The sequence below is a fragment of the Streptomyces sp. NPDC101490 genome (assembly GCF_044767145.1).
Taxonomy (GTDB): Bacteria; Actinomycetota; Actinomycetes; order Streptomycetales; family Streptomycetaceae; genus Streptomyces.
The window spans coordinates 132689-216606 of the sequence record NZ_JBIWNI010000010.1 but is presented as its reverse complement, the minus strand read 5'-3'; the positions used below and the strand labels follow the sequence as shown (position 1 = coordinate 216606).

General features: G+C 74.0%; 76 protein-coding genes and 1 pseudogene. 35 read left to right on the top strand and 42 right to left on the bottom strand.

The window, feature by feature from the left end; translation table 11 throughout:
- Positions 1-146 precede the first annotated feature (146 nt).
- Entirely contained in the window at positions 147-683 is a 537-nt protein-coding gene (locus ACIRQY_RS20690; protein WP_403927715.1) for a YrhB domain-containing protein, read from the top strand.
- Positions 684-685: 2 nt separating this feature from the next.
- Here ACIRQY_RS20690 and ACIRQY_RS20685 read toward each other — a convergent pair.
- Positions 686-1104 (bottom strand): annotated as a pseudogene (locus ACIRQY_RS20685) (DUF6192 family protein).
- On the bottom strand, positions 1011-1370 hold the full coding sequence (locus ACIRQY_RS20680) for a hypothetical protein (protein WP_403927712.1): 360 nt from the start codon (positions 1368-1370) through the stop codon (positions 1011-1013). Before ACIRQY_RS20680 ends, ACIRQY_RS20685 begins: the two are co-directional and overlap by 94 nt.
- Positions 1371-2025: 655 nt before the next feature.
- On the opposite strand from ACIRQY_RS20680, the gene bla reads away from it, so the two are divergent.
- Positions 2026-2946: a class A beta-lactamase gene (gene bla / locus ACIRQY_RS20675; RefSeq protein ID WP_403927709.1), complete on the top strand. Its 921-nt coding sequence runs from the start codon at positions 2026-2028 to the stop codon at positions 2944-2946.
- A 596-nt stretch (positions 2947-3542) separates the two neighbouring features.
- On the top strand, positions 3543-5474 hold the full coding sequence (locus tag ACIRQY_RS20670) for an NAD-binding protein (protein WP_403927707.1): 1932 nt from the start codon (positions 3543-3545) through the stop codon (positions 5472-5474).
- Positions 5475-5585: 111 nt separating this feature from the next.
- Here the strand turns inward: ACIRQY_RS20670 and ACIRQY_RS20665 are convergent, their stop codons facing one another.
- From ACIRQY_RS20665 to ACIRQY_RS20630, 8 genes are all read right to left on the bottom strand, one after another.
- On the bottom strand, positions 5586-6398 hold the full coding sequence (locus ACIRQY_RS20665) for a DUF4253 domain-containing protein (RefSeq protein WP_403927704.1): 813 nt from the start codon (positions 6396-6398) through the stop codon (positions 5586-5588).
- A 508-nt stretch (positions 6399-6906) separates the two neighbouring features.
- Positions 6907-8040, bottom strand: coding sequence for an FAD-dependent monooxygenase (locus ACIRQY_RS20660; protein WP_403927702.1), 1134 nt, complete (start codon positions 8038-8040; stop codon positions 6907-6909).
- Positions 8041-8131: 91 nt separating this feature from the next.
- On the bottom strand, positions 8132-8698 hold the full coding sequence (locus tag ACIRQY_RS20655; RefSeq protein ID WP_351784971.1) for an ATP/GTP-binding protein: 567 nt from the start codon (positions 8696-8698) through the stop codon (positions 8132-8134).
- A gap of 5 nt (positions 8699-8703) precedes the next feature.
- Positions 8704-9111 (bottom strand): DUF742 domain-containing protein, encoded by a 408-nt coding sequence (locus tag ACIRQY_RS20650; RefSeq protein WP_401237213.1) that lies wholly within the window; start codon positions 9109-9111, stop codon positions 8704-8706.
- Positions 9108-9545: a roadblock/LC7 domain-containing protein gene (locus tag ACIRQY_RS20645; RefSeq protein ID WP_351784973.1), complete on the bottom strand. Its 438-nt coding sequence runs from the start codon at positions 9543-9545 to the stop codon at positions 9108-9110. Before ACIRQY_RS20645 ends, ACIRQY_RS20650 begins: the two co-directional genes overlap by 4 nt.
- A complete protein-coding gene (locus ACIRQY_RS20640; RefSeq protein WP_403927698.1) occupies positions 9542-12349 on the bottom strand; it encodes a nitrate- and nitrite sensing domain-containing protein in 2808 nt (935 codons plus the stop codon). The genes ACIRQY_RS20645 and ACIRQY_RS20640 overlap by 4 nt, the downstream gene beginning before the upstream one ends.
- Positions 12350-12901: 552 nt before the next feature.
- Positions 12902-14074, bottom strand: coding sequence for an alpha-hydroxy-acid oxidizing protein (locus ACIRQY_RS20635; RefSeq protein WP_351784977.1), 1173 nt, complete (start codon positions 14072-14074; stop codon positions 12902-12904).
- 121 nt (positions 14075-14195) lie between these two features.
- Positions 14196-15323 carry a hypothetical protein gene (locus ACIRQY_RS20630; protein ID WP_403927695.1) on the bottom strand — a complete coding sequence of 376 codons (1128 nt, stop codon included), beginning with the start codon at positions 15321-15323 and terminating at the stop codon, positions 14196-14198.
- 413 nt (positions 15324-15736) lie between these two features.
- On the opposite strand from ACIRQY_RS20630, the gene ACIRQY_RS20625 reads away from it, so the two are divergent.
- Both ACIRQY_RS20625 and ACIRQY_RS20620 read left to right on the top strand, forming a co-directional pair.
- Entirely contained in the window at positions 15737-16219 is a 483-nt protein-coding gene (locus ACIRQY_RS20625; RefSeq protein WP_403927692.1) for a DedA family protein, read from the top strand.
- A gap of 331 nt (positions 16220-16550) precedes the next feature.
- On the top strand, positions 16551-17234 hold the full coding sequence (locus ACIRQY_RS20620) for a 2-phosphosulfolactate phosphatase (protein WP_403927689.1): 684 nt from the start codon (positions 16551-16553) through the stop codon (positions 17232-17234).
- Between the two features lie 269 nt (positions 17235-17503).
- On the opposite strand, the gene ACIRQY_RS20615 is transcribed toward ACIRQY_RS20620, so the two are convergent.
- The gene (locus ACIRQY_RS20615; RefSeq protein WP_403927686.1) at positions 17504-18121 is read right to left on the bottom strand and encodes a TetR/AcrR family transcriptional regulator; all 618 of its coding nucleotides are present in this window, start codon (positions 18119-18121) and stop codon (positions 17504-17506) included.
- A 95-nt stretch (positions 18122-18216) separates the two neighbouring features.
- Between ACIRQY_RS20615 and ACIRQY_RS20610 the strand changes: the two genes are divergently transcribed.
- The 5 genes from ACIRQY_RS20610 (at position 18217) to ACIRQY_RS20590 (ending at position 24392) form a co-directional block, all read left to right on the top strand.
- On the top strand, positions 18217-19653 hold the full coding sequence (locus ACIRQY_RS20610; protein ID WP_403927684.1) for an amidase: 1437 nt from the start codon (positions 18217-18219) through the stop codon (positions 19651-19653).
- A 206-nt stretch (positions 19654-19859) separates the two neighbouring features.
- Entirely contained in the window at positions 19860-20864 is a 1005-nt protein-coding gene (locus ACIRQY_RS20605) for a D-alanyl-D-alanine carboxypeptidase family protein (protein WP_403927682.1), read from the top strand.
- A gap of 176 nt (positions 20865-21040) precedes the next feature.
- Positions 21041-22102, top strand: coding sequence for an endonuclease/exonuclease/phosphatase family protein (locus tag ACIRQY_RS20600; RefSeq protein WP_403927725.1), 1062 nt, complete (start codon positions 21041-21043; stop codon positions 22100-22102).
- Positions 22103-22216: 114 nt separating this feature from the next.
- Complete coding sequence (gene cseB / locus ACIRQY_RS20595; RefSeq protein ID WP_403927679.1) at positions 22217-22954, top strand: two-component system response regulator CseB; 738 nt, start codon at positions 22217-22219, stop codon at positions 22952-22954.
- Between the two features lies 1 nt (position 22955).
- On the top strand, positions 22956-24392 hold the full coding sequence (locus ACIRQY_RS20590) for an ATP-binding protein (RefSeq protein WP_403927676.1): 1437 nt from the start codon (positions 22956-22958) through the stop codon (positions 24390-24392).
- A gap of 58 nt (positions 24393-24450) precedes the next feature.
- Here the strand turns inward: ACIRQY_RS20590 and ACIRQY_RS20585 are convergent, their stop codons facing one another.
- Positions 24451-25275: a tyrosinase family protein gene (locus ACIRQY_RS20585; RefSeq protein ID WP_403927673.1), complete on the bottom strand. Its 825-nt coding sequence runs from the start codon at positions 25273-25275 to the stop codon at positions 24451-24453.
- 17 nt (positions 25276-25292) lie between these two features.
- Entirely contained in the window at positions 25293-25700 is a 408-nt protein-coding gene (locus ACIRQY_RS20580) for a tyrosinase cofactor (RefSeq protein ID WP_351784999.1), read from the bottom strand.
- Between the two features lie 548 nt (positions 25701-26248).
- Between ACIRQY_RS20580 and mgt the strand changes: the two genes are divergently transcribed.
- The gene (mgt, locus tag ACIRQY_RS20575; RefSeq protein ID WP_403927670.1) at positions 26249-27445 is read left to right on the top strand and encodes a macrolide-inactivating glycosyltransferase; all 1197 of its coding nucleotides are present in this window, start codon (positions 26249-26251) and stop codon (positions 27443-27445) included.
- Positions 27446-27670: 225 nt separating this feature from the next.
- Here mgt and secD read toward each other — a convergent pair whose 3' ends face one another.
- Entirely contained in the window at positions 27671-30079 is a 2409-nt protein-coding gene (gene secD, locus ACIRQY_RS20570; RefSeq protein ID WP_403927667.1) for a protein translocase subunit SecD, read from the bottom strand.
- 165 nt (positions 30080-30244) lie between these two features.
- Positions 30245-30853: a hypothetical protein gene (locus tag ACIRQY_RS20565; protein ID WP_403927664.1), complete on the bottom strand. Its 609-nt coding sequence runs from the start codon at positions 30851-30853 to the stop codon at positions 30245-30247.
- Between the two features lie 213 nt (positions 30854-31066).
- Here ACIRQY_RS20565 and ACIRQY_RS20560 point away from each other — a divergent pair, with 213 nt between their 5' ends.
- Positions 31067-31747, top strand: coding sequence for a lysophospholipid acyltransferase family protein (locus ACIRQY_RS20560; RefSeq protein WP_351785010.1), 681 nt, complete (start codon positions 31067-31069; stop codon positions 31745-31747).
- Between the two features lie 37 nt (positions 31748-31784).
- On the opposite strand, the gene ACIRQY_RS20555 is transcribed toward ACIRQY_RS20560, so the two are convergent.
- The 6 genes from ACIRQY_RS20555 to ACIRQY_RS20530 form a co-directional block, all read right to left on the bottom strand.
- Entirely contained in the window at positions 31785-32708 is a 924-nt protein-coding gene (locus tag ACIRQY_RS20555; protein ID WP_351785013.1) for a glutaminase, read from the bottom strand.
- Positions 32705-33853 (bottom strand): enoyl-CoA hydratase/isomerase family protein, encoded by a 1149-nt coding sequence (locus ACIRQY_RS20550; protein ID WP_403927660.1) that lies wholly within the window; start codon positions 33851-33853, stop codon positions 32705-32707. Before ACIRQY_RS20550 ends, ACIRQY_RS20555 begins: the two co-directional genes overlap by 4 nt.
- Before the next feature lie 272 nt (positions 33854-34125).
- A complete protein-coding gene (locus ACIRQY_RS20545; protein WP_403927658.1) occupies positions 34126-34809 on the bottom strand; it encodes a GNAT family N-acetyltransferase in 684 nt (227 codons plus the stop codon).
- A 288-nt stretch (positions 34810-35097) separates the two neighbouring features.
- Entirely contained in the window at positions 35098-35802 is a 705-nt protein-coding gene (locus ACIRQY_RS20540; protein ID WP_351785022.1) for a ribonuclease H, read from the bottom strand.
- A 62-nt stretch (positions 35803-35864) separates the two neighbouring features.
- A complete protein-coding gene (locus ACIRQY_RS20535) occupies positions 35865-36779 on the bottom strand; it encodes an AAA family ATPase (protein WP_351785025.1) in 915 nt (304 codons plus the stop codon).
- A gap of 4 nt (positions 36780-36783) precedes the next feature.
- Positions 36784-37989 carry an RNA ligase gene (locus ACIRQY_RS20530; protein WP_403927654.1) on the bottom strand — a complete coding sequence of 402 codons (1206 nt, stop codon included), beginning with the start codon at positions 37987-37989 and terminating at the stop codon, positions 36784-36786.
- 212 nt (positions 37990-38201) lie between these two features.
- Here ACIRQY_RS20530 and ACIRQY_RS20525 point away from each other — a divergent pair, with 212 nt between their 5' ends.
- From ACIRQY_RS20525 to ACIRQY_RS20515, 3 genes are all read left to right on the top strand, one after another.
- Positions 38202-38477 (top strand): hypothetical protein, encoded by a 276-nt coding sequence (locus ACIRQY_RS20525; protein WP_403927652.1) that lies wholly within the window; start codon positions 38202-38204, stop codon positions 38475-38477.
- A gap of 127 nt (positions 38478-38604) precedes the next feature.
- On the top strand, positions 38605-39186 hold the full coding sequence (locus ACIRQY_RS20520) for a dienelactone hydrolase family protein (RefSeq protein WP_403927649.1): 582 nt from the start codon (positions 38605-38607) through the stop codon (positions 39184-39186).
- A gap of 439 nt (positions 39187-39625) precedes the next feature.
- Positions 39626-40804, top strand: coding sequence for a hypothetical protein (locus tag ACIRQY_RS20515; RefSeq protein ID WP_403927647.1), 1179 nt, complete (start codon positions 39626-39628; stop codon positions 40802-40804).
- A 119-nt stretch (positions 40805-40923) separates the two neighbouring features.
- Here ACIRQY_RS20515 and ACIRQY_RS20510 read toward each other — a convergent pair whose 3' ends face one another.
- On the bottom strand, positions 40924-42504 hold the full coding sequence (locus tag ACIRQY_RS20510) for a TrkA C-terminal domain-containing protein (protein WP_351785039.1): 1581 nt from the start codon (positions 42502-42504) through the stop codon (positions 40924-40926).
- Positions 42505-42568: 64 nt separating this feature from the next.
- Here ACIRQY_RS20510 and ACIRQY_RS20505 point away from each other — a divergent pair, with 64 nt between their 5' ends.
- The gene (locus tag ACIRQY_RS20505; RefSeq protein ID WP_403927644.1) at positions 42569-43951 is read left to right on the top strand and encodes an NAD(P)/FAD-dependent oxidoreductase; all 1383 of its coding nucleotides are present in this window, start codon (positions 42569-42571) and stop codon (positions 43949-43951) included.
- A 256-nt stretch (positions 43952-44207) separates the two neighbouring features.
- Here the strand turns inward: ACIRQY_RS20505 and ACIRQY_RS20500 are convergent, their stop codons facing one another.
- On the bottom strand, positions 44208-44984 hold the full coding sequence (locus ACIRQY_RS20500; RefSeq protein ID WP_403927642.1) for a hypothetical protein: 777 nt from the start codon (positions 44982-44984) through the stop codon (positions 44208-44210).
- Positions 44985-45176: 192 nt separating this feature from the next.
- Between ACIRQY_RS20500 and ACIRQY_RS20495 the strand changes: the two genes are divergently transcribed.
- The 3 genes from ACIRQY_RS20495 (at position 45177) to ACIRQY_RS20485 (ending at position 47116) form a co-directional block, all read left to right on the top strand.
- The gene (locus ACIRQY_RS20495) at positions 45177-45458 is read left to right on the top strand and encodes a GNAT family N-acetyltransferase (RefSeq protein WP_403927639.1); all 282 of its coding nucleotides are present in this window, start codon (positions 45177-45179) and stop codon (positions 45456-45458) included.
- Between the two features lie 93 nt (positions 45459-45551).
- A complete protein-coding gene (locus ACIRQY_RS20490; protein WP_403927636.1) occupies positions 45552-46631 on the top strand; it encodes a dihydrodipicolinate reductase in 1080 nt (359 codons plus the stop codon).
- Positions 46628-47116 (top strand): carboxymuconolactone decarboxylase family protein, encoded by a 489-nt coding sequence (locus ACIRQY_RS20485; RefSeq protein ID WP_351785051.1) that lies wholly within the window; start codon positions 46628-46630, stop codon positions 47114-47116. Before ACIRQY_RS20490 ends, ACIRQY_RS20485 begins: the two co-directional genes overlap by 4 nt.
- 67 nt (positions 47117-47183) lie before the next feature.
- Here ACIRQY_RS20485 and ACIRQY_RS20480 read toward each other — a convergent pair whose 3' ends face one another.
- Both ACIRQY_RS20480 and ACIRQY_RS20475 read right to left on the bottom strand, forming a co-directional pair.
- The gene (locus ACIRQY_RS20480) at positions 47184-48836 is read right to left on the bottom strand and encodes a GMC oxidoreductase (RefSeq protein WP_403927633.1); all 1653 of its coding nucleotides are present in this window, start codon (positions 48834-48836) and stop codon (positions 47184-47186) included.
- A 199-nt stretch (positions 48837-49035) separates the two neighbouring features.
- Positions 49036-50274 (bottom strand): asparaginase, encoded by a 1239-nt coding sequence (locus tag ACIRQY_RS20475; protein ID WP_403927630.1) that lies wholly within the window; start codon positions 50272-50274, stop codon positions 49036-49038.
- 118 nt (positions 50275-50392) lie between these two features.
- Between ACIRQY_RS20475 and ACIRQY_RS20470 the strand changes: the two genes are divergently transcribed.
- Positions 50393-50857, top strand: a complete 465-nt coding sequence (locus ACIRQY_RS20470) for an Lrp/AsnC family transcriptional regulator (protein WP_351785059.1) — start codon at positions 50393-50395, stop codon at positions 50855-50857.
- Positions 50858-51204: 347 nt separating this feature from the next.
- Positions 51205-52011 carry an endonuclease I family protein gene (locus ACIRQY_RS20465; RefSeq protein ID WP_403927627.1) on the top strand — a complete coding sequence of 269 codons (807 nt, stop codon included), beginning with the start codon at positions 51205-51207 and terminating at the stop codon, positions 52009-52011.
- 4 nt (positions 52012-52015) lie between these two features.
- Here the strand turns inward: ACIRQY_RS20465 and ACIRQY_RS20460 are convergent, their stop codons facing one another.
- The gene (locus ACIRQY_RS20460) at positions 52016-53521 is read right to left on the bottom strand and encodes a SulP family inorganic anion transporter (RefSeq protein WP_403927624.1); all 1506 of its coding nucleotides are present in this window, start codon (positions 53519-53521) and stop codon (positions 52016-52018) included.
- 572 nt (positions 53522-54093) lie between these two features.
- Between ACIRQY_RS20460 and ACIRQY_RS20455 the strand changes: the two genes are divergently transcribed.
- The 3 genes from ACIRQY_RS20455 (at position 54094) to ACIRQY_RS20445 (ending at position 56991) form a co-directional block, all read left to right on the top strand.
- Positions 54094-54819: a flavodoxin family protein gene (locus ACIRQY_RS20455; protein WP_351785068.1), complete on the top strand. Its 726-nt coding sequence runs from the start codon at positions 54094-54096 to the stop codon at positions 54817-54819.
- 67 nt (positions 54820-54886) lie between these two features.
- On the top strand, positions 54887-56161 hold the full coding sequence (locus tag ACIRQY_RS20450) for a VWA domain-containing protein (RefSeq protein ID WP_403927621.1): 1275 nt from the start codon (positions 54887-54889) through the stop codon (positions 56159-56161).
- Positions 56161-56991, top strand: a complete 831-nt coding sequence (locus tag ACIRQY_RS20445; protein WP_403927618.1) for a hypothetical protein — start codon at positions 56161-56163, stop codon at positions 56989-56991. Before ACIRQY_RS20450 ends, ACIRQY_RS20445 begins: the two co-directional genes overlap by 1 nt.
- A 109-nt stretch (positions 56992-57100) precedes the next feature.
- On the opposite strand, the gene ACIRQY_RS20440 is transcribed toward ACIRQY_RS20445, so the two are convergent.
- Positions 57101-58393 (bottom strand): MFS transporter, encoded by a 1293-nt coding sequence (locus ACIRQY_RS20440; RefSeq protein WP_403927615.1) that lies wholly within the window; start codon positions 58391-58393, stop codon positions 57101-57103.
- A 63-nt stretch (positions 58394-58456) separates the two neighbouring features.
- Between ACIRQY_RS20440 and ACIRQY_RS20435 the strand changes: the two genes are divergently transcribed.
- Entirely contained in the window at positions 58457-58831 is a 375-nt protein-coding gene (locus ACIRQY_RS20435; protein WP_351785077.1) for a MerR family transcriptional regulator, read from the top strand.
- Here the strand turns inward: ACIRQY_RS20435 and ACIRQY_RS20430 are convergent.
- Entirely contained in the window at positions 58761-59648 is an 888-nt protein-coding gene (locus ACIRQY_RS20430; protein ID WP_403927723.1) for an ABC transporter ATP-binding protein, read from the bottom strand. The two genes, ACIRQY_RS20435 and ACIRQY_RS20430, sit on opposite strands and share 71 nt — an antisense overlap.
- A 540-nt stretch (positions 59649-60188) precedes the next feature.
- On the opposite strand from ACIRQY_RS20430, the gene ACIRQY_RS20425 reads away from it, so the two are divergent.
- The gene (locus tag ACIRQY_RS20425; protein ID WP_403927610.1) at positions 60189-60902 is read left to right on the top strand and encodes a FadR/GntR family transcriptional regulator; all 714 of its coding nucleotides are present in this window, start codon (positions 60189-60191) and stop codon (positions 60900-60902) included.
- Positions 60903-61077: 175 nt separating this feature from the next.
- On the opposite strand, the gene ACIRQY_RS20420 is transcribed toward ACIRQY_RS20425, so the two are convergent.
- Complete coding sequence (locus ACIRQY_RS20420; RefSeq protein WP_351785080.1) at positions 61078-61557, bottom strand: (2Fe-2S)-binding protein; 480 nt, start codon at positions 61555-61557, stop codon at positions 61078-61080.
- A gap of 15 nt (positions 61558-61572) precedes the next feature.
- Complete coding sequence (locus ACIRQY_RS20415; RefSeq protein WP_403927607.1) at positions 61573-63957, bottom strand: molybdopterin cofactor-binding domain-containing protein; 2385 nt, start codon at positions 63955-63957, stop codon at positions 61573-61575.
- A 308-nt stretch (positions 63958-64265) separates the two neighbouring features.
- Here ACIRQY_RS20415 and ACIRQY_RS20410 point away from each other — a divergent pair, with 308 nt between their 5' ends.
- Positions 64266-65054: a type 1 glutamine amidotransferase gene (locus tag ACIRQY_RS20410; RefSeq protein ID WP_403927604.1), complete on the top strand. Its 789-nt coding sequence runs from the start codon at positions 64266-64268 to the stop codon at positions 65052-65054.
- 295 nt (positions 65055-65349) lie between these two features.
- Positions 65350-65787: an OsmC family protein gene (locus ACIRQY_RS20405; RefSeq protein WP_351785088.1), complete on the top strand. Its 438-nt coding sequence runs from the start codon at positions 65350-65352 to the stop codon at positions 65785-65787.
- A gap of 64 nt (positions 65788-65851) precedes the next feature.
- Here the strand turns inward: ACIRQY_RS20405 and ACIRQY_RS20400 are convergent, their stop codons facing one another.
- Entirely contained in the window at positions 65852-66553 is a 702-nt protein-coding gene (locus ACIRQY_RS20400; RefSeq protein ID WP_403927601.1) for an RraA family protein, read from the bottom strand.
- Positions 66554-66689: 136 nt separating this feature from the next.
- Positions 66690-68126 carry a carboxylesterase/lipase family protein gene (locus ACIRQY_RS20395; protein ID WP_403927598.1) on the bottom strand — a complete coding sequence of 479 codons (1437 nt, stop codon included), beginning with the start codon at positions 68124-68126 and terminating at the stop codon, positions 66690-66692.
- A gap of 294 nt (positions 68127-68420) precedes the next feature.
- On the opposite strand from ACIRQY_RS20395, the gene ACIRQY_RS20390 reads away from it, so the two are divergent.
- Positions 68421-68783, top strand: a complete 363-nt coding sequence (locus ACIRQY_RS20390) for a hypothetical protein (RefSeq protein ID WP_351785096.1) — start codon at positions 68421-68423, stop codon at positions 68781-68783.
- Positions 68784-69130: 347 nt separating this feature from the next.
- Here the strand turns inward: ACIRQY_RS20390 and ACIRQY_RS20385 are convergent, their stop codons facing one another.
- Positions 69131-69775 carry a fasciclin domain-containing protein gene (locus ACIRQY_RS20385; protein WP_403927595.1) on the bottom strand — a complete coding sequence of 215 codons (645 nt, stop codon included), beginning with the start codon at positions 69773-69775 and terminating at the stop codon, positions 69131-69133.
- A 127-nt stretch (positions 69776-69902) separates the two neighbouring features.
- Positions 69903-71498: a sulfite oxidase gene (locus ACIRQY_RS20380; RefSeq protein WP_403927592.1), complete on the bottom strand. Its 1596-nt coding sequence runs from the start codon at positions 71496-71498 to the stop codon at positions 69903-69905.
- Between the two features lie 287 nt (positions 71499-71785).
- On the opposite strand from ACIRQY_RS20380, the gene ACIRQY_RS20375 reads away from it, so the two are divergent.
- Positions 71786-72247 (top strand): ATP-binding protein, encoded by a 462-nt coding sequence (locus ACIRQY_RS20375; RefSeq protein ID WP_403927589.1) that lies wholly within the window; start codon positions 71786-71788, stop codon positions 72245-72247.
- Between the two features lie 176 nt (positions 72248-72423).
- Here ACIRQY_RS20375 and ACIRQY_RS20370 read toward each other — a convergent pair whose 3' ends face one another.
- A complete protein-coding gene (locus ACIRQY_RS20370; RefSeq protein ID WP_403927587.1) occupies positions 72424-72663 on the bottom strand; it encodes a chaplin family protein in 240 nt (79 codons plus the stop codon).
- A gap of 306 nt (positions 72664-72969) precedes the next feature.
- Here ACIRQY_RS20370 and sigK point away from each other — a divergent pair, with 306 nt between their 5' ends.
- The 3 genes from sigK to ACIRQY_RS20355 all read left to right on the top strand — a co-directional run bounded on the left by sigK (position 72970) and on the right by ACIRQY_RS20355 (position 75094).
- Positions 72970-73647, top strand: a complete 678-nt coding sequence (sigK, locus tag ACIRQY_RS20365) for an ECF RNA polymerase sigma factor SigK (RefSeq protein WP_403927584.1) — start codon at positions 72970-72972, stop codon at positions 73645-73647.
- Positions 73644-74396, top strand: a complete 753-nt coding sequence (locus ACIRQY_RS20360) for an anti-sigma factor domain-containing protein (protein ID WP_403927581.1) — start codon at positions 73644-73646, stop codon at positions 74394-74396. The genes sigK and ACIRQY_RS20360 overlap by 4 nt, the downstream gene beginning before the upstream one ends.
- A 230-nt stretch (positions 74397-74626) precedes the next feature.
- Positions 74627-75094: a GNAT family N-acetyltransferase gene (locus tag ACIRQY_RS20355; RefSeq protein ID WP_403927578.1), complete on the top strand. Its 468-nt coding sequence runs from the start codon at positions 74627-74629 to the stop codon at positions 75092-75094.
- A 56-nt stretch (positions 75095-75150) separates the two neighbouring features.
- Here ACIRQY_RS20355 and ACIRQY_RS20350 read toward each other — a convergent pair whose 3' ends face one another.
- The 4 genes from ACIRQY_RS20350 to ACIRQY_RS20335 all read right to left on the bottom strand — a co-directional run bounded on the left by ACIRQY_RS20350 (position 75151) and on the right by ACIRQY_RS20335 (position 79530).
- Positions 75151-76728 carry a molybdopterin-dependent oxidoreductase gene (locus ACIRQY_RS20350; RefSeq protein WP_403927575.1) on the bottom strand — a complete coding sequence of 526 codons (1578 nt, stop codon included), beginning with the start codon at positions 76726-76728 and terminating at the stop codon, positions 75151-75153.
- A 275-nt stretch (positions 76729-77003) separates the two neighbouring features.
- On the bottom strand, positions 77004-77585 hold the full coding sequence (locus tag ACIRQY_RS20345; protein ID WP_403927572.1) for a fasciclin domain-containing protein: 582 nt from the start codon (positions 77583-77585) through the stop codon (positions 77004-77006).
- Positions 77586-78190: 605 nt separating this feature from the next.
- The gene (locus ACIRQY_RS20340) at positions 78191-78853 is read right to left on the bottom strand and encodes a DinB family protein (RefSeq protein ID WP_403927570.1); all 663 of its coding nucleotides are present in this window, start codon (positions 78851-78853) and stop codon (positions 78191-78193) included.
- 305 nt (positions 78854-79158) lie between these two features.
- Positions 79159-79530: a cupin domain-containing protein gene (locus ACIRQY_RS20335; RefSeq protein ID WP_403927567.1), complete on the bottom strand. Its 372-nt coding sequence runs from the start codon at positions 79528-79530 to the stop codon at positions 79159-79161.
- A 298-nt stretch (positions 79531-79828) separates the two neighbouring features.
- On the opposite strand from ACIRQY_RS20335, the gene ACIRQY_RS20330 reads away from it, so the two are divergent.
- Both ACIRQY_RS20330 and ACIRQY_RS20325 read left to right on the top strand, forming a co-directional pair.
- Positions 79829-80266 (top strand): SPW repeat protein, encoded by a 438-nt coding sequence (locus ACIRQY_RS20330; protein WP_351785131.1) that lies wholly within the window; start codon positions 79829-79831, stop codon positions 80264-80266.
- 193 nt (positions 80267-80459) lie between these two features.
- A complete protein-coding gene (locus ACIRQY_RS20325) occupies positions 80460-80813 on the top strand; it encodes a DUF805 domain-containing protein (RefSeq protein ID WP_351785134.1) in 354 nt (117 codons plus the stop codon).
- 190 nt (positions 80814-81003) lie between these two features.
- On the opposite strand, the gene ACIRQY_RS20320 is transcribed toward ACIRQY_RS20325, so the two are convergent.
- The 3 genes from ACIRQY_RS20320 to ACIRQY_RS20310 form a co-directional block, all read right to left on the bottom strand.
- The gene (locus tag ACIRQY_RS20320; protein WP_403927562.1) at positions 81004-81924 is read right to left on the bottom strand and encodes a carbohydrate kinase; all 921 of its coding nucleotides are present in this window, start codon (positions 81922-81924) and stop codon (positions 81004-81006) included.
- A gap of 66 nt (positions 81925-81990) precedes the next feature.
- On the bottom strand, positions 81991-82500 hold the full coding sequence (locus tag ACIRQY_RS20315; RefSeq protein WP_403927559.1) for a GNAT family N-acetyltransferase: 510 nt from the start codon (positions 82498-82500) through the stop codon (positions 81991-81993).
- Between the two features lie 269 nt (positions 82501-82769).
- Positions 82770-83768, bottom strand: coding sequence for a hypothetical protein (locus tag ACIRQY_RS20310; RefSeq protein ID WP_403927721.1), 999 nt, complete (start codon positions 83766-83768; stop codon positions 82770-82772).
- Positions 83769-83918 lie beyond the last annotated feature (150 nt).

The following is an 83918-nucleotide window of genomic DNA, read 5'->3' as shown; positions in this document are numbered from 1 at the left end:
CCCGCGTACTGGATGTACGTGGGTCTGGGGCCGGTGCGGCGAGAGTGCGTGCATGGCGTCGCGCGGCAGGCGGGAATTGTCAGACAGGCCCTAGGCCCGGATGAAAACGGCTGGTCGTTCCCCCATGAGTGGGAGATGCTGCCTGAATGATCGACCGTGAATTCGCCATCCGCCTGGTGGAGGCGCAGCTGGAGCGCGAGTCTCCGGGGCAGCTGTTGGTGGCCCATGTCAGAGAGCACGAACTGGCGTGGATCGTCTCTTACCAGTCCGCAGAGTATCTGCGGACAAGCAACCCTTCCGATCTGCTGGTGGGTAACGGCCCGTTTCTCGTCGATCGCGTGGATGGCGGGCTGCACTCGATCGGGGTGGTGTCAGCGGTAACCGGAGCGTGGGAAACGGACTATCGGACCCGCATCCGGGGGATGGCGACACGAACGGCAGTCGACGAGCTGCACGACGAGATACGCCAGATGACAGCAACTCGCGGTCGAATCCTCGCTATGCACGTGCTGCGGCAGAAGGTTCCGGCGCTTGCTCACGCGGAGGCCATCGAATACGTCGATGCCCTGCGAAGCGGCTCAGTATCGGCTCATCTCGTGGCGATCGCCACCAGGACCCTCGTCCCAGAGCCGGACCCCGTCCTCAGCGTCTGCACCATCCAGCCAGGGCAACACACCAGCTGAGCTCAAACCGCCAGCCGGTAGTCCGGATAGTCGTCCGACATCGCACGGAAGGCAACGTCCGGACGGCGCAACAGGCCGGCGGTCACCCTCGCGGCGACCTGGTCGTCGCGGGTCAACTCCTCTACGACCCGGGTCCTCTGCTCCGGGGTGACCTGGGAGATCACTGAAGGACTGCGCAGGAAGTCCGAGGTCACCGTCGTCGCGACCGCCTCGTCCCGGGCAAGGTCGTGGATACCTTCTCCGCCGACATCACCGGACTGTCAACCCGCCAGCCGACCTTCCGCCTCGCGTCGTCGACCGACCACCGAGCCTTGCCCTCAGGCGGAGTCAAGACCACGGCGAACCGCTCCTCCTCGTCCTCGATACCGCCCAGAACCGGGTGGATCGTGACACCTCCGGTCGCCGCCAGTCCTTGGGCCATTTCGACGCCGCCCACCGGTCGTTCTTCACGACCGAGTACGACAGACCGATGTGCTCGGAGAGCCGAAGCAGCGAGTCCCCGACCGTGAACATCTCCTCGCTCGGCTCCGGCTGCCGAAACGCGCGCATCGGCTCGATCTCCAACGCGTAGTCGCCAGTGGCGAACTGAGCCTGGCCGATGGTCTCCACGAGCTTCCGCAGCTCGGTAACGATCTCGGCGTATCGGCCGAACCGGACACTGTCGATCTTCTCGATTTCCTGGGTCATGGCAATGATCACCACCCGCGGCGGGCCGGGACACAGCCCCTCGACCGTGACAGAACACGGCCCGCTCTCACATTCGAGGCTCGGACCCACCCGGGAAAGATCGCAACGATCGACCACAAGAGCCAGAATCTGACCGAAATTCCGATGCGTTCGCGGAGCGGTCACTGTGACCGTTCGCCGAACGATTCGCTTCGGGAGCGCCAATCGCGCATCAGGCACCGCCGCGAGCAGAACACGGCGTCTGACCGCCGATCCACACCGGCCACCCAGGCCGACGCGTACACGGGACACACCACCCGGCCCGCCCCGCCCAACTCCGACTGCACCCGACGCCGCAACCGGCGCTCCCGCCTCCACGACCTGGCGACGACACGTCGTCGAGCAGAACACCGCGTCCGACCGCGCGCCCGGCCCAAGCCAGTCACCACACACCCCGCACACCCGCCCATTCGGCCGCCCGGATCCCTCGGACACCTCCCCAGCCTAGGACCTCAAGCCCGCCAAAAATCGGGATATGGATCAGGTACTGGACACGGCTCGACGCGCCCGGCATGGCTCGATCCATGGCCGAAACCCTTCATAGCGTGAGGTGGCGAAACCGGCGGGCGTCCTCCCCGCGTGGTTCCGTGCAGTGATCACTGCGGAAGGAACCACTGTGACCGGCACAGCATTCGACCCGTCCCGTCGCACCGCGCTCGCCCTCGGCGCCGGTGCGGCCCTGGCCCTCAGCCTGTCCCTCGGAGGTGGCAGCGCGTACGCCTCGGGCCCCGGGAGCGAGGACCTCACGGCACGGCTGCGGGAGCTGGAGCTGCGGCACTCCGCACGCCTCGGGGTCTACGCCCACGACGTGCGCGGCGGACGCACCCTCGCCTACCGCGCGGGCGAGCGCTTCCCGATGTGCTCCGTCTTCAAGACCCTCGCCGTCGCCGCCGTACTGCGCGACCTCGACCACGACGGCACGTTCCTGGCCCGGCGGATCCACTACACCGAGGCCGACGTGCGGCGGGCGGGCTGGTCCCCGAAGACCGGGCTCGCGGGGAACCTCACGGGCGGCATGACGGTCGCCGAGCTGTGCGACGCCACGCTCCGCTTCAGCGACAACACAGCCGCCAACCTGCTCCTGAGCGAACTGGACGGGCCGACCGCCGTCACCCGCTTCGTCCGGTCGGTCGGGGACCCCACGACCCGCCTCGACCGCTGGGAGCCCGAGCTGAACTCGGCGGAACCCGGCCGCCTCACCGACACCACCACACCCCGCGCCATCGCCCGCACCTACGGTCGTCTGCTCCTCGGCGACGCCCTCCCCCGCCCCGACCGGGAACGGCTCACCACCTGGATGCTCGGAAACACCACGAGCGGCGAACGGCTCCGCAAGGGGCTGCCCGCCGACTGGGCCCTCGCCGACAAGACCGGCGGCGGCTGGTACGGCACCAACAACGACGTCGGCGTCACCTGGCCGCCGGACGGCGGCCCCGTCCTGATCGCCGTGCTCACCACCCGTTCCGAGAGGGACGCTCCGGTGGTGGACCCGCTGGTGGCCGAGGCGGGCGCCCTGGTCGCCGCCGAGCTGCGCTGACGTCCTCCGGGGACCGGGGACCGGGGACGACGGCCGGGACCGGGAACCGAGGGCGACGGCCGGAGAGACCCGGAGAACCACGGCCGGAGAGAGCCGAGGGTGACAGCCGGGGAGACCGGAGGGCGGCGGCCGGGAAACCCTTCGAATAAATGGGTTGAGCGCCGCCCCGGGCCTTTCCTAAGCTGTGGGCACACGCTGAAAGGAGGTGATCCGAGAACATGGTTTCTTTTCGGATTCGTGAGGTGACTGCGGGCTAACGGCCTGCCGTCGCACTCTGTGCACCTCGGCAGGTCCTCTGCCGAAAACCACGCAGTCACCCGACCCGTGGGCCGCCGGCTGATCCGGTCGGCTCCCGTCCGAACTCGAGCGGACGGGACCAAGGCCCACGGGTCGTCCGTGTTTCCCGGACCCCGCTCCGGAGCGGTCGTACGACTCGGACCCGACCGGGGCCGTGTCCCGCCGGTCGGAGGCGCCGACCGCTCAGCCACCCACCAGGCGCGCACACGGCGGAAGTTGGGTGTCGGCACCCATGCCGGACCGCCCCGGAACCTGGGATGGTGGGTCCTCACCTCTGCGGCGCGAAGGAGTCAGCGGCCATGTCCGTCGTACCGCGGCGGCTCACGCGGCGCAGAGCCCCCCTCCCCGCGCCGCCGGAGGGCCACATGGTGGTGTGCGGGGACGACGCCCTCGCCCACCGCATCGCCACCGAACTCGCCGAGGTCTACCGGCAGACCGTCGTCCTGGTCACGCCCACCGGCGGTGGCCCCGACCCGTCCCACCCCGGCGTACGGACCCACCTCCTCGGCGGTGTGCCGCCCGACGAGCCGACCCTGGTCGAAGCGGGGGTACGGCGCGCCCGGGCGCTGGCCCTGCTCCACGAGGACGACGAGGTGAACATGCGGGCCGCGTTCCTCGCCCGCCGCCTCAACCCGCACATCCGTCTGGTCCTGCGCATGTACAACCGCAACCTCGGCCGACTCATGGCCGAACTCCTCGATCAGGCCCGCGACCGGAGCGGCCCGGAACTGCCGCCCCCGGAGGACGGCGACGGCCATGACGCCACCACGATCGTCCTGTCCGACGCGGACACCGCCGCGCCCGCCCTCGCGGCCACCGCCGTCGTCGGCACCCGCAGGATCGTCCAGGCCGACGGGCTGCTGCTGCGCGCCGCCGAGCACGTGCCCACCGGCCCCGGGGACACTCCGGGGCCCGGCCTCGTCACCCTCGCCCTCCTCTCCTCGACGAGCAGCGACCCGGCGGGCGCGGACGGCTCGGACCGCAGCGGAAGGCGGGCACCCCGACTCCTCCCCGACGACACCGAGGTACGGGCCGCCGCCGGGCACGGCACCCTCGTCCTGGAGACCGTCAGCCACGAGCCGGTCCGCCCGCCGCGCCGGGAGAGCCGGGGCGCCTCGCCCCGCGAACTCCTCTCCCCCCGGGTCCGCTGGGCGCTCGCCGGGGTCTGCGCCGCCGTCGTCGCCCTCGCCGTGGCCTCCTGGGCCACCACAGGGGACCACCCGCTGCACGCCGCGTACCTCACGCTGCTCGACCTGTTCGCGATCGGCGATCCCGCCGTCGGGGAGCCGACCGCGCGCCAGGTCCTCCAGCTCCTCGCCGGACTGCTCGGGCTCGTCCTGCTGCCGTTGCTGATCGCCGGGTCCCTGGAGGCGTTCGGCGCGTACCGCAGCGCCGCGGCGCTGCGCCGTCCGCCCCGGCGCCTTGCCGGGCACGTCGTGCTCCTCGGTCTGGGCCGCGTCGGCACCCGGGTCCTGGTCCAGCTCCATGAACTCGGCGTCCCCGTGGTGTGCGTGGAGGACGACCCGGAGGCCCGGGGCGTGGCACACGCCCGGCGGCTGCGGGTCCCCGTCGTGCTGGGCGACGTCACCCAGCCGGGCGTCCTGGAGGCCGCCAAGACCCACCGGGCGCGGGCCCTGCTCGCCCTCACCAGCGCCGACACCACCAACCTGGAAGCGGCCCTGTACGCACGGACCCTCAGCGCCGAACTGCTCGTCGCGCTGCGGCTGTACGACGACGACTTCGCGTCGACCGTCTACCGCACCCTGCGCGCCGCGCACCCCGGGGCGCTCACCCGCAGCCGGAGCGTGTCGACGCTCGCGGCGCCCGCCTTCGCCACCGCGATGATGGGCCGTCGCATCCTCGGGGCGATCGCGGTCGAACGACGGGTGCTGGTCTTCGCCGCGCTCGACGTCGCGGACCACCCGCAGTTCGTGGGCAGGACGGTGGCGGAGGCCTTCCGGCCCGGCGCGTGGCGGGTGCTCGCCCTCGACACGGGCGTCCGGGACGACCCTGCCACGGACGAGGCCCCGGCCGCGCCGGAGCCGTCCCGGCTGCTGTGGGAACTGCACCCGGGTCACGTCCTGCATCCCGAGGACCGTGTCGTCGTCGCGACCACCCGCGCGGGACTCGCGGAACTCCTCGACCGCACGGCCCCACCGCCCCCGCCTGCGACACGACGGGCGGCCCCTCACCGGGACCACCCGGAACCGACCCGCCCGAGCGGAACCTGAGGCGGGGAGCGGAAGGCGGGGACCACCGCCGGTCAGCCGGACCGACCACGGTGCGAGACGACACGGCCGGGCCCGGCGTGGCCCGGCACTCCCCTCCCCCTCGACGTGTCGTCAGTCCCACCAGAACTGCCAGGTGCAGGCGCCCACGAGCCGTTCGGCGTAGGACGCCAGGGCGCAGGGACGGGCTCCCTGCCAGATGTTGTCCGGGCAGAACGCGAAGTGCTCGGCGGCGACGAGGAGGGCGTCCTCCGGCCGTTCCGGGGGTGTGGCGACGCTCAGGTGGAGGGTGTCGAACCCGACGGCGACAACCCGGGCGCCGAAGCGCCGCTCCCAGGTGCGCAGGACGGCGGAGAACTTCGCGGTGTCGTCGTCCTGGTTGACGGGCCCTTCCCATCCGACGACGGTGAGCGCGTCCGCGCCGCAGGCCGCGGGGACGAGGCCGAGCCGGACGTGGGGCCGCAGGGAGGCGAAGAACTCCGCGTACTCGGCGGCCTCCACGTCGGGATCGGGTCCCGGAGGGAGGGCGGGGGCGAGGCCCGGCCACCGCTGTCCGAAGGGGGCGGTGACGGCCGCCCGCCCGTCCGGCGGCAGCGGGTCGTCGTCCTCGTCCACGACGGTGTGATCGCGCCACCACCCCGCGAGGAGTCCGGCCGGGTCGTGCTCCCCGGGCGAGGTCATGCGTCCGGGGGACAGCTCGCCCGAGGCCCAGGGCCGGAACTCGCCGTCACCGGGATTCCGGGAGTCCATCAGGAGCGGCCACAGCCCGGTGCGGGCGTGCTCCGCCCGTGCCCGGGCCCAGAGCCCGGGGGACGCGGGACCGTCACTCAGCCAGAGGACGGGGGCGTCCGGGCCGTCCGGCCCGGCGGGGACGATCCGCCCGGGCGGCAGCGGTGCGTCGAGGAGCGCGTCGATTTCTGAGATCACGCACGGATGCTAGCCAGGAGGTCTGACACCGGGTCCCGAGCCCGTGGGGGCGGACGGACCGCGTCCACCGCGCTCTCCCCGGCCCGCCGGGCACGACGCGGGTCCGGGGGGCGGCTCGGGGCCTCTCAGGGGAGCGGGAACGCCACCGGGCCGAGGGCCGTACCTGTCCGGCTCTCGGCATCCAGCGCTGTACGGGCCTCCCCTACGATGCCTCCCGCCACCGCTCCACGGGCCCGCCGGGCAGGCCCGCACGGCTCCGCGGGGGCGTGAACGGCCGGTACCGCGCTGCCGAGTGGGCCGAACCCGTACACCGGCCCCACCGGAAGACGGGCGGCTAGGGCCCGTCTGACAATTCCCGCCTGCCGCGCGACGCCATGCACGCACTCTCGCCGCACCGGCCCCAGACCCACGTACATCCAGTACGAGGGCCTGGGGCAGGCACGCCGAGAGCACGCACCTGACGCCGCGCGGCCGCCCTGCGGGCGACGCCGCGAATTGTCAGACAGGCCTAGTAAGGCTTCGCGAGGACGTGGGCGGCGCCCGGGATGCCTACCTCCAGGAGGGCGTCCTCCTCCGGGGTGGTCGGCGCGCCCATCTCCTGCTTGAGGATCGCGCGGGACATGGCCTGCACCCACATCGCGCGGGGGCGGCGGCGGGTCTCCCAGGCTTCCAGGGCGGCGGGCACGGAGTCCGTGGCGTCCAGGGACTCGGCGAGGACGAGGGCGTCCTCGACGGCCATGGCCGCGCCTTGCGCGAGGTGCGGGGTGGAGGCGTGGGCGGCGTCGCCCGCGAGGACCACCCGGCCCACGTGCCAGGGCTCCTCGACCGTCACCTGGGAGATGCGGGAGTGGACGACGGCCGACGGGTCGGTGACGGCGGCGAGCGCCTCCGCGACGGGGCCGGAGAACATGGCCAGACGGGCGGCCAGTTGTTCATGGGCCCGCTCCGGGTCCGGGCGGAAGCCGGGCTCCTCGGCGAACACCGCGCCCAGGTACATGAGTTCGTCGGTGATCGGAGTGAGGAGGGCCTTGGCCTCCTGGCCGGCGGTGGCCATCACGACGCCCCGGACGTCGGGCTGCCGGGGCACGGTGACCCGCCAGTTGGCGAAGCCGGTGTACTCGGGGGCGTACCGGTCGCCGTACAGGCGGGTGCGGAGCGGCGAGCCGATGCCGTCGAAGCCGACGACGAGGTCCCAGCGGCCGGTGGACCCGTCGGAGAGGGTCACGGTGACGCCCGTGCCGTCGTCGTCGAGTGCGCTGATCGTGGTGGCGAACCTGATCCGGGCGCCGGCGGTGACGGCGGCGTCGCCGAGGAGCGCGGCGAGGGCGGGCCGGGGGATGCCGTTGCTCGCGGGGACGTCGCCCGCGCGCGGCTGCGGGATGCGGGCGAGGGCGTTGCCCGTGGGGTCCGCGATCGTCAGGACCTCCCACTCGAACCCGGCGTCGAGGCAGGCGTCGAGGACGCCTATCTCCCGCATGACGTGGAGGGCGTTCGTCGGCTGGATGATGCCGACGCCGAGCGCGTCGAGCGCGTCGCGGAGCTCGGCGACCTCGACGGTGTGGCCGCGCCGGGCGAGGGCGGTGGCGAGTGTCAGGCCGCCGATGCCGCCGCCGTGGATCAGGACGCGCAGGGGTGATGCCATCTCGGGTGTCTCCAGGAACGTGACGGGGTGGGGCGGGACGCGGCGGCCCGGGAGCCGGACCGCGGGCCGGTCCGGTGCTCCCGGAAGGGGCTCAGGCCGGGGCCGGGAGCCGCATCAGGTGGTCGACGAGGGCCAGCAGGACGTCCTTGTCGAAGCCGCGCTGCCGGACGTCGCCGACGAGGAGCGGCACGTGCGGGTCGAGGTCGAGCGCGGTCCTGATCTCGGCCGCCGTACGGGAGTTGTGGCCGTCGAAGCAGTTGATGGCGACCACGAAGGGGATCTCGCGGCTCTCGAAGAAGTCGATGGACGCGAAGCTGGTCTCCAGGCGCCGGGTGTCGGCGATGACGACTCCGCCGAGGGCGCCGTTGACCAGGTCGTTCCACATGAACCAGAAGCGTTCCTGGCCGGGGGTGCCGAAGAGGTAGACGACGAGTTCGTCGCTGACCGTGATGCGGCCGAAGTCCAGGGCGACGGTGGTCGTCTCCTTGGCTCCGACGCCGGCCAGGTCGTCCACGCCGATGCTGGCGCGCGTGAGGTACTCCTCGGTGCGCAGCGGCGCGACCTCGCTGACGGCGCCGACCAGGGTCGTCTTGCCGACGCCGAATCCACCGGCGACGAGGATCTTGACGGCGGCAGGGGCCGCCTGGGTGCTGATCATGTGGTTCAGAGTCTCCGGAGTCCGTCACGGACGGCGGCCAGCAGGCCGCCGTCGGCGCCCCCCGCCGCCCGCGCCACAAGGAGTGGCGCCCGAGCGGTCAGCAGGCCCTGGCCGACGAGGTCGGCCAGCAGGATCTTGGTCACCGACACGGGCAGGCCGAGGCCGGCCGCGACCTCGGCGACCGCGGCGGGTCGGCGGCAGAGTTCGAGGATCAGCCGGTGTTCCGGCTGGAGGCGTCCCGGACGCGACGGCCTGCCGCGCTCGTCGAGGGGGTGCTCCACCGCCGTGAGGACCGTGATGAGCGTGAGGTCGTCGCGGTCGGGGGCGGTGCGGCCCCGGGTGATGGTGTAGGGGCGCACCATCGTGTCCGCGCTGTCCTCTTCGGGGTCCTCGTGGTCCCAGCCGGTGTTCACGCGCCCTGCCCGGCCCCGGTGCCGAAGGCGTCGAACTCGGAGCGTACGGGGGTGCCGAGCTTCTGGCCGACCTGCTGCACCAGGTTGTGCATGGCGAGGGACATGACCTCGGCGTCGACCTCCTGGGAGGCGACGACGGCCAGGTGGGTGCCCTGGCCCGCCGAGATGATGAAGAGCCAGAGGTCGGCGAGTTCCACGATCACCTGGTGGACGACGCCGCCGTCGAAGAGCTGGCCGACACCGCGGGCGAGGCTCTGCTGGCCGGTGCAGATCGCGGCGAGGCGTTCGGCGTCGGCGCGGGCGACGGTCCGCGAGTGGCTGACGACCAGGCCGTCGTCGGAGAGGAGGACGGCGTTGCGGGTCTCGGCCACGGAGTCCACCAGGCCGTCGAGCAGCCAGTCCAGGTCCTGGTGGGTTGCGGTTGTGCGTGTCATGACCGTTCTTCTCTCGTGGGGTGGGTGGGTGCGGCGGGTTCGGGCCCGGTGCCGGGCACCGGGTGCTGTCCGGTGTCCTGGTCCGCCTGGGTACGGGTGGCCCGTGACCGGCGCTGGAAGGCGCCGATGGTCGCACTGGCGCGGCGCGGGACGGGCCGGAGCAGCGGGTCGTGCTGCCAGTTCAGCGGTGCGGCCGGGGCCGGGGCGGCGGGGGCCGGGGTGACGCGGAGTTCGTCGACCAGGCTGGCCTGGCGCACCCGGCGGGGCAGTGGCGGGTCGGTGACCGGGCCGGTCGGCGGGACCGGCGGCGGCTGCTCGGCCCACGCGGGTGCGGGCTGCCCGTAGGGGTGGTTCCCGGGGGTGGCGGGGTACGCGGGAGGCGTGGGGGCGGCGGGGTACGCGGGCCGTACTGCGTGCCCGGGGTGCTCCGCGTACGCGGGCGGCACGGGCGGCTGTGTCTGGTCGGGCGCCGCGTGGCGGGGCCGGTGCGGGCTGTTCAGCGCCGTCACGTCGGCGAGGGCCCGTCCCTGGACGCGGGTGGGCAGGGCGCCGTCCGGTCCGGGCTCGGTCCGTCCGGCGTCGTGCCGCGCGGGCAGGAGGGGGGTGATGACGGGGGCGGGGGTGTGCTCGGGCGTCTCCGGGAAGCCGTGCTCGGCCGTGTGGAGGGGCCCTGGCGGGAACGCGAACCCCGACGGGACGGGCGCGGGTCCGGGAACCGGGTCGGGGCCGTGTCCGGGGACGGGCTCGGGGCCGTGTCCGGAGATCAGGTCGAGGTCGGGGCCGTGTCCGGGTACGGCGTCCGGGACGGCCGCGGAGCGGGGGCCGGAGTCGGGCGCGGTCGGCTCGGGCGCGGGCGAGGGGACCGCCACGGGGCCGGAGCCGGGGCCCGGCACGGGGCCGGTGACGACGTGCTCCTGGGGGACGAGCACGACGGCCCGGGTGCCGCCGTACGCCGAGGTCCGGAACTCGACGCGCAGCCCGTACTGGTTGGCGAGGCGGGAGATGACGTGCAGTCCGAGGCGGATGTCGTCGCTGTGGGCGAGCAGGTCCATCCGGGGCGGTCGGAGCATCAGCTCGTTGGCCTCGTCGAGCTGTTCGGGTTCCATGCCCAGGCCCCGGTCCTCGACCTCGATGGCGAGGCCGTGGCTGACCTGCGCGACCCGGATCTCGACGGGGCTCGGCGGGCGGGAGAAGGCGAGGGCGTTCTCGGTGAGTTCGGCGAGGATGTGGGTGACGGGGCCGATCACGCGGGCGGCGAGCCAGGGGCTGCCGTCGAGGTCGAGCACGACGCGCCGGTAGTCCTGCACCTCGCCCTGGGCGGAGCGCAGCACGTCGAGCACCGGGACGGGCTTGCGCCAGCGGCGGTGCGGGGAGCCGCCCGCCAGGACGACGAGGTTCTCCTCGTAGCGGCGCAGGCGTGCGGTGAGGTGGTCGAGGTCGAAGAGGCCGTCGAGGATCTCGGGGTCCTCGTGGCGGCGTTCCAGTTCGTCGAGCTTCTTCAGCTGCTGGCCGATGAGCTGCTGGGTGCGGCGCGCGATGCGCTGGAGGAGGCGTTCGAAGCCCCGGTGCTGGTCGGCCTGGCGGACGGCGGCCTGGATGGCGCTGGTGCGGGCGAGGTTGATGGCCTCGGCGAGGCGGGTCAGCTCGTCGGAGGCGCGGTCGCCGGTGTCCTGTGCGAGGGCCCGTGCCTCAGCCTCGACGTCGATGCGTTCGCCCTGGCCGAGCCGCTCGACGACGTCCGGGAGGGCCTTCTCCAGGGCCTCGGCCTGCTCCTGGAGCCTGCCGATGCGCAGGCGCAGGGTGCGGGTGAGGCGCCAGGTGGTCCAGATCACGACGATGACGGCGAGCAGGCCGACGAGCGTGGTGAGGGCCATGTGGGTGAGCAGCGAGATGACGCTGCTCTTGCCCTCCTCGACGACGTAGGCGGTGCGGTGCTGGAGGAGCTTCTCGACCTCGGGGCTGAGGGCGTCCATGGCGCCGCGCCAGCGCTTCTCCCCGTCGGGGAGGGCGACCGAGCCGTCGGCGGTCGGCGCGGCGGGGCGCAGGACCGCGTTCTCCAGCTCGGTCTTGGTCTTCCAGGCGGGGCTGTCGACGATCGCCCGCCACATGTCCTTCTCGGCGGCGGGGAGGACCGGCAGGACGTGGCTGTCGGACAGGAAGGTCTGTCCGGCGACGGCCTGGCGGAACTCCTTGAGTTCCTCGGGGTTCAGCTTCCGGTCGGGCCAGCCCCGGGTGAGGAGGGCGTCGGACCGGGACACCATCTCCTTGACCCAGAAGAGGTCCACGAGGGGCTGGGAGAGGGCGGTGATGTGGCCGTTGTCGACGCGGCTGAGGGCGGAGAAGAGTTCGAGGTCGACGGCGATCAGGTCGGTGTAGTAGTCGTACACGGCCTTCTGCTGGTCGGCGTCGCCGCCGTCCACGAGGGACCGCTGCACGGGGAGTTGGCCGATGGCCGCGCGCGCGGCGGCGACGGCGTCCCTGACCTCGGTGGGGGCGTCGCTGTCGGCGGCGACGTCGGAGAGTTCCTGGAAGCGTTCGACGGCCTCGTCGGTCCGTACCCGCTGGGTGGTCAGGGCCTCGGCGGCCCCGGGGGTGCGGGCGAGGGTCTCGGCGCTGAGCCGCCGTTCCTCCTGGAGGTTGAAGTACACGACGTTGGACGGCTGACCGGCCTTCTCGGCCAACAGTCCCTGACCCGCCTGCCGTTGGAAGTCGAGGAAGGTCTGGCCGCTGGTGACGCCCCACAGGACGATCAGAGCGATGCCAGGGACGAAGGCGAGGATGAGCAGGGCGGTTCTCAGCGACATGGACGATGTCGTACGGGTCCGCCGTGACGCGCGCGTGCGCAGGGCATACTCCTTGAGGTGGAGCAGTCTGACGACTGCTCGGGTGCTCCGGTGCTGCGGAGTGCGTTCCATGCCGGTCATCTGACATGTACCGATCTCCAACGCGTGCATATTAGTCACGTCCTGGCCACATGTGATCCTCGGGGCCATCACAATTGATCACAAGCCGGTCCATGTCGACATGGGTTCGTGCGGCGGACCCGTACGGACGCCCCGGCTCCGGCCGGGCGGCCACCACGGGAGCCGCATGTCACGCGCGTGGAGAGCGGCTCCCGTGGTGGGCACGGCCCGTGGTGGGCACCGCCGGAGAGCCCGCTTCGGGAGCCGCGCACACGGCCGGTTCTCCCTCCGCCCACGGGCGAGACCGCCCCGGGGCGGTCTCGGTGACGGCCTCACGGCCCCGCGCTCCCCGTCCGTGGACGGTCACCGGCCCTGGACGCCGGGGAACCGCGCCCGGGACCCGGTCCTGCGGTCCGTCCGGGCGCGGCCCCGTATCCGTACACCGTCCGCCGTCTACACCCGGACGGCCCGCAGGGCTCCCTCGGCGCGGAGCGAGGCGAGGGTGGGGTAGCCGTCCACCGCCATGATCAGGTCCGCCTCGGCCAGGAGCGAGCGCAGGACGTGGACGATGCCGTCCGTACCGCCCAGGGCGAGCCCGTAGGCGTACGGGCGGCCCACGCCGACGGCCGTGGCCCCCAGGGCGAGGGCCTTCACGACGTCCGCGCCCGTACGCACCCCGGAGTCGAAGAGCACCGGGAGGCCCTCGGCCGCGGCGACCACCTCCGGCAGGGCGTCCAGGGCGGGCAGCCCGCCGTCGGCCTGGCGCCCGCCGTGGTTGGAGCAGTACACGCCGTCCACCCCGCCGTCCCTGGCGCGCCGGACGTCCTCCGGGTGGCAGATCCCCTTGAGGAGGATCGGCAGGTCCGTGAGTTCGCGGAGCCACGCCAGATCCGCCCAGACCAGGGGATTGCCGAAGAGGCCCACCCATTCCAGGACGGCGGCGCGCGGGTCCTCCTCGGGGGGCTTGGCGAGCCTGGCCCGGAACACGGGGTCGGAGAAGTAGTTGGCCAGCGCGTGACCGCGCAGCTGCGGGAAGTTGGAGGTGGCCAGGTCACGTGGCCGCCACCCCGTGATCCAGGTGTCGAGGGTGACGACGATCCCCCGGAATCCGGCCGCTTCGGCGCGGCGCACCAGGCTCTCCGCGAGGTCGCGGTCGGTGGGCGTGTAGAGCTGGAAGAAGCCGGGGGTGCCACCGGATTCGGCCGCCACCGCCTCCAGCGGATCGACGCTGAGCGTGGAGGCGACCATCGGGACGCCGGTGCGGGCCGCGGCGCGGGCGGTGGCGAGATCACCGTGTCCGTCCTGGGCGCACAGCCCGATCACCCCGACCGGCGCCATGAACAGCGGCGACGGGAGGGTGAGTCCGAAGAGGTCCACCGACAGGTCGCGCTCGGCGGCGCCGACCATCATGCGCGGGACGAGCCCCCACTGGCGGAAGGCCCGGACGTTGGCCTCCTGGGTGGACTCGGCGCCCGCGCCCCCGGCCACGTACGACCACAGCGACGGCGGGAGCGCCGCCGCCGCCCGCTCCTCCAGTCCGGCGAACGTCATCGGCAGGGCGGGCAGGACGCCGAAGAGCCCGTCGAAATAGATCTCGTGCTGGTAGTCGCCGTACTTCTGGGCCATGGGGAGGCTCGTCCTTCCGGTTCGCTCGGCAGCCGCCCGGTCGCCCCGGCGGCGGTGGCCCCCATCGTGCCCGCCCCGCCCGCTCCTGGCCACGGCCCGGCGAGGACCTTCCGGGACCGGTTCAGGAACGCGTCGCCGTCCCGCAGCCCCGGTCCCCGGCGCCGGTCGTCCCCGCCAACGAGCCGCTGCGGTCGTAGGGGTCGACCGTGACACCGTTCACCGGCCCGGCGGCGGGCCGGTCGGAAGCGAACACCGGGACGAAGTAGCCCGTGTGCCGGTCGCAGGCGGTGTTCGTCATGTCCGTCAGGTACGAGACGAGGCTCAGCGTCCCCGGCTCGGTGACGACCTTCGCCGGGTCGTCCCAGCTCATGACGGTCTCACGGCGCACGATGATCCGTACGACCTCGTCGTCGGCGCCGGTCCCCCGGGCGACCGGATAGACATAGGTGACATCGGCGGCGACCCGGAGGGCACCGCGTTCCCCCTCCTCGTACGTGATCCGGCCCCGCGTCCTCACCACGTCGCCGACCAGTTGGGCGGAGGCCGGATCGAGGCGGCTGAAGAGGCGCAGGGGGTCCTTCTCCTTTCCTGGCGTCCGGAGCGAGGTCGCCAGGAACTCCTGGACGTCCCGCTGGTGCGGGTTGACCAGGGCCATCGCCTTCGCGGGGTGCCCGCCGCGCAGCACGCCCGGGTCCAGGTTCGACGCGGCGAGGAAGTCAAGGGAGCGCCGCAGCGCCTTCTCGACCTGTGCCTCGTCCATCCATCCGGTGGCGCGGGCGGCGGGGACCGTGATCCCGGCGGTGCCGTCCGCCCAGCGCTCGGCGGGTGAGCCCCTGAACGGTTCGGCGCGCGTGGGCCGCCCCTCCGGTCCGGCGGGCGGAGCCCCGGTCGGGCGCTCCGACTCCTGGGCGAGCGGCCGCTCCGCCCGCCCGCCGTCGCCGGACGGCCAGACGAGCCCCCAGGGGTCGAACGCCACCACCATGAGGGCCAGGGCGGCGGCGAGCCCGACCACGTACCGGCCCTTGCCCCGTCGCCGCGGCGGCGGGGTGCTCCGCCGGCCGCCCGTGTCCCCGGGCCGGTCATGGAGCCGCCCCGCCGCCTCCCTCGCCCGTGCCGACGGTTCCTCGGGCGCGCCCTCCACCCCGGCGACGGACTCCTTCAGGAACCGGTCCCATTCATCGTCCGGCACCGACGAACCGTCCGTCCCCCCGCTCACGCGCACCCCGAACCTCCCCTGTCGAACATTCATTCGCCCTCGCGGGCGTCAGCATGATCGCACAGCGCACGACGGGCGCCGACCTGCGTTCCCGGTCGGCCCGGCTGAACACGCCCGGAGGGGAGTCTCCGGAGCGAGACCCCCGCCACACCACGGGGGCCTACGCTGTCGACGGGCCGCCACGGCACGCCCACCACCTCCCCGGCGGCCCGACGCGATGCATCGGCCGTATGGGCGTTCGGTTAGGCTGGCCTTGCCTGGCATACGGGCGGGTGTGTTCGGGTTCCGGCGTCGTACGCGGGCACCCGGAGGACGGAACGAGACAGAGGCGGGCGCAGGTGAGAGACAGTGACCGGGTCCGTGCGTGTCGTACGCCCACCCGAGCGGACCAGCCATGCGGGTGACGGGATACGCGGGTTCCGGTACGGCGCCCGGGACGAGGCGCCGTGGATAAGATCGCGCTCACCGCAGGGACCCTGTACGTCATCGTGCTGCTCCGCGCCGGAGGGACCTTCGCCCTCGGGTGGCTCACCGGTGCCGGTGCCCGGCGCAGCAGGTTCGCCGAACGGATCTCCTCGGCGAAGTTCCTGCGCACCGAGCGGGCGATCCAGCGCTGGGGCGCGCCGGTGGTGGCCGTCTCCTTCCTGACCATCGGTTTCCAGACCGTCGCCAACTTCCTCGCGGGCAGCATGAGGATGCCGCTGCCGCGCTATCTCCCCGCCCTGTTCCTGGGCGGAGCCGCCTGGGCGCTGATCTACGCGACCGCCGGGCTCGGCGTGCTCGAAGTAATCGGAAGGCTCTTCGCCGAGCGGACGGCCCTCGGGGTGTCCGCCGTGGCCGTCCTCCTTCTCACGGTGTGCGGGGTGGTCGTGTACCGCAGGAGGAGGGCGGCGGCGCCCTCCGACGGCACCGTTCCCGAGGAGTCCTGAGCCCGACCCGCGAGAGCGGGCGGGACGGACGGCCCTCCTCCGGAGGCTGAGAGTCCCGGCCGCACCGGCCCGCCGGTCGGGGCACACGCGGCCCGCCGCCGACCCCCGCCCTGCCCGCCCGTGCGTCTCGGCCTGTGCGGTCCGGACCGGACCGCTCCGGACCGCTCCGGAGCGTCGCGGGCGGATCGGGCCGGGCATGTGAACCCGCTCCCCGGACGGGGCGCGTTCCGGCGCCCGGTCCGGCGGAGTCCGGGCGGTACGGGGACCGTTTCGTCGGCCGCAGCCGGAAAATCATTCCTGTCGGGGAGTCCGGGGCCCTCAGAATGGCGCGATGGACCATCGCTTCGTAGGCATCCCCGAGTTGACCGGCGTTCCCCGTGTGGCGGTCGTCATCGATGTCATGCGCGCCTTCACCGTGGCCGCCTGGGCCTTCTCCCTTGGTGTGGAGAGGATCGTCCTGGCCTCGACGGAGAGCGAGGCGCTCGCCCTGAAGGAGCGTCACCCGGGGTGGCTGGCCCTCAAGGACGGAGCTCCGGCGGCGGGCTTCGACGCGGTGAACTCACCGGGCTTGCTCAGGTCACGGGATCGGGATTTCGCCGGTCGCACCCTGGTGCAGAAGACGACGGCGGGCACCGTGGGCGCGCTGGCCGTCGCGGACGCGCCGCTGGTCCTGTGCGCGAGTTTCGTGGTGGCGGGGCCGACCGCGCGGTTCCTGCGCGCCCGGGACTCCGGTCCGGTCACGTTCGTCGTCACCGGCGAGGAGGGACGGGCCGACGAGGACCTGGCCTGCGCCGAGTACATCGGCCGGCGCATGGGCGGGGACGATGTCGAGGCGGCCCCGTATCTCCACCGCGCGAGGGCCTCGCGCGCCTCGGCGGACCTCGCCGCCGGGCTGCGGAGCGGATACCACCCGGACGATGTCGACCTCTGCCTGGAGATCGACAGGTTCCCCTTCGCGATGCTGGCCCGCCGGGAGGAGTCCCTGACGGTGATCCGTCCCGTCGCGGTGCTGTGACGTTCCGTCAATGACACTCTGACCCGGCGGCCGGGCCTCCCACGGCCCGGGGCCGCCCCTCCCCCGGCTCCGGCCGCCTCCACGACCTCGACACGGGCGAGCGGCTCGGTCCGGTCCGACTCGGCGCGGCTCGGCTCAGCTCGGCTCGGATCGGTCCGGCTCGGATCGGCTCGGATCGGATCGGCTCCCGTGGCGGTTCCCCGGGGAAGCCGCCGCAGCCGTCGCGGCACCGGGCCGTGCGACCCCCGTCATGAGCGCCGGACGGCCCCTCAAGGGCGGGCGAGGCGTTCCCAGAGGCCGACCAGGTGTGCGTGCAGGACGTCCTCCGCCTCCTCCGTGGTCAGGTGGCCGATGAGTACGTGGCTGGTGAGGCCGTCGGTGAGCGCGAGCAGGGTGCGGGCCTCGCGGCACGGGGCGGGCGGCGCGGCGCCTTCGTCGGCCGGGACGCTGCCGGCGGCCTCCGTGACGAGCCGGACGAGGAGGTCCTGGAGGGCCGCGTAGCTGGTTCGCAGCGGTCCGGCCAGCGTCTCGCTGACGGCCGCCTTGGCCACGAACGCGAGCCAGACGCGTGCTTCGGCGCGGTGCTCCTCGCGGAGCAGGGCGATCTCGGCGGCCATGTGCCCCAGAGTGGTGACCGCCGACTGGGCCGGGCTCCGGGCCAGTCGGGCCCGCGCGCGTTCGGTGACGCGCTCGCCGACGTGGTCGACGGCGAACAGGAGCATCTCCTCCTTGGTGCGGAAGCAGCGCTGAACGGCGCCCACCGAGACCTGCGCGCGGGCGGCGACGTCCCGCATGGTCACCCCCTCCGGCCCCTGTTCGTCGGCGAGGAGACAGACGGCCTCGGCGATCTGGCGGCGTCGGTCCTCGTAGTTCACCTGCTTGGGCACGATCGGCCCCTCTCTTTATTTCGATACGATCGTATCGCTTCCGGGGTATGGTCCCCACGCCAGCACATCGACATGTGGACGGGAGCACAAGGATCATGCGGAACGCTCTGTGGAAGTTGTCGGCCGGCGCCCAGGCGGCGGCTGTCCGAGGCGGAGAGATATCGGCGGTCGAACTGGTCGAGAGCCATCTCGAACGCATCTCCGAGGTCAACCCGCGGGTCAACGCGGTCACCCAGCTGTTGGCCGAGCGCGCCCGTGAGGCCGCTGCGCGGACGGACCGGCGGCGGGCCTCGGGCGAGGAGCTCGGACCTCTGGCGGGCGTGCCGTTCACGGTGAAGGAGTCCACCGCTGTCGAAGGCGTGCCGACCACGTTCGGGGCGGTGCGCTTCCGTGACCTGGTGGCATCGGTGGACGCGCCGCCGGTGGCCCGGCTCCGCGCGGCCGGGGCCATCCCTGTCGGGCACAGCAACATGCCCACCCTGATCCTGGCGGGGATGCACTCCCGCAGCGAACTGTTCGGCGACACCGTCAACCCCTGGGACCCGAGCCGGACGCCCGGGGGCACCAGCGGAGGCGACGGGGTGGCCGTGGCCACCGGCATGGCCGCGCTCGGGCTCGGCAACGACTCCGGTGGCTCGGTACGGATACCGGCCTCGTTCTGCGGCGTGGCGGGGCTGAAGCCGACCGCCGGACGGTTCCCCGCCGACCACCGCGTCTTCGGCCCGGACGACCCCGGACCGGCCTCACAGATCCTGGTCACCGACGGGCCCCTGGCCCGCCGGGTCGCCGATCTGCGACTGGCGTACGAGGCGCTGGCCGGGACCGACCCCCGGGACCCCCGGGCCGTGCCGGTGCCCGTCCACGGCGATCCGCTGCCGGGGCCGATGAAGGTCGCGGTCGTCACCGACCCCGGCGGACACGGAGTCCACCCCACCGTCCGCGAGGCCGTCGCGCACGCGGCCGACGCGCTGCGCGACGCCGGGTACGACGTACGGGAGGTGGCGGACGTGCCTCGGCTGGACGAGGCGCTCGACGCGTACGGCAGGATCACCGCGACCGAGTTCGCCCCGGCCTGGCCGGTGGTGCGGACACTGCTCGGCGAGGGCGGGGACCGCTACATCCGGATGTCGATGGAGAGGACTCCGCCCGCGACCGCCGCGGAGTTCATGAAGCTGATGGGAACCTGGCTGGGCATCCGCCGTTCCTGGGCGGAGTTCCTCGACGAGTACCCGCTGCTGCTGGGACCGGTGTTCACCGAGCCGCCCGTCGAGCCGGGACTGGAGTCACGCGACAGAGCGGGACACGAGCGGGTCGGCACGGCCATGCGCCTGTGCACGGTGAGCAGCTTCGTGGGCGTGCCCGGGGTCGCCGTACCGACCGGTGTGCGCGACGGGCTGCCGTCGGGCGTGCAGATCATCGGGCGCGCGTTCCGGGAGGACCTGTGCCTGGCCGCCGCGCAGGAGGTCGAGGACCGCCTCGGCGTGCTCACACCCATCGACCCGCGCTCCGGAGTCCCGTTCGCCGCGCGGTAGGAGGCGCCACCGCCAGGAAGGCCTGAGGCCGAGGAGATCCGGTCGTCCCGGCGAGCGCGGCCCCCGTCACGGGTCCCGATACGTGGCCGACACAATTTCGCGCGCCCCTGGACGTACGGCCCTGATCCCGTGGACGTGGTCGTCTTCCAGGCTTCGGGGTGTGCGCGGAATCCCGCGTACGCACCGAGGACGAGAGGGGAACGCCGATGGACGCCGGAGGGAAGCGCCGGGGCGCGGCGGGCGGCAGGCGGAGGCTGGTGTGCGGGGCCGCCGCCGCGCTCCTGCTGATCGGCACGGGCGGCTGGGCGGCCTGTGCCCCCGGGCCGGGCGGGGCTCCGGCCGCGACCCTCGCCCCCGGCGCCTCCGGCCAGGCCGTCGCGGACCGGCTCGACCTGCCGTGGCCCGAGGAGGGCCAGGCGAGCGTCATGGTCGAGGGCGTCGGCAGCCTCGGCAGCAGGGGCGGACAGGAGCCCGTACCGATCGCGAGCGTCACCAAGGTGATGACGGCGTACGTGATCCTCCGCGAGCACCCGCTGAAGCCCGGGGAGAACGGGCCTGTGATCGAGGTCGACGACACCGCGGCCCAGGAGTCGTTCACGTTGAGCGAGTCCACCGCCCCCGTCCGCACCGGCCAGCGGCTCTCCCAGCGCAAGCTGCTCGAACTGCTGCTCCTGCCCTCCGGGAACAACATCGCCCGGCTCCTGGCCCGCTGGGACTCCGGCAGCCAGGAGGCCTTCGTCGCGAAGATGAACCGGGAGGCGGCCGCGCTCGGCATGGGCAGGACCCGGTACACGGGTGCCAGCGGCCTCGAGTCCACCACCCGCAGCACCGCCGAGGACCAGCTCAAGCTGGCCCACCGGGCCATGCGGGACCCCGTCCTCCGGGAGGTGGTCGCCCTGCGCCACACCACCGTCCCCGGGGTGCCCGGCACCGTCACCAACACCAATCGGCTCCTGGAGAAGCCCGGGGTGATCGGCCTCAAGACCGGTTCGAGCACTCCGGCGGGCGGCAACCTGCTGTGGGCCGCCGAGGTCGGGTCGGGCACGGCCCGGCGCCTCGTCCTGGGCGCGGTGCTCGGCCAGCGCGCCCGCACCACCCCCGCCGAGGGCCTGCGGGCCGCGATGGAGAGCAGCGGCCGACTCGTCGACGCCGTCCTCCGCGACCTCCCCCCGGCCCTCTCCGGCCTCGGCGACGGGCAGGCGGGGGCATGAGCGCCGCGGCCGACCCGACCGCCGAACGGATCAGGGGGGACATCACAGACGGCACGGGCACCACGGATGCCCCGCACCCTTCCGGAGCCACAGACATCAAAGGCATCTCAAGCATCAAAGGCACCGAAGCCATCAAAAGCACCGCAGACATCGCACATACCTCAGACATCGAAGGCATCGCAGATACCGCAGACAGCAGGGACACCACCGATTCCCAGGGCTCGGCCGGTGCCGGGAGCCGGACGGGCCGCCGCCCGGGAGGGCGTGGCGGAGACGGCCGGACGGCCGCTCGTGCGGAGCGGGACGGTCCCGACCCGCGCGGTCCCTGGCGGCGCGGCCGGGTCGTCGCCGCCGGGGCCGGGGCCGTCGCGTTCTGTCTCGCCGGGCACTCCCTCGTGCCCAACGCCGGTCCCCGGCTCGGCAGTCTCCTGGAGACGTTCCTGCCCTGGCTGGGCGTGGCCGTACCGCTGCTCGCGGTCCTCGCCCTGGTCCGGCGCAGTGCCGTCGCCGGGATCGCCGTGGTGCTCCCGGCCGTCGTGTGGTGCGCCCTGTTCGGCGGGGCCCTGGGCAACCGGGGGGCGCCCGGCGGCGACCTGACGGTGGTGAGCCACAACGTCGGCGCGGCGAACACGGACCCGGCCGGAACCGCCCGCGCCCTGGCGGCCACCGGAGCGCAGGTGATCGCCCTGGAGGAGCTTTCCCCCGCCACGGCGCCGGGGTACGAGCGGGCGCTGGCCGCCGCGTACCCGTACCACTCCGTCCAGGGCACGGTCGGGCTGTGGAGCACGTACCCGCTGAGGGACGCCGAGGCGCTGCCGATCATGCCGTGGACCCGTGCGATGCGGGCCGTCGTCGAGACCCGCGAGGGGCCCCTCGCCGTGTACGCCGTGCATCTCGCGTCCGTCCGTGTCCACCCGGTCGCCGGGTTCACCACGGACCGCCGGAACGAGGCCGCCGGGAACCTGGCGGCCGTCCTCCGGGCCGAGGCGCTGCCCCGCGTCGTCGTGGCCGGTGACCTCAACGGGACGACGGAGGACCGCGCGCTGCGGCCGGTCACGGCGGGACTGCGTTCGGCGCACGAGGAGGCCGGTGACGGCTTCGGCTTCAGCTGGCCCGCGTCCTTCCCGGTCGCGCGGATCGACCAGATCCTCGTGAAGGGCGTCACCCCGGTCTCCGCGCGGACCCTGCCCCGCACCGGCAGCGACCATCTGCCGGTGGCCGCCGCCCTCCGGCTGTGAGGCGGGGGACCCCCCTGACCTGTGATCTCATGGTTGTCCCCCTCCCGCACGATCCGGCCCGATCCGGCCGTGAGACCGACCCCGCCCCACCCCGACCCGACCCCAGGTGACCCGATGCAGCAGCCCCCCGACACCGCGAACGGACAGGACGACGCCCCCGGCGAGGTGCGCGTGCTGCTCGTCGAGGACGACGAGACGATCCGCCGGTCCGTCGGCATGGCCCTGGAGCGCTACGGCTACCGGGTGTCGGCCGCGCCCGACGGGCTGACGGGTCTGGAGATGTTCCGGGACGGGACGCACGACCTGCTGCTCCTCGACGTGATGCTGCCGCACCTCGACGGCATCGGACTGTGCCGGAGGATCCGGGAGACGAGTCAGGCACCCGTCCTGATGATGTCGGCCCGGGGCGACGCGCTCGACGTCGTGGCGGGACTTGAGGCGGGCGCCGACGACTACGTCGTGAAGCCCGTGGACACCGCCGTCCTGGTCGCCCGCATCCGCACCCTGCTGCGCCGGGCCGCCTTCACCGCGCCCGGCGCGGGCCCCGGCGGGGACGACGCGGACGACGGAGTGCTGGTCTTCCGGGACCTGAGCGTCGACACCCGGGGGCTGGAGGTCCGGGTGTCCGGACAGCCCCTGGCGCTCACCCCGACCGAGCTGCGGCTGCTCCTGGAGTTCGTGGCCGCCCCGGGCATCGCCATGGAGCGCCAGACCCTGCTGCGGAACGTGTGGGATTACGGCTGGGACGGGGACATCCGGGTGGTCGACCTCGCGGTGCAGCGGCTGCGCAGGAAGATCGGCGCGGACCACGTCGAGACCGTGCGCGGTTTCGGCTACCGGTTCAGGCGCTGAGATGACGACGACTTCCCCCTCCTCCCGCACCGGCCGCGGCCCGGCGTCCGGGGCGAACGGTTCCGGCGCGCTGCTCCGCCTGGCCGACCCCCGGTCCCTGCGCTGGAAGATCTCCGCCGTGGTGGCCGCCGCCGCGTGCGCCATGGCGCTCGGCATCGGCGTCCTCGTCCACAAGGCCACCGAGGACCGGTCGATGCACGTCAGCGAGGGGTACGTCCTGCGGGAACTGGAGACGGCCCTCGCGGTGGCCGACCGGCGCCCCCGGCCCTCGGTGACGGAACCGGCGAGGGAACCCGCACCGGAACCGCCGGTGGACCCGGCGGGGGATCCGGCGGGGGATCCGACTCTGGAGGCGCTGCCCGACTTCGGCACCGGCGAGGACCTGCCGGAGGGGCTCCTGGAGCAGCTCCGGCGGGTCCCCGAGGACACCCCCGTGACCTGGTACGAGACGGGGACGCGGCAGGGGCCCTGGATGTGGGCGGCGCAGCGGGTCGACGGGCAGGTGCTCGCGACCAACATGCACATGGGGAGTCAGCTGCGGAGCATCGAGGCACTCGACCGGCACGTCCGGTACGCGGCCATGGCCACGCTCGCCGTGGTCGTGCCGCTGACGCTCCTCGCGGCCGAGCTGGTGCTGCGCAGGCTGCGGCGGGTGGCCGGGACGGCCCGCCGGATCAAGGGCGGTGACCTGGACGCCAGGACGTACGGCCGGGGCGGCGACGAGATCGCCGAGATCTCCTCGGCGGTGGACCTGATGGCCGACGCGCTGCGGGACCGGCTGCTCGGCGAGCAGCGGTTCACCGCCGATGTCGCCCATGAGCTGCGGACCCCGCTCGCGGGGCTCGTCGCGTCGGCGTCGCTGCTGCCGGAGTGCGAGGCGACCGCTCTGGTCAGGGACCGGGTGCACGTGCTGCACGGCCTGGTCGACGACCTCCTGGAGATCTCCCGGCTCGACGCGGGCACCGAGGAGGCCGACCTGCGTCCGGTGCCGGTCGGCGACCTGGTGGCGGAGTCCGTGGAGCGGGCCGGGCTCGACGCCCGGGTGACGGTGACGGGCGACCCGGTGGCGGTGACCGACCCCCGGCGCCTGGACCGGGTGGTGACGAACCTGCTGGTCAACGCGGCACGGCACGGCGCCGGCCCGGTCGAGGTGACCGTGACGGCGACCGGCGGGGGGACGACGGCGCTGGTCGTACGGGACCACGGTCCGGGATTCCCCGCCGATCTCCTCGCGCACGGCCCCCAGCGCTTCCGTACCGGAACGGCCGAGCGGGGACGGGGCCACGGCCTCGGCCTGACCATCGCGGTCGGGCAGTCCGAGGTGATCGGAGCCCGCCTCACCCTCACCAACGCGACCGCCCGGGGCCCGGCCGGAGCCGCCTCCGGGGCGGTCGCCACGCTGGTGCTTCCCCGGCGGACGACTCCCGTGCGGGACTGACCTGCCCGGGCTTCCCCGGACGGCCACCGCCTCGGCCGAGGCGGTGGCCCGGTGCCGGTCAGACGTAGATGTACCACTGGGTGTGGTCCAGCACGCTCTGGGGGGTCGTGCCGGTCCAGGGCGGCATGGTCTCGTTGAGGTCGATCACATCGGGGGTGGCGGCGGCCGGGAGGTACTCGGCGCTGCCGGGGTGGAGGGCGTGCCAGTCGGCCCAGAGCTTGTCGACGAAGGCGTGATGGAGCCAGAACACGGGGTCGTTCGGGGAGACGCTGGTCTCCATCTGGCCCCAGATCCAGGTGTGCACCCGGTTGTGCATGCTCAGATAGCCGTCCGAGCCCTCGAGCCGGGAACGGAAGCCGGGCGAGCCGCTGCTGAAGGGGGCGGAGTCGTAGGTGGGGATGGCGAGGGCGGCGTCGACTTCGGAGCGGGGCGGCAGGTTGGGGACGCGGTAGCCGAGGTTGCGGGCGAGGAAGGGACGGCTGTCGACCTGGATGTTGATGTTCCAGTTGCCCGCGGAGTAGGCGAAGGGCCCGTCCATGACCTGGTCGTCCAGCGGGCGTCCGGTGCCGCCGAGGAAGTCCGGGGCCCAGAGGGAGGAGCCGACGGTGTTGTCGGCGGTCCAGTCCCAGTAGGGGATCGACACGTTCGGGTTGATCTTCTTGAGTTCCCGCTCGAAGTCGATGAGGTACTTGCGGTGCCAGGGGAGGAACGACGGGCCGAAGTGGCCCACGTATATCCCGGTGTTCATGTCCAGCGCGAACCGGAGGCGGTGGGCGGCGACGAACTCGTCGTAGATGCCCCGGCGCTTGACCTCCAGCACCGCGTCGACGAACGCCTTCTTCTCCGCGGCGGTGAGGTTCGCCTGGTTCTTCCGTACGGTCATGGCTGGCTGCTCCCGGCTCAGGCGGTGGGGGTGAAGGGGACGACGTGGGCGCCCTTGAGCGCGATGACCGCGGTGCGCGCGGCGTCGAGAGGGGTCTCGAACCTCTCGTAGTGGTTGATCGCGCTGCTCCAACCGGTCTTTCCGTGGTGCATGACGTGAAGTTCGCGGCCGTCGATCAGGACGCGATAGGTGCTGCCGTGCCCGGCTCGGGCATGGGCGTGGTGATCGCCTTCGACGGGCAGGCCCTGGATGCGGCGCCCCTTGAAGACCTCGTCGAAGGACGCGGGCCCTGCGGGCTCGGCTCCCTGCGCGCCGGCCCCGGGCCGTGCGTTGTCAGCGGTTGCGGTAGCGACACCGACGAGTGCGGTGCCTGCGGCTACGGCGGTCACGGCCCCGATGGCCTGCCGACGGGTGAATCCGGACATGGCGAATGAACCCCCTGAACATGACTGAGGCGGCCCCCAGGCTGGTCAACGGGCCGCCGTGATCATCTTTACCCGGACGGGGACCGCCGCAGAAGCATCGCGCGTTCGGTTGGCTGTCATACGGACACGTTTACGCAGGCCACAGCGGGCGCGCCCGACCTCGATCTCACTGCGCGTCAGGGTCCACCGATCATGAACCGAAGATTCCATGGCACATGTGCCGCATTCGTGAAGATCTTTTCAGGGCGGCGGGGAGAGCCGGGGCTGGGGGCCACGCATCGAACACGGCCGGAAACAAAGGCATCCGACGGCAACCTCCCGGCCCGCGACGGCGTTTGCGGGAGCGCACCCGACGGCAGACATCGACGTCCGGTGCCGCCCCTCCGGCCCCGGAGGGCAGCAGGGGCAGCAGGGGCAGCAGGGGCAGCAGGGGCAGCAGGGGCAGCAGGGGCAGCGTGACATGCACAGGACGCCAAGCGGCGGGCCGCCGGAAGCGCTCGAACGGAATTTGATTAGACGAGACGTATCGTCTTGCCTATGGTGTCGTCATGACCACCACCCCGTCCCCCGCCCACATCGCCATGTTCTCCATCGCCGCCCACGGCCATGTGAACCCCAGCCTGGAGGTCGTCCGCGAGCTCGTCGCCCGGGGCCACCGCGTCAGCTACGCCGTTCCCGCCTCCTTCGCCGCGAAGGTCGCGGCGACCGGCGCCACCCCCGTCGTCTACCGCTCCATCCTCCCGACCGACGAGGACCCCGACGCCTGGGGCACGGAACTCATCGACCACGTCGAGCCGTTCCTCGCCGACGCGGTCCAGGCGCTGCCGCAGCTCGCCGAGGCCTTCGAGGACGACCGTCCCGATCTCGTCCTCCATGACATCACCTCCTACCCGGCTCCCGTCCTCGCCCACCTCTGGGGCGTCCCCGCGGTCTCCCTCTGGCCCAACCTCGTGCCGTGGGAGGGGTACGAGGAGGAGGTCGCCGCCCCGATGTACGCCGAGCTGAAGGCCTCCCCGCGCGGCCGGGCCTACTACGAGCGCTTCGGCGACTGGCTCGCGGAGCACGGCGTCGAGACCGACCCCGACCGGTTCGTCGCCCGCCCGCGCCGGGCCCTCGTCCTGATCCCCCGGGCACTCCAGCCGCACGCCGACCGGGTCGACGAATCCGTCTACACCTTCGTCGGCGCCTGCCAGGGCGACCGCGCCGAGCAGGGTGACTGGCAGCGCCCCGAGGGCGCGGAGAAGGTCGTCCTGGTCTCGCTGGGCTCCGCCTTCACCAAGCTGCCCGGCTTCTACCGGGACTGCGTCGCGGCGTTCGCGGAGCTGCCCGACTGGCACGTCGTCCTCCAGATCGGCAAGTTCGTCGAACCGGCCGAGCTGGGCCCACTGCCTCCCCACGTCGAAGTGCACTCCTGGGTACCTCAGTTGGCGGTCCTGCGGAAGGCCGACGCGTTCATCACCCACGCGGGCGCGGGCGGCAGCCAGGAGGGTCTGGCGACCGCCACGCCCATGGTCGCCGTCCCGCTGGCCACCGACCAGTTCGGCAACGCCGACATGCTGCGGTCCCTCGGCGTGGCGCGTCGGCTGTCGCTGGAGGAGGTCACCCCGGAGCGGCTGCGCGAGGCGGTGCTCGGCCTCGTCGCCGACCCCGAGGTGGCGCTCCGCGCGCGGGAGGCCCAGGAGTCGATGCGCCGCGAGGGCGGGACGCTCCGCGCGGCCGACCTGATCGAGGCGGAACTGGGCTGATCCGCCTCCGGGTCGGCCTACCGGGAGCCGGGCTCGGCCCACCGGAGCCGGGCCCCGGCCAGAGGGCGCCGGGCAGGCCGGAGCCCTGCTCCGGCCTCGCGGACGGCCCCGACACCGGCCCCCGGCCCGCCTCTGACGGCCGGGCACCGACATGCCGAGGCGGCCCGCCCCCTCCCCGACGCTCAGGGCCCGGCAGGGCGGGGGCCGTCGGCGGTGGGTGTCCGGTCAGACCACCGCGCCCGCCCGTGCGCGGGACGCGCCGGTCGGAGCCGGGCGCGGGGGCGGCGCCGGGTGGCGGTTCTCCAGGGCGACGGCCAGCGGCATCGCCGTGAACACGGTCGACGCCATGCCCAGGACGACACCCGCGAGCAGCGCGACGGAGAAGTCCGTGAGCGAGTCACCGCCCAGGAAGGCCAGCGCGACCAGGACGAAGAGCGCGCCCATGCCCGTGTTGACCGTCCGGGGCAGCGTCTGCGCGACCGCCCGGTCGGCGAGGTCCGCCAGCGGCACTCCCCCGCCCCGGCGGCGCAGCTCCCGCAGCCGGTCCAGGACGACGACCGAGTCGTTGACCGAGTAGCCGACGACCGTCAGGAGCGCGGCGAGGAAGACGCTGTCCACCGGCTTGCCGAGCCAGGCGAACAGGCCCACCACGAGCAGCACGTCCTGGGTCATCGCGGCCACCGCCGCCGTCGCGTACGTCCACCGGAACCGCACCGTCAGATAGAGGAGTTGCGCCGCCACCGCGAGGCCGAGGGCGATCACCGCGTGGGTGCGCAGCTCACCGCCCAGACTCGGGCCGATCAGGTCGTCGCGCTCGACCTCCACGGGACCGGCGACCCGGGTGAGGGCGGCCTCGATCTCCCGCTGCGCGTCGTCGCCGGTCTCCCGTACCCGTACGGACACGTCCCCCCGCGCGGAGCCGTCCCCGACGGTCGCGCCGTCCGTGGTCTGCACGACCGCGTCGGGGAAGCCCGCTGCGGCCACCGCAGCGCGCGCCTCGTCGGCGTCGACCGGTCGCTCGGCGGTGTACTGGACCACCCGGCCGCCGGTGAACTCGACGCCGAACTCCAGGCCTCTCACCCCGACCCCGGCGAGCGCCACCATCAGAAGGCCCGCGCAGGAGAACAGCCAGCGGCGCCGGTGGACCATCAGGCGCGGGACGCGGCGGGTCAGCCGGGTGCGGAGCCTGCCGAGCCCGGCGATGCCGGTGACCGAGGGACGGCGGCGCACGGCGGGCAGCCGGAGCGTCAGGTCCGCGAGGAGCCGGGTGATCACCATCGCGGTGAGCAGCGAGGTCAGCACGCCGATCGCGAGGGTCACGCCGAAGCCCTTGACGGGGCCGGTGGCGAAGACGAACAGCAGCCCGGCCGCGAGGAGGGTGGTGACGTGGGAGTCCGCGACCGCGCTCCACACCTTCCCGAAGGCCGTTCCGAGGGGCCTTCGCGGATCACGTGCCGCGGCCCGGCCCAGAGCGGCGTACTCCTCCCTGGCCCGTTCGAAGACGAGGACGTTGGCGTCGACGGCGATGCCGATGGCGAGGACGAACCCGGCGAGGCCGGGCAGCGTGAGCGTGGCGCCCAGGGCGACCACGGCGGCGTACGAGATCAGTCCGTACAGCAGCAGCGCGACGGTGGCGAGCACGCCGAGGAGGCGGTAGACGAGCATGACGAAGAGCCCGGTGCAGGCGAGACCGATGACGGCGGCCAGGGCGCTGGCCCTGATCGCCTCGGCACCGAGCGTGGGGCCGACGGTGCTCTGCTCGACCGTGGTCACCGGCACGGGCAGCGCGCCGCCCCGGACGAGGGCCGCGAGGTCGCGGGCCTCCTGGCCGGAGAAGCCGCCGGTGATCTGCGCGGAGCCGCCGCCGATGCCCGAGCCGCACGGCACGCCGGTCTCCATGCCGGGGGCGGAGACGACGCGGTCGTCGAGGACGATCGCGACCCGGCGGGCCGGGTCGCCGGGCGCCGCGCAGGCCGCGTCGCCGGTGAGCCGCGCCCAGGTGCTCGCGGCGCCGTCGCGGAAGGAGAGGTCCACCGTCCAGCCCCGGGCGCCCGTCGTGTCGAGGGTGGCCTCCGCGTTCTCGACGCCGTCACCGGTCAGGGCGGGCGGTGCCAGGGCGAGGAGGGCGCCGGGCGTGTCGGGGTCGGCGAGAACGCGCGAGCCGTCCTTCGCCGCCGGTTCCGCCGGGCCCCCGGAGGCTCCTGTGACGGCGTGGAAGGTGAGCTGCGCGGTACGGCCGATGACCTCGGCGGCCTCGCGCGGGTCGCTCAGTCCGGGGAGTTCGACGACGATGCGCCGCTCGCCGGAGCGGGCGAGGGACGGTTCGGCGACGCCGAGGCCGTCGACCCGCTTGCGGAGCACCTCCAGGGCGCGGTCGGTGGCCGCCGCGTCGGCGCGGGTGGTGGGTCCGTCCTCGGTCTGGAGGACGATGCGGGTGCCGCCGCGCAGGTCGAGGCCGAGGCGCGGCGGGGTGGTCAGGGTGATCCAGAGGGAGAGGGCGACGACACCGAGGGCGAGGAGCGCGCGCCAGAGAACGGCACGGGAGGAGCGCGGCCGGGAGGCGGAGGGGCGCGGCTTCGCCGGGGGCGGAAGGGATGAGCGTGGGGTGGACGGGCGCGGGGAACGTGAGGACACGGACTACTCCACGGGCAGCGCACGGCGGCGGCGCGGCGCCCACGCGGACGCGTGGGGGCGCTCGGCCGCCGTGCCGGACGTACGGGCGGACACGCGTCGTGGACCGTTCCGGTCCGGGGGCTGCCGACGGCATGCCGAGGGCCCGGACGGCGACGCGGGGGAACGTCAGCTGTGCCGGGTGGCGGGAGGGCCGCGTGGGGCGCGCGGGGTGGGGGTTCCGCCGGGCGGGGCGCGCTCGCGGCGCGGGTCACCGGCCAGGACCCCCCGCGCGGGGAGGGTGAGGTCGGCGGGAACGTCGGCCGTGGCCACCGGTGTTCCCGGCAGCCGTACGGGGTTCTCGACGGCCGCCGGAGGGCGTACGGCGGCGGCGGGCGCGAGGTGCGGTTCCGGGGCCGCGAGGTGCTGCTCCCCCGGGGCGGAGGACGCGGCGGGGCCGGGGGCGGGCGGAAGGGACCGGCCCGGCCCGGTGGGCGGGGGCGCGGTGGGGCGAGCGGGGCCGGCGTACGCGGACACGGCCGTCGTGCCGGGCCGGGGCGGGCTTTCGGCGGCGGAGAGCGGCTCGCCGCCATGCGCCTGCGCGGCGATGAGCGCCGTCTCGGCGTGTACCTGCCCGGCGGAATGCGCCGTCTCGCCGTGCGCTCGCGCGGCCGGGAGCGCCATGGCCGTCGCCGTGGCGCCCCGCGCCTGTGCGGTGGGGAGCGGCAGGGCCGCCCAGAGCAGACAGAGCAGCGCGGGGAGGAGGGCCGCGAGCCGTCGCGCGGAGCGTCCCGTCACCTCGTCCTCCCCCTGTCTTTCCTGTCGTTGCCGTCGTTCCTGTCGATCGGGGCCAGCCTAGACGGGGTGGTGGGGCGCCCCGCCACCGAGTCCCCTCTCCTGAGCTGAGTCGCCGGGCGGGGCGGAGTGAGTACGCGTGCTCATGCCGGGTTCACGCGCCGCCCCGCACGATGGGCGGGCCAGCACACCCCGTCGCCCTCAGGGAGCCCGTACGTGCTCAGCCGCATCGCCGCCCGTGTCGTCCCGTTCTTCGGCCGGCTGACCGTCACCGCCGACCCCGGCGCCCGGGTCGAACCGGGCAGCATCCTGGTCGTCAACCACACGTCGACGGCCGACCCGGCGCTCGTGCTGGCCGCGCTCCGCGTCCGGCTGGCCGTGGAGCCGGTGGTGCTCGCCGCCGCCGGGCTCTGGCGGATTCCGCTGCTGGGCCGGGCGCTGACCCGGGAGGGGCACGTGCCGGTGCACCGGAACACGGCGCGGGCGGCCGTCGCGCTCGACCGGGCGGCGGTCGCGCTGGCCTCGGGACGGCACGTGATGCTGTACGCGGAGGGGCGCGTCCCGTCGCGCCGGGACGCGTCCGAGCGGGCTCCGGAGGCGTTCCGCACCGGACTGGCGCGGCTCGCCGGGGCCACCGGGGCGCCGGTGGTGCCGATCGGTCAGGCCGGGGCCCGGCGGATCGTCTCGGGGGGCCGCACGAAGCAGCTCGCGGGGCTGCTCACGGCGCCGGTCCGCAGACCGGGGCTGCATGTGCACATCGGGAGCGCGATCCGGCTGCCGGACGACGTGGCCGCCGCGACCGAGCTGGCCCACGGGGCGGTCACCGAGGCGTGGCGGACGGCCGCCGGGGCCCTCGGTGAACCGGCGGCGGCGCGCCCGGGTCCGTACGGCGGGTGAATCCCGTACGGACGCGGGGGCGGTGGGCCGGTCGGCGTCAGAAGACCGAGAGGCCCGTGATGGTGGTGAAGCGGTCCAGGGCGGTCACGCCCGCGACCGAGTTGCCCCGGTGGTCGAGTCCGGGGCTCCAGACGCAGAGGGTGCAGCGGCCGGGGACGACGGCGACGACGGCTCCGCCGACCCCGCTCTTGCCGGGGAGGCCGACCCGGTAGGCGAAGTCGCCCGCCGCGTCGTAGGTGCCGCAGGTGAGCATGACGGCGTTGACCTGTTTGGCCTCGCTGCGGGTGAGCAGGCGGCTCCCGTCGGCGCGCAGCCCGTGCCGGGCGAGGAAGCCGGTGGCGAGGGCGAGGTCGGCGCAGGACGCTTCGAGGGAGCACTGCCGGAAGTACTCGCGGAGCAGCACGGGGACGGATCCCAGGATGTTGCCGTAGGAGGCCATGAAGTGGGCGAGGGCCGCGTTGCGGTCGCCGTTGGCGGCTTCCGAGGCGGCCACGGCGGTGTCGAAGGCCAGGTCGGGGTTGCCGCTCTCGGTGCGCAGGAAGTCCAGCAGGGTGCCGGAGGCGTCACCGGTGAGCAGGTGCAGGTGGTCGGTGACGACGAGGGCCCCGGCGTTGATGAAGGGGTTGCGGGGGATGCCCTGTTCGTACTCCAGCTGGACCAGGGAGTTGAACGGGTCGCCCGAGGGCTCCCTGCCGACGTGGGCCCAGAGCGACTCGCCCTCCGCGGCGAGGGCGAGCGCGAGGGTGAAGACCTTGGTGACGGACTGGGTGGAGAAGGGGCGCCGCCAGTCGCCCACCCCGTAGACGGTCCCGTCGAGTTCCGCGACGGCCATGCCGAAGTCGGTGGGGTCGGCGGCGGCGAGGGCCGGGATGTAGTCGGCGGGGGTGCCCCGCTCGGCCAGGGCGGCGATCTCCTCGGCGATGCGGTCGAGGACGGGCTCGAAGGAGGTGTTGGCGGTCACGCGCCGCCCCGGGGGCCGGAGACCTCGCCGCCGGACCGGGGGCCGGAGACCTCAGAGCCGGGCGGGGGGCCGGAGCTGGGAGTCGTGCGCGTGCGGAGGGCTCCGGCGAGTCCGAGGTCGCCGCCGGGCGGCGGGGCGAAGAAGCGGGCGACGTCCGCGTCCGTGACCTCGGGCAGGGTGGCCGGGGTCCAGCGGGGGGCGCGGTCCTTGTCGACGACCTGGGCGCGGATGCCCTCGACCAGGTCGGGGGTGGTGAGGGCCGCGCTGGAGACCCGGAACTCCAGGTCGAGGACTTCTTCGAGGGTGGCGAGGCCGCGGGAGCGGCGCAGGGTGGCCAGGGTCGTCTTGAGGGCGGTCGGCGACTTGGCGAGGAGCGTGGTGGCCGCTTCCTTGGCGGCGGGCACTCCGCTGTCGAGGAGCCGTTCGACGACGGTCTCGACGGTGTCGGCCGGATAGCAGGCGTCGATCCACCCGCGCTGCTCGGCGAGGACGCCGGGCGGCGCGGTGCCGGTGTGGCGGGCGACGGCCTCGGCCGCGGGCAGCACGGCCAGGTCCCGGACGAGGGCGGGGAGTCCGGCGGCGGGGACGAAGTGGTCGGCGAGACCGGCGAGGAGGGCGTCGGCGGCGCCGACGGGGGTGCCGGTGAGGGCCAGGTGGGTGCCGAGTTCGCCGGGGGCGCGGCCGAGGAGGCGGGTGCCGCCGACGTCGGGGACGAAGCCGATGCCGGTCTCGGGCATGGCGACGCGGGAGCGTTCGGTGACGACGCGGACCGAGCCGTGGGCGGAGACGCCGACGCCGCCGCCCATGACGATGCCGTCCATGAGGGCGACGTAGGGCTTGGGGTAGCGGGCGATCCGGGCGTTGAGCCGGTACTCGTCGCGCCAGAACGCCTGGGCGGCGGAGCCTCCGGCGCGGGCGGCGTCGTGGATGGCGCGGATGTCTCCGCCCGCGCACAGACCGCGTTCCCCGGCGCCCTCGATCACGACGGTGTGGACGGCGGGGTCGTGTTCCCAGGCCGTCAGGGCGGTGTCGACGGCCAGGACCATGGCGTGGGTGAGCGCGTTGATGGCGCGGGGGCGGTTCAGGGTGACGATTCCGGCCCGGCCCTCCGTACGGAGGGCTATGTCGGCGGTTCCGCTCGGCACGATGGCTGGGTCCCTTCGCGTGGCGCTGTCCGGTGTATGGGCCACGGTACCGGGCGGGTCCCGGTGGGCCTCCCGGAGCGCGCGGAGGTGGACGGGGGGCGCGCGGAGGGACGGAAAGGACCCATCCGCTTCTCGCGGATCCTGATTGCACGGTGCGCGGCCGGTGAGGGCCGCTCCTCCATGTCCTCGCTGGCGGGTCCTTCCCGTCCCTTCCATGGAACCACCGCTCCGGTGGGGGCGCGAGCGCCCGTCGGAGCGGTGGCGGGGAGGGGTCAGGCCGGGAGCAGGTCCTGCGGGACGCGCACCTGGCGGGGGGCGGACATGCGGAGTTCGATGATGTCCCGGACGGTGGGCCATTCGTCGTCGAGGACCGAGTAGAAGGCCGTGTCGCGTACCGCTCCGTCGAGCCCCCGTGAGTGGGCGCGGCGGACGCCTTCGCAGCTGGCCCCGAGGCGTTCGATCGCGATTCTGGAGCGGGTGTTGCGGGCGTCGGCGCGGAGCGTGACGCGGCGGACCCCCCAGGCTTCGAAGGCGTGCCGGAACATGAGGTATTTGGCCTCGGTGTTGATGCCGGTGCCCCGGGCGGCTCCGGAGATCCAGGTGTTGCCGATCTCGGCGGCGTCCGGGACGGCGGTCAGGGGATCGCCGTGGGGCATCCCGGAGACCGGCGGCCAGACCAGCGGTCCGCGCCAGTAGTCGAGTTCGAGGAATCGGGTCGAACCGATGACTTGTTCGTCGGCGGTACTGATCAGGGCGAAGGGCAGGCAGCGTCCTGCCGCCTGATCGTTGAGGGCGCGGGCGATGTAGTCGAGGGCCGGTTCGAGGCCGTCGGGTACGGGGGTGAAGGCGTAGGCCGATCGGTCCGCCCCGCCGGCCCGCGCGAGGGCTTCGGCGTGCCGCATCGCCAGCGGCTCCAGGCGCACGGAGCGCCCGGTCAGGAGAACAGGTACTGGCACGGAACCTCGGGTCTTCCACGGGCAGGGAGAGCTCCCGCCGTGGGGAGACCGCGGCGGTGGCTCGGGGGAGGTTCTCGCCGGGTCCCGATCATGTCGTGAGAACGACGAATGAGCAGGTAAAACGGTTCGTCACCGGTGGCGAGGAGGACAGTATGCAGCCCCGAGCCCCCGGAGAACAGAACCCTGGGCGAACCCGGGTACACGCCTGGGTGAAGGGGTGGCGCGCACCCGGATCGGCCGGTCTCAGACAACGGACGGTGCCGCCCGCCAGTCGGACGGGCGGAGGGGTCAGACGCAGGCGGGGTGGCCCCAGCCCTCCGGGTTCTTCGTGATGGTCTCGCCCTTGTCGTAGGCCTTGCCGCAGCGGCAGCGGCCCGCGAACCGGGCCTTCAGCGTGGCGCCCCCGGGGCGCGCCGCGCGGGTCGCCGTGGCGCCTTCGGAGGTGCCGCGCGAGGCGGACGGCGCGGAGGAGCGCTTACGGGGCGCGGAGGCGCGTGTCGGCGCCTCCGGGGGCGGCAGCGGGGCGCCGGCAGCTGAGCTCGTGGGTTCCTGGGTGCGGGCCGCGTGGCTGGCCGCCCGGTCGGCGGCGTCGTTGAGCGGATCGCCGTCCACCTGGTGCGCCGGGGTGTAGACGAAGTCGACGTCCCGGCCGGTGAGCAGGGCGTCGATGCGGACGACCAGTTCCTTGTTGGCGACGGGGCTGCCCGAGGAGGTCTTCCAGCCCTTGCGGCGCCAGCCGGGGAGCCAGGTCGTGACCGCCTTCATCGCGTACTGGGAGTCCATGCGGACCTCGGCGGGCACGGCCGGGTCGAGCGTTTCGAGCAGTCGTTCCAGGGCCGTGAGTTCGGCCACGTTGTTGGTCGCCCGGCCGAGCGGTCCGGCCTCCCAGCGGTCGACCGTACCGTCGGCGCCGCCGATGACCCATGCCCAGGCCGCGGGGCCGGGGTTTCCCTTCGACGCGCCGTCGCACGCCGCAATGATCTTTTCCACCATCCCACGATCCTGACACGGCGGCGGGGGCGGATCGACCGCTCCCGCCGCCGGGCGTCGTGGGCTCAGAAGGCGCCGTAGTTGACCTGCCAGGTGGGCAGGCCCATCCGGCGCCACAGCTCGACGACCCGGTCGCGGTCGTCGAGCGAGACGCGGACGGCGTACCGGTGGCGGACGTGGGCGTCGAAGAGCTCGGTCTTCACGAGGTCGTCGGCGCGCCCGTCGCCGGAGGGGCGCATCCACAGTTCGTCGTAGGGCACCTCGTGGTGGGCGAGCCAGCCCTCGGTGAGGGCGCGGTGGTCCTCGCTGCGGCCGGAGAGCAGCACGATCCGGTCCCGCTGGGTGTGCCGGAAGGCCAGCAGGGCGTCGCGCACGGACGGGTTGAGCAGGTCGCGGTCGCAGCGCGTGAAGTCGTACGGGCCCCGGTCGACGCGCAGCGCGAGGGTGCCGTCGATGTCGCACATGACGGCCGAGGGCAGCGCGGGATCGGGGACGTACGGCTCGACGGCGGGCCGGTCGTTGAGCCAGTCTGCGGTGAGCCGCCAGCCTCCCCTGGTGGCCTTGGCGTGCTTCTCGGCGAGGATCCGGACGATGTCCTCGCCGACGGGCCGCTCGCGGGCCGCGTCGCGCCGGACGCACTCCTCGACGGGCACGGACGTGAAGTCGTGGACGACGAAGGTGGCCAGGCCCGCGACGGCGGCCTTGAGCCGCTTGGGGATGTGGGGGGTGAGGTGGGTGTTGTCGACGACGACGTCGAATCCGCCGTCGACGGCGGCACGGACGGCGGCGTCCTGGACGGCGAGCACGGTCTGCTCGTGCCCGTGGGAGCGCCCCCCGTCCGTGGTGGGCAGGTCGAGCATGGTCCGGAGGTCGTCGAGGTTGACGCGGCGCAGGCGTCCCTCGGCGGTGGCCTGGAGGGCGCGGGCGGCCGTGGTCTTCCCCGAGGCGGGGAGGCCGGTCATGACGTGGACGACGGGCACGGGTTCAGTTCTCCTGGTCGTGGGCGAAGGGGTCGGATGCCTCGGGGCGCAGCTGCCGCCAGACGAGGAGGTCGGTGGGGCGGCCGTCGAGCCGGAGGAAGAGGGCGGCGCGCAGGCCCCGGTCGGGTTCCCGGGCGGCGGCGCGGGCGAACGCGGCACGGTCCCCGGCGAGCGGGGCGAGGAGGGCGTACGCCTCGTCGACGGCCCGTTCGCGCTCGGCGGCGGCGGTCTCCAGGCGGGCGATCACCTCGCGGACCCAGGCGTCGAACTCGTCCGGCACCTGTTCGAGGAGGGCGTCGAGGGGCTTACCTCCGTGGGCCTCGGCCTCGGCGACGGAGCAGCCGAGGCCCTTGGCCGTCTCCGTGGCGGACAGGGCGGCGAAGCGCTGGATGCCGTGGCCGCGCCAGATGTCCCGTTCGGTGACGCCGGTGAGCACCTTGTGGAGGCGTACGTACTCGGCGAGCTTGGCCTTGGCCCGCAGACCGGAGGCGAAGCGCAGGACGAAGCCCTCGGCGTCGGTGCCGGTGGCCCGGCGCCCGTCGGGGAGGGTGTCGGACTCGGTCAGGGCCTTGAGGTCCGCGACGCTGGTGGCGGGCCAGGTCCGGACGACCGTGCCGATCGGGCCCCAGCCCTCCGCGGCTTCCGCGAGGGGCGTCTCGGTGCCGTCGGCGGCGAAGGCGGCGAGCAGGACGAGGTCACGGCGGTCGCCGTAGTTCACGACGATGCGGTTGCCGGGGTGGAGGATCTCCGCGAGGTAGGTGACGCCGGAGGTCAGCCGGGTGGTGTCGGCGGTGTCCAGCCGGTGCTGCGCCCAGGTCGCCTGGGCGCTGGTGAAGGACGCCTTGGAGGCGGCGTGCCAGCGGTCGGCGTAGTGGAAGACCACGGCGAGGCTGCCGTCGACCTTGTCGTACACCTCGAAGGGCTCGTCGGGCAGCGGCGGCGCGTAGGGGCGTCCGCCGGTGTGCTCGGAGAGGTTGAAGAACTTGGGGAGGGGGAGCGCGACGATCCGGCCGCTGTCGTCGGCGACCAGGCCCCGGCATCGGATGGTGACCCGGTTCCAGTGCTGGGCGTACTGGCACGCCCGCGTGTAGGTGTAGATCGACAGCGGCAGCTCGGGGTGGCGCTTGCGCGTGACGTGGCCCTCGGCCACCGCGGCGGAGAGCTCGTCGGGCGGCATCAGGTCGTGGAGAGTCAGGGTCGCCTGGCTCATGGGGTCCCTCCCGTGGGTTCGATGGTTCATTCTCCGTCGGCGCAGCCCGGGAGCCCAGCCATTTTCCCTGGCGGGCGGCGGTGCGAGAGTTCGGCGGCGGCGGTTCCGGGGTGCGCGCGCGGGCGCCGCACGGGGGTGTGTCGGTGGCGCCCCGTAGACTCCCCGTCGGCCTGTCGGTGATGTCACCGGCACAGGAGGAGGAAGCGAGCCCCATGAACCACGCGGACGGCACGGCACCGATCTACGCCCAGCTCATACGGGAGCGGGGGGATGTTCCGGGTGACGTCCGTCAGGTCGCGGAGGCGGTCCTGCGGGACCTGAGCCGGTACTTCCAGCTGCCGCCGCAGGGTGCTCCGGGGGCGCAGGGCGGGATCGCGCCGCACGGTGTCGTGCCGCACCAGGCCGTGGGCGGGCCGATGGGCGTCGGTGGTCCGGTGGGCGTGGTGGGCCAGGCGGCGGCCGTGGTGCCGCACCGGCCGCTGCGCTGATCCACGGTCCGCCGCCGGGGCCCGTACCGGGGCCCGGGGGCGTTGTCGGTGGCGTGCGTCATGCTGCTCGGCGAACGGCCGTGCCCCGGGGCGGCACGGCGGGTACCGACGATCAGGGGATGACGACATGGCCGAGGTTCTGCTCTTCCACCACGCGCTGGGGCTGACGGAGGGCGTGCACTCGCTCGCCGGGGAGCTGCGGCGGGCGGGACACGGGGTGCGGGTGCCCGACCTGTACGAGGGGCGGACGTTCACCACGCTGGAGGCCGGGGTGGGGTACGCCCAGGAGGTCGGTTTCGACACGCTCGTGGCGCGCGGTGAGCGCGCGGCCGACGAACTGTCCGGGGCCGTGGTGTACGCGGGGATCTCGCTCGGTGTGCTGCCCGCGCAGAAGCTCGCGCAGACCCGGCCCGGGGCGCGCGGGGCGCTGCTGATCGGTGCCTGCGCGCCGGTCGGGGAGTTCGGGGCGGCCTGGCCCGAGGGGGTGCCCGCGCAGGTGCACGGCATGGACGCCGACCCGTTCTTCGCCGGTGAGGGCGATCTCGACGCGGCCCGCGCGCTGACGGCGGGTGCGGCGGACCGGGAGCTGTTCCTGTACCCGGGGAGCGCGCACCTGTTCGCGGAGTACGGCGCCGCCTCGTACGTACCGGAGGCGACGGCGCTCTGTGTCGAACGGATGCTGTGCTTCCTGGGGCACGCGGGCGGCTGACCGAACGCCGTCGGGGACGCGCGGGCGGCCGAAGGGGCCCGGAAGCACCTGGCACCGCGCGCGGGTCGTCTCCCGGGGCGCGGGCGGCCGACCGGACGTCTTCCGGGGTGTGAGGGTGTCCGGCCGGACACTTCCGGGGCATTCGGGCGGCTCCGCCTCCCGGGCCGACGAGCGGCAGACCGGCTCCTCCTCGTGGGTCGGCGGGACCGGATCGTCTTCGGGGGCACGCGGGCGGCCGACTCGGGTACGCCCCCGCCCGGTGGGCGGTGCGGGTCAGCCGTTCGGCTGACCCCGGTGTCGTCCGCACGGCTCCTGGGCGGGGGCCGGGCGTCGGACCGTGCCGGTCCCGGCGGGGGCGGAGGATCGGAGCGGGGTGCGGGCCCGTCCGGGACGTGTCCGCCCGTGTCCGCCCGTGTCCGCCCGACCGAGGAGTCCCGTCATGCCGAAGTTCCGCCGTGTGTCCCGTTCCGCCCGGGTGCTCGTCCCGGCGGCGGTGTCCGTCGTCCTGCTCGCCGGGTGCGCCGGGGCGTCCGAGGGGACCGGCACGGCGGGGGCCTCGGCACCGACGGGGTCTTCCCCCGCCGTGCCGCCCCCGGGCGCGCCCGCCTCCGGCGGGCCGACGGTGCCGGGGGCATCCGCCCGGCCCGTGTCCGGCTCGCTGCTCGTCGCCGACTTCGGCGCCGACACGGTGACGTTCGTCGATCCGGCGAAGGGTGCCACGGGCTCCGTGCGGGTCGGCACCGCGCCGTACGGCCTCGTCGTGGGCGGGGACGGGCGGGCCTGGGTGGCGACCGCCGAGGGGGTGGCGGTGGTGGACACCCTGACCCGGCAGCGGCTCGCGCTCGTCCCGTACGAGACGGACTCCGGGCCCGTGACGACCGGCGAGTACCGGGGCGGAGGCATGGGCATCGCGCTCGCGCCGGACGGGCGCCGGGTCTACGTGGGGGTCAACGTGCCGGGCGGGAACGGCGTCTTGGAGGTCGTGGACACGACGGCGCTGCGGGTCACGGACACCGTGCCGGTGGGCCGCCGCCCCTTCGACGTGGACGTGTCGCGGGACGGCCGGGAGGTGTACGCGACGAACCACGACTCCTTCGACGTCACCGTCGTCACGGCGGGGACGCTGGAGTCCCGGCGCGTGGAGGTCGCCCCGTACGGCACCGAGGGCGGGCTCGGTTCCTGGCTGAAGCCGCACTACGCGGCCGTGCGGCCGTCCGACGGGAAGCTGCTGCTGCCCTTCGAGGGCGAGCGGCTCGCGGTGGTGGACCCCCGGACCGGACGGACCGTGATCGAGCCGATGACGGCGGACACGCATCAGCACGGCGCGGTCGTGACCGCCGACGGGACGCTGTTCGCGGTGGGTACGGGTCCCATCGACCCGGCCGAGGACCGGGGCCCGTCCCTCACGGTGCGCAAGCCCGACGGGACCGAGCGGGTCTACCCCCTGGAGGGTCCCCACGAGGACGTGGCCGTCTCCGCCGACGGCCGTACCGCCTATGTGACGGGCGGGTTCACCCGGGACGGCTACTGGGACGGCCTGAGCGTCGTCGACCTCGCCTCGGGCGACACGCGCCGGCTGCCCGCGGGCTCCCGGCCGCTGGGCGTCGTGATCCTCTGACGCACACGGCCCCGGGGCCCCGGGGCCGCGGCCTGCCAGCCCATGGTGCCCCGGCGCACGGGGACTTCCCGGTCCTCCGGCGCGCGGGGCCCCGGGGCTCGCGGGGCTCCGCCGGAGGGTCAGAGGCCCACGATCAGCTGGATGCAGACGATCTTGACCAGGATCGCGAGGGCGAACAGGGTCGCGTACCCGGTGTTGACCCGGCTGTCCGAGACCCGGCTGTTGGCGTACGAGGTGATGGCCGGGTTGCCCACGTACCCGGCGAGGAGGCCCATCGTGCGGGGTCGGCTCTGGCCGAGGAGCCGGGCGACCAGGAGCATCAGGCCGTAGCTCAGGACCGCGCTGACCAAGAGCACGACGAGCAGTTTGAGGCCGAAGAGGGAGAAGGCGTCACGGCGGAAGGCGTAGCCCGAGGTGAGTCCGACGCAGGCGAGGAAGATCAGCAGGCCGATCTGGCGGAGCGTGAGGTTGGCCCGGGTCGGCAGCACCCACACCAGGGGGCCGGTGCGACGCACCCGGCCGAGGATCATGGCCATGACGAGGGGCCCGGCGGCGGTGCCGAGGGAGAGGACCGTGGAGCCGAGGGTGAGCTTGGGGATGCCGATGAGGAAACCGGCGGCGAGCCCGAGGCCCATGCTGACGGCGCTGACCTCGCTGACCTTGGCCTCGGTGTCACCGAGGAAGGCGGTCACCTCGGAGGTCCGCTCCCTGGGCATGACGACCCGGACGCGGTCGTCGAGCTGGAGCAGCAGGTCCTCGTCGGCCAGCAGGTCCTGGTCGCCCCGCCGGACGCGGGTGGCCTTGGCCCCGTAGTGCTTCCCGAGGTCGAGTTCGGCGACGGTGCGGCCCGCGAGGTCGGGGTTGGTGAGCAGGACGCGCCGGTAGTCGACGACATCGCGCCGGTCGAGGAGATGGGCCGGGGACTCGCTGCCGAGCGCGGCGATCCCGGCGGCGACCGCTTCGGGTCCGCCGACCAGGACGACCTGGTCGCCGGGGGCGAAGGCGCCGGGGGCGAGGGCGACCCGGGTCGCGCCGCCGTCGGGCCGCAGCACGCTGACGAGGAGGCGTCCGTCGGTGGAACCGGGGACGTCGGCCCAGACGACCGGACGGGTCACGTCCACGGTCCGGGTGATGAGTTCCTTCGGGAGTCCGGTGCCCGGGTCGCGGCGGCCGGGCCAGTCGCGGACGGCGGCGACGGCCGCGACGAAGAGGATGGTGAGGACGACGGCGAGGGGGTAGCCGATCGCGTAACCGGTGGCGGCCTGGGCCGGGTCCGCCGAGGACGCCTGGGCGGCGGCGAGGCCGGGTGTGGTCGTGCCGATGCCCGCGTAGCCGCCCGCGAGGAAGGGGCCCGAGATGCCGAAGACCTTGTTGCCGAGGACACCGACGACGAGGGCGGTCACGACGAGGGCGGCGACGGCTCCGGTCATCACCGCGAGCTGGGGCCGCAGTTCCCGGAAGAAGGCCGGTCCGGCCTCCAGACCGACGGTGTACACGTACAGGGCGAGGCCGAGCACCGGGAGCCCCGCGGGCACGGCCGCACCGATGTCCGGGTCGAGCGCCCCGAGGAGCAGCCCGACGAAGAGCACCCCCGCGGCCCCGAGCTTCACCGGCCCGAAGCGGACCATGCCGAAGAGCGATCCAGCCGCAATGACGATAAAAAGGGTGAACCACGGATAGTCAGCGAAAAATTGCCACATAGCGATACTCAGCCATATTTCAGGGCACCTCGCACGCCCTTACGGCAGACGGAAGGCGGACAGCGTGACGCGACCGAGGATTCTCGTGGTGGGCGCCGGTTTCGCCGGAGTGGCCTGTGTGCGGCGCCTGGAACGGCGGCTCACCGAGCGGGAGGCGCAGCTGGCCCTGCTCTCGCCGTTCTCGTACCAGCTGTACCTGCCCCTGCTCCCCCAGGTGGCGGCCGGGGTGCTGACCCCCCAGTCGGTGGCGCTGTCGCTGCGGCGCAGCGAGCGGCACCGGACCCGGATCGTGCCGGGCGGTGTGGTGGGGGTGGACACGGCGGCGAAGGTCTGTGTGGTGCGGACCATCGCCGGGGAGTACGTGACGGAGCCGTACGACCATCTGGTGCTCTCGCCCGGCAGCGTCACCCGCAGCTTCGACATCCCCGGGCTCGCCGAGCACGCGCGCGGGATGAAGACGCTGGCGGAGGCCACGTACATCCGTGACCACGTCATCGCCCAGCTGGACCTGGCGGACGCGAGCAACGACGAGGAGGAGCGGGCGTCCCGGCTGCGGTTCGTGGTGGTCGGCGGCGGCTACGCGGGCACCGAGACGGCCGCCTGCCTCCAGCTGCTCACCGCCAACGCGGTCAAGCGGTACCCGAGGCTCGACCCGAAGCTGATCAAGTGGCATCTGGTGGACATCGCGCCCAAGCTCATGCCGGAGCTGGGCGACAAGCTGGGCGCCGCCGCGACGGACATCCTCACCCGGCGGGGCATCGAGGTGTCGCTCGGGGTGTCGGTGGCGTCGGTGGACGACGAGGCGGTGACGCTCACCGACGGGCGGGTGCTGCCGAGCCGGACCCTGATCTGGACGGCCGGGGTGGCGGCGAGCCCGCTGATCGGGACGCTCGACGCGGAGACCTTCCGGGGTCGGCTCGTCGTCTCGGCGGAGATGGCGGTGCCCGGTCTGGACGGGGTGTGGGGGCTCGGTGACGCGGCGGCCGTGCCGGACCTCGCGAAGGGCGACGAGGGGGCGATCTGCCCGCCGACCGCGCAGCACGCGATGCGGCAGGGGAAGGCCGTCGCGGACAATCTGGTGGCGACGCTGCGCGGGGAGCCGACGCACCCCTACCGGCACAAGGACCTGGGGCTCGTGGTCGACCTCGGCGGGATGGACGGGGTGTCCAAGCCGCTCGGCGTGGAGCTGCACGGGATGCCCGCGCAGGCCGTGGCCCGCGCCTACCACTGGGCGGCGCTGCGGACGAACGTGGCGAAGACCCGGGTGATGACGAACTGGCTGCTGAACGCGGTCGCCGGGGACGACTACGTGCGGACCGGGTTCCTGTCGACGCGGTCGGGGACGCTGAAGGACTTCGAGTACACCGACGCCTATCTGACGCCGGAGCAGGTCCGCGCCCACACGGGCGCGTTCCACGGAGCGGTCGGGTCCACCGGGGGGAAGTGACCTCACGGGGCGGTCGGGTCCACCGGGCGAGTGATCCCACGGGAGCCGGGGCCAGGCGGGGACGGCGGAAGGCCGCCGCCGCCCGGCGCGGGCTCCGGTTCGGGTTCGGGCCCCAGCTCGGGCCCGGGTCACCGCCGACCGCTCCGGTCCGCCTTTCCCACCGGGCCTCCGCGTGAGGCCCTGGGGCCCCGGACGGGTACGGACGGCCGGGGGACGGGGCATCGCCTTCGGCGGCACGTCCCGGTCGTGCGCCTCGTCAGAGGACGAGTTCGGGGGCCGGGCCCATCACCACGACGGGTTCCCGCACCGGGTCGAGGGCGCGGAGCAGGTCCCTGAGCGACTCGCGGTCCAGGGCGACGCACGCCTGGGTGGGGCCGCCGTGGTCGACGTGGATCCACACACCGCCGCCCTTCCCGTCACCGAGGGGGCGTTCCTTGTCGAGCGGGGTGCGGCCGGGGACGCGGTTGTAGTCGATGGCGATCACGTGGTCGAAGGAGCCTTCGAGGGGTTCGCCGCCGAATCCGGTGCCGCTGATCGCGAACTGCTCGTCCTGGTCGTACGGGAGACGGGCGCCGGGGTCGGGGAGCCGGCCTCCCGCGTCACCGAGCCGGAAGACGCCGATCGGGGTGCGCAGGTCCCCCGCGCTGTGGTCGGAGGTCCAGCCGCGCAGCGCGTTGTGTGCGGGCCACGGGCCCCCCGTGAGGGTCCAGGGTCCCTCGGGCCCCCGCTCGTAGAGGGTCGCCGTGGAGCTGGACGAGTCGGCGGTGGCACCGGTGACGACGAGCGCCTGGGTGGTGCCGTCGGGGACGAGCGCCTGGGTCACCGGGCCGATGCCGGGCAGCCGGGGGGCGGGGGCCCGCTGTCCCGGGGCGCCCGGGTGCGCGGGTTCGGGGCGGGCGTCCCCGGCGGCGGGCACGGTGACGGCGGGGACGACGGGGACGGACGGCGCGGTGACCGCACAGCCGGTGAGCAGCAGGGCCGCGCACAGCGTGCCGGTGCTCAGCAGGGCGGGGACGCCCTCGCGGACGGACATGACGGTTCCTCCTGGCCGGGGGGCGGTGCAGCGATCCGTACCCGCTCGCCGTGGGGCCCTGCCGGAGCGCCGATGCCCTCACCCGTCCGGGCGCGTCCGTTCGGGGAGGGCCGCCCGGGAGCCGCGTACGGGCCTTCCGTAGAGGCCTCCGTACGGGACCTCCGTACGGGGCCGAAAGGGGTTGACCCGTCCGTGATGGGCTGTTCGACGGTGCGCCCGCCGGACGGGGAGACCCCGGCGGCGACCGTGATCGCCCGGACGCTGCCCGGTTTCCGGGGGCGGGGGTTCGGGACGGCGCTGTACGAGCGGGGCCTCGCGCACGCCCGGACGCTGGGCGGCGACGGGGTGGAGACGGTGGTGCTCGCGTCCAGCGGGGAGGGGCTGCGGTTCGCGTCGGCACGGGGTTTCACCGAGGTGGAGCGGTACGTCCTGCCGGGTGACACCGTGGCGTTCGTGACGCTGCGGCTGGGGTGACGGACTCCGGTCACGGACAAGCATTCTGACGATTCGTCAGATCTGGTCGGCGCGGGTCTGGGAACCTCCGCGGCCCGGCGCTACCCTCCGCGCATGATTCGGACGGTGGTGTGGGGTACCGGGAATGTCGGGCGCGCGGCGATCCGGGCCGTGGACGCCCATCCAGGGCTGGAGCTGGCGGCTGTGCTGGTCGCCGATCCGGCGAAGGTGGGACGGGACGCGGGCCGTCTCGCGGGGCTCGGTCACGACCTCGGGGTGACGGCCGTCGACGACGTCGGCGCGGTCCTGGGCGGACGCCCGGGGGCGGTGGTGTACGCGGCGTCCGGCGACACCCGGCCGGACGGGGCCCTGGAGGACGTGGCGCGGGCGGTGCGCGGCGGGGCGGTGGTCGTCACCCCCGCGCTGTACCCGCTGTACGACCAGCGCAACGCGCCGCCCGAGTTCCGCGAGCCGGTCCTCGCGTCGGTCGCCGAGGGCGGCGGCTCGCTCTTCGTGTCGGGGGTGGACCCGGGCTGGGGCAACGACGTGCTGCCGCTGCTGGTGAGCGGTCTGGGGAGCACGGTGGACGTGATCCGCTGCCAGGAGATCTTCGACTACTCGACGTACGAGCAGGAGGAGTCGGTCCGGGACCTGATCGGGATGGGCCGCCCGCTGGCGTACGAGCCTCCGATGCTGCTCCCCTCGGTGCCGACGATGGTGTGGGGCGGGCAGGTGCGGCTGATGGCCCGCGCGCTGGGCGCCGAGGTCGAGGAGATCCGCGAGACGGTGGACCGGCGTCCGCTGGAGTCGACCGTGGAGACCCGCACGATGGGGGTGTTCGAGGCGGGGACGCAGGGGGCGATCCGGTTCGAGGTGCAGGGGATCGTCGGCGGGGAGCCCCGGATCGTGATCGAGCACGTGACCCGCATCCATCCCTCCTGCGCGCCGGACTGGCCGGTGCCGCCGGACGGGGCGGGGGCGCACCGGGTGATCGTCGAGGGGAGTCCCCGGATCGAGGTGACGGTGGCGGCGACGGCCGAGGGCGAGAACCGGTCGGCGGGCGGGAACGCGACGGCGGTGGGTCGGCTCGTCGGGGCGATCGACTGGCTGGTGGCGGCGGAGCCGGGACTGTACGACGCGCTGGACGTGCCGCTGCGTCCGGCGGTGGGCAGACTGGGAAGGAGCGCACGGTGATCATCGACATTCCCGAGGGCCAGGAGCCGATCGGGTACGTGTGGGGCGACATGGTGCCGGAGATCGGGACGGCGGCGGCGAACTTCTCGCTGTCGGTGTACGCCCATACGACGCTGGGGCTGCGCGAGTTCGAGGCGGCGCGGCTGCGGATCGCGCAGATCAACGGCTGCGGCTTCTGTCTGGACTGGCGTACGGACCGGGACGGGGTGAAGGTCGAGGAGGGGTTCGACACGGTCGTCGCCGCCTGGCGGGAGACGGAGGTCTCGGAGTCCTTCGACGAGCGGACCCGGCTGGCCGCCGAGTACGCGGAGCGGTACGCGCTGGACCACCACGGTCTGGACGAGGAGTTCTGGGCGCGCATGACGGGGTGCTACAGCCAGGCCGAGATCGTGGAACTGACGATGAGTCTGGGGTCGTGGCTGGCGTTCGGGCGGCTCAACCGGGTGCTGGGCCTGGACGAGGTGTGTGTGCTGCCGACGCACTGAGGGGCGCGGCGGAGGGGCCGGCCGGGTGTCCGGCCGGCCCCTCGGGCGTACGGGGTGGGGGCACGGTTCAGAAGTCCTCGGCGACGATCCGTTCGATGTTGCGTTCGGCGAGGGCCGTGATGGTGACGAACGGGTTGACGCTGGTGTTGCCGGGGATCAGCGCGCCGTCGATGACGTACAGCCCGTCGTAGCCGTGGAGGCGTCCGTGGTTGTCGGTCGCGCGGTCGAGGACGGCGCCGCCGAGCGGGTGGTAGGTGAGGTGGTCGCCCCAGATCTTGTAGAGGCCGAAGAGGTCGGTGCGGTAGATCGTGCCCTCCTTGGCGTTGATCTTGTCGAAGATGGTCTTCGCCGCGTCGATGGAGGTCTGCTTCCAGGCCCGGTCCCAGTTGAGGTCCACCGTGCCGGTGGCCGGGTTCCAGGTGAACTCGGCCCGGTGCGGTGTCTTGGTGATGGAGAGGTAGAACGAGGCGTAGGTCTCGATGCCGGTGGGCAGCGGGGCGACCTCGGCGAAGGCTCCGCCCGCGTCCCAGTTGTCGATGCCCGCGGTGGGCATGGCGGACTGGAGTTTGCCGGTCGCGTCCCACATGTGGTTGGCGCGGCCGCACATGACGTTGCCGTTGTCGCCCCAGCCCTTGCCGATCTGGTCGTTGAGGGCGGGGAGCGCTCCGGTGGCCTTCAGCCGGGTGAGGAGCTTGCTCGTGCCGACGCTCCCGGCGGCGAAGAAGACCTTGTCGGCGGTGACGGTCTTGCTGGTGAGGGTGGCGCCGGTGGTGTCGATCTGGTCGACGGCGACGGTGTAGCCGCCGCCGGGCGCCGGGGTGACGGAGGTGACCTTGTGGAGCGCCGTGACGGCGACGCGGCCGGTGGCCGCGGCCTGGGCGAGGTAGGTCTTCTGCAGGTTCTTCTTGCCCGCGTTGTTGCCGTAGATGACCTCGCCGTCGAGGGCCGACCTGGGTACGGCTCCGGCGGCCTCCTGCTTCATGTAGTCCCAGTCGTAGACGTTGGGCACGAAGACGAAGGGGAAGCCGGAGCGTTCGGCGTGCTTGCGGCCGACGCGGGCGTACTGGTAGCAGGAGGCGTTCTCCCACCAGGTCCGGTCGACGGAGGTGACGCCGAGTCCGGCGTTGGCGCGCGGGTAGTAGGTGGCGTACATCTCGGCGGTGTCGACGGTCGGGAGGATGGCGGCGAAGTTCTCCCGGCGCGGGGTGACGGCCATGCCTCCGTTGACGAGGGAGCCCCCGCCGACGCCCCGGCCCTGGTAGACGGTGATCCCGGCGAAGTCCTCGGCGTCGAGGATGCCGGTGTGGCGGGGCACGTCCTTGTCGAGGGGGAAGCCGAGGAAGTTGCTGAGGGGCTGCTTGGTGCGGGTGCGCAGCCAGAAGGAGCGGTAGTCGGGGCGGGTGGTGTTGGCAAAGATCTTGCCGTCCGGTCCCGGGGTATCCCAGGCCATGCCCATCTCGACCATGTGCACGTCCACGCCCGCGCGGGCGAGCCGGAGCGCGGCGACGGAGCCGCCGTATCCGGTGCCGATCACGAGGGCGGGAACGTGTGTGCCGGTGGGGAGGGGGGAGGTGGGGATCGCGGTGGGGCCGGTGTCGGCCTGCGCGGAGGTGATGGTGCCGGCCAGGGCTGCGGCCCCGAGAAGAGAACCTGTTCCGGCGAGGAAACGGCGGCGGCTTACACCGCTGCTCTCCATGTCCGACAGAGGATTTCCACTCATGTGATGCCCCTCACTCGTGAGCGAATGGGAACACGTTCTACTGTCGGCGGTCGGGGAAGTCACGAGAAACCGACGGGTAACTTACGTCCGTCGGGGAGGTGCGGACCGGTTCGGCGGCGGGTCCGGGACATGGCTCCGGCCCGCGGGCGGGCCTGGGGGCGCCGTCCGCGAGCCGGGGTTCGGGGGTGGTCGTACCGCGTCAGGCGCGGGCGGTGACGGCCGGGCCCGACGCCGTGAGGGCGGTGAGGGCGGCCGGGCCGGAGGCGTCGGCGGCCGTGGCCGGTTCGTCGCGGACCGGTCCGTCGAGGAGGCGGCGCAGCAGGGCCGCGCTCCGGGCGGGGCCGGTCGCGGAGGCCTTGGCTCCGGGGCGCCCGGCCCCGGCGGAGTCGGTTCCGGCCTCGGTGGCCTCGGCCCCGGTGGAGTCGGCCACCGCTGAATCCGTCCCGGAGTGCTCACCTTCGGCGAGGAGCGCGGCGAGGACCGCGATCCTGGCCTGCGCGGCCCGCAGGGTTCCGGTGAGGAGCGCCCCGGCGGCGACGAGGTCGACGGCTCCGCCGCCGGTGTAGATCTCGGCGAGGGGTCCGGCGGGGACCCGGGTGGTCACGGCGACGAGGACGCCCCGGGCGACGGCGCCGGCGACGGCCTCGACGATCTCCGGGGTGGCGTTGCCCGCCCCGGTGGCCTCCAGGACGATCCCACGGGCGCCCGCGGCGAGGGCCGCCTCAAGGAGCACCGTGTCGCCGCCGGAGTGGTGGGTGACGATGTCCACGCGGGGCAGCCGGGCGGCGCCGGGGTCCCCGGGGCTCGCGGTGCGCGCGGCGGCGGGCAGCGGCAGCGGCTCCGGGCGCCGGGGCCGCCGGGCGATGTCCACCCGGGAGAACCCGACGCGGCCGAGGCGCGCGGCGGAGGGGTCGGAGAAGGCGTCGGCGGCCAGGGTCTGGGTCTTGACCGTGCCCCGGGCCGCGTGGACGCGCCCGTCGAAGACGACGAGGACGCCGAGGTCCCTGACGGTGGAGGCGACCTGGAGCGCGTCGTACAGATTGCCGGGGCCGTCCCCGTCTCCGGTGCCGAAGGGCCGCTGGGCGCCGGTGAGGACGACCGGGCGGGGGTCCGCGTGGTGGAGGTCCAGGAGGAAGGCGGTCTCCTCCAGGGTGTCGGTGCCGTGGGTGATGACGACACCGTCGACGCCGGGGTCGGCGAGGGTCTCGTGGACGGTGCGCAGCAGGGCGAGCTGGTGGGCCGCCGTCATCCGGGAGCTGTTGACGTTGAACAGGTCGACGACCTCGACGGTGACGCCCTCGGGGAGGGGCGCGGTGGCGAGGACGTCGTCGCCCGAGGCGTCGGCGGCGTAGCCGGTGCCCTGCCAGCGGCTGGCGATGGTGCCGCCGGTGCTGATGACGACGATCCGGCGCGCTCCCCCGTCGTTCGTCCGCTTCATGCCCGCTGCCCTCGTTCCGTACCGAATTCGTCTGGCCCCGCAACGATAGGTGAGAGGGCGCGCCAGACGATTGCTAAATTGCCCGCTGAATTGTTTCATCGTGGTAGATGATTGCGTCATGGACCGAATTGATCTCCACATCTTGCGTGAGCTCCAGGACGACGGACGGCTGAGCAACCAGGAGCTGGCCCAGCGGGTGGGCCTCAGCCCCTCGCCCTGTCTGCGCCGGGTGCGCCAGCTGGAGCAGGACGGGGTGATCCGGGGGTACCGGGCGGTCATCGACCCGGCGGCGGTGGGGCGGGGCTTCGAGGTCCTGGTCTCGGTGGAGGTGCGCCGGGACCGCGAGACGGTGGAGGCGTTCGAGGCGGCGCTCCAGGACGTGCCGGACGTGATCGAGGCGTACCGGCTGTTCGGGAGCCCCGGCTGCCTGCTGCGGATCGCGGTGGCGGACCTCGCGGCGTACGAGCGGCTGTGGATCGAGCGGCTGACGACCCTGGCGGGGGTCACGGAGGTCAACTCGCAGATCATCATGAAGCGGATCAAGGAGCCGAAGGGGATGCCGGTGGACGTCCGGGGCGGCTGAGCGGACACCGCCGGCCCGCTGACCGGAGCAGGGGTTTCCCCGTCGTCGCGGGGCTGGCGGGCGGACCGGCGGGCGCCGCGCGGACGGGACCTCTCGCGGTGGGTGGCGACGGGTTCCGCCTGATACCTCTCACAGCGGGGGCGACGGGTTCCGCCCGATACCTCTCACAGCGGGCGACGGGTTCCGCCCGATGCCGGAACGTCATGGAACAGCCTCCTCACCGTTACATGTCAGGTACCTGACGTGTGCGACTCTCCCGGTGACACAAAGTCAACACGCGTAGACAGCGGGGGCGTCGAGCCCGCTCCCGCCGTCCCGCGCGTACCGTCCCCGGGAAAGGGCCCCCCATGTCCGTTGTGCGGATCGGCAGAGTGAAGGTGTGGGCGACGGCCGTCGCCGCCGCCCTCGTCGGCGTCACGCTCCCCGCGGTCACCGCGACTCCCGCGAACGCCACCACCACCGCGTACGACACCACTTACTACAAGAACGCCGTCGGCAAGACAGGTACGAGCCTCAAGTCCTCGCTGCACACCATCATCAGCACCGGCACCACGAAGATCTCCTACGACGCCGTCTGGAACGCGCTCAAGGCCACCGACCAGGACCCCGCCAACAGCAACAACGTCATCCTGCTCTACAGCGGCACCTCGCGGAGCAAGAGCCTCAACGGCGGTAACGTCGGCAACTGGAACCGCGAGCACACCTGGCCCCAGTCCCACGGCGGCTTCGGCACCTCCGCCGGGCCCGGCACCGACCTCCACCATCTGCGCGCGGCCGACGTCCAGGTCAACAGCACCCGGGGCAACAAGGACTTCGACAAGGGCGGCAGCCCGGTCGGCGGCGCACCCGGCAGCTACACCGACGCCGACTCCTTCGAGCCGCGCGACGCCGACAAGGGCGACGTCGCCCGGATGATCCTCTACATGGCCGTCCGCTACGAGGGCGGCGACGGCTGGGCCGACCTGGAGCCCAACGAGTCGACCAGCAACGGCAGCGTCCCGCTGCACGGCCGTCTCTCGGTCCTGAAGCAGTGGAACGAGCAGGACCCGCCGAGCGCCTTCGAGGAGCGCCGCAACGACCTGGTCTTCACCACCTACCAGGGCAACCGGAACCCGTTCATCGACCACCCCGAGTGGGTCGAGGCGATCTGGTAGCGGCTCACGGCACCGCCCCGACCTGTTCGCCGTCGGCGGCGGGGCGGTGCTCCGGCAGCGCGTGGAGGCTGACGGCCTCCGGTCCGGCGGCGCAGTGCCGGGCGGCCCAGGACTCCAGGGCCGCCCGGCAGGCGTGGTCCAGTTGGTGGAGCCCGGAGAGGTCCAGCTCGACCGGCCGGTCCTTCGGCAGCGACTCCAGGGCGTCGAGCATCTTCGGCAGCCGCAGGAAGTTCGCGTTCCCCGACAGGGAGACCCGCACCGGGCCGAACCCGTCGTCGGTGCGGACCGCCCGCAGATGGGAGGCGTCCCACGCGGCCTTGCCCACGGAGAGCGCGAGCCCGACCAGGACCCCTTCGAGCATGCTGACCGAGACGATCGCCAGCGCCGTCACCACCAGGATGAACGCCTCTCCCCGGTGGCCCCGCCACAGCGCGGCCACCCGCCCGAACGGGATCAGCTTCCAGCCCGCGTGGACCAGGACCCCGGCGAGCGCCGCGACCGGCACGAACCGCAGGGTCGCGGGCAGCAGCGCCGCGAACAGCAGCAGCCACAGCCCGTGCAGCACCCGGGCCGCCCTCGTCCTGGCCCCCGCCCGCACGTTGGCCGCGCTGCGCACGACCACCGCCGTCATGGGGAGGGCGCCGAGCAGACCGCAGACCGTGTTGCCGACGCCCTGGGCGACCAGTTCCTTGTCGTAGTCGGTACGGGGCCCGTCGTGCAGCCGGTCCACCGCCGCCGCGCCGAACAGCGACTCGGCGGAGGCGATCAGCGCGAAGGCCAGGGCCGTGCCGAACAGCGCGAGGTCGCCGAACGCGGCGAAGGCCTCATCGCCCGGCGGACGGACGGCGGCCAGCACCCCGTCGATCCGCACGGTCACCACCGGCAGTCCGAACAGGGCGGTCGCCAGGGCCGCGAGCACGATCGCGACCAGCGCCCCCGGCACCGCGCGGACCCGGCGCGGTGCGTACCGCCAGCCGACGATCACCAGGACCGTGCCGGTGGCGACGGCGAGCGGCGCCAGGGCGTCGGTGTCGGTCAGCACCCGCGCCAGCGCGCCCGGAAGGCCGGCGATCCGGTCCAGGCCGGTGGCCGGGGCGACGACACCGGCGGCGGTGTACAGCTGGCCCGCGACGATGACGAGGCCGATCCCCGCCAGCATCCCCTCGACCACGGAGAGGGAGATGGCCCGGAACCAACGGCCCCACCGCAGCAGGCCCATGCATATCTGGAGGAGGCCCGCGAGGAGGACGGCGAGGCCCAGCACGGCGACCCCGAGGGTCCGGACCGCTTCGAGGACGAGCACGGTGAGCCCGGCGGCCGGGCCGGACACCTGGAGGCTGCTGCCGCGCATCAGGCCGGTGACGAGACCGCCGACGATGCCGGTGATCAGACCGAGTTCGGCGGGGACGCCGGAGGCGACGGCCACGCCTATGCAGAGGGGCAGGGCCACCAGGAAGACGACGAGGGACGCCGCGAAGTCGTGCCGGAGATGGGGCATGGAGGACGGCATACGGTTCTCTCCCCTGTCACTGCACCGGGCGAGGGCGGTTTCACCGCGCCGGGCGGGGGCGGGACATGGCCCGTGCACGGTAGTACGGTCCCGGGGCGGCGCTTCGTGGCTGGTACACGCCACCGGGTCCTGCGGCCGGAACCGCGCGGAACTTGACCCGATCACCCACGAGGACGGCGCCCGGGAGTGCGGCGCGCGGGGGCGCACCGGACCCGGGCGCCCGCTCACCAGCGCGGGAAACGGCGCACGGCGGCACGGCGGCGCCACCCGGCCCCGCCCGCCCCCGGTGGAAGGGTCCCGCCCGGCGGGGGCCGCCGCTCCCCGCCGGGCGGACGGGGACGGGCCGGAAACCGCCGCCTCCCGGACCACCCTGGACCCGGTCCGGCACCGCCCCCGATCCGCCGCACACCCGCGCCCCGGCCCCTCCGGACCGCCCCACGCCCGCACCCGGCACCCCGCACGCCCTGGCCGCGCCCTCATGCGTTCGGGCGTGCCGGAGTGGCCCGGTGGCGGGGTGCCGGACAGGCTGGGGGCGGCCCCGTCCCGGACCCCGTCCCCCGAGGAGAGCGCAGATGACCGTGCCCGCATCGCCCCCGTACCGGTACGACGATCTCAGCGCGCTCTACGTCAACTGCACCCTGAAGCGCTCCCCCGAGGTCAGCAACACCGACGGGCTCGTCGAACGCAGCCGGTCCGTCATGGAGGCGCAGGGCGTGACGACCTCGGTCGTGCGGGCGGTGGACCTGGACCTCGCGCCGGGCGTGTGGCCGGACATGAGGGAGCACGGCTGGGCGTCGGACGCCTGGCCCGAGCTGTACGCACGGGTGATGGCCGCCGACATCCTGGTGCTGTGCGGCCCGATCTGGCTGGGCGACAACAGCTCCGTGACGAAGCGCGTCATCGAGCGGCTGTACTCCTGCTCGGGACTCCTCGGCGACTCCGGGCAGTACGCCTACTACGGGCGGGTCGGGGGCTGTCTCATCACCGGCAACGAGGACGGGGTGAAGCACTGCGCGATGAACGTCCTGTACAGCCTCCAGCACCTGGGGTACGCGGTGCCGCCGGGCGCGGACGCGGGCTGGATCGGGGAGGCGGGCCCGGGGCCCTCGTACCTGGACCCCGGCTCCGGCGGCCCGGAGAACGACTTCACCAACCGCAACACCACGTTCATGGCCTGGAACCTGATGCATCTGGCCGGGCTGCTCAAGCGGACCGGCGGCATTCCCGCGTACGGGAACGTACGGGCGGAGTGGGACGCCGGGTGCCGCCCGGAGTTCGCCAACCCCGAGCACCGCTGACCCTCTTTCAGAGCCCTCCGGCCAGCCCGGTTTTGGATTGTCCGAGGATCATCAATACGATCCGGCGATGATCACGAGAAAACGGCTGGCGACCGGGGCCTGCGCGCTGCTCGCCGCCCTGAGCGTCGCGCTCACGCCCACGAGCGCGTCCGCCGACGAGCCGGTGGCGAAGGAATCCCCCAAGGTCGAGCTGGTCCTCGACGTCAGCGGCTCCATGCGGGCCCGCGACATCGACGGCAAGTCCCGCATGGCGGCGGCCAAGCAGGCCTTCAACGAGGTCCTCGACGCGGTGCCCGAGGAGGTCAGACTCGGCATCCGCACCCTGGGCGCGGACTACCCGGGCCAGGACCGCAAGCGCGGCTGCAAGGACACCCGGCAGCTGTACCCGGTGGGGCCGCTCGACCGGACCGAGGCCAAGGCCGCCGTCGCCACCCTCGCCCCGACCGGCTGGACCCCGATCGGTCCCGCGCTGCTCGGCGCGGCGAAGGACCTGGAGGGCGGTGACGCGACCCGCCGGATCGTGCTCATCACGGACGGCGAGGACACCTGCGCCCCGCTCGACCCCTGCCAGGTGGCCCGGGAGATCGCGGCCAAGGGCATCCACCTCGTCATCGACACCCTGGGTCTGGTCCCGGACGCCAAGACCCGGGCGCAGCTGACCTGCATCGCGGAGGCGACCGGAGGCACGTACACCTCCGTCCACCGCACCGAGGACCTGTCCCGCCGGGTGCGGCAGCTCGTCGACCGGGCCGCCGACCCGGTGGTCGTCCCGGTGGCCACTGAGGGCACCGCGCGGTGCGCCGACGCCCCTCCGCTCAAGCCCGGTCTCTACACCGACCGCGAGTCCTTCGGCCAGCACCGCTGGTACCGGGTGGACCTGCTGCCCGGCCAGGAACTGCGGGCCTCCGTCAGCGTCTCCGCCGACCGCGCGGTCAACAACGACTACGGGGTGCTGCTGCGCGCCGTGACCCTGCGCGGCCGGGAGATCGTGCGCGGCTCGGAGGCGGGCGACGGGCGCACGGACGTGATCTCGACGGGGCTGCGCTACCCGAAGCCGGATCTGGACGACGGTCCCGGTGACGCGAAGCCCGCCGCCGAGACGGTCTGTCTCCAGGTCAGCAACTCCTTCTCCGCTCCCCCGTCGGTGAAGACCGCCCCGGGGATGCCGATCGAGCTGACCGTGGACGTCGTCGACGGTCCCTCGGCCGCGTCGGACGTGGCCGCGTACGGTCTCGGGCGCGGCTGGTGGCTGCTCGGCACGCTGGTCGTCGTCGGCTTCCTCGCCGGTCTGATCTGGGGCTGGCTGTCCCGCTGGCGCGTCGCTCTCTGGAGGACCAACTGATGCGTACCGTCCGCACGCTCGTCACGGCCGCGCTCGCGGGCGCGGCGCTGCTCGGCCCGGTGTCCCCGACGGCCCTCGCCGACTCCCCGTCCGCGTCGGCGAGCCCGGGAGGGGACACGGCGGGACCGACCGAGGCGGGCACCACGTTCCGCACGGCGGCCCGGTTCCTGCCCGGTCAGCAGGCGACCGCCGAGGGGTCCTCGGGCGACTACCTGTACTGGGTGTTCCCGGCGGACACCGGGCAGCGGCCGACGGTGAACGCCTCCGTCACGCTGCCCGACGCGGCCCTGCGGCGCGGCCCCGCCACCTGGCGGATCGATGTGTACGACGGTCTGCGGCGGCGTCAGCCGTGCATGTACGGCGTCCAGTCCCGCACCGCCGCGAAGGAGACGGCGACGGTGGAGCTGGCCTGTGTGCTGCGGCCGGTCCGCGCCTCCGCCGACGCCTGGGCGAACGATCCGCTGCCGGGCAGCTACTACGTGCGGCTGACGGTGAGCGCGCTGCCCGACGAGGACCTGGGCCAGCCGTTCACCGCCCGGATCGGGGTGACCACCCTCGACAGGAGCGGTGCCCACGCCACGGACGGCTCGCTCGCCGCGCCGCTGGTGCCCGGTGCGACCACCGCGGACCTGGCGGAGGTGGAGACCGAGGCCGGCCGGACCACGGCCGTCGAGGCGGCGGCCCCGGAGGACGGCTGGTCCTCCGGCTGGTGGTCCGACCGCTGGCTGTGGACCGGCGCGGGCGCGGTCCTCGCCGCGCTCGCGGGCATCGGCGGCTACGCGCTGACGCGGGGCTCAGGACGCCCCTCCCGGGTGCCTCCGGCCGTCTGACCGGCCCTGCGGGGCCCTAACGGGGAACGGCCCCCGTCGCACCGGGCGACGGGGGCCTCCGCATGCCCGGAGCGGGGTCGCCGACGGGTGGGGCCGTCGGCGGGTCGGGTCACCGGCGGGCGGGGAAGCCGTGGACGCGGGCGCCGGTGACGAGCGCGGCGACGGGTACGAGGAGCAGGAGCACGCTCCAGGGCAGGGTGCCCGCGCCGAGGCCGTCGAGCAGGACGCCTCCGGCGAGGCCGCCCGCCGCCATGGCCGCGTTCCAGAGGCTGACCAGCATCGTCTGGGCGGTGTCGGCGTGCTCGCCGCCCGCCTCCGCGACGGCGGTCTGGAGGAGGGCCGGGGCTCCGCCCCAGCCGAGGCCCCAGAGCGCGGCGGCGGTCAGGACGAGGGCGGTACCGGCGGCGGGTGCGGCGAGCCCGGCGGCCCCGGCCGCGAAAAGGAACGTTCCGGCGAGGGTCAGCGCCCGTGGTCTGCGGTCGATGTGACGGCCGGTGAACCAGATCCCGGCAAGGGAGGCGGCGCCGAAGACCAGCAGGACGAGCCCGGTGGAGCCGCCCAGACCGAGGTGGGCCAGATAGGCGGCGACGTAGGTGTAGAGCACGGTGTGGGCGAGGACCAGGGTGAAGGTCACGGCCAGGACGGGGAGCACACCGGGCACCCGCAGGGTGCGGGCCACCGGGGCGCGTCCGCCCCGGGCTCCGCCGGGCAGGTCGGGGACGGCGAGCGCGATCCAGCCGAGGAGTCCGGCGGCGATCACGGTCATGGCGGTGAACGCGGCGCGCCACCCGACCGCCTCGCCGAGGAAGGTGCCCGCCGGGACGCCGAGCGAGAGCGCCAGCGGGATGCCGGTCATCGCGACGGCGACGGCCCGTCCCTGGAGGTGCGGGGGCGCGATCCGGCGGGCGTATCCGGCGAGCAGCGCCCAGGCCACGCCCGCCGCGACCCCGGCGAGGAACCGGGCTCCCAGCGTGAGGGCGTACGACGAGGAGACGGCGGTGACCGTGTTGGCGGCGGCGAATCCGGCGACCGAGGCGAGGAGCAGCGGCTTGCGGCGCACCCCTGCGGTACGGGCGGCCAGCGGCACGGCGGTGAGGGCCGTGCCGAGGGCGTAGACGGTGACCGTCTGGCCCGCCGCCGCCTCGCCGACGCCGAGCCCCGCGCTCATCGCGGGCAGGAGCCCGGCGGGGAGGGTCTCGGTGAGGCTGGTGACGAAGACGGCGGTGGCGAGGGCGAGCAGCGCGGCGAACGGCAGCCCGCCGGAGGGGGCGGGGGGTGTGGTGGATCCGGGGGGCGTGCCGGGTCCGGCGGGCCGCGCGGGTGTGCCGGGATCGGCGGGGACGGGGGTACGGGGGACGGGGGACGCGTCGGAACGGGCCGACGCCCCCGGGTGGTTGGCCATGGATCTATGCTCAGACCCTCACATTGATGTGAGGGTCAAGCGAGTCCCGGGAGGGGGCGTCCCATGCGGATCGGGGAACTGTCGGAGCGCACCGGCACACCGCGTCGGCTGCTGCGCTACTACGAGGAGCAGGGCCTCATCGTCACGGACCGGCTGCCGAACGGCTACCGGGTCTACGACCCCTCGAACGTGGACCGGGTCCTCCAGATCAGGGGCCTGCTCGACGCGGGCCTGCCGACCCGGCTGATCAAGCAGATCCTGCCCTGTCTGAACAAGCCCCGGATCATCCACTTCCCCGACGCGACCCCGGAGATGCTGGCCACCCTGGAGGAGGAGCGGGACCGGATGACCGAGCGCATCCGGTGCCTCACCCGGAACCGGGACGCGGTGGCGGAGTACCTGGACGCGGTACGGGAGAAGCTGACGTCACCGGCGTGAGCCCGGCGGGCCGCGAGGTCCGCACGCTCCACCGGCCGCCGTGCCGTTCGAGGGCGAGGGGCAGTCCGAAGCAGGCGCCGACCCGCTCGCCGGTGAGCACCCGGCCGACGGGGCCCGAGGCGAGGACCCGGCCCCCGCGCAGGAGCAGGGCGTGCGTGGTGCCGGAGGGCAGTTCCTCCAGGTGATGGGTCACCAGGACCGTCGCGAGGTCGGGGTGTTCGGCACCGAGCGCGTCGAGGGCGTCGAGCAGGCGCTCGCGGCCGGGGAGGTCGAGCCCGGTGGCGGGTTCGTCGAGGAGGAGCAGCCGGGGCTCGGGCATCAGGGCGCGGGCGATGAGGGCCCGGCCGCGCTCCCCCTGGGAGAGGGTCGGCCAGCGGGCGGCCCGTCGGGCGTCGAGTCCGAGGGTCCCGATCAGCCGGTCCGCGCGCTCCTCCTGCTCGGGGGTGGGCGTCCAGCGCGGGGGACGTTCCACCGAGTTGGTGGCCCCGGTGAGGACGACGTCCCGGACGGTGAGGGCGGAGCGCAGCGGGTGCCGGGGCGTGACGTGGCCGATGAGGGTGCGCAGTTCGCGGAGGTCCACCCGGCCGAGCCTGCGGCCGAGGACCTCGACCCGGCCCCGGGTGGGGTGGGTCAGGGCGCCGAGGAGGCCGAGGAGGGTGGTCTTGCCCGCGCCGTTGGCGCCGAGGAGCGCCCAGTGCTCTCCCGGCCGGACCGTGAGGGTGACCTCGTCGAGAAGGGTGTCGCCCTCGCGGACGACGGTGGCGGCGTCGACCGCGAGCACGGGCGGTGCGGGCTGTGAGGACGGTGAGGGCTGCATGTGCTGTACGTGCCGCGCGGGCAGCATGTGCGGTGCGGACGGTGAGGCGGGTGGCACGGCTTCCGGCAGGGCCGTGGACGCGGCCTCGGGAAGGGCCTGGACGGCGGTTTCCCGCGCGGCTCCGGGCGCGGCTCCCCGCACCGCCTCGGGCTCGGGTTCGGGGCGGCTCCCGCGTGCGGTCTCGGTCATCGGGCGGGCGCCCGGTGCGGCGCGGCGGGGGCCCAGTCGCCGGCGCGCGGGTCCACGGGGACCCGGAGCGGGGCGCGCTCGGCGCGGGCGGAAGGCCGCCTCCGGTCGAGGCCTGGGACCGGGACGGCGACGGGGGCGCGGTCCTGGGAAGGGCGGTCCTGGGCAGAGCGGCCCTGGGAAGGGCGGTAGCGGTGGTGCGGCGCGGGGCCGGGGCACCGGGGATCGCGGATCATGGCCGGTACCGTATCCACCTCTCAGCTCCTCAGACAAGTACTCCTCAGACAGGTTCCGGGCTAGATTCCGGGGTAGCGTTCCCGCGTTTCCCGCGATCCGGAGAATCAGGTGACCCCCATGCCGCTCGGCGCCCTGCGTCCCAGCCCCCTCGTCGAACAGGCCGCCGAGCGGCTGCGCGAACAGATCGTCCGGGGCCACTGGCCCGTCGGTACGAAGCTCCCCGGCGAGACGACGCTCGCCGGGGAGCTGGGTGTGGGGCGCTCCACGGTCCGCGAGGCACTGCGCGCGCTCGCGGGCGCCGGACTCGTACGGCCCCGGCAGGGCGCCGGCGTCTTCGTGATCGCCACCCGGCCGGTGGAGGACTGGCCCACCCGGCTGCGGGCGGCGGAGGTGTCCGATGTGTACGAGGTGCGGACACTGGTGGAGGTGGAGGCGGCCCGGCTGGCCGCGCTGCGCAGGACCGACGAGGACGTCACGGCGCTGCGGGCGGCCCTCGCGGGGCGGAGGGCGGCGGGCGCGGGCGACGACGACCCGGCCTTCGTCGACGCCGACATCGCCCTGCACACGGCCGTCGTGGCGGCGGCCCGGAATCCCGTACTGACCGATCTGTTCGCGGAGTTCATCCCGGTGCTGCGGCAGGGTCTGGTCGATCTGCTCGATCTGCTCGCGCTGCGCGGCACCGACCCGCAGCACGGGGACGCCGCCCACGCGGCCCTCGTGGAAGCCGTGGCGGCGGGGGACGCGGACGAGGCCGCGCGGGTGGCCAGGGCCGAGCTCGCCGAGACCCTCACCCTGCTCAGGAGCCACGGCACGCGCCCCCCGGCGGGCTGATCCGCCCGGCCGGGCCGCTGTTCCGGTGTCGCCGCATGAACCGGATCACCGGATCACCGGATCGGAGCGCCGGATCATGTCGGCGGATCAGGTCGCCCGAGCCGAGCGGGCCCTCCGCCGGAGCCTGCCCGGCCGACCGGTCAGATCAGGCCAGGCCTGGGCAGGTCAGGTCAGGTCAGGTCATACGACGGGCGCCCTCCATGACGGCCTTGCGGATGCGGTCATAGGTACCGCAGCGGCAGATGTTGCGGATGGTGTCGAGATCGGCCTCGGTGATCTCCCGGCCCTTCTCGCGGGCCCGTCGCACCTCCGCGACCGCCGTCATGATCTGGCCCGGCTGGCAGTAGCCGCACTGGGCGACGTCGAGGTCGAGCCACGCCTCCTGCATCGGGTGGAGCTCACGGCCCACCGTGTCGGGCAGGCCCTCGATGGTGGTGACCTCGTCCTCCGGGGCGAGGTCCTGGACGGGCACGGCACAGGGGGTGAACGCCCTGCCGTTGAGGTGACTGGTACAGGCCCGGCAGACGCCGACCCCGCAGCCGTACTTGGGGCCGGTGACGCCGAGGACGTCCCGGAGGACCCACAGGAGCCGGACGTCGCCCTCGACGTCGGCGGTGACGGCCTTGCCGTTCAGGATGAAGGTGTGCTGCGGCACGGGGACTCCAGGTCTCTACAGGGCGCGGTCGCGGCCGTCGACCGGCGAGGCGGGGACGGGCGGGACGGTCGGCAGCGGGGTGAAGGCGAGCGGCTCGGCGTGGTTGACGGGGAAGACCGTCGGCATCGTGCCGGTGGCCCGGCCGTAGGCGCAGGCGACGGCGGCCATGGCCCCGGCGACCGCCAGCTCGCCCGCGCCGCCCGGCCGGTCGCCGCTCGGGGGCATGACGATGATCTCCAGCTCGGGCGGGGTGTTCCACTGCCGGGTGTAGAAGTACTGGTCCCAGCTGCCTTCGAGGAAGTGTCCGTCGCGCAGGTGCAGCCCCGACGTCAGGGTGAGGGCGATGCCGTCGGAGATGCCGCCCATCATCTGGGCCTCCAGACCGCGCGGGTTGACCGCGAGACCGACATCGACGGCGCAGACCACCCGGGTCACGCGCGGTCCCGTGTACGCGCCGGGGATCTGCCGCCCGGTGGTCCCCGGACGGCAGTCGATCTCCGCGAGGACCGCGACCGCCGAGTGGTACTCGGTGTGGACGGCGATGCCCTGGGCGGTCCCGGACGGCATGGCCCGGCCCCACTCCCCCGCCTCGGCGACCTTGTCGAGGACCGCGCGGGCCCGGGCGTCCTTCACCAGCCGTCGGCGCATCGCGTACCCGTCCTGGCCCGTCCTCCTCGCCAGCTCGTCCATGACGAGTTCCTGGGCACAGCGCACGTTGGGCGAGTAGATGTTGCGCATGGAGCCGGTGTTGAAGCCCTTGTCCGTCTCGGCGAGGAGCTGGGTGGTGACGCCGAGGTGGTAGGGGCTGGTCTGGGTGAGCTGGAACATCGTCTCGGAGAACGTCAGGTCCGCGACGGGCAGCCGGGCCACCTCCGCCGTGAGGATCTCCCCGATGCCGTGCCCGAAGTCGGTGGCCACGCTGGTGTGCCGCTGCTCGTACGTGAGGACCTCACCGAGCGCGTACGTGGCCCGCACCCGGGACGTGGACATCGGGTGCGTGCGGCCCTGCCGGAAGTCGTCGGTGCGGTGCCACATCAGCTTCACCGGCTTGCCGACGGCCCGGGAGATCTCGACCGCCTCGTGGGCCGCGTCGTGGAAGAGCTTGCGGCCGAAGGAACCGCCGCCCTCCGTGACGTGGACGCGGACGGCGGAGACGGGCAGGCCGAGCGTGAGGGCGATCTCCTCCTGGGCGACGATCGGGGCCTTGAGCGAGCCCCAGATCTCCGCCGAACCCGGCCGGACGTCGGCGATGGCGCAGTTGGTCTCCAGGGCGCCGTTGCTGGCGAAGTGGAAGGTGAAGCGGGCGTCGACCGCCTTGGTGAGGAGCGGCAACGACGGTACGACGAGGGGGAGTTCGGCGCGGCGCAGCTTCGCCAGGACGGTGGCGTCGGAGGCTCCTTCGGCGGTGCCGGGGCCCCAGTCGACCCGGAGGGCGCGCACGGCGTCCACGCACTGGCCGAAGGTGCGGCCCCGGACCGCGACGCCGGTGGAGACGGTGACGACGTCGGTGACGCCGGGCATGGCCCGGACCTCGGCGAGGTTGGCGACGGAGCGGACGGTGCCGTTGATGGTGGGCGGGCGGCAGACCATGGTGGGCAGGGCGTCAGGGACCTGGAGGTCCATGGCGAACTTCTTGCGGCCGGTGACGGCGTCGAGGGCGTCCACCCGGCGCTGTCCGGTGCCGATGACCCGGAAGCGGGCCGGGTCCTTGAGGGTGACGGCGACGGCGGTGTCGGAGAGGGCGGCGGCCCGCACGGCGAGTTCGCCGTAGCCGAGCGCCGTCCCCGCCGTGGAGACGACCGTGCCCGCCTTGGTGGTGAGGGTCTCCACGGTCTCGCCGAGGACGAGCCCGGCGGCACGCAGGAGTCGGCCCCGGGCGACTGCGGCGGCGACCCGGATCGGGGTGTACGTGGAGTAGGTCGTGTTGGAGCCGCCGGTGAGCTGGTTGAAGAGCAGTTCGGGGCGGGCGTCGGCGAGGGTGACCTTCACCTTGTCGAGGGGCAGGTCGAGTTCCTCGGCGACGATCATGGCGCTGGAGGTGGTGACGCCCTGGCCGACCTCGGCGCGCGGCAGCGCGAAGTGGGCCGTACCCCCGGTGTCGATCCGGATCGTGATCAGATTGCTCGTGGGCAGGGCCGCGAGGGTCAACAGCTCGTTCAGGTCGAGGAGTTCGGCCGGGCCGGGCAGCGAGGGGATGAGTGCGGCGGCCTCGCGGGGCGCGAGGACCTCCGCGCCGAGCTGGGCGGCGACGGTGAGGGTGGGGGCGGCGAGCACGTACCCGAGGAAGCGGCGTCGGTCGATCCCGGGCGCCCGGTCCGAGTCCGCACCGTGCTCGGGCGGGGCGCCGTCGCCCGTGCCGTCCGTGGGGTGTTGGTCCCGCACGCGGTGCCGCCTCGCCATTCGGTGTGCCCTTCGCCATGGCACGGCACCTGTGCGCCGGGCCGCCTCGGAAGGGTTGATCATCGCTCATCCGGACGGCCCCGACGGACCGTTCGACCCGACGGACCGTCGGCGTCCGGAGGTCATGGTCCCGGTCCACCGGCGCGGCCCCGTCGCCGTATCGGCCGACGTGCTCGGCGGAAAGCTGCGGGGCGCTCAGATGTGATCTTCCCGTACCCCTGCGGGGCTTCCGCGCGGCCGGGGCCCGGGAGATCCTCGGACGGCGGACGCGACGGCGCGTCCCGGGAACAGGGCGGGAGCGGACGACCGTGACGACAGAGAACCGCGCGGCGGGAGACGGCGCCGCCGTCCTCGTGGTGCAGCACGAGGAGGACGCCGGGGCCGGTCTGGTCGGCGAGCGGCTCGCGGCCACCGGGCTGCGGCTGGACGTGGTGCGGGCCTGGCTCGGCGAGGCCCTCCCCGCCGACCTGCGCGAGCATGCCGGTCTCCTGGTGCTCGGCGGCTCGGTCAACTGCGAGGACGACGGGGCCGCCCCATGGCTCCCCCGGGTCCGTGACCTGGTCCGCGAGGCGGTGGCCGGGGAGACTCCACTGCTCGGGATATGCCTGGGCGGACAGATCGTCGCGCACGCCCTGGGCGGTTCCGTCACGACCCGGACCTCGGGGGCCGAGGTGGGCGCCGTACCGCTGCGCGGGCTGCCCGCCGCCGCGCACGATCCGGTGTTCGGCGGAGTGCCGGAGGGGGCTCCGGCCGCGCAGTGGCACTGGGACGAGGTGGACCGGCTGCCGCCGGGCGCCGTACCGCTGCTGACCGGTGACGACTGCCCGCACCAGGCGTTCCGGGTGGGGAGGGCGGCGTGGGCGGTGCAGTTCCACCCGGAGGTCGGCGGGGACACGGTCGCGGCGTGGGCGGCGGCGGACGGGCCGCGCCTGCGCGCGGAGGGCGGGGACCCGGAGGGCGCGGTGACGTCGGTACGCCACGCGGAGCCCGCACTGCGTGCGGTCTGGGGCGCGGTGTCCGAGGCGTGGGGGACGGTGGTCCTGACCCACGCGGCGGAACGGGCCCCCTCGAACGGTCCGGGCGCGCCGGTGGGATGACGGGGACGATGAGGACTGTGCGCGTCGACGGCCGGGGGCAGTGGCTCTTGGGGCGTTGACCCCTGGAGGCGTTGACGGCTCAGGGTGTTGACGGCTCGGGGCCAGGCATCCGGGGCGGGCGCCCGCACGTCCGGGCGGGGCGGGACCGGGGCACGACCCGCGAGAACGGGCCGGGGACGGACGCGTCCAGGCCCGGTGGTCGGCGCGTCCGCTTGGACGGGTGGGGCCGGTGGGGTTGCGTGGGCGGGCGCCCGTACCGTACGGGGAGCATTCGTGAGCGAAGGAGACCGCCGTCATGGCCGACTACCGGATCGAGACCGTCCGCACCGGGTACCGGAACTGGACCGCCCGCAACGACCGGGGCGCGGAGGTCCGGATGGCCGCGGCCGACGACGCGGACGCCCAGCCGTCGTTCACGCCGGTCGAGCTGCTGCTCGCCGCGATGGGCGGCTGCGGCGGGCTCGTCGTGGACCGGACGGCGAGGGCCGTGGACCACGACGACCTGCGGATCGTGGTGGAGTCGGTCTCCGGGCCCGAGGACGACGGCCGGGTGGGCCGTATCCGGGTCAGTTACGAGTTCGAGCTGCCGGACAACAACCCCCGGGCGGCCGAGGTCTTCGCGCGCGGGGTGCGCCTCACCCACGAGAAGTTCTGCACGGTCAGCCGGACCGTGGAGCACGGCGCGCGCGTGGAGGCCGTCCTGCCGGACGGCACGGTCGGCTTCGAGGGCTGAGGCTCCGCCCGCCGCGCGGAGCCGCCGGAAGTAGGGACCCGGGTACGGCCCCCGGGTACGGCCGTCACTCCTCGATCGCGCCGCCGGTCCGGCGCAGATGCCGGCGGAAGGTGTACGAGGGGTCCTCGGCCCGCGCCGCGAGATAGGCGTCGAACCCGGTCTGCGCGCGGAGCGTCTCCCCCGCCCTGATGCGGCGGGCCTGTTCGCGTTCCGTGCGGAGGATGCCGTGGGCCGTCTCCAGGACGGCGTCCGCGCGGGCGGCGGAGACGAAGAGGACCCCGTCGCCGTCCGCGAGGACGATGTCGTCGCAGGTGACCTCGTGCGCGCCGAACCGGGCCGTGTCCAGCGAGTCCGGGTCGCGGGGGTCGACGCGTACCGGGCCGGGCGCGTGGCGTCCGTACGAGAAGACCGGCAGCCCGATCCCGACGAGGTCCGGGGTGTCGCGGTGCAGGCCCCACACGACGAGCCCGGCGACGCCCGCCGCCCCCGCCTCCAGGACCACGAGGTCGCCGACGCAGGCCTCGTCGAGGCGGCCTGCGTTGTCGATGACGAGGACGTCGCCGGGCTCCGCGCGGGTGAGCGCCTCCAGAAAGACGTCGACGCTGCCGTGGTGCCGGGCGGGCAGGGCCTGTCCCGCGACGCGCTGTCCGTCGACGACGGGCAGGATCCCCGCGGGCGCGGCCCGCAGGGGTTCCCCGAGGCGCACACAGGCGTCGGCCACCAGGGGCGTGGAAAGTTCGGCGAATCCGGCGAGGTCCTTCGGCATCGGGCGTTCCGTTCCGTAGCGGGTGCGGGCGCTGACCGCGCGATGCTACCGGGCGGGGCGGGCACGGACCGTCCGGCTTCGCGCGGTCAGCACCCGGATTCCCGCGCGGTGCCGCCGTGCCTCCCGGGCCCCGCCGTCAGCCCAGCCAGAGGGCGCGGACTCGGCCCAACGGGTCGCGGACCGTGCGGGGTTCGGCGTCCCAGATCCGGGTGGCGCGGTCCTCCGTGGTGTAGCGGGGCCAGTCGGCGCCGGGGTCCTGGTGGGTGACGAAGGCGACCCAGGCGCGGTGGACGGCGGCGGCGAGCGCGCGCGGCGGCGCGTCCCCCGTGACGGCGCGGACGCCCTCGGCGTCGAGGAGGTCGAAGGCGAAGGGCAGGTCGAGACAGTGGAAGGCGAGCCCCGCCCCGGGGGAGCGCCAGGCGAACTCGTAGAGCCAGGTGGGGCGTCCCCGTCCGGCGCGGGCCTCCGCGACGGCGAGGGACGGGGCGCGGAACATGGCGTCGGTGAGTGCCCGGCCGAAGAGCCGCTCGGGTGCGGTGTCGGCGTACGCCTCCGTGAACGCGCCGGTCCTGGCCGGGTCGAGACCGAGACCGCCGAGCACGGCTCCGACCGGCAGGCCGTCGGGACCCGGGACCATCGAGAACTCGTCGGCGGTGAACCCGAGCATCAGGGGGACCTCGTCGCCCGCGGCCCCGCTGGTCAGCGACTCCTGGGCGGGTTCCGGGATCAGCTCGCCGTCGGCGAAGGGGGCGAGGGAGAGCATCGGCGGCAGGCCCGCGCGATCGTGCCCCGGCTCGGACAGCCGGTCCTGGAGGGCGAGGATCTCGTCGTCGCCGAGGTCCCGGAGGGCGGCGGCGGTGGCGGGCAGGCCGGTGCGGGCGGTGAGGAGGCGGGAGACCGCGCGGGCGACCTCGGGGCCGTCGGGGCTCGGCAGGGCGCCGGAGACGGAGAGGGCGCCCCGGAAGAGGCCCTTCGCACGGGGGACGGCGAGCAGGGTCTGGACGGCGCCGCCGCCCGCCGACTGTCCGGCGACGGTCACCTTGGCGGGATCGCCGCCGAAGGCCGCGATGTTGTCCCGCACCCACTCCAGGGCGGCGATCCAGTCCCGGACGCCCCGGTTGTCGGGGGCGTCCTCCAGGTGCAGGAAGCCCTCGATGCCGAGCCGGTAGCCGAGGGAGACGAGGACGACGCCGTCACGGTTGAAGGCGGCCCCGTCGTACCAGGGGCTGGCGGCCGAACCGGCGACGTAGCCGCCGCCGTGGATCCAGACGAGGACGGGCAGCGCGGCCCCGGGGTCGGCGGCGGGGGTGAAGACGTTGAGGTTGAGGACTCCGGCGCCCGGCACGGAGGGCTCGGGGATGGTGGTGACCTCGGCGAAGGGGCGGCGCTGCGCGGTCGGCCCGTACGCGGTGGCGTCCAGGGGCTCCGTCCACGGCTCGGGCGCCACGGGCGCGGCGAACCGCAGCTCGCCCACGGGCGGTCGCGCGTACGGGACGCCGAGGAAGCGCAGGCTGCCGTCGGCGCGTCGCTCCCCTCGGACGGGGCCACGGGCGGTGGTGACGGTGGTGCTCATGGGGTGCTGCTCCTTCTGCGCGGGGCACACGGGCCTGGGGGCGAGCCTGCCACCGTGCACTTACACGTGTCAACGACACGGTCGGCACCACCGACACCCGTGGCTCCGTCCGCGACGGCTCCGTTCCCGGGCGTTCACCCGCCCCTCTCCTCCCCGCCCTTCACCTCTCCTCCCCTCCCTTCACCTCTCCTCCCCTCCTCACCGGCCTCGGCACGGGGAGGGGCAGGTCCCGGCAGCCGCCCTAGAATTCGGGGACGCGCGCGGAGTGCCGTGCGGGGAGAAGGGCGGCCGGTGATGGGGTGGGACGGTGCCATGGTGGGGGTGATCATCGCCCTGTGCGGCGTGGCGCTGATCACCGCCGGAGTGCGCTGGAAGGGGCGCGCGGTGCGTCCGTTCGCCGCCTCACGGGCGCGGTCCGTGGCCCAGCGGGAGTACGCGCGGGACCTCCAGCGGGCGGCCGACCAGGTAATCGCGGCGGCCCGCCGGGCGGCGGGCGAGGGCGAACCGGCGATCGTCACCGTCGAGGACGTCGTGCGCACGACCCGGGAGCGGTACGGCTACCCGGAGGTGGAGCGGTGCCACGCGGCAGCGGCCCTGCGCCGGCGCTTCGAACACTGGCGATGCGCTTCCGACTGCGTGACCGACGCCTACGGCTGACACCACTCGGCGGGCACGGACGTGGCCTGGCGTGGCGTGGCCGGGTGGCCGGGTGGGAGCACATCGGCAGCACCTCGCCCTCCCCTCCCGGCCCGGACGTGGGAGCTGGTGGCTGGTGGCTGGTGGCTGGTGGCTGGTGGCCCGATCGTCGCCCGGCTGGTCCGGCACGGGCCCACCGGGCCACCGGGCCACCAAGGCGCCCTTAACGCTGAGCCCCCGCCGGACCGCGGTGCGCCCGGCCCCCGGTCGTCATCGGTGGACTCCACGGCAGGCCGGAGGAGCGCGCTGACGGCCCGTCCGCCGTTTCGCCGACGCGGGCGGGCCGTGTGCGCGTGCTGCCGGTCCGGTTACTTGGGCATGAGGACGGTGTCGATGATGTAGACGTTGGCGTTGGAGGTCTTGACGTTGCCGCAGACGACCTTGGCGGTGTCGTTGACGGTGTAGTTCTCGCCCGAGCCCTTCGTGGTGATCACGCCCTTCTGGAGCGTTTCGAAGGAGCCGTTCTCCAGCTGCTTCGGGGTGAGCTTCTGTCCGACGACGTGGTACGTGAGGATCTTGGTGAGCATGTCCTTGTCGGCGAGGACCTTGTCGAGGTCGGCCTTCGGGATCTTCGCGAAGGCGTCGTTGGTCGGGGCGAAGACCGTGATGTCCTTGGCGTTGTTGAGGGTGTCGACGAGCCCGGCCTGCTTCACGGCGGTGACCAGGGTGGACAGGGCCGGGTTGTTCGAGGCGGCGGTGGCCACCGGGTCCTGGGCCATGCCGTCGAAGGACCCGGCGCCGCCCTTCGGGACGGAGGCGCAGGCGGGACCGAAGGGCTTGTCCATCGCCATCGGGTCGCCCGAAGGCGTCTCGGTCCTGGCCTGGTCGGCCGCCTCGCTGCTCGCCGCGGCCCCGGTGCCGCTGCCGGAGTCGGAACAGGCGGTCAGCGCGAAGGGAAGAACGGCCGTGGCGGCGACGGCGACAGCCGTGCGACGGATGCGCAGGGTGTTCATGGTGGGTGCTCCTCGGTGGGTCGTGATGAGTGAGGTGGTAGGGGTCGGAGTGGTACGGGTCGGGGTCGTACCGGTCCGGTCGGGGTCGTGGTGCTCTCCGGCCCGGCAGGGGCGCCGGGCCGGTGGTCTAGGTGACGGTGACGAAGACGCCGTGCCAGCCGCTCGCTCCGTCGGGGACGGTGCGGGTGCGCCTCTCGGTCTGGACCTGGCCGGTGCCGTCGGTGGCGCGGACGGTGAGGGTGTGTCCGCCGGATGTGGCCCGCCAGGGGTAGGACCACTGGCGCCAGGTGTCGGTGGTGTCCTGGGCGGCGAGGTCGGCGTCCTGCCAGGGGCCGTCGTCGACGCGGACCTGGACACGGGTGATGCCGCGGTGCTGCGCCCACGCGACTCCGGCGACCATGACCGTGCCGGTGGCCGGGCGGGCGAACGGCTTGGGGGTGTCGATGCGGGACTGGGTCTTGATCGGGGCCCGGCGGGCCCAGCTCCTCTTCACCCAGTAGGCGTCGTACGCGTCGAAGGTCGTGAGTTCGATGTCCTCGATCCACTTGCACGCCGACACGTAGCCGTACAGTCCCGGGACGAGCATGCGGACCGGGAAACCGTGGTCGAAGGGCAGCGGTTCGCCGTTCATGCCCACGGCGAGCATGGCGTCCCGCCCGTCCATGACGTCCTCGACGGGACTTCCCAGCGTCATGCCGTCCACGGACCGGGCCACGAGCTGATCCGCCGGACCGCCTACTGAGGGGGGCTTCACACCGCATTCGGCGAGGAGGGCGGCGAGGGGGACGCCGAGCCAGCGGGCGTTGCCGACATACGGTCCGCCGACCTCGTTCGACACGCAGGTGAGCGTGACATCACGTTCGATCAGCGGCCTGGCCAGGAGATCGGCCAGGGTGAACGTGCGTGCGCGGGCGACACCCCGCCCGTGGACCCGCAGTCGCCAGGTGGCGGCATCGACCTTCGGGACGACGAGGGCGGTGTCCACCCGGTAGAAATCGCGGTTCGGCGTGGTGAACGGACTGATCCCGGGGATCCTCAGGCCCGCGCCGCGCGGGACGGGCGGGGCGGGGGAGGCCGGGGCGGGCAGGACGAGACCGTCGCGGGAGGCCACGGCACTCTGCGAGCGGCGGTCGCCAAGGAACCGTCCGAGGATTCCGGCTCCGGCGGACGTGGTGACCGTGGCGGCGGTGGCCGTGAGGAAGCGGCGCCGGTTCCAGCCGCCGTTCCCTCCGCCGTCCGGCGCCGGATGCGAGCCGCCGGACGGTCGGGGGCCGGTCATGGACACCAGCAGCGCAAGCACGGCGGCGCCGGCCAGTGCTCCCGTGACGGACGGCAGTACGTCCACCGGACCCGCGTCCGGCCGGGTCAGTGCCGCGACCGCTCCGACCAGCCCGAACAGCAGGACGCACACCGCGCCCGCGCGCCTGTGGCGCAGGGCCAGGACGCCCACGCCCATGGCGAACAGGGCGAGGACGGCGAGGATGCCGAGCTGGAGGACCGTCTTGTCGTTCTCCCCGAAGGTGCGGACCGCGAAGTCCTTGAGCGCGGGCGGTGTCCGGTCGATCGCCGCCCCGCCCACCACCGTGACCGGTCCGGCCGCCGGACGTACGAGCCCCGCGACCAGTTCGGCCACGGCCAGCGCGCAGAACGCGGCGGCCAGACCGGCCAGAGCCCCGGGCCACGCCCTGCTGATGATGTTGCGGAAGCTGGTCACGACGGGCATTCGGCGCCGCCCGCACGGCGGATGGGCGGGTCAGCCGAACGAGTGAGAGTCCCCGTCGCGGTGACGGCACCGGCCGTTCCGCCCGGCGGGCCCTCGGCGACCCGGCGACCTGGCAGGTCGCCGGGTGGCGCGGTCGCCGGGTCGCCAGGCCGCCGGATCGCCGGATCGCCGGGCCCGCGACGATGCTCGCGCCGTCCGGGCGACGCCCGTCCACCGGCGCCTCCGCTCCGAATCCCGGGTGAGGCTTGCTCATCGAGCCGATCCGCTCGGACCACGAGGGATTCGCCATGAAGACCAGCTGTGCGCCGTCCGCGACGGAGACCACCTGCGCACCGCCCACGTCACCGTGCGTCGTGCACCGCGCTCTCCCTGCGGACCCGTCCGCCGTGGGCCAGGCCCGGCGGACCGCCGGCAGGCTCCTCGGCTCGTACGGCCGGTCCTGCCCGGAAGGTGTCGCGGCGGACTTCCTGCTCGTGGTCTCCGAGCTCGCCACCAACGCCTTCCTCCACGCCGCCCCTCCCTACGCGCTCACCGTGACCGTGGAGGAGGGACGTGCCGGTGTCACCGTCAGCGATCGTTCCCGGGCGGGGCCGGGACGGCCGCGGGTCCATGAGGACCTGTCCTCGCACAAGAGGGGACTGGAGATCGTCGAGGCCCTCGGGGCCGAGGTGCGCGTCAGCCGGTCCCGCCGGGGCAAACAGGTCACGGCTGTCCTCACGTGGCCGCCACGATCCGGGGACCGTGCCTGATGCACGGGAGACAGGGGAAAGCGGGTGGCCGGGGCTGATGCCCAGGCCACCCGCGAACGACCTCCACCGGGACAGGCTCTGCGTTCGGGACAGGCCCGTACTGTCCCTGCCTGTCCGGTGGGGTCACCGGCCCGCGCCATCCCCATGGTGAACGGGCCGGAGTCTGTCGCCGCAGGTCAGGCGCTGACGCGGGCGGCGCCGAAGGCGGGGTTCCGCGCTCCGACGGAACCGAGGGCGTTCCCTCTGGCGTCGGCCGGGACGTGGACGGAGGCCCGGACCGGATGGCCCGGGCCCGCGCCGTGCGCAGGGGCGGCCAGGCCCCGCGCTCCCGCGTCGGCCGACGCGGTCGAGGCCCCGCCCGTCGCCTCGGCGCCGACCGCCGGGGCAACCGTCACGCCGTCGCGCACACCTGTCATCGCACTGTCTCCGGGGACGTTCCGTACCGTCCGTGTGCGGATCACTCGGGCGGTGAGGGAGACGGGTGACCGTCCCTCCTCGGCACTTCTTCGTGACGGCCGGGGTCGTTGGATGGGCTGGGGCCTTTTGTTCACCCGATCGGGGCAGTCTCGGGCCCCGTGCTGACGAAACCGCCCCCTATCCGCACGCCTGTCCGCTACGAAGAACTTTCAGGACCACCTCACCACCTCGCCCGCCACCCCGCCCGGACCGCCCGGCCCCGTCCGTACCCCGGACACGGCTCCAGTGACAAGGACCGACATGCGATGGACACCCCGCCCCCGGCCGGCCCCACCCGGCGTCTCCGTCCGGCCGCACCCTTCCGGCTGGTCGCACCCTCCGGACAGCAGCCGGTGAACCGGCCCTTCCCCCTCGACGGCGGCGGCACGGAGCCGTCCCGTCCCGATCTCTCCGCCGTCATGCGGCAGGTCGCCCAGGGAGACAAGGACGCCTTCGCCGAGTTGTACGACGCGCTCGTGCCGATGGTCTTCGGCATCGTGATCAGGATCGTGCGCAACCAGGCCCAGGCCGAGGAAGTCGCCCAGGAAGCCATGATCGACCTGTGGCGCCAGGCCGCCCGCTACCGGGGCGACCTCGGCCCGGTGACCGCGTGGGCCGCCACCATCGCCCACCGGCGGGCGGTGGACCGGGTCCGTTCCGTCCAGGCCGCCACGGACCGCGAACACGCCCAGGCCGCCCGTGAGCACCGGACCGCCTACGACGACGTCGCCGAACAGGTCGAGACCCGGCTGGAGAGCGAACAGGTCCGCCGCTGTCTGCGCGGACTGACCGAACTCCAGCGCCAGGCCGTGACCCTCGCCTACTACCAGGGCCTGACCTACCGTGAGGTCTCCGAAACCCTGAGCACTCCGCTCTCCACGATCAAGACACGTATGCGCGACGGGCTCATCCGGCTCCGCGACTGCATGGGGGTGACCACATGAACCAGCACGCACCCGACCTCCACGGCCTCGTCGGCGCCTACGTCCTCGACGCACTCGATCCCGACGAGACCGAGACCTTCGCCCGCCACCTCGCGCAGTGCGAGACCTGCCGGGGAGAGGTCGCGGAATTCCGGGCGACCACCGCGCGCCTGGCCTCCGCCGCGTCCCGGAACCCCCCGCCCGCCATGAGACGGCGCACCCTCGACGCCGTGGACGGCGTACGGCAGCTGCCCCCTCGACTCGCCCCCGCCCCCGCGAGCGCCGCTCCCGGAAGGTGGCTGCGTCGCCGGGCCCTGCACCTGGGGCTCGCCGCCTCCCTGGCCGCCGCCGTGTCCTTCGGCGGTCTCGCCGCCTGGCAGAGCCAGGAGGTCCAGCAGGCGCAGGAGCAGACGCGGCAGGCCCAGCAGAACCTCGACGCGGTCAGTGGCGTCCTGGCCGCGCCCGATGCCCGGACCGCCCACGGCACGACCACCGACGGCGCGCTCGCCACGGTCGTCGCCTCCGCGCACCAGAACCGGGCCGTGTTCACCGCGACCGGTCTGTCCGTACCCGCGCCGGACCGGACCTATCAGCTCTGGCTCCAGCAGGACGGCACCATGCGCCCCGCCGGGCTCATCCACCAGGACGGCACGGTCGCCCTCACCGGCGATCCCGCCGACGCCACCGCGCTCGGCCTCACCCTCGAACCCGCCGGAGGTTCCCCCCAGCCCACCACCACCCCCCTGCTGCTCATGAACATGCCCACCTGACCATCCGGGAAGCGGCCCGGGGGCCCGCCGTCACCGTCACCGTCATCACCGCCCCCGCCCGGCCGCTCCCCCGTGCGGCGACGCCCGAACGGCCCCCCTCGACCCACCGCCCGCCGAGTGACCGCCCGCCACGACACGGGCGCCGCCGCTGGTCGTCGTACTGTTCGAGCAGCGCGTACGGCTTCGCCCGACCGGGACGGAGGACGCGCCCGGACCCGAGGTAGAGACCCTTGATCAGATCTGCTGAGCCCTCCGACACCGAAGCCGTCGTCGAACTGTCGGTGACCTCCGGGATGTTCGGCGAGGACGAGGCCCCCTTCATCGCCGCGATGATGGCCGGCTACTTCGGTGGGGCGGCCGACGCGGGGCATCGTTGTCTGGTCGACGACACGGACGGGCTCCAGGCCGTGGCGTACTACCAGCCGAAACCGGCGGCTGACCGCGTGTGGGATCTCACCATGATCGCCGTCCAGCCCGCCCGGCAGGGACACGGCCTGGGCACCGCGCTGCTGAAGCACATCGAGGAGGAACTCCGCGGCGACGGGCAGCGCCTCCTGCTGGTCGAGACCTCCGGCACCCCGCAGTACGACCGGGCCCGGGCGTTCTATCTCAGGTGCGGCTACGAGGAGGAGGCCCGGGTGAGGGGCTACTGGGCCGACGGCGACGATCTCGTACTGTTCCGGAAGGCCCTCGTGTAGCCCTTTCCGGTCCCCCGGGGGGCGGCGTTCCGGGGCCGTTCGTTCCCGAGTACGGGTCAGGTGACGGTGACGACGACGGAGTGCCATCCGCTGGCGCCGTCGGGGAAGGTGTCGGTGCGTGTGCTGGTCTGGGTCTGTCCGGTGCCGTCGGTGGCGCGGACGGTGAGGCTGTGGGTGCCGGGGGTGGCGTTCCAGCGGTACGACCACTGGCGCCAGGTGTCGAGGGTGTCCTGGGTGGCGAGGTCGGCCGGGTTCCAGGGGCCGTCGTCGACGCGTACCTCGACGCGTTCGATGCCTCGGTGCTGGGCCCAGGCGACGCCCGCGACCATGACGGTGCCCGCCCGGGGGCCGGCGAAGGGTTTGGGGGTGTCGATGCGGGACTCGGTCTTGATCGGTCCTCTCCTGGCCCATCCCCGCTGGACCCAGTAGGGGTCGTAGGCGGCGAAGGTGGTGAGTTCGATGTCCTGGATCCACTTGCAGGCGGAGACGTACCCGTACAGGCCGGGGACGAGCATGCGGACGGGGAAGCCGTGCTCGAAGGGCAGGGGCTGTCCGTTCATGCCGACGGCGAGCATGGCGTCGCGGCCGTCCATCACGGTCTCGACCGGGCTTCCGATCGTCATGGCGTCCACGGAGCGGGCCACCAGCTGGTCGGCCAGGCCCCCTTGGGAAGGCGGTTTCACACCGGCCTCGCGCAGGAGGTCGGCGAGGCGGACCCCGATCCAGCGGGCGTTGCCGATGTAGGGGCCTCCGATCTCGTTCGACACACAGGTCAGGGTGATGTCCCGCTCGATCAGCTGCCTTCTCAGCAGGTCCTCGAACGAGAGGCTGAGCGGCCGTGCGACGCCCTGTCCGTGGATACGCAGCCGCCAGGTCGTGGCGTCGACCCTGGGGACGACGAGGGCGGTGTCGACCCGGTAGAAGTCACCGTTCGGGGTGAAGAAGGAGGAGATCCCGGGGATGCCGAGGCGCGCTCCGGCGGGGACGGGCGCCGCGGGGGAGGCGGCGGGCGGGAGCCTGACCGCGTTGCGGGAGGCGATGGCGTTCTGGCCGCTCGTCGAGTTGAGGTAGCGGCCGAGCGCGCCCGTGCCGGCGGAGGCGAGTGCGGCGGCGGACGCGGCGACGAGGAACCCGCGCCGGTCCCAGCCGTCCTCCCCGGGGTCCGCCCCTTCGTGGGTGGCGGGGCGGGTGAGGCGGCCGGTCAGCCAGTACAGGACTCCCGCTCCGGCGACGGCCCCGGCGAGCGAGGGCAGCGCGTCGGCGATGCCGGTCGAGTCGGGACGGCTGAGAGCGGCGGCGGCGCCGACGGCCCCGAACAGCAGGACGCCCGCCGAGCCGGTCCCGCGGTGCCGCAGGGCGATCAGCCCGAGGACGACGGCGAGGGCCGCGAGGGTGGCGAGGATGCCGAGCTGGAGGACGAGCTTGTCGTTCTCGCCGAAGTGCCGGATCGCGAAGTCCTTGACCGGCGTGGGGGTCCGGTCGATCGCCGCACCGCCCACCGCGACGACCGGGCTCGCCTGGGGCCGCACCGCCGCCGCGACGAGTTCGGCGACGGCCAGGGCGGCGAATCCCGCCAGCAGCCCGTTCAAGGCGGCGAGGAGACGGCGGACCCAGGGGTTCGGAGAGGTACGCATACCGCTCATCAGACCCCGTGAGCCCGTGCCACGCGGGTACGGTCCGGGCAGCCGCGCCGGGGTTCACCCCGCCGGCCGTCCCGGGGCCGCTCCCGCCGCTCCCGGCCGTGGGGGGGGGGGGGGGGGGGGGGGGGGGGGGGGGGGGCGGGGGCGGGGGGGGGGCGGCCCCCCCCGCCGGGCGCCCGGCCCCCCCCGGCCCCCCGGGGGGGGGGGGGGGCGGCCCCCCCGGCCCCCCCCCCCCCCCCCCCCCCCCCCACGGCGGGTGGCCGGAGGGCCTACATGGGCGGGGTCAGGACGGTGTCGATGATGTTGACGGTGGCGTTGGAGGTCTGGACGCCCCCGCAGACGACCTTGGCGGTCTTGTTCACGGTGAAGGACGATCCGGACCCCTTGGTGGTGAGCGTGGCGCCCTCCAGGGTCTTGAACGTGCCGTTCTCCATCTGCTTCGGCGTGATCCTCTCCCCCACGACGTGGTAGGTGAGGAGCTTCGTCAGCTCGGTCTTGTTGGCGAGGATCTTGGCCAGGTCGGCCTTCGGGATCTTCGCGAACGCCTCGTTCGTCGGCGCGAACACCGTGATGTTCTGCGCGTTGTTGAGCGTGTCGACGAGTCCGGCCTTCTTCACCGCAGCGACCAGGGTGGACAGGTCGGGGTTGTGGGAGGCGGCGGTGGCGACGGGGTCCTTGGCCATGCCCTCGAAACTCCCGGCCCCCTGCATCGGCACCGACGCGCAGGCCGGACCGTAGGGGGCGGGCGGGGACGAGTCGGCGAAGGCCGGACCGGCCACGCCAAGCGTCACGGGCAGGATGAACACGGCCGCCGAGAACAGCGCGGAGCGGCGGATACGGGTGGTGGTCATGCCGGTTCCTCCTCCAGGAGGCGGGCCCGTCCGCCGCAGGCAGCACACGAAGGACGGGGCCGGGAAACGAACGACGGCCGGAACGGCCGGTGACGGGACGGACGGCCGGGACGGAACACGACCCGTGCGGGTGCCACTTCTACCTATGGCCCAGACCCACACGTGCCGATCGCGTCCTCCCACGGCTCGACCGATCCGCCGACGGGACAAGCGCGCCCCCGGACCATCCGCCGCGCGGATACGGTCATCCCTCGGACGACGGCTTGCACCGGGTCGCCCCCGACCGGTCCAGGGCTCATGCTCCCTGAGCCGGAAGCGGCTGCGACCTCACCCCTGATTCGGAACCGCGCCCCCACCGGACTGGTCCCCGACCGAATTCCCTCCCCGGCGCCTGCCTTCCCGGACCTGCTCCGGCGCCCCGGGCACCGGAGGAGACCCACCCGAGTCTTCGACGGCCGGGCCGGACGCACCCGATACGGGGCCCGGCACCGTCCGCCGAGGGATCGGCGCCGACGCCGTGCGGGGGCCTGCCGGTGGCGCGGATGCGGGACGACTGGTCGGCGTCGTGAAGGAGGCCCGCACTGTGTCACCGGGCGGGGGACGGGTCACTCCCCCGTGGTGCAGTCGAGGCGTTCGCGGAGCAGGTCGGCGTGACCGTTGTGCCGGGCGTACTCCTCTATCATGTGGGCGAGGACGTAGCGCACGGAGTACTCCTCCTGCCCGAGGGTGCCGGTGGCGTCCAGGGAGGCGGCGTCGTCGACGACCGTACGGGCTCGGGCGCACTCCTCGTGCCAGACGGCGAAGGCCTCGTCGACGTCGGCGTCGGCCACGTCGAAGTCGGCCCAGTCGGTGGAGCCCGGCGGGGTCCAGGGGCTGCGGCTGTCCTCACCGGCCAGGACGTTGCGGAACCAGCCCCGTTCGACCTCGGCGGCGTGCCGGACGAGGCCGAGGAGCGAGAGGCCGGAGGGCTCCACCGCGCGCTTCCGTAGTTGGTCCGGTCCGAGCCCCGCGCACTTCAGGGCCAGGGTGTCGCGCTGGAACTGGAGCATGGCGGTGAGCGTGGTGCGTTCATCGGCGGTGTGCGGCACGGCCGTGCGCGGATCCCGCCGGTCCCGGCCGTCCCACTGGTCCCGGTCCTGCCCGTCCGACGGGTCCTGCCCGTCCGACGGGTCCTGCCGTACGTGATCCCGCCGGTCTCGCCGGTCTCGCTGGTCTCGCTGGTCTGGCCGGACCTGCGGGTCCCGGTCCTGTCCGTTCTGGAGCGTCATGCGCGCATCATGCCGCCCGCCGACAGCCCGCCACCTCCCGTTTTCCGGGCACTCGGCCAGCCAAGGGGGTCCGGGCCGGAGCAACGTCCTCGCGTCGCCTCCGGCTTCTGCGGCGACAGCCGACCGGAACGGGCCGGTACGTCCTCGACCACGGCGGGCGGGCCGGGTCGCCCCGGCCGCCCGCTCGCGGCCGCCCCCGGCGACGGCCTGAGGAGGGGGAATCGGCACGTCGGCGGAAGAGGAGGGGAGAAGGGAGGCAGAACGGGGTCGCGGGGCGGCCGAGGACACGGGCCCGGGGAAGGCCGTCAGCCGGAGGCGGGCCTGGCGTAGTCGCCGTACCCGACCCAGTCCACCAACGCCACCCGTTCGTCGCCGACGACCCACGCGTCGTGGCCTGGGGCGATCTCCATGTAGTCGCCGGGGCCGAACTCCATCGACTCACCGTCGTCCATGACGACCATCAGCCTGCCGCTGACCATGTACCCGGCGTGCCCCGCGAGGCAGCTCTCGGTCCCCGCGATCGGCTTGACGTGCAGCGACCACTTCCAGCCCGGCTCGAACAGAGCACGGCCCACCGGCCCGCGCTCGGTGGTGAGCAGATCCAGCCTGCCCTTGCCGTCCTCGAAGGGGCGGCTCTCGTCCGCCGCGTCGAAGCTTCTTCGTACGATGCCGGTCATCACTCGCTCCCGGCGATGAGGACAATCCGTTTTCCCCGAGTCCTCTTCCAGGCTACGCCGGGGACGCCACTGTCACCTCACACGAGATCGACGGCGGAACGATCTCTCTTTGTGTTGAATTTTTACTGAACGCAGACCGTCATTTGGCAGTTCCCCGCATATTCACCACCTGAATTCTGTGCGCTCCACCTACCGGACATATCTATACATAAAGTCCAGATAAGTGCACAATGGAGCAGCGGCATCATGCGCCGCGAGTACGGCCGGACATGCAGGACGCCAGAAGGAGGCGAGTCGTATGGCCGACGTCTCTCACCGCCCCGGTGATATCGCCGGGCACCCCGACGCTCCGGAAATGCGGGACCGGTACGCCCGCATGCTCCAGACCCGAGGCGTGGCGGCGGTCGAGGAGCTCGTGATCCTCGCCGGCGTCTACGCCGCGATCTCGGCGTGGACGGTCCACTTCTCCACCACCCATCCCCAACTCGCCGTCAGCAACCTGGTCGTGGGCATCGCGCTCGCGGTCCTCGGCCTGTGCATGTCGATGGTCCCCGAGCGGTCGCAGGACCTGAACTTCGTCGTCCTGCTGCTGGGCGCGTGGCTGATCGTCTCCCCGTGGGTGGTCGCGCGCGGCCCCGACACGGGCACGATCCTCAGCAATGTGATCACCGGCGCCTGCGTCTGCCTGTTCTCGCTCACGGCGGGCGGACTGCTCATGAGCAAGCGAAGGACGTGACGTTCCGACTCATCCACCGGAACGGCGGCACCTCTCCCCCGAGGTGCCGCCGTTTCACTGCTTTCCGCCTCGGAACAGTCGCCGCCCGGTAACGAATTGACCCATGCGGTTTCAGCCACCTGAGTTCTGCGTAAAGCTTGCTCCACAGGGACAGGCTTCTCCTGATCGCACACCCAGTCCTCGGGGGGACAAAGTGAACTGGTATCTCGCAGTCTTCAAGAAGTACGCCGTCTTCAACGGTCGGGCCCGTCGCCAGGAATTCTGGATGTTCGAGCTGTTCAATGTGATCGCGTCGATCGTGCTCAGCATCATCGACTACGCGGCGGGCATCCAGCTGTTCGGCCTGATCTACGCCCTCGCGGTCATCATCCCCAGCCTCGCGGTGCTGGTCCGGAGGCTCCACGACACCAACCGCTCGGGCTGGTGGGTGCTCATCGGTTTCGTGCCGATCGTCGGCTTCATCGTGCTCCTCGTCTTCGCCTGCACCGAGGGCGACCAGCACGAGAACGAGCACGGCCCGAACCCGAAGCTGGCTCCCGCCCACTGACGGTCCCACCGCCGCCGGGGGGGGGGGGGGGGGGGGGCCCGGGCACGCCCCCTCCGGCGCCCCCGCGCCGCGCCCCGCCCCCCCCCCCCCCCCCCCGGCCCCCCCCCCCCCCGCCGCCCCCCCCCCCCCCCCCCCCCCGCCCCCCCCCCCCCCCCCCCCCCCCCCCCGGCCCACCTCTTCCACGTCCGGTCTAGAGGGCGAACGCGGCTCGGGCGGCGTCCAGTTCGGCACGGTCGGGCGGCTGGGAGCCCGCCCGCGAGACGGTCACGGCGGCTGCGGCCCCGGCCGTCGCCAGCAACGCGGCGAGGGCGTCGGCCGGGAGCGCGCCGAGCGCCGCCGCGTCCCGGCCCGCGAGGGCGTCGAGTACGGCGGACATGAAGGAGTCCCCGGCTCCGACGGTGTCCACGACGACGGCCTCCGGCGCGGTGGAACGGACCGTGTGCCGACGGGTGACGGCGGACGAGCCCCCGGCGCCCCGGGTGACGAGGACGAGGGCCGGTCCGAGGTCCAGCCAGCGGGCGGCCACGGCCTCCGGGTCCTCGTCCGGGTACAGCCACGCCAGGTCCTCGTCGCTCGCCTTGACCAGGTCGGCGAGGGCGACACAGCGCTCGGCCCCGGCGACGGCCACCGCGTGCTCCCCCATCAACGCGGGCCGCACATTGGGGTCGTAGCTCACGGTCGCCCGGCCGCGCAGCCGTTCGGTCTCGGCGAGGACGGTGGTGGCGCCGGGTTCGGTGACGGCGCCGATCGAGCCGATGTGGACATGGGCGGGCGTCGGCTCCACCGGGCTCCCGGGCTCCAGGGTCCACGCGATGTCGAAGGTGTAGGTGGCGGCGCCCCGCGCGTCGAGGCCGACGACCGCCGAGGGGGTGCGTGGCGGCACTCCGCCGACCTCCACCCGGACGCCCGCCGCCCTGAGGTGCGCCGCGATGAGCCGCCCGGCGGGGTCGTCGGCGAGCTGGGTGAGCAGGGTGACGTCCCGGCCGAGCCGTCCGAGGCCGTGGGCGACGTTGGCGGGGCTGCCGCCGGGGTGGACCCGGTCGGCGGCGCCCGAACCGGCCGGGGCACGGACGATGTCGGCGACGCACTCGCCGATCACCAGGAAGGACATGGGGCGGGCTCCTCGGTCGGGGACACGGCCCGGCACGGGCCGGGCCGCTCGGTCGGCGGCGGGGTGTCAGCGGTGGCGGCGGTAGAGGACCTGGTGGGCCTCGTGTTCGACGAAGGAGGAGACGTGCTCCATGCCGACGTCCTCCAGGAGTCTGCGGGAGCGGCGGTTCGCCCGCTGGGTCAGCGCGACCACCGTCGGCACCTCGCGGAGCACGGCGTCGAGGACGACGGCGACGGCCTCGCGCGCGTAGCCGTGCCCCCAGTGCTCGGGCAGGAACTGGTACGAGACCTCCGTCTCCCCGTCCCGCGCCTCCGGCTCCACCGTCACGATCCCGAGCAGCACGCCGTCGGCGGCCCGCACCACCGCGTGGACGCCGGGCGCGCCGACGACCCGCCGCTGTCTGATCCGTACGACGTGCTCGGTCACGGGCCCGCCCAGATGGCGCCGCACCTCCGGGTCCGTCCAGAGCCGGGTGACGGCCGGTACGTCGGCGGCCCGCACCGGCCGCAGCGCGAGCCGCTCGGTGACGAAGGAGACGGGCGCGGGGGTCCGGGACGGGGGCGGCGAGGCGGGCATGCCCCGATCATCTCAGCCGCGCCGGGCCACCCGTACGACCGGTGGCGCACGGACCCGGCCGGGTGCCACCCGGGAGACGGACGCGGCCACCCGCCCCCGGAGGACACGGCCGCGCGCCCCGGGAGAGGGTCGTGGCGGGGCACCTCCGGGAGGCGGCCGCGCGTGCCCGGGAGACCCGGGGCCGTTCCGGACGGAGCACAGGACCGGCTGACCGCGCGGGCCGGTCGGGCAGCTCGGCCCCCGGGCGGCCTCTCAGCCCGGGCGGTCCCTCAGCCCAGACGGCGGGTCAGCGCCGCCAGGGCGCCCGGCTGACGGCCCGGGACCCGGCGGCGCAGGGCGACGAGCACGGGCCCGAGCGCCCGGGACCGCGCCGGGTCGGCGATCTGCTCCCACTGGTGGTGCGCCCGGTCCACGGCCCCTTCGACGTCCGGGTCGTCCGTCCGCTGCCGCAGGTTCAGTCTGGCCTCGGCGGCGGTCAGCCACAGCTCGCAGCTGCGGGCCGGTTCCCCGGCGAGACGGGCCAGATCGGCCCGGACCTCCGTCCAGTGCACGGCCTCCGGCGACCGGGGGCCGTGGCGGCGCAGCGCCTCGCTCTCCCAGGCGGCGGCCACCGCCGCCGCCTCCCCGTGGCGGCCCGCCATCGCCGCCGCCAGGATCGTGGGGTGCGGGTCCTGGTCCGCGACCGGCGCGGAAGCGGGCGCCAGGAACAGCGGGGCGGGTACGGCGCCCGCCGTCCGGACGGCGGCCTCCGCGTGCAGGGTGGCGTACGGCAGCCGGGCTCCCGAGCGCCACGACTCCGCCCAGGCCCGCAGATAGTCGGGGGTCGTACTGTCGCCCCGGCGCGGGGGTGGTGTCACCCGGGCGTAGAGCGTCGGGCCGGGTCCGAGGTGCAGCAGCTCGGGTGTGGCGGCGAGCCGCTCCCACACGGCGGCGTCGGCGGCGAGGTCGGCGACGACGGTGGTGGTGCCGGGGGCGCGCGTGCCGAGTTCCCCGGTGAGCCAGTGCCAGGGCAGCGCGGTGTAGCGGAGGGTCGCGGTGGTGGTGCGGGCGAGCGCGAGGTGCGGCAGCCGCTGGCGACGGTCCAGGTGGAGCTGCCCGGCGAGGCAGACGACCAGCGGCCCCGGGTGCGCGGCGGCGGCGCGCACCCGGGTCAGTACGGTCTGCGGGTCCAGAGGGTCGGCGAGTTCGACGACGGTGGCCGTGGGGGTGCCGGTGAGGACCCCGGGCGGAACGGCGGCGAGGGCGGGCAGCACGGAGGCGGCGTCCATGACCCGACCGCGTCCGGCGGGTGCGGCGGCGAGCAGGACGGCGGCGCCGACGGGGGCCGCCGTGGGGGGCGCGACCGGCGCTCCGGGTGGCGCGGCCTGCGCTCCGGGCGCTCCGACTCGCCCTGTTATCGCGGGTGTTCCGGGGTTTCG

What these genes read in the sequence shown, in the direction of transcription:
- ACIRQY_RS20330 (WP_351785131.1), top strand. Translation starts at nt 79,829, where the DNA reads ATGGCCGACGTCTCTCACCGCCCCGGTGATATCGCCGGGCACCCCGAC.
- ACIRQY_RS20380 (WP_403927592.1), bottom strand. Translation starts at nt 71,498, where the DNA reads ATGCCCGTCGTGACCAGCTTCCGCAACATCATCAGCAGGGCGTGGCCC.
- ACIRQY_RS20480 (WP_403927633.1), bottom strand. Translation starts at nt 48,836, where the DNA reads ATGAGTGGAAATCCTCTGTCGGACATGGAGAGCAGCGGTGTAAGCCGC.
- ACIRQY_RS20390 (WP_351785096.1), top strand. Translation starts at nt 68,421, where the DNA reads ATGGGGTGGGACGGTGCCATGGTGGGGGTGATCATCGCCCTGTGCGGC.
- ACIRQY_RS20475 (WP_403927630.1), bottom strand. Translation starts at nt 50,274, where the DNA reads ATGAAGCGGACGAACGACGGGGGAGCGCGCCGGATCGTCGTCATCAGC.
- ACIRQY_RS20660 (WP_403927702.1), bottom strand. Translation starts at nt 8,040, where the DNA reads ATGGCATCACCCCTGCGCGTCCTGATCCACGGCGGCGGCATCGGCGGC.
- ACIRQY_RS20530 (WP_403927654.1), bottom strand. Translation starts at nt 37,989, where the DNA reads ATGAGCCAGGCGACCCTGACTCTCCACGACCTGATGCCGCCCGACGAG.
- ACIRQY_RS20430 (WP_403927723.1), bottom strand. Translation starts at nt 59,648, where the DNA reads ATGCAGCCCTCACCGTCCTCACAGCCCGCACCGCCCGTGCTCGCGGTC.
- ACIRQY_RS20640 (WP_403927698.1), bottom strand. Translation starts at nt 12,349, where the DNA reads ATGTCGCTGAGAACCGCCCTGCTCATCCTCGCCTTCGTCCCTGGCATC.
- ACIRQY_RS20500 (WP_403927642.1), bottom strand. Translation starts at nt 44,984, where the DNA reads ATGTCCGTCCGCGAGGGCGTCCCCGCCCTGCTGAGCACCGGCACGCTG.
- ACIRQY_RS20520 (WP_403927649.1), top strand. Translation starts at nt 38,605, where the DNA reads ATGGCCGAGGTTCTGCTCTTCCACCACGCGCTGGGGCTGACGGAGGGC.
- sigK (WP_403927584.1), top strand. Translation starts at nt 72,970, where the DNA reads ATGGACACCCCGCCCCCGGCCGGCCCCACCCGGCGTCTCCGTCCGGCC.
- ACIRQY_RS20585 (WP_403927673.1), bottom strand. Translation starts at nt 25,275, where the DNA reads ATGACCGTACGGAAGAACCAGGCGAACCTCACCGCCGCGGAGAAGAAG.
- ACIRQY_RS20445 (WP_403927618.1), top strand. Translation starts at nt 56,161, where the DNA reads ATGCGTACCGTCCGCACGCTCGTCACGGCCGCGCTCGCGGGCGCGGCG.
- ACIRQY_RS20455 (WP_351785068.1), top strand. Translation starts at nt 54,094, where the DNA reads ATGACCGTGCCCGCATCGCCCCCGTACCGGTACGACGATCTCAGCGCG.
- ACIRQY_RS20350 (WP_403927575.1), bottom strand. Translation starts at nt 76,728, where the DNA reads ATGCGTACCTCTCCGAACCCCTGGGTCCGCCGTCTCCTCGCCGCCTTG.
- ACIRQY_RS20670 (WP_403927707.1), top strand. Translation starts at nt 3,543, where the DNA reads ATGTCCGTCGTACCGCGGCGGCTCACGCGGCGCAGAGCCCCCCTCCCC.
- ACIRQY_RS20435 (WP_351785077.1), top strand. Translation starts at nt 58,457, where the DNA reads ATGCGGATCGGGGAACTGTCGGAGCGCACCGGCACACCGCGTCGGCTG.
- ACIRQY_RS20620 (WP_403927689.1), top strand. Translation starts at nt 16,551, where the DNA reads ATGGACCATCGCTTCGTAGGCATCCCCGAGTTGACCGGCGTTCCCCGT.
- ACIRQY_RS20580 (WP_351784999.1), bottom strand. Translation starts at nt 25,700, where the DNA reads ATGTCCGGATTCACCCGTCGGCAGGCCATCGGGGCCGTGACCGCCGTA.
- ACIRQY_RS20540 (WP_351785022.1), bottom strand. Translation starts at nt 35,802, where the DNA reads ATGGTGGAAAAGATCATTGCGGCGTGCGACGGCGCGTCGAAGGGAAAC.
- ACIRQY_RS20690 (WP_403927715.1), top strand. Translation starts at nt 147, where the DNA reads ATGATCGACCGTGAATTCGCCATCCGCCTGGTGGAGGCGCAGCTGGAG.
- ACIRQY_RS20340 (WP_403927570.1), bottom strand. Translation starts at nt 78,853, where the DNA reads ATGACGCTCCAGAACGGACAGGACCGGGACCCGCAGGTCCGGCCAGAC.
- ACIRQY_RS20360 (WP_403927581.1), top strand. Translation starts at nt 73,644, where the DNA reads ATGAACCAGCACGCACCCGACCTCCACGGCCTCGTCGGCGCCTACGTC.
- ACIRQY_RS20635 (WP_351784977.1), bottom strand. Translation starts at nt 14,074, where the DNA reads ATGGCCCAGAAGTACGGCGACTACCAGCACGAGATCTATTTCGACGGG.
- ACIRQY_RS20425 (WP_403927610.1), top strand. Translation starts at nt 60,189, where the DNA reads ATGCCGCTCGGCGCCCTGCGTCCCAGCCCCCTCGTCGAACAGGCCGCC.
- ACIRQY_RS20385 (WP_403927595.1), bottom strand. Translation starts at nt 69,775, where the DNA reads ATGAACACCCTGCGCATCCGTCGCACGGCTGTCGCCGTCGCCGCCACG.
- ACIRQY_RS20460 (WP_403927624.1), bottom strand. Translation starts at nt 53,521, where the DNA reads ATGCCGTCCTCCATGCCCCATCTCCGGCACGACTTCGCGGCGTCCCTC.
- ACIRQY_RS20315 (WP_403927559.1), bottom strand. Translation starts at nt 82,500, where the DNA reads ATGCCCGCCTCGCCGCCCCCGTCCCGGACCCCCGCGCCCGTCTCCTTC.
- ACIRQY_RS20415 (WP_403927607.1), bottom strand. Translation starts at nt 63,957, where the DNA reads ATGGCGAGGCGGCACCGCGTGCGGGACCAACACCCCACGGACGGCACG.
- ACIRQY_RS20335 (WP_403927567.1), bottom strand. Translation starts at nt 79,530, where the DNA reads ATGACCGGCATCGTACGAAGAAGCTTCGACGCGGCGGACGAGAGCCGC.
- ACIRQY_RS20405 (WP_351785088.1), top strand. Translation starts at nt 65,350, where the DNA reads ATGGCCGACTACCGGATCGAGACCGTCCGCACCGGGTACCGGAACTGG.
- ACIRQY_RS20510 (WP_351785039.1), bottom strand. Translation starts at nt 42,504, where the DNA reads ATGTGGCAATTTTTCGCTGACTATCCGTGGTTCACCCTTTTTATCGTC.
- ACIRQY_RS20375 (WP_403927589.1), top strand. Translation starts at nt 71,786, where the DNA reads ATGAAGACCAGCTGTGCGCCGTCCGCGACGGAGACCACCTGCGCACCG.
- ACIRQY_RS20310 (WP_403927721.1), bottom strand. Translation starts at nt 83,768, where the DNA reads ATGGACGCCGCCTCCGTGCTGCCCGCCCTCGCCGCCGTTCCGCCCGGG.
- ACIRQY_RS20525 (WP_403927652.1), top strand. Translation starts at nt 38,202, where the DNA reads ATGAACCACGCGGACGGCACGGCACCGATCTACGCCCAGCTCATACGG.
- ACIRQY_RS20590 (WP_403927676.1), top strand. Translation starts at nt 22,956, where the DNA reads ATGACGACGACTTCCCCCTCCTCCCGCACCGGCCGCGGCCCGGCGTCC.
- mgt (WP_403927670.1), top strand. Translation starts at nt 26,249, where the DNA reads ATGACCACCACCCCGTCCCCCGCCCACATCGCCATGTTCTCCATCGCC.
- ACIRQY_RS20490 (WP_403927636.1), top strand. Translation starts at nt 45,552, where the DNA reads ATGATTCGGACGGTGGTGTGGGGTACCGGGAATGTCGGGCGCGCGGCG.
- ACIRQY_RS20400 (WP_403927601.1), bottom strand. Translation starts at nt 66,553, where the DNA reads ATGCCGAAGGACCTCGCCGGATTCGCCGAACTTTCCACGCCCCTGGTG.
- ACIRQY_RS20320 (WP_403927562.1), bottom strand. Translation starts at nt 81,924, where the DNA reads ATGTCCTTCCTGGTGATCGGCGAGTGCGTCGCCGACATCGTCCGTGCC.
- ACIRQY_RS20440 (WP_403927615.1), bottom strand. Translation starts at nt 58,393, where the DNA reads ATGGCCAACCACCCGGGGGCGTCGGCCCGTTCCGACGCGTCCCCCGTC.
- ACIRQY_RS20345 (WP_403927572.1), bottom strand. Translation starts at nt 77,585, where the DNA reads ATGACCACCACCCGTATCCGCCGCTCCGCGCTGTTCTCGGCGGCCGTG.
- ACIRQY_RS20655 (WP_351784971.1), bottom strand. Translation starts at nt 8,698, where the DNA reads ATGATCAGCACCCAGGCGGCCCCTGCCGCCGTCAAGATCCTCGTCGCC.
- ACIRQY_RS20630 (WP_403927695.1), bottom strand. Translation starts at nt 15,323, where the DNA reads ATGAATGTTCGACAGGGGAGGTTCGGGGTGCGCGTGAGCGGGGGGACG.
- ACIRQY_RS20370 (WP_403927587.1), bottom strand. Translation starts at nt 72,663, where the DNA reads ATGACAGGTGTGCGCGACGGCGTGACGGTTGCCCCGGCGGTCGGCGCC.
- ACIRQY_RS20465 (WP_403927627.1), top strand. Translation starts at nt 51,205, where the DNA reads ATGTCCGTTGTGCGGATCGGCAGAGTGAAGGTGTGGGCGACGGCCGTC.
- ACIRQY_RS20680 (WP_403927712.1), bottom strand. Translation starts at nt 1,370, where the DNA reads ATGACCCAGGAAATCGAGAAGATCGACAGTGTCCGGTTCGGCCGATAC.
- cseB (WP_403927679.1), top strand. Translation starts at nt 22,217, where the DNA reads ATGCAGCAGCCCCCCGACACCGCGAACGGACAGGACGACGCCCCCGGC.
- ACIRQY_RS20395 (WP_403927598.1), bottom strand. Translation starts at nt 68,126, where the DNA reads ATGAGCACCACCGTCACCACCGCCCGTGGCCCCGTCCGAGGGGAGCGA.
- ACIRQY_RS20610 (WP_403927684.1), top strand. Translation starts at nt 18,217, where the DNA reads ATGCGGAACGCTCTGTGGAAGTTGTCGGCCGGCGCCCAGGCGGCGGCT.
- ACIRQY_RS20605 (WP_403927682.1), top strand. Translation starts at nt 19,860, where the DNA reads ATGGACGCCGGAGGGAAGCGCCGGGGCGCGGCGGGCGGCAGGCGGAGG.
- ACIRQY_RS20450 (WP_403927621.1), top strand. Translation starts at nt 54,887, where the DNA reads ATGATCACGAGAAAACGGCTGGCGACCGGGGCCTGCGCGCTGCTCGCC.
- ACIRQY_RS20645 (WP_351784973.1), bottom strand. Translation starts at nt 9,545, where the DNA reads ATGACACGCACAACCGCAACCCACCAGGACCTGGACTGGCTGCTCGAC.
- ACIRQY_RS20515 (WP_403927647.1), top strand. Translation starts at nt 39,626, where the DNA reads ATGCCGAAGTTCCGCCGTGTGTCCCGTTCCGCCCGGGTGCTCGTCCCG.
- ACIRQY_RS20470 (WP_351785059.1), top strand. Translation starts at nt 50,393, where the DNA reads ATGGACCGAATTGATCTCCACATCTTGCGTGAGCTCCAGGACGACGGA.